This is a genomic window from Aminobacter sp. SR38, from assembly GCF_014843375.1.
Lineage (GTDB): Bacteria > Pseudomonadota > Alphaproteobacteria > Rhizobiales > Rhizobiaceae > Aminobacter > Aminobacter ciceronei.
Map to the genome: position 1 here is coordinate 3,317,722 of NZ_CP062112.1, position 115,343 is coordinate 3,433,064.

103 protein-coding genes and 6 pseudogenes (2 of these 109 only partly in view) are annotated in these 115,343 nt (G+C 60.1%); 72 read left to right on the plus strand and 37 right to left on the minus strand.

Going from position 1 to position 115,343, the window contains the following annotated elements; genetic code table 11:
- The 5 genes from IG197_RS16220 to IG197_RS16240 all read left to right on the plus strand — a co-directional run.
- On the plus strand, positions 1-992 hold the 3' portion of the coding sequence (locus IG197_RS16220) for an ABC transporter substrate-binding protein (protein WP_210283868.1). It extends 1 nt beyond the left edge of the window; the window shows 992 of its 993 coding nt (coding positions 2-993); its start codon straddles the left edge of the window (only 2 of its three bases are visible, at positions 1-2); its stop codon occupies positions 990-992.
- Between the two features lie 28 nt (positions 993-1,020).
- Positions 1,021-1,563 (plus strand): VOC family protein, encoded by a 543-nt coding sequence (locus IG197_RS16225; protein ID WP_208993677.1) that lies wholly within the window; start codon positions 1,021-1,023, stop codon positions 1,561-1,563.
- 153 nt (positions 1,564-1,716) lie between these two features.
- A complete protein-coding gene (locus tag IG197_RS16230; RefSeq protein ID WP_154387005.1) occupies positions 1,717-2,481 on the plus strand; it encodes an ABC transporter permease in 765 nt (254 codons plus the stop codon).
- 23 nt (positions 2,482-2,504) lie between these two features.
- Positions 2,505-3,317: an ABC transporter ATP-binding protein gene (locus IG197_RS16235; RefSeq protein ID WP_192313339.1), complete on the plus strand. Its 813-nt coding sequence runs from the start codon at positions 2,505-2,507 to the stop codon at positions 3,315-3,317.
- 97 nt (positions 3,318-3,414) lie between these two features.
- Positions 3,415-3,846 carry a heme-binding protein gene (locus IG197_RS16240; RefSeq protein ID WP_192313341.1) on the plus strand — a complete coding sequence of 144 codons (432 nt, stop codon included), beginning with the start codon at positions 3,415-3,417 and terminating at the stop codon, positions 3,844-3,846.
- A 150-nt stretch (positions 3,847-3,996) separates the two neighbouring features.
- On the opposite strand, the gene IG197_RS16245 is transcribed toward IG197_RS16240, so the two are convergent.
- A complete protein-coding gene (locus tag IG197_RS16245) occupies positions 3,997-5,805 on the minus strand; it encodes a HAMP domain-containing methyl-accepting chemotaxis protein (RefSeq protein ID WP_182575702.1) in 1,809 nt (602 codons plus the stop codon).
- Between the two features lie 796 nt (positions 5,806-6,601).
- Here IG197_RS16245 and IG197_RS16250 point away from each other — a divergent pair.
- From IG197_RS16250 to IG197_RS16280, 7 genes are read left to right on the plus strand one after another with little or no spacing between them, the layout of a single operon-like run.
- Entirely contained in the window at positions 6,602-6,745 is a 144-nt protein-coding gene (locus IG197_RS16250; protein ID WP_157096981.1) for a hypothetical protein, read from the plus strand.
- A gap of 59 nt (positions 6,746-6,804) precedes the next feature.
- On the plus strand, positions 6,805-7,773 hold the full coding sequence (locus tag IG197_RS16255; RefSeq protein WP_154387000.1) for an ABC transporter permease: 969 nt from the start codon (positions 6,805-6,807) through the stop codon (positions 7,771-7,773).
- 17 nt (positions 7,774-7,790) lie between these two features.
- On the plus strand, positions 7,791-8,741 hold the full coding sequence (locus IG197_RS16260) for an ABC transporter permease (RefSeq protein WP_067956282.1): 951 nt from the start codon (positions 7,791-7,793) through the stop codon (positions 8,739-8,741).
- 5 nt (positions 8,742-8,746) lie between these two features.
- The gene (locus IG197_RS16265) at positions 8,747-9,940 is read left to right on the plus strand and encodes an amidohydrolase family protein (protein WP_192313343.1); all 1,194 of its coding nucleotides are present in this window, start codon (positions 8,747-8,749) and stop codon (positions 9,938-9,940) included.
- The gene (locus tag IG197_RS16270) at positions 9,937-11,433 is read left to right on the plus strand and encodes an amidohydrolase family protein (protein WP_192313345.1); all 1,497 of its coding nucleotides are present in this window, start codon (positions 9,937-9,939) and stop codon (positions 11,431-11,433) included. The genes IG197_RS16265 and IG197_RS16270 overlap by 4 nt, the downstream gene beginning before the upstream one ends.
- The gene (locus tag IG197_RS16275) at positions 11,426-12,409 is read left to right on the plus strand and encodes an ABC transporter ATP-binding protein (RefSeq protein WP_192313348.1); all 984 of its coding nucleotides are present in this window, start codon (positions 11,426-11,428) and stop codon (positions 12,407-12,409) included. The genes IG197_RS16270 and IG197_RS16275 overlap by 8 nt, the downstream gene beginning before the upstream one ends.
- Positions 12,406-13,386 (plus strand): ABC transporter ATP-binding protein, encoded by a 981-nt coding sequence (locus tag IG197_RS16280; protein WP_192313350.1) that lies wholly within the window; start codon positions 12,406-12,408, stop codon positions 13,384-13,386. Before IG197_RS16275 ends, IG197_RS16280 begins: the two co-directional genes overlap by 4 nt.
- 16 nt (positions 13,387-13,402) lie before the next feature.
- Here the strand turns inward: IG197_RS16280 and IG197_RS16285 are convergent, their stop codons facing one another.
- Positions 13,403-14,080 (minus strand): GntR family transcriptional regulator, encoded by a 678-nt coding sequence (locus IG197_RS16285; RefSeq protein WP_192313353.1) that lies wholly within the window; start codon positions 14,078-14,080, stop codon positions 13,403-13,405.
- A 137-nt stretch (positions 14,081-14,217) separates the two neighbouring features.
- On the opposite strand from IG197_RS16285, the gene IG197_RS16290 reads away from it, so the two are divergent.
- Both IG197_RS16290 and IG197_RS16295 read left to right on the plus strand, forming a co-directional pair.
- Positions 14,218-14,853 carry a flavin reductase family protein gene (locus tag IG197_RS16290; RefSeq protein WP_192313355.1) on the plus strand — a complete coding sequence of 212 codons (636 nt, stop codon included), beginning with the start codon at positions 14,218-14,220 and terminating at the stop codon, positions 14,851-14,853.
- Between the two features lie 11 nt (positions 14,854-14,864).
- A complete protein-coding gene (locus tag IG197_RS16295) occupies positions 14,865-15,611 on the plus strand; it encodes an aspartate/glutamate racemase family protein (protein WP_192313357.1) in 747 nt (248 codons plus the stop codon).
- Between the two features lie 88 nt (positions 15,612-15,699).
- Here the strand turns inward: IG197_RS16295 and IG197_RS16300 are convergent, their stop codons facing one another.
- On the minus strand, positions 15,700-17,175 hold the full coding sequence (locus IG197_RS16300) for an amidohydrolase family protein (RefSeq protein WP_192313359.1): 1,476 nt from the start codon (positions 17,173-17,175) through the stop codon (positions 15,700-15,702).
- 193 nt (positions 17,176-17,368) lie between these two features.
- Between IG197_RS16300 and IG197_RS16305 the strand changes: the two genes are divergently transcribed.
- On the plus strand, positions 17,369-18,937 hold the full coding sequence (locus tag IG197_RS16305; RefSeq protein WP_067956292.1) for an ABC transporter substrate-binding protein: 1,569 nt from the start codon (positions 17,369-17,371) through the stop codon (positions 18,935-18,937).
- Positions 18,938-19,055: 118 nt separating this feature from the next.
- Positions 19,056-20,534, plus strand: a complete 1,479-nt coding sequence (locus IG197_RS16310) for an amidohydrolase family protein (protein WP_192313361.1) — start codon at positions 19,056-19,058, stop codon at positions 20,532-20,534.
- A gap of 55 nt (positions 20,535-20,589) precedes the next feature.
- Here IG197_RS16310 and IG197_RS16315 read toward each other — a convergent pair whose 3' ends face one another.
- Positions 20,590-21,504 (minus strand): LysR family transcriptional regulator, encoded by a 915-nt coding sequence (locus IG197_RS16315; RefSeq protein WP_246765163.1) that lies wholly within the window; start codon positions 21,502-21,504, stop codon positions 20,590-20,592.
- Between the two features lie 260 nt (positions 21,505-21,764).
- Between IG197_RS16315 and IG197_RS16320 the strand changes: the two genes are divergently transcribed.
- The 5 genes from IG197_RS16320 to nadE all read left to right on the plus strand — a co-directional run bounded on the left by IG197_RS16320 (position 21,765) and on the right by nadE (position 26,681).
- A complete protein-coding gene (locus tag IG197_RS16320; protein ID WP_192313363.1) occupies positions 21,765-22,670 on the plus strand; it encodes a transporter substrate-binding domain-containing protein in 906 nt (301 codons plus the stop codon).
- A 5-nt stretch (positions 22,671-22,675) separates the two neighbouring features.
- On the plus strand, positions 22,676-23,644 hold the full coding sequence (locus IG197_RS16325; protein ID WP_192313365.1) for an amino acid ABC transporter permease: 969 nt from the start codon (positions 22,676-22,678) through the stop codon (positions 23,642-23,644).
- Complete coding sequence (locus IG197_RS16330) at positions 23,644-24,414, plus strand: amino acid ABC transporter ATP-binding protein (protein WP_371746464.1); 771 nt, start codon at positions 23,644-23,646, stop codon at positions 24,412-24,414. Before IG197_RS16325 ends, IG197_RS16330 begins: the two co-directional genes overlap by 1 nt.
- Positions 24,415-24,462: 48 nt before the next feature.
- On the plus strand, positions 24,463-25,656 hold the full coding sequence (locus IG197_RS16335) for an amidohydrolase (RefSeq protein WP_192313367.1): 1,194 nt from the start codon (positions 24,463-24,465) through the stop codon (positions 25,654-25,656).
- Between the two features lie 206 nt (positions 25,657-25,862).
- Positions 25,863-26,681, plus strand: coding sequence for an ammonia-dependent NAD(+) synthetase (gene nadE / locus IG197_RS16340; protein WP_192313371.1), 819 nt, complete (start codon positions 25,863-25,865; stop codon positions 26,679-26,681).
- A 130-nt stretch (positions 26,682-26,811) separates the two neighbouring features.
- On the opposite strand, the gene IG197_RS16345 is transcribed toward nadE, so the two are convergent.
- Both IG197_RS16345 and IG197_RS16350 read right to left on the minus strand, forming a co-directional pair.
- Positions 26,812-28,038: a cyanate transporter gene (locus IG197_RS16345; RefSeq protein WP_067956305.1), complete on the minus strand. Its 1,227-nt coding sequence runs from the start codon at positions 28,036-28,038 to the stop codon at positions 26,812-26,814.
- 671 nt (positions 28,039-28,709) lie between these two features.
- On the minus strand, positions 28,710-30,167 hold the full coding sequence (locus IG197_RS16350) for an aldehyde dehydrogenase family protein (RefSeq protein ID WP_192313374.1): 1,458 nt from the start codon (positions 30,165-30,167) through the stop codon (positions 28,710-28,712).
- 167 nt (positions 30,168-30,334) lie between these two features.
- On the opposite strand from IG197_RS16350, the gene IG197_RS16355 reads away from it, so the two are divergent.
- The 6 genes from IG197_RS16355 to IG197_RS16380 all read left to right on the plus strand — a co-directional run bounded on the left by IG197_RS16355 (position 30,335) and on the right by IG197_RS16380 (position 36,715).
- Entirely contained in the window at positions 30,335-31,111 is a 777-nt protein-coding gene (locus IG197_RS16355) for an SDR family oxidoreductase (protein ID WP_158282797.1), read from the plus strand.
- Positions 31,101-32,756 (plus strand): thiamine pyrophosphate-binding protein, encoded by a 1,656-nt coding sequence (locus IG197_RS16360; protein WP_169808301.1) that lies wholly within the window; start codon positions 31,101-31,103, stop codon positions 32,754-32,756. Before IG197_RS16355 ends, IG197_RS16360 begins: the two co-directional genes overlap by 11 nt.
- Before the next feature lie 32 nt (positions 32,757-32,788).
- The gene (locus IG197_RS16365; RefSeq protein WP_067956317.1) at positions 32,789-33,121 is read left to right on the plus strand and encodes a cupin domain-containing protein; all 333 of its coding nucleotides are present in this window, start codon (positions 32,789-32,791) and stop codon (positions 33,119-33,121) included.
- Positions 33,122-33,208: 87 nt separating this feature from the next.
- Positions 33,209-33,892, plus strand: coding sequence for a GntR family transcriptional regulator (locus tag IG197_RS16370; RefSeq protein WP_208993679.1), 684 nt, complete (start codon positions 33,209-33,211; stop codon positions 33,890-33,892).
- Positions 33,893-34,018: 126 nt separating this feature from the next.
- Positions 34,019-35,227: a diaminopropionate ammonia-lyase gene (locus IG197_RS16375; protein ID WP_192313377.1), complete on the plus strand. Its 1,209-nt coding sequence runs from the start codon at positions 34,019-34,021 to the stop codon at positions 35,225-35,227.
- A 9-nt stretch (positions 35,228-35,236) separates the two neighbouring features.
- Positions 35,237-36,715, plus strand: a complete 1,479-nt coding sequence (locus tag IG197_RS16380; protein WP_192313380.1) for a pyridoxal-phosphate dependent enzyme — start codon at positions 35,237-35,239, stop codon at positions 36,713-36,715.
- A gap of 90 nt (positions 36,716-36,805) precedes the next feature.
- On the opposite strand, the gene IG197_RS16385 is transcribed toward IG197_RS16380, so the two are convergent.
- From IG197_RS16385 to IG197_RS16395, 3 genes are read right to left on the minus strand one after another with little or no spacing between them, the layout of a single operon-like run.
- The gene (locus IG197_RS16385; protein WP_192313383.1) at positions 36,806-39,148 is read right to left on the minus strand and encodes a xanthine dehydrogenase family protein molybdopterin-binding subunit; all 2,343 of its coding nucleotides are present in this window, start codon (positions 39,146-39,148) and stop codon (positions 36,806-36,808) included.
- Position 39,149: 1 nt separating this feature from the next.
- Positions 39,150-39,638: a (2Fe-2S)-binding protein gene (locus tag IG197_RS16390; protein ID WP_067956321.1), complete on the minus strand. Its 489-nt coding sequence runs from the start codon at positions 39,636-39,638 to the stop codon at positions 39,150-39,152.
- The gene (locus IG197_RS16395) at positions 39,635-40,504 is read right to left on the minus strand and encodes a xanthine dehydrogenase family protein subunit M (protein WP_192313386.1); all 870 of its coding nucleotides are present in this window, start codon (positions 40,502-40,504) and stop codon (positions 39,635-39,637) included. The genes IG197_RS16390 and IG197_RS16395 overlap by 4 nt, the downstream gene beginning before the upstream one ends.
- Positions 40,505-40,752: 248 nt before the next feature.
- Between IG197_RS16395 and dctP the strand changes: the two genes are divergently transcribed.
- The 4 genes from dctP (at position 40,753) to IG197_RS16415 (ending at position 45,033) form a co-directional block, all read left to right on the plus strand.
- Positions 40,753-41,757 carry a TRAP transporter substrate-binding protein DctP gene (gene dctP / locus IG197_RS16400; protein WP_192313389.1) on the plus strand — a complete coding sequence of 335 codons (1,005 nt, stop codon included), beginning with the start codon at positions 40,753-40,755 and terminating at the stop codon, positions 41,755-41,757.
- 86 nt (positions 41,758-41,843) lie between these two features.
- Positions 41,844-42,359 carry a TRAP transporter small permease gene (locus IG197_RS16405; protein WP_192313394.1) on the plus strand — a complete coding sequence of 172 codons (516 nt, stop codon included), beginning with the start codon at positions 41,844-41,846 and terminating at the stop codon, positions 42,357-42,359.
- 5 nt (positions 42,360-42,364) lie between these two features.
- Positions 42,365-43,675: a TRAP transporter large permease subunit gene (locus IG197_RS16410; RefSeq protein WP_192313399.1), complete on the plus strand. Its 1,311-nt coding sequence runs from the start codon at positions 42,365-42,367 to the stop codon at positions 43,673-43,675.
- Between the two features lie 89 nt (positions 43,676-43,764).
- Positions 43,765-45,033, plus strand: a complete 1,269-nt coding sequence (locus IG197_RS16415; RefSeq protein ID WP_192313402.1) for an ArgE/DapE family deacylase — start codon at positions 43,765-43,767, stop codon at positions 45,031-45,033.
- A 91-nt stretch (positions 45,034-45,124) separates the two neighbouring features.
- Here the strand turns inward: IG197_RS16415 and IG197_RS16420 are convergent, their stop codons facing one another.
- The gene (locus tag IG197_RS16420) at positions 45,125-46,069 is read right to left on the minus strand and encodes a LysR family transcriptional regulator (protein WP_067956329.1); all 945 of its coding nucleotides are present in this window, start codon (positions 46,067-46,069) and stop codon (positions 45,125-45,127) included.
- A 276-nt stretch (positions 46,070-46,345) separates the two neighbouring features.
- On the opposite strand from IG197_RS16420, the gene IG197_RS16425 reads away from it, so the two are divergent.
- The 6 genes from IG197_RS16425 (at position 46,346) to IG197_RS16450 (ending at position 51,855) form a co-directional block, all read left to right on the plus strand.
- On the plus strand, positions 46,346-47,326 hold the full coding sequence (locus tag IG197_RS16425; protein WP_185910263.1) for a TRAP transporter substrate-binding protein: 981 nt from the start codon (positions 46,346-46,348) through the stop codon (positions 47,324-47,326).
- 11 nt (positions 47,327-47,337) lie between these two features.
- Positions 47,338-48,129 (plus strand): Asp/Glu racemase, encoded by a 792-nt coding sequence (locus IG197_RS16430; protein ID WP_246765164.1) that lies wholly within the window; start codon positions 47,338-47,340, stop codon positions 48,127-48,129.
- A 35-nt stretch (positions 48,130-48,164) separates the two neighbouring features.
- Entirely contained in the window at positions 48,165-48,641 is a 477-nt protein-coding gene (locus IG197_RS16435; protein ID WP_067956331.1) for a TRAP transporter small permease, read from the plus strand.
- 7 nt (positions 48,642-48,648) lie between these two features.
- A complete protein-coding gene (locus IG197_RS16440; RefSeq protein ID WP_192313405.1) occupies positions 48,649-49,929 on the plus strand; it encodes a TRAP transporter large permease in 1,281 nt (426 codons plus the stop codon).
- 87 nt (positions 49,930-50,016) lie between these two features.
- Positions 50,017-51,021: a glyoxylate/hydroxypyruvate reductase A gene (locus IG197_RS16445; RefSeq protein ID WP_246765165.1), complete on the plus strand. Its 1,005-nt coding sequence runs from the start codon at positions 50,017-50,019 to the stop codon at positions 51,019-51,021.
- A 372-nt stretch (positions 51,022-51,393) separates the two neighbouring features.
- A complete protein-coding gene (locus IG197_RS16450) occupies positions 51,394-51,855 on the plus strand; it encodes a carbon monoxide dehydrogenase subunit G (protein WP_067956337.1) in 462 nt (153 codons plus the stop codon).
- A gap of 230 nt (positions 51,856-52,085) precedes the next feature.
- On the opposite strand, the pseudogene IG197_RS16455 reads toward IG197_RS16450, so the two are convergent.
- Positions 52,086-52,271, minus strand: a pseudogene (locus IG197_RS16455) (IS481 family transposase); the annotation flags it as partial.
- A 1,051-nt stretch (positions 52,272-53,322) separates the two neighbouring features.
- On the opposite strand from IG197_RS16455, the gene IG197_RS16460 reads away from it, so the two are divergent.
- The 14 genes from IG197_RS16460 (at position 53,323) to IG197_RS16525 (ending at position 65,687) form a co-directional block, all read left to right on the plus strand.
- On the plus strand, positions 53,323-53,925 hold the full coding sequence (locus IG197_RS16460; RefSeq protein WP_192313408.1) for a HupE/UreJ family protein: 603 nt from the start codon (positions 53,323-53,325) through the stop codon (positions 53,923-53,925).
- A gap of 59 nt (positions 53,926-53,984) precedes the next feature.
- Entirely contained in the window at positions 53,985-54,695 is a 711-nt protein-coding gene (locus IG197_RS16465) for an XRE family transcriptional regulator (protein WP_192313411.1), read from the plus strand.
- A 501-nt stretch (positions 54,696-55,196) separates the two neighbouring features.
- Entirely contained in the window at positions 55,197-55,508 is a 312-nt protein-coding gene (locus tag IG197_RS16470) for an urease subunit gamma (RefSeq protein ID WP_192313414.1), read from the plus strand.
- Between the two features lie 150 nt (positions 55,509-55,658).
- Positions 55,659-56,078, plus strand: a complete 420-nt coding sequence (locus IG197_RS16475) for an urease subunit beta (protein ID WP_210346870.1) — start codon at positions 55,659-55,661, stop codon at positions 56,076-56,078.
- Positions 56,079-56,106: 28 nt separating this feature from the next.
- Complete coding sequence (ureC, locus tag IG197_RS16480; protein WP_192313419.1) at positions 56,107-57,819, plus strand: urease subunit alpha; 1,713 nt, start codon at positions 56,107-56,109, stop codon at positions 57,817-57,819.
- 4 nt (positions 57,820-57,823) lie between these two features.
- Positions 57,824-58,324 (plus strand): urease accessory protein UreE, encoded by a 501-nt coding sequence (locus IG197_RS16485; RefSeq protein ID WP_192313422.1) that lies wholly within the window; start codon positions 57,824-57,826, stop codon positions 58,322-58,324.
- The gene (locus tag IG197_RS16490; protein ID WP_192313425.1) at positions 58,260-59,045 is read left to right on the plus strand and encodes an urease accessory protein UreF; all 786 of its coding nucleotides are present in this window, start codon (positions 58,260-58,262) and stop codon (positions 59,043-59,045) included. The genes IG197_RS16485 and IG197_RS16490 overlap by 65 nt, the downstream gene beginning before the upstream one ends.
- A 19-nt stretch (positions 59,046-59,064) precedes the next feature.
- Entirely contained in the window at positions 59,065-59,679 is a 615-nt protein-coding gene (ureG, locus tag IG197_RS16495) for an urease accessory protein UreG (RefSeq protein WP_192313428.1), read from the plus strand.
- Positions 59,680-59,689: 10 nt separating this feature from the next.
- Positions 59,690-60,547 carry an urease accessory protein UreD gene (locus IG197_RS16500; protein WP_192313431.1) on the plus strand — a complete coding sequence of 286 codons (858 nt, stop codon included), beginning with the start codon at positions 59,690-59,692 and terminating at the stop codon, positions 60,545-60,547.
- 250 nt (positions 60,548-60,797) lie between these two features.
- Positions 60,798-62,081: an ABC transporter substrate-binding protein gene (locus tag IG197_RS16505; protein ID WP_192313434.1), complete on the plus strand. Its 1,284-nt coding sequence runs from the start codon at positions 60,798-60,800 to the stop codon at positions 62,079-62,081.
- Between the two features lie 78 nt (positions 62,082-62,159).
- Complete coding sequence (locus IG197_RS16510) at positions 62,160-63,050, plus strand: branched-chain amino acid ABC transporter permease (protein WP_192313437.1); 891 nt, start codon at positions 62,160-62,162, stop codon at positions 63,048-63,050.
- Positions 63,051-63,052: 2 nt separating this feature from the next.
- Complete coding sequence (locus IG197_RS16515; protein ID WP_192313440.1) at positions 63,053-64,207, plus strand: branched-chain amino acid ABC transporter permease; 1,155 nt, start codon at positions 63,053-63,055, stop codon at positions 64,205-64,207.
- The gene (locus tag IG197_RS16520) at positions 64,204-64,974 is read left to right on the plus strand and encodes an ABC transporter ATP-binding protein (protein WP_246765166.1); all 771 of its coding nucleotides are present in this window, start codon (positions 64,204-64,206) and stop codon (positions 64,972-64,974) included. Before IG197_RS16515 ends, IG197_RS16520 begins: the two co-directional genes overlap by 4 nt.
- A gap of 14 nt (positions 64,975-64,988) precedes the next feature.
- Entirely contained in the window at positions 64,989-65,687 is a 699-nt protein-coding gene (locus IG197_RS16525; protein WP_192313443.1) for an ABC transporter ATP-binding protein, read from the plus strand.
- 36 nt (positions 65,688-65,723) lie between these two features.
- Here IG197_RS16525 and IG197_RS16530 read toward each other — a convergent pair whose 3' ends face one another.
- The 5 genes and pseudogenes from IG197_RS16530 to IG197_RS16550 form a co-directional block, all read right to left on the minus strand.
- Entirely contained in the window at positions 65,724-66,479 is a 756-nt protein-coding gene (locus IG197_RS16530; protein WP_256441216.1) for an autoinducer binding domain-containing protein, read from the minus strand.
- A 448-nt stretch (positions 66,480-66,927) separates the two neighbouring features.
- A complete protein-coding gene (locus IG197_RS16535) occupies positions 66,928-67,104 on the minus strand; it encodes a hypothetical protein (protein ID WP_192313448.1) in 177 nt (58 codons plus the stop codon).
- Between the two features lie 336 nt (positions 67,105-67,440).
- A complete protein-coding gene (locus IG197_RS16540; RefSeq protein ID WP_192313451.1) occupies positions 67,441-68,958 on the minus strand; it encodes a winged helix-turn-helix domain-containing tetratricopeptide repeat protein in 1,518 nt (505 codons plus the stop codon).
- A 227-nt stretch (positions 68,959-69,185) separates the two neighbouring features.
- On the minus strand, positions 69,186-69,881 hold the full coding sequence (locus IG197_RS16545; protein ID WP_192313454.1) for a gamma-glutamylcyclotransferase: 696 nt from the start codon (positions 69,879-69,881) through the stop codon (positions 69,186-69,188).
- A gap of 142 nt (positions 69,882-70,023) precedes the next feature.
- Positions 70,024-70,150 (minus strand): annotated as a pseudogene (locus IG197_RS16550) (IS6 family transposase); the annotation flags it as partial.
- 46 nt (positions 70,151-70,196) lie between these two features.
- Here IG197_RS16550 and IG197_RS36225 point away from each other — a divergent pair.
- On the plus strand, positions 70,197-70,505 hold the full coding sequence (locus IG197_RS36225) for a ParB/RepB/Spo0J family partition protein (protein ID WP_246765167.1): 309 nt from the start codon (positions 70,197-70,199) through the stop codon (positions 70,503-70,505).
- 40 nt (positions 70,506-70,545) lie between these two features.
- Positions 70,546-70,776: a plasmid partitioning protein RepB C-terminal domain-containing protein gene (locus IG197_RS36230; RefSeq protein WP_246765168.1), complete on the plus strand. Its 231-nt coding sequence runs from the start codon at positions 70,546-70,548 to the stop codon at positions 70,774-70,776.
- A 437-nt stretch (positions 70,777-71,213) separates the two neighbouring features.
- Here IG197_RS36230 and IG197_RS16565 read toward each other — a convergent pair whose 3' ends face one another.
- Positions 71,214-71,477 carry a DUF4242 domain-containing protein gene (locus IG197_RS16565; RefSeq protein ID WP_192313459.1) on the minus strand — a complete coding sequence of 88 codons (264 nt, stop codon included), beginning with the start codon at positions 71,475-71,477 and terminating at the stop codon, positions 71,214-71,216.
- Between the two features lie 171 nt (positions 71,478-71,648).
- Between IG197_RS16565 and IG197_RS16570 the strand changes: the two genes are divergently transcribed.
- Positions 71,649-72,521 carry a LysR family transcriptional regulator gene (locus IG197_RS16570; RefSeq protein ID WP_246765397.1) on the plus strand — a complete coding sequence of 291 codons (873 nt, stop codon included), beginning with the start codon at positions 71,649-71,651 and terminating at the stop codon, positions 72,519-72,521.
- 690 nt (positions 72,522-73,211) lie between these two features.
- Positions 73,212-73,794: pseudogene (locus tag IG197_RS36820) on the plus strand (IS630 family transposase); the annotation flags it as partial.
- 339 nt (positions 73,795-74,133) lie between these two features.
- Here the strand turns inward: IG197_RS36820 and IG197_RS16585 are convergent.
- Positions 74,134-75,282, minus strand: coding sequence for an acyl-CoA dehydrogenase family protein (locus IG197_RS16585; protein WP_192313465.1), 1,149 nt, complete (start codon positions 75,280-75,282; stop codon positions 74,134-74,136).
- A 104-nt stretch (positions 75,283-75,386) separates the two neighbouring features.
- Between IG197_RS16585 and IG197_RS16590 the strand changes: the two genes are divergently transcribed.
- Positions 75,387-76,298, plus strand: a complete 912-nt coding sequence (locus tag IG197_RS16590) for a LysR substrate-binding domain-containing protein (RefSeq protein ID WP_192313467.1) — start codon at positions 75,387-75,389, stop codon at positions 76,296-76,298.
- A 539-nt stretch (positions 76,299-76,837) separates the two neighbouring features.
- Here the strand turns inward: IG197_RS16590 and IG197_RS16595 are convergent.
- Both IG197_RS16595 and IG197_RS16600 read right to left on the minus strand, forming a co-directional pair.
- On the minus strand, positions 76,838-77,572 hold the full coding sequence (locus IG197_RS16595) for a hypothetical protein (RefSeq protein ID WP_192313468.1): 735 nt from the start codon (positions 77,570-77,572) through the stop codon (positions 76,838-76,840).
- Positions 77,573-77,816: 244 nt separating this feature from the next.
- Positions 77,817-78,053 carry a hypothetical protein gene (locus tag IG197_RS16600; protein ID WP_192313470.1) on the minus strand — a complete coding sequence of 79 codons (237 nt, stop codon included), beginning with the start codon at positions 78,051-78,053 and terminating at the stop codon, positions 77,817-77,819.
- A 57-nt stretch (positions 78,054-78,110) separates the two neighbouring features.
- Here IG197_RS16600 and IG197_RS16605 point away from each other — a divergent pair, with 57 nt between their 5' ends.
- Positions 78,111-78,260 carry a hypothetical protein gene (locus IG197_RS16605; RefSeq protein WP_192313472.1) on the plus strand — a complete coding sequence of 50 codons (150 nt, stop codon included), beginning with the start codon at positions 78,111-78,113 and terminating at the stop codon, positions 78,258-78,260.
- Positions 78,261-78,723: 463 nt separating this feature from the next.
- Here IG197_RS16605 and IG197_RS16610 read toward each other — a convergent pair whose 3' ends face one another.
- The 4 genes from IG197_RS16610 to IG197_RS16625 form a co-directional block, all read right to left on the minus strand.
- Positions 78,724-78,933, minus strand: a complete 210-nt coding sequence (locus tag IG197_RS16610) for a hypothetical protein (protein ID WP_192313474.1) — start codon at positions 78,931-78,933, stop codon at positions 78,724-78,726.
- Between the two features lie 155 nt (positions 78,934-79,088).
- Positions 79,089-79,424 (minus strand): hypothetical protein, encoded by a 336-nt coding sequence (locus IG197_RS16615; protein ID WP_192313477.1) that lies wholly within the window; start codon positions 79,422-79,424, stop codon positions 79,089-79,091.
- Between the two features lie 272 nt (positions 79,425-79,696).
- Complete coding sequence (locus tag IG197_RS16620) at positions 79,697-81,988, minus strand: bifunctional diguanylate cyclase/phosphodiesterase (protein WP_192313480.1); 2,292 nt, start codon at positions 81,986-81,988, stop codon at positions 79,697-79,699.
- 221 nt (positions 81,989-82,209) lie between these two features.
- Entirely contained in the window at positions 82,210-82,431 is a 222-nt protein-coding gene (locus IG197_RS16625; protein WP_192313483.1) for a hypothetical protein, read from the minus strand.
- A gap of 357 nt (positions 82,432-82,788) precedes the next feature.
- On the opposite strand from IG197_RS16625, the gene IG197_RS16630 reads away from it, so the two are divergent.
- Complete coding sequence (locus tag IG197_RS16630; RefSeq protein WP_246765169.1) at positions 82,789-83,223, plus strand: MucR family transcriptional regulator; 435 nt, start codon at positions 82,789-82,791, stop codon at positions 83,221-83,223.
- A gap of 52 nt (positions 83,224-83,275) precedes the next feature.
- Here IG197_RS16630 and IG197_RS16635 read toward each other — a convergent pair whose 3' ends face one another.
- From IG197_RS16635 to IG197_RS16645, 3 genes are all read right to left on the minus strand, one after another.
- Complete coding sequence (locus IG197_RS16635; RefSeq protein ID WP_192313485.1) at positions 83,276-84,037, minus strand: GGDEF domain-containing protein; 762 nt, start codon at positions 84,035-84,037, stop codon at positions 83,276-83,278.
- 1,079 nt (positions 84,038-85,116) lie between these two features.
- Positions 85,117-85,338, minus strand: coding sequence for a hypothetical protein (locus IG197_RS16640; RefSeq protein ID WP_192313488.1), 222 nt, complete (start codon positions 85,336-85,338; stop codon positions 85,117-85,119).
- A 520-nt stretch (positions 85,339-85,858) separates the two neighbouring features.
- Positions 85,859-86,080, minus strand: a complete 222-nt coding sequence (locus IG197_RS16645; RefSeq protein WP_192313490.1) for a hypothetical protein — start codon at positions 86,078-86,080, stop codon at positions 85,859-85,861.
- Between the two features lie 211 nt (positions 86,081-86,291).
- Here IG197_RS16645 and IG197_RS16650 point away from each other — a divergent pair.
- The 6 genes and pseudogenes from IG197_RS16650 to IG197_RS16675 all read left to right on the plus strand — a co-directional run.
- Positions 86,292-86,895: pseudogene (locus IG197_RS16650) on the plus strand (IS630 family transposase); the annotation flags it as partial.
- Positions 86,896-87,045: 150 nt separating this feature from the next.
- Positions 87,046-87,981, plus strand: a complete 936-nt coding sequence (locus IG197_RS16655; protein ID WP_192313492.1) for a LysR family transcriptional regulator — start codon at positions 87,046-87,048, stop codon at positions 87,979-87,981.
- Positions 87,982-88,198: 217 nt separating this feature from the next.
- On the plus strand, positions 88,199-89,848 hold the full coding sequence (locus IG197_RS16660) for an APC family permease (protein WP_192313493.1): 1,650 nt from the start codon (positions 88,199-88,201) through the stop codon (positions 89,846-89,848).
- A 365-nt stretch (positions 89,849-90,213) separates the two neighbouring features.
- Entirely contained in the window at positions 90,214-91,437 is a 1,224-nt protein-coding gene (locus IG197_RS16665) for an agmatinase family protein (RefSeq protein ID WP_192313494.1), read from the plus strand.
- 68 nt (positions 91,438-91,505) lie between these two features.
- Entirely contained in the window at positions 91,506-92,105 is a 600-nt protein-coding gene (locus IG197_RS16670; RefSeq protein WP_192313495.1) for a HupE/UreJ family protein, read from the plus strand.
- Between the two features lie 91 nt (positions 92,106-92,196).
- Positions 92,197-92,934 (plus strand): helix-turn-helix transcriptional regulator, encoded by a 738-nt coding sequence (locus IG197_RS16675; RefSeq protein ID WP_192313496.1) that lies wholly within the window; start codon positions 92,197-92,199, stop codon positions 92,932-92,934.
- Here the strand turns inward: IG197_RS16675 and IG197_RS16680 are convergent.
- The 9 genes and pseudogenes from IG197_RS16680 to IG197_RS16720 all read right to left on the minus strand — a co-directional run bounded on the left by IG197_RS16680 (position 92,931) and on the right by IG197_RS16720 (position 106,158).
- Positions 92,931-93,839, minus strand: a complete 909-nt coding sequence (locus IG197_RS16680; protein WP_192313497.1) for a LysR family transcriptional regulator — start codon at positions 93,837-93,839, stop codon at positions 92,931-92,933. The two genes, IG197_RS16675 and IG197_RS16680, sit on opposite strands and share 4 nt — an antisense overlap.
- Before the next feature lie 515 nt (positions 93,840-94,354).
- Positions 94,355-95,185: pseudogene (locus IG197_RS16685) on the minus strand (IS3 family transposase); the annotation flags it as partial.
- A gap of 201 nt (positions 95,186-95,386) precedes the next feature.
- A complete protein-coding gene (locus IG197_RS16690; RefSeq protein ID WP_192313498.1) occupies positions 95,387-96,421 on the minus strand; it encodes an ornithine cyclodeaminase family protein in 1,035 nt (344 codons plus the stop codon).
- Positions 96,422-96,779: 358 nt separating this feature from the next.
- On the minus strand, positions 96,780-98,957 hold the full coding sequence (locus IG197_RS16695; protein ID WP_192313499.1) for a malate synthase G: 2,178 nt from the start codon (positions 98,955-98,957) through the stop codon (positions 96,780-96,782).
- A 557-nt stretch (positions 98,958-99,514) separates the two neighbouring features.
- Positions 99,515-100,261 carry a GntR family transcriptional regulator gene (locus tag IG197_RS16700; RefSeq protein WP_192319815.1) on the minus strand — a complete coding sequence of 249 codons (747 nt, stop codon included), beginning with the start codon at positions 100,259-100,261 and terminating at the stop codon, positions 99,515-99,517.
- A 156-nt stretch (positions 100,262-100,417) separates the two neighbouring features.
- A complete protein-coding gene (locus IG197_RS16705) occupies positions 100,418-101,548 on the minus strand; it encodes a sugar phosphate isomerase/epimerase family protein (RefSeq protein WP_192313500.1) in 1,131 nt (376 codons plus the stop codon).
- 111 nt (positions 101,549-101,659) lie between these two features.
- Complete coding sequence (locus tag IG197_RS16710) at positions 101,660-102,511, minus strand: amino acid ABC transporter permease (RefSeq protein WP_192313501.1); 852 nt, start codon at positions 102,509-102,511, stop codon at positions 101,660-101,662.
- Positions 102,512-102,514: 3 nt separating this feature from the next.
- Complete coding sequence (locus IG197_RS16715) at positions 102,515-103,459, minus strand: ABC transporter substrate-binding protein (protein ID WP_192313503.1); 945 nt, start codon at positions 103,457-103,459, stop codon at positions 102,515-102,517.
- Between the two features lie 410 nt (positions 103,460-103,869).
- On the minus strand, positions 103,870-106,158 hold the full coding sequence (locus IG197_RS16720; RefSeq protein WP_192319817.1) for an NADP-dependent malic enzyme: 2,289 nt from the start codon (positions 106,156-106,158) through the stop codon (positions 103,870-103,872).
- A gap of 128 nt (positions 106,159-106,286) precedes the next feature.
- Between IG197_RS16720 and IG197_RS16725 the strand changes: the two are divergent.
- Positions 106,287-107,013 (plus strand): annotated as a pseudogene (locus tag IG197_RS16725) (aspartate/glutamate racemase family protein).
- Here IG197_RS16725 and IG197_RS16730 read toward each other — a convergent pair.
- Positions 106,998-107,717, minus strand: a complete 720-nt coding sequence (locus tag IG197_RS16730) for a GntR family transcriptional regulator (RefSeq protein WP_192313506.1) — start codon at positions 107,715-107,717, stop codon at positions 106,998-107,000. The pseudogene IG197_RS16725 and the gene IG197_RS16730 sit on opposite strands and share 16 nt — an antisense overlap.
- A gap of 222 nt (positions 107,718-107,939) precedes the next feature.
- Between IG197_RS16730 and IG197_RS16735 the strand changes: the two genes are divergently transcribed.
- From IG197_RS16735 to IG197_RS16765, 7 genes are all read left to right on the plus strand, one after another.
- Complete coding sequence (locus tag IG197_RS16735; RefSeq protein WP_192313508.1) at positions 107,940-109,166, plus strand: ABC transporter ATP-binding protein; 1,227 nt, start codon at positions 107,940-107,942, stop codon at positions 109,164-109,166.
- A 57-nt stretch (positions 109,167-109,223) separates the two neighbouring features.
- The gene (locus tag IG197_RS16740) at positions 109,224-110,282 is read left to right on the plus strand and encodes an extracellular solute-binding protein (RefSeq protein WP_192313510.1); all 1,059 of its coding nucleotides are present in this window, start codon (positions 109,224-109,226) and stop codon (positions 110,280-110,282) included.
- A 56-nt stretch (positions 110,283-110,338) separates the two neighbouring features.
- Complete coding sequence (locus IG197_RS16745) at positions 110,339-111,148, plus strand: ABC transporter permease (protein WP_192313512.1); 810 nt, start codon at positions 110,339-110,341, stop codon at positions 111,146-111,148.
- Positions 111,141-111,965, plus strand: a complete 825-nt coding sequence (locus IG197_RS16750; protein ID WP_192313514.1) for an ABC transporter permease — start codon at positions 111,141-111,143, stop codon at positions 111,963-111,965. Before IG197_RS16745 ends, IG197_RS16750 begins: the two co-directional genes overlap by 8 nt.
- Before the next feature lie 88 nt (positions 111,966-112,053).
- Entirely contained in the window at positions 112,054-113,499 is a 1,446-nt protein-coding gene (locus IG197_RS16755) for a Xaa-Pro peptidase family protein (protein ID WP_192313516.1), read from the plus strand.
- Between the two features lie 313 nt (positions 113,500-113,812).
- Positions 113,813-115,108 (plus strand): glycerate kinase, encoded by a 1,296-nt coding sequence (locus IG197_RS16760; protein WP_192313518.1) that lies wholly within the window; start codon positions 113,813-113,815, stop codon positions 115,106-115,108.
- Positions 115,109-115,116: 8 nt separating this feature from the next.
- On the plus strand, positions 115,117-115,343 hold the 5' portion of the coding sequence (locus IG197_RS16765) for an amidase family protein (RefSeq protein ID WP_192313520.1). It continues 286 nt past the right edge of the window; the window shows 227 of its 513 coding nt (coding positions 1-227); its start codon is at positions 115,117-115,119; its stop codon lies off the right edge, out of view.

A 115,343-nucleotide genomic window follows, 5' to 3' on the forward strand; every position in this document is an offset into this window, starting at 1 on the left:
TGAGTTTCGGGAAAGCACTGCGCGGGCTCGCGCTGGCAGGTGCCGTTGCAAGCATGACGGCCGCCGCCTCGGCGGCCGAGAAGGTCGCATTCAACATGTCGTGGCTGCCGCAAGGCAGCGTCGGCGGCATCCTGGTCGCCAAGGCCAAGGGTTTCTATGACGAGGCTGGCCTCGACGTCACCGTCTACCAGGGTTATGGCGGCCAGCGCACCGTCAACGAGATCGACCAGGGCCTGTTCGACATCGGTTATGGCGATCCTGTCTCGGTCATTCTCAACCGCGCCAATGGCGGCAAGGCCGTTTTCGTCGGCTCGATCAACACGGTGTGGCCGGGCGCGCTCTGCTACCTGACCAAGGACGGCGAGGGCGAAAAGAAGCTCGCCGACTTCGCCGGCAAGTCGGTCGGCGGCGGCGCCACATCGCCGGTGCAGAACATCGTGCCGAGTTGGCTCGTCGACAATGGCCTGCCCAAGGATCACCTCAAGCTGCTACGCATGAACCCGGCCGTCATCACCTCGTCCTTCCTGGAAGGCAAGGTCGATCTCGCCGAGTGCTGGGAAGGCGCCAGCCTGCCGATCCTGACAGAGAATGCCGGCGAGAGTGGCAAGAAGATCGGCATGATCAAGTATCGCGACTTCGGTCTCGACATGTATGGCAGCGGCTTCGTCACCACCGAGCAGATGCTGGCCGAGAAGCCCGAGGTCGTCGACAAGTTCCTCGACGCTTCCTACCGTGGCTATGAGTTCCTCGCGCAGAACCCGGATGAATCCGCCGATCTGATCGTCAAGCAGTATCCGACGCTCGAAAAGAGCATCGTGCTGGAGCAGATCAAGCAGATCAACGCGCTTGTCCGCGATCCGAACGCAGAGAACAAGGAGCTGGGTTTCGTCCGTGCCGACCGCATGGAAAAGACCATGGGCTTCGTGCGTGAAGCTTTCGTCGTCGACGACAGCATCAAGACCGACGACCTCTACCGCAATATCAGCCGCTGAGGGCTGACTTCACTCCTGGATGAGGAACATGAAGAAGAAGATCAACGTCAGGAAGCTGGGCCACATGGTCCTGATGGTTCGTGACATCCACAAGTCCGTCGACTTCTACACCAATGTCGTCGGCCTGGAGGTCTCGGACTGGATCGAGGACAAGATGGTGTTCCTGCGTGCAGGCGCCGACCATCACGACCTCGCCTTGTCGCAAATTCCGGCCGACTCGCCGGATCGCGACGACCTGCCGAAGTATTCGAGGCCCGGCCTCGAGCACTTCTCCTACCTGGTCGACAGCCTCGAGGACATGGAGGCAGCGGCCGAGATGCTGCAGGAGCGCGGCGTGGAAATCGTCCGCGGCATCGGCAAGCATGGCCCGGGCGCCAACTGCTTCCTCGTGTTCAAGGATCCCGACGGCAACAACTGCGAGATCTATTGCGACATGATCCAGGTGACCGAAGACAACCCGCATGTCGCACAGGTCTGGGCGCGCAACATCGACGCCTTCGACCAGTGGCATTTCAAGCGCTTCCTTGTCCCGCCGCCCCACCAGGTGGTGAAGGACAAGCTGGGCGAGTAGGCCGAGGACCTGCAAGCCACCGAGACGAGGGGCGCCGGCCATGCTGGCGCCCTTGCTCAAAGAGCGCACCGGACAGACCGGATGCGACACACAGATTTGCCGGGGCTGCTGCCTGTGAGGCCCACCCCCGGACGCCTATCAGGAGGAGCCAATATGTCAGGCGTAAGTCCAAGACTTGTCGCATACGCGCAAGTCGTCTCGTTTTTCGGAGCGTTCCTGCTCTTCTGGGAATACGGCGTTCGCTATTTCGAAGTGAAAAGCTACATCCTGCCGCCGATCTCGGCGATCGCGGTGGCGATCTGGGAGTCACGCGACCAGATCTTCGAGCACTCCATGTACACGCTGGCCGAAGTGCTGATCGGCTTCATCGCCGCCGTCGTCGTCGGCATCATCATCGGCATGATCGTCTATGTCTCGCCTTTCGCCCAGCGCACCATCTATCCGCTGGTGACGGCGCTGCAGACGACTCCGAAAAGCGCGCTTGCGCCGCTGATGATCGTCTGGTTCGGCTACGGCTTCGTCTCCAAGGTGGCGATGGCCTTCCTGTTCGCCTTCTTCCCGATCGTCGTCGCCACGCTGGGCGGCTTTGCCGGCACGGCCAAGAACCTGGAAGAGCATTTCCGCGCCCTCAATGCCGGCCCGTGGACGACCTTCACGACGCTGCGCCTGCCGAGCGCGCTGCCGGCTTTCATCGATGGCTGTCGCGTGGCGATGCCGCTGGCGATGATCGGCGCCATCATCGGCGAGCTCGTCGGCTCCGATCGCGGCCTGGGCAACCTCATCATGCTGGGCACCGCCTCGTCGCGCACCGACCTCGTCTTCGGCTGCATCATCGTCATCACGCTGATCTCGCTGGTGCTCTATGCGGCCATCGAATTCGCGGCCAAGTCCGTCTGGTGGCGGGGTATCCAGGTATGAATATCGCAGTTCGGGAGGACATCATGTCGGCTACGGCGACCATCGAGGCGAACAAGGGTGGCGCGCAGCCGGCCGCCCAGCCTCTGGCCAACCACATCGAAGCCAAAAGGCTGAACAAGCACTTCGGCAAGGTCGCGGCGCTCGAAGACATCAATTTCGGCATCCGCAACCAGGAATTCGTCTCGGTGCTCGGGCCGAGCGGCTGCGGCAAGAGCACGCTTCTGCGCATCATTGCCGGCCTGATCCCCTATGAGAGCGGCACGGCGACGATCAGGGGCGAGGCGATCCACTCGCCGCGACCTGACATCGGCGTGGTCTTTCAGACCAACAACATGCTGCCCTGGCTCACCGTGCGCAAGAATGTCGAGCTCGGCGCCCGCATCCGAAAGATGCCGGCGCAAGCCCGCGACCACGCGGTCGACAAGGTGCTGGAGGTTTTGTCGCTCTCAAAGTTCGCCGACGCCCACCCGCACCAGCTGTCGGGCGGCATGCGCCAGCGCGCCTCGATCGGCCAGGCGCTGGTGCTCGATCCGCCGATCCTGCTCATGGACGAACCCTTCGGCGCGCTCGACGCGCTGACCCGCGACAAGCTCAATGTCGAGCTGCTGCGCATCTGGCAGGAGCACCGCAAGACGGTGATGCTGATCACCCACAGCATTGCCGAGGCCGTGTTCTTGTCCGACCGCGTGCTGGTCATGGCCGACCGGCCGGGCAAGATCATCGAAGAGGTGGTGATCGATCTGCCGCGTCCGCGCGACGCCGCCGCCACCCGCGCGCTGCCGCAGTTCGGCGAATATGTCGCCTATCTCGGCAAGATCATGGGCGTGACGAAGTAGTCACCTCGCCGGACACTGACGGCATTTCGATCGCACTCTCGCGGCTGCCACTGGCTGGCGGCCGCTTTTTTTGACCCAGAATTTCCGAGGAAACCACATGACTGAACTGACGCTTTCCATAGCCAACACCATCATCGCTGCAGCCTTCGAAAAGGGCGCCGAGGCGAAGATGAAGCCCCTGACAATTGCGGTGCTCGACGCCGGTGGGCATCTGAAGGCCTTCCAGAAACAGGACGGTGCGTCGCTGCTGCGCTACGAGATCGCCGCGGGCAAGGCCTATGGCGCGCTGGCGGTCGGCATGGGGTCGCGCTGGCTCGACCAGACCGCGAGGGAGCGGCCGCACTTTGTCGAGGGGCTCAATGCCGTCTCCGGCTGCAGGATCGTGCCCGTTCCGGGCGGCGTGCTCGTGCGCGACCAGGCCGGCAAGCTCCTCGGCGCCGTCGGCGTCACTGGTGACACGTCGGACAATGACGAACTCGTGGCCGTTGCTGGGATCGAGGCGGCAGGTCTCAGGCATCAGGTCGAGTGATGGTCTGAACGAGCCATCGAGGCGACGGCGAGGCGGTTCGTCATAGCCGCCAGCAAGGTCGCCGATTCTGCCAAGTGTCTTCAACGTTAGTTCCGGCGCAGCCTCTCCGGCGATTTGCCGGAGAGGCTGTTGCGGTTCAGCTGTGGGCTGTCAGGCTGCGCGACGCTGGCTCTGAGGTGGCGAAGTCTCGGCAAGCGCGAACTGCGCGATCAACTGGCGCAGCCGGGCGGCCTCGCCGGCAAGCGTCACGCTGGCGGCGGTGGTCTCCTCGACCATGGCGGCGTTCTGCTGGGTGACCTGGTCAATCTGGTTGACCGCGGTATTGACTTCGCCGAGGCCGGTCGACTGCTCGTGCACCGAGGTGGCGATCGCGTCCATGTGCTGATTGATGGTCACGACATAGGTCTCGATGGTCTTCAGTGCCTCGCCGGTTTGCCGCACCAGCTTGACACCGGCTTCGATCTCGACGCTCGAATTGCGGATCAGTTCCTTGATTTCCCTGGCCGCCTTGGCCGAGCGCTGCGCCAGTTCGCGCACCTCGTGGGCGACGACGGCAAAGCCCTTGCCAGCATCGCCCGCCCGCGCCGCCTCGACGCCGGCGTTGAGCGCCAGAAGGTTGGTCTGGAAGGCGATCTCGTCGATGACGCCGATGATGTTGGAGATCTGGCCGGAGGCTTCCTCGATCCGGCCCATGGCCTCGACCGCGTTCCCCACCACAGCGCCCGACTGGGCGGCGCTGGCATTGGCCCGCATCGCCACGGCACGCGCCTCGTCGGCGCGCTTGGCGGAGTTGGAGACATTGACGGTGATCTCGTCGAGCGCGGCGGCCGTCTCTTCGAGCGACGCTGCCTGCTGTTCGGTGCGGCGCGACAAGTCGTCGGCGCTGACGCTGATCTCGCGGGTTCCGTTGTCGATCGATCCGGCCGACAGGGTGATGGCCGACAGCGTGTCGCCGAGCTGGCCGATCGCGGCGTTGAGATCATGGCGCAGCGGCTCGAAATCCGGCGCAAAGGCTTGATCGAGCTGGAACGACAGGTCGCCCGAGGCAAGCCGGCGCAAACCGGCCGCAAGCCCCGATGTCGCTTGCTCCAGTCGCGCCTGGGCTGCGGCTTCGGCTTCCTCCGTCAGGCGGATGCGGTCGCTCTCGGCCCGTGCCCGCGTGGCTTGCGCCTCCTCTTCCATGCGCCGGTTGGCAATGGCCGCCTGGCGGAACACCTCGACCGCTCCGGCCATATCGCCGATCTCGTCGCGGCGCCCGGAATAGGGAACTCCCGTCACCGTGTCGCCGGACGCCAGCCGGCGCATTGCCTCTTGCATGCGCTTGAGTGGGGTCGTGACGCCGCCGATCACCAGCCAGACCGAGAAGGCAACGATGGCCAACGAGACGACCGCGAGCGCGCCCATCCACAGGACGATGGTAGATTTCAGCTCGTTTGCGGCGGCAAATTCCTCCTGCGCCACGCGAAGCTGGAGCGAGACCAAGTCGCTGATGGGCGTGGCAAGCGGATCGATCGTCGGATAGAGCCGCTCGCCGACGAAGCGATCGAGGGCTGCCTGATCCTTTCGCGCGATGATACCGACCAGAGTGTCGATCTCACTTCTCGAACTCTCGCGAAGCCCTGCGAACCCGTCGGCCAGCGCCTTTTCATCCGATGTCATCGTCGTTGACGCATAGGCCGTCCAGGAGCGGTCGATGGCATCGATGGCGACACGCAACGCCTTTTCGCCTTCCGCCCAATCGAGCGCGCCGCTTCTGACCTTGTGGGCCGTGTCGACGATGTTGACGGCATACATGTCCGCGACGGTCTTCAGATGGGTCATCGGCTCGACGCGATCGACGACAATGGTGCGGGTGCGCTCCGACACTGATTGCAGCGCCAAAAAGGCGGTGCCGCCTGAAATCAGCAACAAAGCGGCGAGAAGGGCGATACTGGCAATGAGCTTTAATCTAATCGTCATGACGGGGTTCCGGCTCGATTTGATATCGCTCAGTACCGCGCCGCAGATTGCAACTTTATTAAACTGTCATGTATCGGCACCACAAAATTCTCTATCGCAATGCGGGAATAATTTCGAGATGCCGCAACCAGGGCGATTTCAAAAGAACTGGTCGATACATTTTTTTGTTTATACTTCAATTCAACGAAATAAATCAGTGTTGATGCGCGCTTGGTCATCGAAGCGCGACATGCAGCGTCCAAGGCAGGCAAAGAACAATCGCCCGACGACACTCCATGTGAGGGGGCGTTGTTGCAGAATTTACGTCGTCGGACTTGGTTTGCCGGGCTTTGGCGATTGACGGACCGAGCGATGTCTCGGCCGATCTTCCAGAGCAGGCGGGAGATCCCGGCGATGTTCGATGAGCGCCTCGGACGCTCTCCGCTTTATGCGGCTGCAAGCACCGGTGGCCGGCAAGAAGGTGGGGCTTGGGCGCAGATCTTTTCAAAGATGCGGCAGCATGCCAGTGGCTGGGCCGACCTGCAAGCAGGCTGACGACACCGCCATTGGTCCGGCTGTCGGCCGCTCATGGCTGGTTTGAGCCGTCTGTTGGCAAAAATAAAGAAGATTGTCGACAATATGGTTGACATGTGTGTTGCGACTTCGTAGCTTTTGGCACGCAGGCGGCAATCGGCAAGGCAGTGGAGGTGCAGCCGGTTGATGCGGCGAGCAGATTGGCGGCCCCGAGCCGCCATCGCTTCATGAAAAGATCCCCGCCAAAGGGGGCTGGGGCAAAACGAAGTGGTGGAGAACTCACATGTTCAGGAAGCTGATCCTCGCGGCAGGCCGCGGGCTTTTCGACGCCTTGCCATGCGGAGCCCCTCAAGAGGATCTCCGCGCTGATATCGCGCAGCTTACCGAGAACAAGCCGCACCACCGGCTGACTCATTTCGCCCAGTAAACACCACGTGGAGCCGGCGCAGCAGGCGCTCCGGCTCCGTCCACCCCGCGAGGCTCCACATGCTGGTCTTCACTATAAGCCGCATTGCCAATGCCATCATGGTCATGCTGGCGGTCGCCATGCTCGCCTTCCTGATTTTCCGTCTCGCCGGCGATCCGGTCGAGCTCATGGTCACCGAACAGACGACGCAGGCGGACCGTGATGCCATTCGCGAGCGGCTGGGTCTCGACGACGGCGTTGCCACCCAGTTTGCGCGCTTCGTCGCGAATGCGGCACAGGGCGATTTCGGCATCTCCTACCGCAATGGCCAGGACGTGCTGACCCTGATCGGAGAGCGCTTCCCGGCGACGTTGGAGCTTGTTCTGGTGGCGACACTGATCTCGCTGGTCGTCGGCCTGCCGCTCGGCGTGCTGACCGCGATCAAGCGGGGGAGATGGTACACGGAGTCGCTGCAATTCCTGTCGATCGTCGGCGTGTCGCTGCCGAGCTTCGTCGTGGGCATTCTCCTGATCCTGGTGTTTTCTGTCATCCTCGGCGTGTCGCCGTCCTTCGGTCGCGGCGAGGTCGTGCAGTTGGGATGGTGGTCGACCGGCCTTCTGACGCCGTCCGGACGCGCGGCGCTGATCCTGCCGGCGGTGTCGCTGTCGCTCTACCAGATCACGCTGATCATGCGCCTCGTCCGCGCCGAGATGCTTGAAGTGCTGCGCTCCGACTATGTCAAGTTCGCCCGCGCCCGCGGCATTCCGCGCTGGCGCATCTATTTCCGCCACGCGCTGCGCAACTGCCTGATGCCGGTGGTGACCATGACCGCGATGAACATCGGCTCGCTGATCGCCTTCGCGCTCATCACCGAGACTGTCTTCCAGTGGCCGGGCATGGGCATGCTGTTCATTCAGGCGGTGACTTTCCTCGATATCCCCGTCATGGCCGCCTATCTCTGCATCATCTCCTTCATCTTCGTCGCGCTGAACACGCTGGTCGACATCACCTATGCCGTGATCGATCCGCGCCTGCGTGCCTCGCACTGACAGCTGGAGTCCAGTCGATGACGACAGACGTTACCAAAACCGGCGCTGCCGCCCGTCCCGGCCTGCTCAAGCGCATCCGCAATAGCGATGTCTGGTGGTCCTTCACCCGCAGCAAGTCGGCGATGATCGCCGCCGTGATCCTGGCCGTGCTGGTGTCGGCTGCGGTGTTTGCGCCGCTGATCGCACCGCAGAACCCTTATGATGCTGCCCAGCTCGATATGTGGAAGGCCGAGCTTCCGCCGATCTGGGAGCCAACGGGTGAGTGGCCCTACCTGCTCGGCACCGACACGCAAGGGCGCGACATGCTGTCGGCCATTCTCTACGGCACGCGCATATCCATCGTCATCGGCCTCTTCTCGGTGGTGCTGTCCTTGCTGATCGGCATGACCGCGGGCCTGTGCGCCGGCTTCTTTGGCGGTGTCGTCGACAATCTCTTGATGCGCTTCGGCGACATCACGTTGTCGATCCCGACGATCCTGATCGCCATCCTTGTGTCGACCGTCGTGCGCCAGATGTTGCCGGATGACCTGCGCGAGATCGGAGCCGCGGCCGTGCTGGTGTTCGCGATCGCGCTGTCGTCCTGGGTGCAATATGCGCGCACCGTGCGTGCACAGACCATTGTCGAGCGCAACAAGGAATATGTTCAGGCGGCTCGCCTGCTGAAAGTGCCCGCTCGTCGTATCCTGGCGCATCACATCCTGCCCAACACGCTGACGCCGGTACTGGTCGCCGCCACGCTGAACTTCGGCATGGCGATCCTGACCGAGGCGACGCTGTCGTTCCTTGGCATCGGCATGCCACCCGGCCAGCCGTCGCTCGGAACGCTGATCCGCATTGGCAACCAGTTCCTGTTCTCCGGTTCGTGGTGGATCGTGCTGTTTCCGGTGATCCAGCTCTGCCTGCTCGTCGTCGTCGTCAACATTCTGGGTGACTGGCTGCGCGACCTGCTCAATCCGAAACTGAGGTAAGCGTGATGACCAACCTGTTGCTTCGCAACGTTCGTCCTTATGGCGGTGCGAATTCCGATCTGCTGATCCGCGACGGGCGGATCGCCGGCATTGGCCGTTTCGAGCCAGACCCCGGCATGCCGGTCGAGAATGGCAAGGGCGCCATCGCCATTCCGGGCCTGATCGACGCGCATACCCATCTCGACAAGACCACCTGGGGCATGCCCTGGCACGAGAACAATCGCCGCGCCGTGCTGCGCGAGCGGATCGATTTCGAGCGCGAGCACCGCATCGAGATCGGCATCGACCCACATCGCCAGTCGATGCGCCATGCCATCGGCCTCGCCGCCCATGGCGCGACGCATATCCGCAGCCATGTCGACATCGATCCGGTCCACAAGCTGGCGCTCGTCGACGGCATCATGGAAACCCGCGAGAAGCTGAAAGGCTTCATCGACATCGAGATCGTCGCCTTCCCGCAGTCGGGCCTGATGGTCATGCCGGGCACGCTGGAACTGCTCGACGAGGCACTCAGCCAGGGCTGCGAGGTTCTTGGCGGCATCGATCCCTGCGGCATCGACCGCGACCCCAAGGGCCAGCTCGACGCGCTCTTCGCCCTGGCGCTGAAGCACCAGTGCCCGATCGACATTCACCTCCATGAGGCGGGCGATCTTGGCGCCTTCACCATGGAACTGATGTTCGAGCGCATCCGCGCCAACGGCATGCAGGGCAAGGTTGCGATCAGCCACGCCTTTGCACTCGGCATGAACGACTATCTGCGCGTCGGCCAGCTGATCGAACAGATCGCCGAACTCGACGTGGCGATCCTGACCACGGGTGCGCCGTCGGCCACCGTGCCGTCGATCATGCGCCTCAAGCAGGCAGGCGTCCGCGTCGGCGCCGGCTGCGACGGCATCCGCGACACCTGGGGCCCCTGGGGCCAGCCCGACATGCTCGACCGCGCCAAGGTGGTCGGCATGAAGAACGGCCTGCGCTCGGACATCGAGCTGGCGCATGTGTTGCACGTCGTCTCGCAGGGCGGCGCGGATGTCATGCGCATCGAGGGCTACGGCCTCGCCGAAGGCTGCAACGCAGACCTGACCCTGCTGACCGGCGAGACGCTGGCCCACGCCGTGGTCGATGTCGCGCCGCGCCCGCTGGTCGTCAAGGGCGGTCGCGTCACCGCGCGCAACGGCCAGGCCACGGTGGAAATGCCATGACAAGACAGGTTCTCGACACGCTCGAACTCGGCAAGCGTCCCGAAGGGCGCACGCTCATCACCGCCGCCTGGGTGCTCGGTCACCGCGATGGTGGCCACCGGCTGATCCCCAATGGCCAGGTCGTCATCGACGGTGGCGAGGTGATCTATGTCGGTACCGATTTTGCCGGCGAGGTCGCCCGCCGCATCGATTTCGGCAATGCACTTGTCAGCCCCGGCCTCATCGATCTCGATGCGCTGTCGGATCTCGACACCACCATCCTGGGCATCGACCACCATCCGGGTTGGGCCAAGGGCCGTGTCTGGCCGCGCCACTACGTCGAAGCCGGCCCCTACGAGATGTATTCGCAGGAGGAGTTGGCCTTCCAGAAGCGTTTTGCCTTCGGCCAGCTGCTGCTGAACGGTATCACCACGGCCGCGCCCATCGCCTCGCTGTTCTATCGCGAGTGGGGCGAGACGGTTGCCGAGTTCGACGCGGCGGCCGATGCGGCCGGAGAGCTTGGCCTGCGCGTCTATCTCAGCCCGGCCTATCGCGCCGGCGGCATGGTGCTTGAAGAGCCGGGCCGCATGGAAGCAGTGTTCGACGAGAAGCGCGGCCTCGCCGGACTGCGCGACGCCGTCGACTACATCGGGCGGCAGAACGGTCGCCATGGCGACCTGGTGCGCGGCCTGCTGGTGCCGGACCGTGTCGAGACCTGCACCGAGGAGCTGCTGCGCCAGACGCAAGCCGCGGCTGCAGAACTCGGTTGCAGGATCCGCCTGCACATGGCGCAGGGCTCTATGGAAGTCGACACCGTGCGCAAGCTGCATGGTGCGACAGCACCTGTGTGGCTGGCACGCGCCGGTCTGCTCAACGACCGTCTGATCGCGCCGCATGCCACCAACGCCACCGAGGAAGACCTCGGTCTCTATGCCGAGAACGGCGTGTCGATCGTGCATTGCCCGCTGGTTTCGGCCCGTGGCGGCAGCACGCTCAACTCGTTCTCCAAGTGCAAGGAACGTGGCATCAACATCGCGATGGGCACCGACACGACGCCTGCCGACATGCTGATGAACCTGCTTGTCGGCCTGATCGCCTGCCGCATCAACGACCGGGCTCCGGACCGTGTCCGGAGTGCCGATCTGTTCGACGCAGCGACACTCGGCGGCGCCAAGGCGCTTGGCCGCGACGACCTGGGCAAGCTGATCTCAGGCGCGCGCGCCGACATCGCCGTGTTCGGCCTCGACGACGCGGTCATGGCGCCGTCTATCGATCCGATCACCACGCTGGTAACCGGCGGATCGGGCAAGGTCACCCAGGCCGTGTTCGTCGACGGGCGCCTGTCGATGCGCTTCGGCGAGGTTGCCGGCATCGACATGAAGGCCGCGCGCCAGCTTGCGCAGCGCCAGTTCGACGGTCTCATCGCCAAGTATCCGGAGCGCAGCTGGGGCAACCCGCCTGTTTCGGAAATCTTCCCGCCCAGCTATCCGATAGAGGTCAACGACAATGGCTGAAGCCGAGAAGGCAGTGCTTGAAGTACGCAACCTCAAGGTCGAGTTTCCCGGCCGCCGCGGGGTTGCCACCGCGCTCTCCGACGTGAGCCTGTCGATCCGACCCGGCGAGATCCTCGGCGTCGTCGGCGAGTCCGGTGCCGGCAAGTCGATGACGGGCCTGGCGATCCAGGGCCTGCTCGAGCGGCCGGGCCGCATCGCCGAAGGCGAGATATGGCTTGGCGATCGCCGCATCGACCAGCTCAACGACCGCGAGATGGAGACGATCCGCGGCCGCGAGATCGGTGCGATCTTCCAGGACCCGCTGACTTCGCTCAACCCGTTGTTCACCGTCGGTGCACAGCTGACCGAAACCATCCGTCAGCATCTCGGCATGGGCAAGGCCGAAGCCAGGGCACGGGCGATCTCGCTGCTCAAGGATGTCGGCATTCCTTCGCCGGAGGATCGCTTCGGCCAGTATCCGCACCAGTTTTCGGGCGGCATGCGACAGCGCGTGGTGATTGCGCTTGCGCTGGCCGCCTCGCCCAAGCTGATCATCGCCGATGAGCCGACCACCGCGCTCGACGTGTCCATCCAGGCGCAGATTACCTCGCTGCTGCGCAAGTTGTGCAAGGAGAAGCAGACGGCGGTGATGCTGGTGACGCATGACATGGGCGTCATTGCCGAGACCGCCGACCGCATTGCGGTGATGTATGCCGGTCGCCTCGTCGAGATCGGACCTGTCGCCGAGGTGCTGCATGCGCCCAAGCACCCCTACACGCGGGGGCTGATGGCTTCGATCCCCGCACTCGGCGCGCGCGTCAAGCAGCTGAATCAGATCGACGGCTCGATGCCGCGGCTCGACGCCATTCCCGATGGCTGCGCCTTCAACCCGCGCTGCAAGGACGCCGGGCCACGCTGCTCGCGTGAACGGCCGGGTCTCGTGACTTCGGGCAACGGGGCAAGCGCTTGCTGGATGAATGCAGGAGGAACCGCATGACCGCGATGACTTCACACAAGACCTCGGCGCTGAGCGTCAACGGGCTGATCAAGACATTCGACGTGTCGGCGCCGTGGCTGAACCGCGTGGTCGAGCGCAAGCCGCGCCAGTACCTGCAGGCGGTCAACGACATCAGCTTCGAGGTGCCGTTGGGCGGTTGCCTCAGCCTGGTCGGCGAAAGCGGTTGCGGCAAGTCGACGGTCGCCCGCCTGGTGACGGGCCTCTACCGGGCCAATGGCGGCGAGATGCGCTTCGCTCCCGGCGAGGACGGCAAGCCGCTGGCGGCCCAGATGATCTTCCAGGATCCCTACGCCTCGCTCAACCCGCGCTGGCGGGTGAAGAACATCATCGCCGAGCCGATCCGCGAGCTTAAGCTCAGGAACACGGCGGCGGAGATCGAAGAGCGCGTGGTGGAGCTGCTGAAGACCGTCGGCCTGTCGGCGTCGGACGGCGACAAGTTCCCGCACGAATTCTCCGGCGGCCAGCGCCAGCGCATCTCGATCGCGCGTGCGCTTGCCGGCGAGCCGCGCTTTCTGGTCTGCGACGAGCCGACGTCGGCACTCGACGTCTCGGTGCAGGCGCAGGTGCTGAACCTCATGCGCAAGTTGCAGGACGAATTCGGCCTGACCTATTTGTTCATCAGCCACGACATGAGCGTGGTCAGGCACATGTCCGACCGCATTGCGGTCATGTATCTCGGCCGCATCGTCGAAGAGGGGGAGACGGAGGCACTGTTTGCCAAGCCGCGCCATCCCTACACGCAGCTGCTGCTCGAGACGATCCCCAACGTCAAGGATCCGCACCGGGATCGCGTCGTTGCAGGTGGCGAGGTGCCAAGCCCGCTCAAGCCGCCGTCGGGCTGTCCGTTCCATCCGCGATGCCCGATGGCCACCGCACGCTGCTCATCCGAGCTCCCGGCGGTGCGCACGCTCGCGGGTGGAACGCGCGTGGCATGTCACCTCGTGACCGATGAGTGACGATGAGGGATGCGGGTTACGCCAAGGCGGCCTTGAGGTCATGCGACATGTCGCGGACCTCCCTGAGGTCCAGCTCGGACTCGACATGGTCGAGATGATGTTGCATCAGCCGCGAGGCCTTTTCGACGTCGCCGGCGGCAATGGCCTCGACGATTTCGTCATGTTCGTCCGGCCCGCAATTGAAGCGCGCGGTGTTGCGATACACGGCGGTGATCAGCGAGGTGCGCGAGATCAGGTCGCGCATCATGCCGAAGAGGAAGTCCGAACCGGAGAGCTCGGCGAGCAGGAGGTGGAAGCCACCGGACAGCTTGATGATGTCGGTGGTGGCGTCGTTGGCGTTTGCGACCCTTTCGCGCGCGACATGGCTGCGCAACCTGACGACGTCGGCCTTCGACCGCGAAGTGCAGATACGCTCGATGACGCAGCGCTCAACCGATCGGCGCACGAAGAACACCTCCCGGGCCTCGTCGACGGACGGCTGGCACACGAAAGCGCCGCGATTGGGGATGATGGTGACAAGCCCTTCGCGCTCGAGCGCGGTCAATGCCTGGCGAATGCGCGCGCGGCTGACGTCGAAGATTTCGGCCAGTTGGCCTTCCTTGAGCTGGACGCCCGGACGCAGCCGCCGCTCGGCAATAGAAAGCCATACTTTTTCGACGATCTGTTGTGTCGAAACGCTTGCTTGTTCGGTCATGAAGCGCTGCCTCCTGCGATGGCCGACATTCGTCATGGACACTTAAAAGTCAACATTCCAATAAATTACCCGAACCCCCCTTTGCGGACAATCCAGCATAAAATTGTGTACCAAGCGGTTCGGGTTTGAGAGGGCATATGGAGTTCGATTTCACCAGGCTGGAGATGGAAAGCCGCTATCGCCTGCTGACCAATTTCATTGGTCCGCGGCCGATTGCGCTCGTCACCACCCGCACGGCCACGGGGCGCAGCAATGCAGCCCCGATGAGTTTCTTCAACGTATTCTCCCATGAGCCGCCGATCGTCGTGCTGGGTATCCAGCCGCGTCTTTCCGGCGAGGACAAGGACACGGTGGTCAATATCAGGCGGAGCGGCGAGTTCGTGGTCAATATGGTCGACATGGCCCTGTCGCAGCAGATGCTCGTCTGCGGCCTGGGCTTCGAAAGCGATGTCGACGAACTTGAAATGGCAGGGCTGCCCACCGCTCGCGGCGCCCAGATCGACGTCGACTACGTGACCAACGCACCATGCGCATTCGAATGCCGCGTCGAGCGGCTGATCGAATATCCACGCCGCCTGCTCGTGCTGGGCGAAGTCGTGCACATGCATGTGCGCCGCGACTGCCTCGACGAGGCGGGACGGTATGTAAACCCCGAAGTCTACCAGCCGATCGCCCGGCTTCACGCAGACAACTACATCACTTCCGACCGCCAGTTCGTGCTGAAGGCACCGACGATCGCGGATGTGCTCAAGGCAAACGAACGCGGCGAGTAGGATCCAGCAAAGTGCATATCCGCCTGATCAATCCAAATTCGACCGCTTCCATGACCAACCAGGCACTGGAAAGCGCGCTGCGCGTTGCCAATGCGGCGACGCATGTGAGTGCCGTCAACCCGACCAGAACACCTGTCAGCATCGAAGGCAGCGCCGACGAGGCGCTGGCGGTGCCGGACATGCTGTCGGAAATCCGCAAGGGCGAGGGTGAGGGCGTCGACGCCTATGTCATCGCCTGCTTCGACGACCCCGGCCTGCATGCCGCCCGCGAAGTCGCCAAGGGGCCGGTCATCGGCATCTGCCAGGCTGCCGTGCAGGTGGCGATGACGATCAGCCGCCGCTTCTCCGTCGTCACCACGCTGCCGCGCTCGGTGCCGATCATCGAGGACATCGTCCAGGCCTATGGTGCCGGGCACCATTGCCGCGCCGTGCACGCCATCGACCTGCCGGTGCTCGGGCTCGAGGAAGACCCTGAGACGGCAGAGCGCCTGCTGATCGAGACGATCGAGCGGGCAAAGCTCTATGACCGCGCCGAGGCGATCATCCTCGGCTGTGCCGGCATGTCGAGCCTGTGCGATCGTCTGGCCAAGGCAACGGGCGTGCCGGTCATCGACGGCGTCACCGCCGCGCTGAAGATCGCAGAGGCGCTTGTCGGCGCCGGCTATGTCACGTCGAAGGTCAACGCCTATGATTTCCCGCGCCAGAAGGGACCGGCGCCTGCCGATGTCGATCTGCAGTTGAGAGCGGCGAACAGCTAGTACCGGAAACGACAAAGGGGCCCTTGGGCCCCTTTGCTTTGGTGGATGGTGGCTGCCTGCTTCGGCAGGCAGCCATCGATGCCCGATCTTACAGAACCGGTGGCGCCGGTGGCACCACCGCTTCCTCGAAGGTGCGATAGAGCTTGCCCCAGGCGGGATCGTGCATGTGTGCCTTAAGGCCTGCCCGTTCGACAAGGGCCTGCGCCTCGCGCTCGCCGAAATCGAGCGCCTGTTCCATGTCGGTGGTCAGCACCTTGCCGCCTTCCATCAGGATCTTGCCGTCGACGATGACGGTGTCGACGTCGCTGCCGAGAACCTGCTGGACCAGCCGGTGAACGACCATCCAGTTCGGCGTCAGATGCGGCTGGCGCATGTTGATGATGGCGATATCGGCTTTCTTGCCGACCTCCAGCGAGCCGATCTCGTGGTCCATGCCGAGTGCTCTCGCGGCGTCGATGGTGATCATCTCGAACATCTTGCCCGGCGGCAGCAAATAGCGGTCGTGATTGTGCAGCAGGTGCTGCGTGTACTGGGCAAGCCGCGCCATCTGGAACATGTCGAAGTGGCGGCTCGGCGAGACGCCATCGGAGGTGACGGCAACCGGCACACCCTTGGAGATCATGTCGAGGATCGGCGTCGAGCGGCCGGGTGGGGCGTGCGTGACGAAGGTGCCGGTCTCGGCAAGAATGTCGACCTCTTCATGTGATATGCCCCAGCAGTGCTGCAGGTGGACGTCGGGTCCGAGGATGGCGTTTTCCTTGTCCTGGAAGGCCATGCGGATCTGGCCGGCGAAGGCGTCGGAGTGGATACGAACGCCCCATTTGCGGGCGGTTTCGCGCACGCGGCGGGCCTGCATGCGGTCATTGTCGGTGAGCTTGACCGCCCGGTCCGGTGTGCTGGCGTTGGACGGATCGAGCGACGGCACGATGGTGAAGGGCGTCAGGAACACCTTGATGCGCCCGTCGGCGCTGCCGTTCAGCTCCTGGATCGTTGCCTCTGCGCCCTCGATCATCTGCTCGAAGGGGATGTGTCGGCGTTCCGGCTTGCCGCTTTCCCAGCGTGTGACCGGATGCGGCCAGGGCAGGCCGGCCGGGCCGACGCAGATGATCTCGCGCAGGCCGATCTCGCCATAGGCCTTGGCATGGTTGCTGGCAAAGACCGGATCGTCGCTGCGCGGCATCGACGCGATGATGCTGACACCTGTCGTGACGCCGGCGCGCAGGCGCTCGAGGCCCGATACCAGGCCGTCGGCATACCAATAGTCGCGCGTCATGTAGTGGTAGTAGGTCGGGGTGACGATCTGCATCCACATCGAGTTTGTGTCTGCTCCGATGCTGCGGATCAGCACGTGCCCGGCATGGCCGTGGGCGTCGATGAGACCGGGGATGATCAGCTTGCCACGGCAGTCGACAGCCTTCTTGTCCTGATGCCGTGGTTCGAGCTCGCTCGCCGAACCAATGTCGACAATCCTGTCATCCCTGATCGCGATTGCGCCGTCTTCGATGATGCGCCGATCGGGGTCGACGGTGACGATGGTTCCGTGCAGCAACAGCAGATCGCTCATGCGGTTTTTCCTCCATTTCCGCTGGCCACCGGCCTTCTGGCAGCCCCATCGGTTGGCTCGACGCCGCATGGCGCCAGCGTGACCCGACGTAATTTTGCTACCGATTCAGCGAAATTGCGTCAACAAGATTGTTGACAATCCTGTCGATCAGATCGATGGTGGGTTCCAGCAAGCGCGATCCTTGGGAGGTAAAATGTCTCGCTTTAAGAAACTCATTCTCGGTGCCGTTGCAGCAATCGCCATCTCGGCACCGGCCAGTGCCGAAACCCTGCGTTGGGGCGGCCGCGCCGATATCTATTCGCTCGATCCTGATTCGATCGCGTCGACGTTCAACCTGTCGTTCCTCAACCACATCTATGAGGGCCTGGTTCGCTACGACGCCAACTTCAAGATCGAGCCGGCGCTGGCGACCAAGTGGGAGCTGATCGACAACAAGGTCTGGCGCTTCACCCTGCGCCAGGGCGTCAAGTTCCACAACGGTGCCGACTTCACCGCGGACGACGTGATCGCCTCGCTCAACCGCGTCACCGATCCGGCCTCGCCGCTGCGCGGCAACATCCCGCTCTACGTCAGCAGCAAGAAGGTCGATGACCACACGGTCGACATCGAGGTCTCGGCGCCGACGTCGCTGTTCCTCAACGACATGACGAACATCTTCATGTTCAGCGGCAAGTGGCTGAAGGACAACAACACGGAGAAGCCGACCGCCGTCGACACCAAGACGGAAGGCTTCGCCACCCACAACACCAACGGCACGGGCCCCTTCAAGCTCGAAAGCCGCGTCGCCGACAGCAAGACCGTGCTGCTGGTCAACGATCTCTGGTGGGATGAGAAGAAGCACAATCTCGACCGCATCGAATACATGCCGATCGCCTCGCCGGCGACCCGTGTCGCAGCACTGCTGTCGGGCGAAGTCGACCTCGTCGACTCCGCGCCGATCCAGGATTTGCCGCGTCTCGAAAGCACGCCCGGCCTGACGGTGCTGAAGAAGCAGGAGTTCCGCACGGTCTTCCTCGGCTTCAACCGCAAGGAGAAGCTGGAAGACGGTCGTCCCAGCCCGTTTAACGACGTGCGTGTACGTCAGGCCGTCGAGGCTGCGATCGACCGCGACCTGATCAATGCCAAGGTGATGCGCGGCCTCGCCCGTCCGTCCGGCTCGCTGATCGCGCCTGAGATCGCAGGCTATGCCAAGTCGCTCGACACCTACAGCAAGGCCGATCCGGAACGCGCCAAGGCGCTGCTCAAGGAAGCCGGCCAGGAAGGCCTGAAGTTCACCTACATGTGCTCCAACGACGAGAGCATCAACGAGGAGGACTTCTGCGCCGGCATCGCCAACATGCTGAAGCGCGCCGGCTTCGACGTCTCGATCGACATTGCGCCGCGCGCCGTCCAATCGCCGAAGCGCACGCAGGGCAAGGCCGACATGTTCAACCTGAGCTGGGCCAACGAGCCGACGCTCGACGCCTACTCGATCCTGGCCCAGGTGCTGTCGACCAAGAACGACAAGGTCGGCGTCTCGAACTATGGCGGATGGTCGTATCCGGAGCTGGACAAGCTGGTTGCGCAGGCCGTGCAGGAACCTGATGTCGCCAAGCGCCTGGCGCTGGAAGAAGCAGCCCTCAAGATCGCCAAGGACGACACGATCCTCGTTCCGCTGCACCAGCAGCCGATCGCCTGGGCGACGCAGGCCAAGGTCAAGAGCGTCGACTTCCGCTCGGACAACAAGCCGCGCCACTGGCTGACGCAGATGGCCGGCGACTAAGCCCAGCCAAACCGTAACTCCCAAGAAGACCTGGGCGCTTCATCCTGAAAGGTGAAGCGCCCTTTCTTTGGCAGCGCCCGCTCGCCGGCAGGCGCGACGACTTCAGACTGGATTGGCGATGACACGTCCCGAAGAGCTGACCCTTGGCCAGCGGCCGGCCGGCCGTACCCTCATGACCGCCGACTGGCTGCTTGCCTACAACGGCGAAGGGCATTGCCTGGTGCCGCGCGGAGAGCTGGTGGTCGAAGGGGGCGAGGTCATCTTCGCCGGCCGCCGCTTCGATGGCGAGGTGGCGAGACGCATCGACTTCGGCGCAGCCCTGATCAGCCCCGGCCTGATCGACCTCGATGCGCTGTCCGACATCGACACCTATGTGCTCGTCCACGACAACCAGCCCGGATGGGCCAAGGGCCGCATCTGGCCGCGCTCCTATGTCGAGCGTGGACCCTACGAGATGTATTCGCCCGAGGAATTGGCCTTCCAGAAGAAGTTCGCCTTCGGCCTGTCCTTGCTCAACGGCGTCACGTCGGCAGCACCTATTGCCTCGCTCTACTATCGCGAATGGGGCGAGACGGCCGCCGAATTCGATGCGGCAGCGGACGCGGCCGGTGACCTCGGTCTTCGCGTGTTTCTCAGCCCCGCCTACCGCTCGGGCGGCATGGTGCTGGAGGCGCCGGGCAAGATCGTGCCTGACTTCGACGAGGCACGAGGGCTGGCCGGTCTCGACGATGCGATAGCTTTCATCGAGCGCCAGCACGGCCGGCATGGCGGGCTGGTCAACGGCATGCTCGCGCCCGACCGGGTCGAGACCTGCACGCTCGAAGTCCTGCAGCGGACGATGGCTGCGGCGCGCGATCTCGATTGCCGGGTGCGGCTGCATATGGCCCAGGGCAAGCTCGAGCTCGACACCATGCACAAGCTGCATGGTGTGTCTGGGCCGCGCTGGATGGGCGATCATGGCCTGTTGAGCGAGCGACTGATCACCCCGCACGGCACCCATGCCTCGCTCGACGACCTGAAGCTCTATGCCGAAAACGGCGTCTCTATCGCGCACTCGCCGCTGGTGTCGGCGCGCATGGGCAGCACGCTGAACTCCTTCGCCTCCTGCCGGAAGCTCGGCATCAACATCGGCATGGCAACCGACACGGCACCGCAGGACATGCTGATGAACCTGCTGATGGGACTCGTCGGATGCCGGATCAGCGAGAAGGCATCCGACGCCGTTCTCAGCAAGGATCTCTACGATGCCGCCACGCTGGGCGGCGCCAAGGCGCTGGGCCGGACCGATATCGGCCGGCTTGCCGCCGGCACGAAGGCCGACATCGCGATCTTCCGCCTCGACGACCCCTACATGACGCCGACTGTCGATCCGATCACCACACTGGTGCTTGGCGGCTCGGGCAAGGTCACGCAGGCGGTGTTTGTCGACGGACGCCTGTCGATGCTCGAGGGCAAGCTCGCAGGTTTCGATATACGTGCCGCCCGCGAACGCGCCCAACGGCAGTTCGAAGGGCTGATCGCCAAGTATCCCGACAGAAGCTTTGAGCATCCGCCGGTGTCGGAGATCTTCGCGCCGAGCTATCCAATCCTGAATTGAGCAGGACGGGGCAGTCGGCTGATGCCCGCGCCAGGCGGTTTGCGAATTGTGCTGATCAGCCTTGAATGATGGCGTTGGTCGCGCTGGCGCGCAGGCCCAGCATGGCAGACATCCAGTCGACAAGTTCCTTGATCGGGCCGGTCTGCTCCCAGGAGTAAATGGAGACGGCGATCGGTGGTTCGGTGCCGAACGGCGCGTAAGTCTTGACCCGTCTTCCGGGGGTGGTTGCGACGGGTAGCAGGGTGATGCCAAAGCCAGCCTCGACAGCCACAAGAATGTTCAGAAGGCTGCTGCTCGAGAAGGCGACATACCAGCGGCGGCGTTCCCGTTCGATGCGCTCGAACATCTGGTCGCGGTACAGGCCGCCCGGTGAGAAGACCACCAGCGGCATTGGGTCCGGCCAGTCGCGATCGGAATCGACCGCCTCTAGCCACGCCATGGGCTCGGGGAAGGACGCGCGCGCATCCGCGCTCTGGGCGGGCTCCTTGACCACGGCGATGTCGAACTCGCCATCCCGGTAGCGCCGGGTCAGGTCGCGGCTCAGCCCTGATGTCACGTCCATCCTGATCTCGCGGCGTCCTTGCGCGAACTCCCGGAACAAGGCCGCCATCGGGCCGTCGAAGATGTCTTCTGCCAATCCAATGCGAATGGCCGTCAAGCCTGCAGGATCGCCCAGCGCGGCCTGAGCCTCCTGCTGAAGCGTGAGGATGCGGCGGGCATAGCCTTGCAGGCGCTCGCCCGAGGCGGTGGCGCTGATCGGTCTTGCTTCCCGATCAATCAGCGCATGGCCAACAGTCTCCTCCAGCCTGGCGAGCTGCTGGCTGATCGTCGATTGCGTCAGGTGCAACTGCTCTGCGGCACGGGTGAAGCTGCCCGTGTCGAGGATGCCGATGAAGGCGCGGAGAAGGCGGGGATCGAGCACGTGCTGCCCATTCTCTTCGAATTGAATTTCCGAATGGATATCATCCATCTATTTAATTTTCAAATGCTCTAATTTGAAGCTACTGAGAATTGCTGACTGCCAACGCCTTAGCCATCTCGGACAGATTGGACTGCATGACCAGAGCACGCTCCGACACAGGTCATTTCCGGGTCCGCGCCACGCCTGCCCGCCGTGTCCCTAAGACCACTGCCGAGACCGTAAGCCGATCGTAGCGCAAACACCTGACCGACGTGCGGCCGGAGGAGGCCCACGGTTTATCGGTTGCAACAGACGGAGGAGAAATAGCAATGTCATACCCTTGGAAGCATCGCGTCCGGATGGCCATCGGTGCAGCGGCAGCGAGCCTGACCCTGCTCGGTGGTGCCGCCTACAGCCCGGCTGGCGCCTCGGAGGCCGGGTTCAAGCCGGACGCCCCGCTGGCCAAGCTTGTGCCTGAGAAGTATCGCGAAAAGGGCGTGTTGGTGATTGCCACCCAGCCCGACTTCGAGCCCGCGAACTTCACTCCGATCGGCGAGTCCGCCATCAAGGGCTACAATGTCGACCTCATGGAGGCGATGGCAGCAAAGCTCGGCCTGCCGGTCCAGTGGGACAAGGTGCCCTTCGACCAGATCCTTATCGGCATGCAGAGCAAGAAGTTCGATGCAGCGATCGCGGGCATGACCGACCGCAAGAACCGCCAGGAAAAGGTCGACTTCATCGACTACCAGCTGGCCGGCTCGGTGTTCATGATCGCCAAGGGCAATCCGAAGGGGATAACGGGTGCGGTAAACGGCGGCTGCGGCATCACGATCGGTGACGTCAAGGGCAGCGACGCGCAGCGTCTGGTCGACCTGATGGCCGCGGCATGCACTGCCGAAGGCAAGGAACCGACGAAGCTCGTCTCCTACCCCAACAGCAGCGACAAGAACCTTGCCCTCACCTCTGGCCGCATCGATGCGATGATCTGGCCTGACCTGGCCGTGTCCGTCTTGATGCGCGAGACCGGCGATGTGCTCGACTCCCTGCCGATCGAGTTCGAGCCGAAGGTCTATCTCGGGATGACCTTCAACAAGGAGGAGAGCGCGCTGCGTGACGGCTTCGTCGCGGCACTCAAGGCCATCCATGAAGACGGCACCTATGACGAGATCCTTGCCGACTGGAAGGTCGAAGTCATCAAACTCGAAGACTACGGGGTCAATCTGGCGAAGGACTGACTCTCATGTCGCACCTCAATTTCGAGGGCTCTGAGCAAAGCGAAGTCAGCCCGGTCGTCGCGCACTATGTGCGGCGGCCGGGCGAAGAGCCCGCAACGCAATCTGCGCCTGTGCGCGCCAAGCAACGCATGAAATACGGGCAGATCGTCTCCGCCCTGATTGTCGCGGCACTGCTGTCGATGTTCACGGTTTCCCAGGCCGGCAATCCGAACATGGAGTGGGGCGTGGCTGCTCAATTCATGTTCCATCCGGTCATTCTCGGCGGCGTCGGGGTGACGATCCAGCTGTCCGTGCTCGCGATGCTGATCTCCATCGTGCTCGCCTTTGTCATCGCCTTGATGATGCAGAGCCAGAACAAGGTCGCGAGCGTCATCGGGCGTGGGTATGTCTGGTTCTTCCGCGGCGTTCCGATGCTGGTGCAGGTGCTGCTCTGGTACAATCTCGCGGTGCTGTTCCCGACGATCTTCGGGTACAGCACGAACAGCCTCATCTCAGGATTTTCCGCCGGTCTGATCGCGCTGTCGCTGGCCGAGTCCGGCTACATGGCTGAGGTGATCCGCGGCGGCATGCTGTCGGTGCCGGCCGGACAGATCGATGCGGGAATGAGCCTCGGACTGACCCGCGGCGAGGCGCTTCGCAAGATCGTCCTGCCGCAGAGCATTCGCGTGATCATCCCGCCGACGGGCAACCAGTTCATCGGCATGCTCAAGGCGACGTCGCTGGTCTCCGTCATCGGCGGCAGCGACCTGCTCACCAGGGCACAACTGGTCTATGGCCAGAACTTCAAGATCCTGCCGCTGCTGATCGTCGCGGTGCTCTGGTACCTGCTCCTGGTCACCGTCGCCAGCATCGGCCAGCACTTCCTGGAAAAGCACTTCAATGTGAGCCAGCCGGGGTCGCGCCAGGCGCGCCGGAAGAAGCAACGTCCGACGACCACAAATGTGACCGTCGCCGTGAGCGGAGGGACGGCGTGATGGGTGCGACAAACACGATGCTCAAGGTCGAGGGCGTCAACAAGTGGCTTGGCGAAAACCATGTCCTGCGGGGCGTCGACATCCAGGTCCGCAAGGGCGAGATCGTCTGCGTCCTGGGGCCATCCGGCTCGGGCAAGAGCACGCTGCTGCGCTGCATCAACCACCTTGACCCTGTCGATGGTGGTCTGATCGAGGTGGCGGGCGAACGCATCGGCTACGAGCTTCGCGGCGGCGTGCTCTACGAACAGCATGAGCGCGCCGTCGCCAAGGCGCGCCAGCATATCGGCATGGTGTTCCAGCACTTCAATCTCTTCGGCAACATGACCGCCCTGGAGAATGTCGTCTACGGCCCGGTGCAGATCCTGAAGCGCCCGCGCAAGGAGAGCATCGACAAGGCCGAGAAGCTGCTTGCGCTTGTCGGGATGTCCGAGCGGGCCGATGCCTATCCGAGCCAGCTGTCGGGTGGCCAGCAGCAGCGCGTGGCCATCGCCCGGGCGCTGGCGATGGAACCGCGTCTGATGATGTTCGATGAACCGACCAGCGCACTCGACCCCGAGCTTGTAGGCGAGGTGCTCACCACCATGCGAAAGGTGGCCGAAGAAGGCATGACGATGCTGGTCGTCACGCACGAGATCGGCTTCGCCCGCGAGGTTGCCGACCGGGTGGTGTTCATGGACCAGGGCCGCGTTCTCGAGGACGGGCCGGCGCGCGATGTGCTCGACAACCCAAGGCATGAACGGACCGCGGCATTCCTGCGTCGCGTCCGCTGAGTTTCGGTCCGACCGCGACCGTATGACGACAATTCAAGGACCAACATGATGAAAGACAAGAGTTACGCGCTGTCCAACGTGCGCCCGTGGGGCGCCGAGCCGGTGGACATCCTGATCGAGGGTGACCGGATTGCCGGCATACGCCCGGCCTCGAAGGCGGAAGCCGGCGACGTCGACGGCAACGGCCTGCTTGCCATGCCTGGCTTCGTCAACACCCATGCTCATGTCGACAAGAGCTGGTGGGGCAAGCCCTGGGTCGGCTACACCTACTCCGACCGCCCGACCGTCGAAGGCTGGATCGCCAACGAGCGCGCCCAGCGCGACAAGTATGGCGTTCCGAATGCTGCGTCCTCGGCCGCCGTGCTGCGCCAGTTCGTGCGCAACGGCACGACGGCAACTCGCACGCATGTCGACGTCGACCTGGGCGTCGGGTTGCGTGGGCTGGAGTGCGTCGAGGCGGCAAAGGCCGAGCTCGGCGATGCCATCCAGGTCGAGACCGTCGCATTCCCGCAGGACGGCGTGCTGCGCCGCCCCGGCGTGATGCAGCTGCTCGACGAGGCGGCAAAGGCGGGCGCGGACAATATCGGCGGCCTCGACCCTGGTACCATCGACGGCAATGTCGAGGCTGTGCTGGACGGGCTCTTCGACATCGCCGTGAAGCGCAACGTCGGGCTCGACTTCCACCTGCACGAGTTCGGCTCGCTCGGCGTCTACGAGTTTCGTCAGGTCATGCGTCGCACGATCGATGCCGGCCTGCAGGGTCGCGTCACCATCTCGCACGGCTTCGTGCTCGGCACGCTGCCCCAGAACGTCCAGGAGGAGATCGTCGAGAAGCTCGCGGAAGCGGGTGTTTCATGGACGACGGTTGCCATGGGCGGTACGGCGCCGCTTCCCTGGCAGCAGATGCGGCAACGTTCCGTGCCTCTCGGGCTAGGCACCGACGGCACCCGCGATTTGTGGTCGCCCTTCGGCGATGGCGACATGCTGCGCGTCGCGCATCAGTTCGCACGGTTGAGCGGTCTGCGCCATGACGACAAACTCCTTGCTGCCGTGGAACTGGCAACCAAGGGCGGCGCGCATTTTGTCGGACGCGACGTGCATGACCTGGTCGCGGATTCGCGCGCCGATATCGTGCTGGTCGATGCCGAAAACGTCTCCGATGCGCTGATCCGTTGCCCCCCGCGCAAGCTGGTCATTTCGGGCGGACGCATCGTCGCCCGCGACGGCGACGTGCTGGTCTGAGCCCCTCGCACTCCGAAATGACCAGAACAGGCCGCGTCAGCTTCCCCAGAGGGCTGGCGCGGCCTTGGCTCGTGAAAGTCCGGCAAGTCGGCAATGCCTTCTCCATGTAGGGGCATTGACACTGCCGGTACTTCGCGAATTACCTGCACGAACTGAACTTCTTTCGCCAGAGCTGGCACTGCCACGCCAAACAGGGAGCGAGCATCGTGCTTGAGCTACAGGCTGACATCATCCGGACCCTTGGCGTGGCTTCGGTCTTCGACGCCGATGCGGAGACTGAACGGCGCATCACGTTTCTGGCTGACTATCTCAGGGCATCCGCGATGCGCGCCTATGTCCTCGGGATCAGCGGCGGTGTCGACTCCCTGACTGCTGCGATGCTGGCGCAAGCCGCCGTCCGGCGCCTGCGCGACCACGGTCATGAGGCGCAATTCATCGCCGTTCGCCTGCCCTATGGCATCCAGGCGGATGAGGCCGATGCCCAGACTGCGCTCGATGCGATCGGCCCGGACCGCACGGTGACGATCAACATCAAGCCGGCGGCGGACGCCATGTTGGCGGACGTCCGTCGTGATTTAGGTGACCTCTTCGAGCCGGCCCGGCTGGACTTTCACCTGGGCAACATCAAGGCTCGCCAGCGCATGATTGCGCAATATGCACTGGCGGGTGCCGTGCGCGGCCTGGTGATCGGGACCGACCATGCGGCAGAGGCGCTGATGGGGTTCTTCACCAAGTTCGGCGACGGTGCTGCCGATATCACGCCACTTCAAGGTCTCACGAAGCGGCGCGTTCGGGCGATCGCCGCGCATCTTGGCGCACCGCAGACACTGATCGAAAAGGTGCCTACTGCAGACCTCGAAAACGATGCGCCGCTGCGGCCCGACGAAGAGGTGTATGGCGTGACATACGACAACATCGACGACTTTCTGGAAGGCAAATCGATTGCCGAACCGGCCCGCCACCGGATCCTCGCGATGCATCTGGCGACAGCGCACAAACGTGCCTTGCCGGTCGCGCCGGAATAAGCGCTTGCCGACCCCATTCTTTGTTGAATGCGCTGTTGGTGGTGCTTGTGGCTAGCGGCCAAAAGCGTGCTGCAGATCCATCCTCCGAACCGTGCTTCCGGGCGTCACCGGAAGGCAATGCGCTGTCAAACTAGGCAGCCGCAGAGGGACTGGATCGATATGGTTCGATCGGCTCCATGACCTCGCCGTAACGGCTGGGATCGAAACGGAAATAGACGAGCGCGCTTGCGGTTACGAGCATGGCGTGCATGACCCAGCCGGTCGCGAAACTCCCAGTAAAACCATGCATCAGTGCCATGGCGTAAGGTCCCAGCGCCGCGATCAGGAACCCGCCCCCTTGCATGGCCGCGGCAAGTGCGCCCGCCTGATCTGGGCGGGGCAGATGGTCGAGGGCGGTTACCATGGCGAGCGCGAAGCTGCCGCCGAGGCCCACGCCACAGAGTGCGACCCATAGCCAGGCGCAGGGTGCTGGAAGACATGCCAGGCCCAGGAAGCCTATGATCTGGACGGCGGCCGTAAACAAGAGCCAGGGTCGCCGATCGTTTGCGCCGCGGGCCAGGAAAGGCAGGCCGAAGGCCGAGACCGCCTGGCACAGTGCCATGATGGCTACCAGGTTGCTGCTTTGCGAATTCGTCCAGCCCTGGGCCTGGTAGTAGGGTGCAAGCCAGGCCACCATCGACGAGTAGCCGCTGTTGACCAGCCCGAACGCCGCGATCAGTGCCCAGGTGCGCGGGCGCAGCAGAAGCAGCCTTGTCATCGGCCTGGCAGGTCCCGTCGCTTTCGCATTGGCGAGGACGCGGGAGGCGGCCAGCAACGCCACGAAAACGGGCGCCGCCAGCCAGGCGAGAGCCGCCCGCCAGCTGTATCCTGCATTTGCCAACGCAGGCATCAGCCGCGCGCCAACCGCGCCGCCGGCCATGATCATGGCCGAATACAGTCCGGTGACCGTCGGTACGCTTGCAGGGAAGCGAGCTTTGATGATCCCGGGAAACACGGCCTGGACGAAGGCGACGCCCGCACCGCACAGAATGGCCGTCAGGATCATCGTAGCGTCATTGAAGGCGACGAACCGCAGCAAGGACCCCGCCATCAGCAAGGCGAGTGCTGCCAGCAACCCTTGCCGTGTTCCGACCATGGCCTGAATGGCCGGCGCGACAAAGGCACCGATGCCCATGAGCGCCATCGGCAGCAAAGTGAGCAACGAGATGCCGGCATATCCCATGCCGGTGTCTTCGACGATGGACGGGAGCAGGGTGGCTGGTGCGGTGATGAAGGGTCGTAGATTGACGCCGATCATTACGACGAGGGCGAGCATCGTCCATCGTTGGTTTGTCCACGCAGTCTTGGTCTTGTCCATTTGCGTGGGCTATCCCTCGGCAGCCGAACGTGCCGTCCTGGAGCGGTAGAGGTCGTCGGCGTGTTGATCAGCATCTCGACGATCCTGGCATGCCGTTCGCTGCCACAGGATGATCGCCACATAGGCTGACGGTTAGCCGTTGTGCGCCGCATGCGCCAATTAGATGTTTTCATGGCCAACATGCGCACTCCCAATGGCAGGCATGACCACGCCGCACGACTGGAGCGGGACCATGGGGCGAGGAGATCGAACTTACGGGAAAATCCGCTGTGGTGTGCGGTTCGTTGCGAACGAGTCTCACTCGATGATCTCGCGGCCAGCGCCAAGTTCTCGTCGATTTTCCACGGCGAATTGTTGAGGCTATGCAGAAGTTTACGTTGTATTTCCTTACCAATATGAACAGGGATTTCGGGAACTTCGAAACCTGTGCAGGGGGCTGATGAGTCTGCGGCGGCGCTGCCTCCCGTAGCCGGTGACGGTTGACTTTGGCACCGAGGAGGAAGTCTCGTATGGCTTGTCCGACGCTGCTCGCCGGCGGCCGGGCACCGAGCACTTCTGCCGCCGCCACTGAGAAAGCAGCCTCTGCGGAGCCCGTACGGTATGGCCCAGCGCCGACACACTTTCTGAAGGTTTGTGACGGCCGATGGACCCACCGGCCGTCGGGGGGGCAGTTAGGCAAGCGGATGATGGATCGCGAAGTTCTTGACCTGCTGGTAGGCGCTAAGCGCCTCGAGACCCTTTTCACGGCCGAAGCCCGACAGCTTGAAGCCGCCAAAGGGAAATTCGACATCCAGGCCGACGCCGAAGGCGTTGATCCACACCTGGCCGACACGCAGCTTCTCGCCGACGCCGAGGGCCTTGTTGATGTTGGTGGTGTGGATGCCGGCGACAAGACCAAAGGGCGAGTCATTGGCACCGGCAACGGCTTCTTCAGCGGTGTCGAACGGAATGACGGTCAGGATCGGCCCGAAGATTTCCTCACGTGCGATCTGGGTGCTGTTGTTGGCTCCTATGACCAGGCCCGGCCTGACGAAGGCGCCCTCGGCGAGTGAAGCCGATTTCGGCAGGTCGGCGCCGAGCAGCAGTTCGCCGTCCTTGCGGGCGATGTCATAATAGCGCTCGACATCGTTCTTGTGTGCCCTGCTGATCAGCGGCCCCATGTCCGGATCGTCGACGCCGGCGCCGAGCGTCATCGCGCTGATGCGGGCATGCAGCTTGTCGACGACGCGGTCGTGGATCGAGCGCTCGACGAACAGCCGGGTTCCGGCGTTGCAGACCTGGCCGCAATGGGTAAGGAAGCCGCCGGCGACGATCGGCAGCGACTTGTCGAGATCGGCGTCGGCAAACAGGATCTGCGGTGACTTGCCGCCGAGCTCCATGTTGCAGGGGATGGCGTGCGAGGCGGCCGCGACCAGTACGCGCTCGCCGGTCGGCACGGAACCGGTGAAGGTAATCTGGTCGACCCCTTTGTGGCGGGCGAGCAGGTCGCCGGCAACCGAACCGCGGCCGTTGACCAGATTGACCAGGCCTTCGGGCAGGCCGGCCTCCTGGCATATCTTCATGAACTCATAGGCCGTGACGGGCGTGTCGGCCGACGGCTTGATGATGACGGCACAGCCGGCGGCAAGCGCCGGCGCAACGCCGCGGGCGATGAGCTGGAAGGGATAGTTCCACGGAATGATGTGGAGGCTGACGCCGATCGCCTCCTTGACCGTCCAGTCCGACCAGTCGGGCCCAAGCGGGATCGAGCTGCCATGCAGCTTGTCGGCGGCACCTCCATAGAATTCGAAGAAGCGGGCCGAGCAGTCGACCTCCCAATAGGAGTCGCGCAGGGGCTTGCCGCTGTCGATGCTTTCCTTGCGGGCGATCTCGTCGCGCCGCTGCAGCATCAACTCGCCGATGCGGTGCAGGATGCGACCACGCTCGAACGGACGCATGCGCCGCCAGGGTCCATTGTCGAATGCCTGGCGCGCCGCGGCGACTGCCATGTCGACTTCAACTGCTCCGGCACGTGCGAACTCGGCGACCAGCACGCCCGTTGCCGGGTCGAAAGACCGGCCGACGCCGTCGGAGCCTTCGTTGAGAACCTTATTGCCGACGACGATTGGAATGAAGGCGCGGTCAGTCACGTGAATCTCCATGGGTTGGGCATTCTGCTCGCTGCCGGATTGGCAACTTTTCCATCGTTGTTGTATGCAAAACAAAAAAGATTGTCTACAGTAATTGACAACGTGTTTACACGCTGGTAGCCAGAATTCATCGAAAGACGGGAGTGAGGGGCCAAATGGAGCTTGGTTTGAAAGGTAAGCGCGCGCTGGTTACAGCCGCTTCCCGTGGGCTTGGCAGGGCCTCGGCCCTGGCGCTGGCCGCCGAGGGTGCGTGGGTTGCCGTCGCGGGACGCAACACGGAAGCGATGCAGGATCTTGTGCGCGAATTGCTCGATGCGGGTGCAGCCGATGCAATTGCGGTCAAGATGGATCTGACGGACCGTACGACGCTCAAGCCGGCGGTCGACGAAGTGGTCGCCAATTTCGGCGGCCTCGACATTTTCGTCGGCAATACCGGCGGTCCTGCTGCCGGACCATTCCTCAGCGTTTCACGCGATGGATGGGAGCAGGCGCTGAACGAGAGCCTTCTGCCGCTTGTCGAGCTCTCTCACGCGGTGCTGCCGCACATGCAGGCCGGCGGCTGGGGCCGCATCATCTTCATTACGACGGTCGGCGTGAAGGTGGTTCAGCCCAACATGGTTCTGTCGGACTCGGTGCGCTTGGCTGTGGTCGGCCTGGCCAAGTCGCTCTCCATCGAGTTCGCCCATGAAGGCATCATGGTGAACTGCCTCTGTCCGGGGCCGTTCGCCACCGACCGCATGGAGTATCTGATCCAGTCGAGCATGGATCGAGACGGTCTGGACCGTAAGGCGGCGGAAGCGCTGTGGCTTGAAGAAGTGCCGGTCGGCAAGTTCGGCGACCCCAATGATTTCGGCGCGATTGTCGCCACGCTCGCCTCCGAGCGGGCCGGTTTCATTACCGGCACGGCCATCGCCCTCGACGGAGGAAAATCTCGTGCTTACTAAGAACCAGTCCGCCAAGAGCGCAACCATGGACGGCGGTGCAGCCGTCGTCGCCTGGCTCAAGGCCGTCGGCGTGCAGAACATCTTTTCCGTTTCGGGCGGGCCGATCAATTCGGTTTATCGCGCCTGTGCGCATCAGGGGCTTCCGCTCATCCATGCCCGCCACGAGGCCGCAGCCTGCTTTATGGCCGAGGCCCAGTCGCGGGTCACCGGCAAGGCCGGTGCTGCGGTCGTCACGCTCGGACCCGGCGTTACCAATGCGGTTACGCCAGGGCTCGTCGCCATGCTCGCCGGCACGCCGGTCATCATCGTCGGAGCCCAGGCCGGTACCAAGTCGGCCGAACGTGGCGCCGGAATGGCCTATGATGTCCTGCCGATCATGAAGGGGGTCACCAAATGGGCTGCGCGCTGCACCGATCCGAACCGGCTGCAGGAATATCTCGACATTGCCTGGCGCAAGATGTGGGCCGGTCGGCCCGGTCCTGTGTTCCTCGAGGTGCCGACAGACATTCTGTCGACTCCGCTGAGCACCGAGGTGGCGAGCGCCTGTCCGCCGATGCCCGGCATTGCCGGCGTGCCCGCACGTGATGCCGACGCAGCGCGCACCCTGCTGGCGCAGGCCAAGAGACCGCTGCTTGTCCTTGGCGATGAATTGTTCTGGGACCGCACCGATCGGATCACGGAAGTGGTCGAAAAGCACGGCCTCGCATTCGCCACGATGCGGCTTGCACGCGGCATCGTCGATGAGCGGCACCCCAGGTGGATGGGACCTGCCTACGCGCCTTGCAATGCAACGCTGCGAAGGGCGATGAAGGAAGCGGACTGCATTTTGCTGCTCGGCCATCATTTCGAATTCGATCTCGAATTCGGCGACACGGTTGGCCAGGACGCCCGCATCATTCAGGTCTGTTCCGACCAGGAACTGCTGCATCGCAACAAGCAGGCCGATATCGCCATTGCCGCATCGCCTGCAGCCTTTCTCGACGTCGTTGCCGAGATGTCACCTTTGCAGATCGATCGGCTCTGGAGCGACGGCCTGGTCACGGCCTGGCAGAGCGAGCGCGAAAGCCAGTTAGGCGAGGGCGATGCCACAGGCATTCACCCGGTCGCTGCGATAGATGCGGTAAGTGCTGCTGCGCCCGACAATGCGATCTTCGTCACCTCGCATGGCAATATCGACTTCTGGGCGGATGCGCGGCTGCGTGTTCCGGCAGTGGGCCGTTATCTCCGCGCCGGCCAGTCCGGAGCCCTTGGGGCCGAGGTTCCCTATGGCGCGGGCGCGTGCTTTGCCGATCCGGATGCGCCGGTAATCGTGTTCGTCGGCGATGGTGGCGTTGGATTCCACATTTCGGAACTCGATACTGCCGAACGCTACGGTCGGGCATTCATCATTGTCGTGCTCGACGATGAGATGTGGGGGGCGATCGCCCTGCCACAGGAACAGAGCTTCGGTGAAACCTACGAGATGAACCTGCCGCGTCGCGACTGGGCAAAGGTTGCCGAGGGACTGGGCGGGCGAGGCTATTTTGCCCGCGATGCCGATGCCATCCAGAAGGCCCTTGCCGACGCCATTGCCAGCGGCAAGCCGGCGCTGATCCAGGTGCCGGTGCGCAGCGTCATCAGCCCTTACATGGCCTACATCTCGTAGCCGTTGTTCACGAAGATATCTGGAGAGACAGCATGAACATATGGAAGAACTCTGCGGCCACGGGCATCACCCCGCCCAATCACTTTGGTGGCCTCAATGTGCTCGACATCGTGCCCTTCAAAGGCAACAATTTCTGCATCCAGCTTTCGAAAGCTCCGAAGGGTGGCGGCGGCGATCTTCATCATCACGACGACTGGGCGCAGGCGTTCTACATGGTGAAGGGCGAGATGACCTTCGACACGGGCAAGGAACGTTTCACGCTCAAGCCGGGCGAGTCCGTCCTGTTCGAGCCGGGCGACCCGCACTACACGGTCAATGAGGCGGATGAGCAGGCGGAATACCTGGTCATCACAATTCAGCAGTAAGCCTGAGCGGGATCGGTGGCGGAAAGCTTGCATCGCGTCCGCCAAGGATGCATCTAACGTCAGATGCGGCAGATCTGGGAGTAAACGGTGAGCGAAGTCATGGATGACGAGAGGGAAACCAGGCTGTCTGCGGACAACCTGATCCGCCTTCTTGAAGATGACATTCTCAACAGCGTGCTGAAGCCGGGCGACCGGCTGGACGAGCAGTCGCTTGCACGCCGCTTTGAGGTTTCGCGCACCCCGGTGCGGGAAGCGCTTCGACATCTCGCCTCAAGCGGCCTCGTCGACATCCGCAAGAACCAGGGTGCGACGGTCAAGCGGCTTACCACCGCCGAGCTGATCGAGATGTTCCAGATCATGGCGGAGTATGAGGGGCTTTCGGCCCGTCTTTCCGCCCGCCGGATGACGCGCGACGAGCTCACCGAAATGCGCAAATGGCACGACGAGTGCGCAGCGAGAGCCGAAAAGGAAGACCACGATGGCTTCTATGAAGCCAACAACCTCTTCCATGACACGATCTTCCGCGGTTCGCGCAACGTCTTCCTGCAGGTCGAGAGCCGCAAGCTGCGCAACCGGCTCAATGTCTATCGGCGTCACATCACGACGCCGCGCAAGATGGCGAAGTCCGTCATCGAGCATCGGGGTATCGTCGATGCGATCGTGGCGGGCGACGAAGAACTGGCACACAGCCTGATGCGCCAGCACGTCGATCTGCTGGCAGGCGCGGCTGCCGATGTGCTGCTCGCACTTGAGACCGAAAATCTAGAATAGACCCCGGCCAAACCGGTTGGACGACGACGTCGCTTGCGGCGCGCGGAGACGCGCGCGCTGGCTCCTGGAGAGCATTGCCCAAAGGTCCGGCGCCAGATGTGCCCGGCAGAGCAAATGAGGTTCGCAATGAAGTTAGTCGAGAATCGCTCCGCCAAGCGGAACATGCCCCTCAGCGCAACGGAAGCTGCGATTGCTGGCGTTGGCGCTCCCGCGATCGTCCGTGAATTTCTTCCCGCCTTTCCCATCTATGCGCCGACACCGCTGGAGAGCCTTCCTGGTCTCGCTGCGACCCTGGGCATCGCATCTGTCGATCTCAAGGACGAAGGCCACCGCTATGGCCTGTACAGCTTCAAGGCGCTCGGCGGCGCCTATGCCGTCGCCCGCCTGGTTCGTGACCATGCAGCGCGGGTTCTCGGTCGTGATGTCGAACCGGCCGAGTTGCTCTCCGAAGTGGTCAAGCAGGTCGCAGCCGACCTCACCGTGTGTTGCGCCACCGATGGCAACCATGGCCGCTCCGTTGCGGCCGGCGCCCAGATGTTCGGCTGCCGGTGCGTGATCTTCCTGCACAGCGGGGTTTCCGTCGGGCGCGAAAAGGCCATTGCAGGCTTTGGAGCCGAGATCCGGCGGACCGATGGCAATTATGACCAGTCCGTCGCAGAAGCGAGCGAAACGGCGAACCGCGAAGGCTGGACGACGGTCTCCGATTTTGCCTGGGAGGGCTACACCGAAATCCCCGGCATGGTCATGCAGGGTTACACCTTGATGCTGGGCGAGATCTCCGCCCAGGCAAGGCAGCCTTACACGCATGTCTTCATTCAGGGGGGCGTCGGTGGTCTTGCAGCGGTCGTTGCCGGATATTTTCTGGACCGGGACGGGGCGTCGCGCCCGAAACTCATCGTCGTCGAGCCCGACAAGGCGGCCTGCCTGCAGATGAGTGCCGCCGCCGGCAAGCGGATGTCGATCGAAGCCGGTGACGCCACCGTGATGGCGATGCTCGAATGTTATGAGCCGTCGCTGACAGCCTGGGAAATTCTCGAAAAGAGTGCCGACTATTACCTCGATGTCGGTGATGGCGCGGCCGTCGATGCGTTGAGAAAGCTTGCCCGTCCCGTCGCCAACGACCCAGCGCTACGCATTGGCGAATCCGGCGTTGCAGGCCTTGCAGGACTGATCGCCGCTGCTGGCGACCCATCGATGCGTGCCACGCTCGGTCTCGACGCCGGCTCGCATATCCTTTTGATCGGCACCGAAGGTGCAACAGATCCGGAGCTCTATGAAGCGCTTCTGCATGGGGCGGCGACACCGGCATTTCACGCCCATGCTGCGGCCTTGTGAGGGACGTCGATGAGCGATCTGTTTGCAACTGATGTTGTTGACGCCGATGTGCGCGGCCGGGCTGCTGCCCGTTTCAGGCAAGCTGGCGTCAAGCTGCCGAAACTATCCGAACTGGCGCGGCCGGAGACCATCGACCCGACGGCTCTCGCTGCACTGGCCGGTATCGAACCGGATGCCGCCGACCCGCTCAACCTCTTTCGCGTTCACTGGCACAATGGGCCTGACCGGAGCGGACAGACTGAAACACCGTGCCATATCATATTGCCTGAAGCACTGACGGGCGTGCGCGCCAGGATCGTCGTTGCGGTCGGCGATCGCTTTCCGATGATTGCGGCACACAAGGTGCTGGCGGCATATGGCTGTCTGGTGCCTCGGTTGGTCACCGGACAATTCGATCTCGACAACCAGCGCGCGGTGTGGCCATCGACAGGCAATTATTGCCGCGGCGGGGTTGCGATATCGACGATCCTTGGGGCGCGCAGTGTTGCCGTGCTGCCGGAAGGAATGAGCCCCGAGCGGTTCCGCTGGTTGGAAAAATGGACCGCCGACCCGCGCGACATCCTGCGTACGCCAGGCAGCGAAAGCAACCTCAAGGAAATCTACGACGCCTGCCACGAACTGGCAAAGGATGCGCGCAACGTCATCCTCAACCAGTTCAGCGAATATGGGAACTACATCGCGCACCGCGCGGTGACCGGACTGGCGCTGGAGCGGGTCTTCAACGCCGTCAATACAAACGGCAAGCTCAGGGCGCGGGCGTTCGTCGCCGCGTCCGGCTCCTCCGGTACGCTTGCAGCAGGTGACCATCTCAAGGAACGCCTGGGCTGTCAGATCGCTGCCGTGGAAGCCACCGAGTGCCCGACGCTGCTCAACAATGGCTATGGCGAGCACAACATCCAGGGCATCGGCGACAAACATGTGCCGCTGATCCACAATGTCCTCAATACGGACTATGTCATCGGGGTATCCGAGCGTTCTCCCGATAGCCTCAACCTGCTTTTCAACCATCCGGCAGGGCGTGCGTATCTGCGCAATCACAAAGGTCTGTCGGACGAGACGATCGGCAGCTTCACCCATCTTGGCCTGTCATCGATCGCCAACATCGTGGCGGCAATCAAGCTGGCCAGATATCTGGATCTTGGTCCCGAAGACGTCGTCCTGACGGTCGCCACCGATGGTGCTGCGATGTACGAATCCCAGCTCGGCAAGGTCCTGGATGCTTCGTTCGGAGGCGTGTTCGATGCGCTGTCGGCAGCGGAAGTGTTCGGCGAGCATTTGGCGGGCGTGCGGACCGATGCAATGATCGAGCTGACGCGGCTTGATCGCGAGCGCATCTTCAATCTCGGCTACTACACCTGGGTGGAACAGCAGGGCGTATCGCTTGAGGATTTCTCACGCCGGCGCCAACAGTCCTTCTGGGACGGCCTGATGGCCATGGTTCCGGTGTGGGACGGGCTCATCGCTGAGTTCAACACCGCAGCTGCCTGAGGCTGCGGTCGAAGCTGAGTGAAGCGGAAAAGGCCGGCGGATTGCTCCGCCGGCCTTTTTGTTGGCCTCCACTTTGGCAGGGCGGCGGCCTCAGGCCGCCCCGCGAAGATGTTGCGAGAGCTTCCATATCGCATTGGTGTTCAGCGGTGTCGAAGAGACGCCGACGTCCAGCGCATTGGCCACCGCATTGGCGATGGCCGCCGCAGGGCCAATCGCTCCGCCTTCTCCCAGGCCCTTGGCACCCAGCGGTGTCAACGGGGTAGGGGTCTCGATATGATGAACCTCGATGTTGGGGATTTCAGGCGCCAGCGGCATCAGGTAGTCGGCAAAGCTGGTGGTCAGGGGCTGGCATTCGGCATCGTAGATGAAATGCTCGAACATGGCCGAGCCGATGCCCTGGACAACGCCGCCGCGTACCTGGCCGTCCACCACCAGCGGGTTGAGGATGGTGCCGCAGTCTTCGACCACGACAAACCGCCGCAACTTCATCTTGCCGGTCGCGATGTCGATTTCGACAACGGCGGCATGCACCGCATTCGAATAGGTGCCGTCCCTGGGGCCATCCTGGCGTTGCTCGGCTTCAAGACCCGGCTGCATGCCCTCGGGAAGCTGATCGACGTTGCGCAGCGCTGCCCGCGCGAGCTTGCGGATGGCAATGAAACGTTGTTCGGCATCGCGGACATAGGCATTGCCGTTTGACAGTTCGATCTCATCCGGCTTGGCCTGAAGCAGGTGGGCGGCGATGGCTTTCAGCTTGGCGGCGAGCTTGAGCGAGGCAAGATGGACGGCACCGCCACCCAGAGCCCCACCGCGGCTACCCCAGGTGCCTACGGAATAGGGCGTGGTCAACGTGTCGCCGTGGCGGACATAGACGTTCTCCGGGTTCACCCCGAGCGCATCGGCGGCAACCTGGGCCATCGTCGTTTCGAGACCCTGACCATGGTTTTGCAGTCCGAGGTCGATCGTGACCTCGCCGTCTGGCGACATCTCGACCCGGGCAGCGATATAGCCGGTCTCGATCGGCACGCGGCGCCTGGTGAAATCGGGCGTGCCATGCGCCGTCTGCTCGATGAAGCAGGCGATGCCGACGCCCACGCGCTTGGTGCTGGAACCGCGCGAGGCCGCAGCTTCGGTCACGTCCTCGGCCAGCAGCACCTGCATCTGCTCGAGCGATTGCGCGTAGGAGCCTTCGTCGTAGCTGAAGCCAAGCACGTTCTTGTACGGAAACTGCCGGATCATGTTTTTTAGCCGGAAGGCAAATGGGTCCATGCCCAGTTCCTTGGCGATGTCGTCCATCAGGCGCTCCTGGGAGAACACCGCCGAGGGGCGTGCGACGCCGCGATAGGTGCCGATCGCGCATTTGTTGGTCGCGACCGCACGGAATGTCGCCTCGTAGGCCTGGAAGTCATAGGGGCCAGGCAGGACCTTGCCGACCATGCCGGGTTCGCCCGCAGAGGTGAACGGAAAGGTCGAATAGGCGCCGTTGTCTACCGTGATATCCGCCTTGAGCCCGAGCAGCCGGCCATCGGCCGAGACATATGCCTCAAGTGTGTGTTGATGGTCGCGGGCATGGATGCTTGCAATCAGGTGTTCGCGGCGGTCTTCGATCCATTTGACCGGACGTCCGGTCTTCATGGCGAGCCAGGCGACCAGGACCTCGTCGCCGAACACCTGGCCCTTGACCCCGAAGCCACCGCCAACATCGGGCGCGACCACACGGATGCGGGATTCCGGCAGGTCCAGTTCCTCGGAGATGTAGGTGCGTACCAGGTGCGGCATCTGGGTTGACGACCAGACTGTGAGCACGCGGTCGGCATGGTCGTAGCTGGCGACGACGCCCCGGCATTCCATCGGCACGCCAGCCTGGCGCTGGGTGCTGTAGGTGCGCTTGATGATGTGGGCCGCCGCGGCCCTTGCCGCTTCGAGATCGCCGCCCTTCATCTGGCGTTGAACGATGATGTTGCTGGCCCAGCCGTCGAACAGCGGTGGAAGCGAGGGGTCTCGCGCCTGTGCCATGGTGCCTATGACGGGCAGGGTCTCGTAATCGACGAAGACGAGTTCGGCAGCATCCTCGGCCTTGTAGGCATCCTCGGCCAGGACCACGGCGACCGGTTCGCCGACGAAACGCACCTTGCCCTCAGCCAGCAGCGGCTGCTCGGAATACTGCATTTCTGGATAGTCCTGGTGCGCCTTCATCGACAGCCCGGCGGTATCCTTGCCGGTAAACACCCAGGTCGCATAGTCGAGATCGGCCAGCGCCGAGGTATCTATCTCGACGATGTTGGCATGTGCCGTGTCTGCGCGAACGAATGAGAGGTGGAGCATGTCGGGCAAGCGGATGTCGTCGACGTAGCGCGCCGAGCCGGACAGCAGGCGTGTATCCTCGAAGCGCTGGACGCGGGCGCCGATATGTTTGGGACGATCAGCCATCATTTCACATTCCTCCGCCAAGGCCCAGATTGACCGCCTTGCGGACGGCCGCGACGATGCCGTGATATCCGGTGCAGCGGCAGATGTTGCCGCTCATGGCTTCGCGGATCTCTTCATCGCCGGGCAGGCGCTTCTGCTCGACCATCTCTTCGACGAAAGGCACCAGCGTCATGATGAACCCAGGGGTACAGTAGCCACATTGCAGGCCGTGCTCGCTGCGGAAAGCCTGCTGAAGCGCGTGTTCCGCTGTCGGCCCGCCAATGCTCTCGACGGTCCGGATCGCTGAGCCGTCGCACTGAGCGGCGAAGGTGAGGCACGAAAGCCGCGGTGTCCCGTCGAGATGCACTGTGCAGCAGCCGCAGGCACCGTGGGCACAGCCAATATGGACGCCTGACAGGCCGAATTCCTGGCGCAGGACATCCGCAAGCAGGCGTCTGGGTTCGACGCTCAGCGTCTTGGTTTTTCCGTTCACTTCCAGGGTAATGTCGATCATGATTTGTCCAGCGCTCTGGTGCAGGCCGCCTCGATGGCGCGGTGCGTGAGTTCGGCGATCAGGCCACGGCGATAGTCTGCTGAGGCAATGTGGTCGTCGACCGGGTCGATCGAGGCGGCGAAGATGCGACCAGCCTCGGCAGCGGGCGGATCTGCGAGGGACTTGCCGACGAGGAAGTCTTCCACGTCCGGCGCCCGCATGGGGAACAGGTCCGCGCCACAGCAGACCATGGCTGCCCGAACGACCTTGCCGCCGCCATGCTCCAGCGAGATTCCGATCGATGCCGTTGCGAAGTCGCCGCTGCGTTCGCCCAGTTCGATGAAACTGCCGGTCGATGACGCCGGCGGAATCGGAAACTCTACCGCTACCACCATTTCACCCGGTTCGAGCGCGGTCACATAGGCGCTCAGGAAGAACTCCTGTGCCTTGATGCGTCGCTCGCCCGTGACCGAGCGAGCGACGATATCGGCATCGTAGAGCACCGAGACGGCCGGCAGCTCGGCGGTTGGGTCGGCATGGGAAATGCTGCCACCGATCGAACCGTTTCGCCGGATCGTCGGATGGCCGATGTAGTGGACTGCGTCGAGAAAGGCGGGAAAGTGCCGCGCGATCCAGGGATCGTCGAAATAGGCAATGTGCCGGGTCAACGCGCCTATCCGCAGGACGGGCCCGACGATTTCGATCGCATCGAGCGGCAGGCGATTGATGTCGACAAGATGGCCAGGCCGCGCCAACCGGAAATTCATCATCGGCACAAGGCTTTGGCCACCGGCGATCGGCCGACCGTTCTCGCCGAATTCGCCCAGCAACTCGAGCGCGTGCTCGAGTGAGGTCGCGCGGTGATACTCGAATGACGCTGGCCTCATCAGTTTCCTCTTAACAAAGGGGGAGAATCCTGACGGAGTCTCCACCCGAACCCATCAATACGGTCTCGGCCGCTTGTCAGCAAACTAAGCGAGGCCGCAGTTGTATGCAATAAAAAAAAGATTGTAGACAACTGTGAGGATTCCGCATTATGTTGAGCCATCGCCGACTGGGAGGAAACCTGTGGGCGTCGAAGGTCGACGAGTTCAGCGCAGCCGGCGTCGAGCGCGAGCTGCCAAGGGAGGGAACTATGTTTGCAATGCGAAGCTTTGCGTGGAGCTTGAGTGCGGCAGCCTTTGGGCTCGCCTTACTCGGCACCGCAGCTCAAGCCGACGACACCGTGACGCTGAAGATGGTCGGCGCCTGGGCGCATGGCTTTTCTCCGACGGCGGACGTCGGCAAGAATTTCATGGACAACGTCAATCGTCTTGGCGAAGGCAAGGTCAAGATCCAGTATATGGGCGCGGACGAAGTGATCCCGCCATTCGATCAGCCGGAAGCCCTCGTCAATGGTGTGTTCGACGTGTGGTACGGGGCACCGAACTATTTCACCGGCGTCGTGCCGGGCGGTGACATCACCGAACTTTCGACACATCTGACCCCGGATGACGGTCCGGGCTCGGAGCTCCATGACTTCCTGGTCAAATTGTACGAGCCAAAGGGCGTTCGCTACCTCGGGCATGCAACCGGCGAGCCAGGTGTTGGCACTCATTATGTCAGCACGCAATTTCCCGTCACGAGCATCGATGACCTGAAAGGCAAGAAGCTTCGCGTTACGCCGGTCACCCGCCATTTCGTGCAGTCTGCAGGTGCTGAGTCCGTGACACTCCCGCCAGGCGATATCTTCCTGGCCATGGATCGCCGCACTGTTGACGGCTTCACCTGGCCGGTTGCCGATGCCTTCACCCGCTACGGTTGGCAGGAGGTCACCAAATACATGATCGATCAGCCGATGTACCGCAGCGGCGCCAGCATCGCCATGAACCTGGACAAGTGGGACAGCCTTACTCCCGAGACGCAGGGCATCCTGCTCGAGGCGATGAAAGAGACGCAGGAATGGACCCGTGCATGGTTCGCCAAGAACCTCGCCGAGCAGGTCGGTCTCATGCAAAAGGCCGGCATGCAGGTGCTCAAACTGTCCGAGCCAGAGGCTGAGCGCTGGAACGCGACGGCCAAGGATTCGCTGTGGGCCTACTACAAGACGGTCCTGAGCGCCGAACAGTTCGAAACGGCCCAGCGCTTGCTGGCCAAGTAGCTAGACGATTTCCCGGCAATCGCTGCGAAGCGTCGTTTCGATCCTTCACGGCGGTGCCGGGGTCCTCACCAAATTGGATAATGTTCATGAGAACATTCGGAAAGCTCTTCGACCGGCTCGAAGACGTCATGGCGGCAAGCGCTGCCTGCCTGCTCCTGGCGATCATGCTGGCGACCGTGGTCAAGGTCGTCGGCCGCGCGCTGTTCAATCACGGCATCATGGGCATCGACCAGATCAGTGGCACCATGATGGTCTATGTCGCGTTTCTTGGCGCGGCCTGGGTCCTTCGCAATGAAGGCCACATCACGATCGACATCCTGACGTCGAACCTGTCCGAAAGAGGCCAGCGCATTATGGGCGTCGCAAGCTCCATCGTGGGTGCCATCGCATGCCTGGTGATCGCCTACTTTGCCGTCATCGCGACGGGCCTTTCCATCAAACGAGGCGTCATGGTCGCCGCCGAACTCGAGATCCCCCGCGCTCTCAATCTCTGGGTGATCCCCTTCGGCTGCACGGTGCTCGGCATCGAGTTCATCCGTCGCGCGATCCGCATACAGAAGGGCATTGTCTTGAAATCCGAATTCGTCGCGGCGGAGGCCTGATCATCATGGAATGGTGGGAATTTCTACTCGCGTTCTTCTGCGCCCTCGCGGCCCTTATGGTGATCGGCGTTCCGGTCGCAATCTCCTTCATCGTCGTCAATCTGGTCGGCGTCTATTTCCTTTGGGGAAGCGGCGGCTTCAATCAGATCATCCTCAGCATCGACAGCTCGATCGCGTCCTTCATGCTGGTGCCAATTCCCATGTTCATTCTCATGGGCTGCATGATGTTTCATACCGGCATCGCAGAACGGCTGATCAACGTGCTCGATCAGTGGCTGGGCTTCATTGCCGGACGCCTCGCGGTCCTTGCGGTCGGCGCCGGAACGATCCTTGCCATGCTGACCGGCGTTGCCATGGGCAGCGTTGCCATGCTCGGCTCGACGCTCACTCCCGAGATGGAACGGCGTGGCTACTCCAAGACGATGTCGCTTGGGCCCATCCTGGGCAGCGGCGCCCTGGCAATCCTGATGCCATCCAGCACGCTTGCAATCGTGCTCGCCAGCGTCGGCGGCTTTTCCATCGCCAAGGTCCTGGTCGGCGTGGTCATTCCCGGGATCATGCTTGCGACGATGTACATTGCCTACATCGTCATCCGGGCGACGCTTCAGCCTCATGTGGCCCCCGCCTATGAAGTGCCGCGTGTGCCGCTTGGCCGCAAGCTTAAGGACACCGCACTATACCTCGTGCCGCCGGTGTCGATCATCGTCCTTGTCGTCGGTCTCATCTTCGGTGGTATCGCCACGCCGACGGAAGCGGCATCGATCGGCACGTTCATGACCTTCGTGCTGGCATTTCTTTATGGAAAGCTGAACTGGGCGGTGCTCAAGAAGGGCATTGGTTCGGCGACGCATATCTCGGTGATGATCCTGCTGATCCTCACCGGATCGGCAGGCTTCGGCCAGTTGCTCAGCTTCTCGGGCGCAACCACTGCCATCACCGGCTGGGCCACCGATCTGCCGGTTCACCAGTACGTCCTCATGGCGATGATGATGATCACCGTCATGGTCATCGGCATTTTCCTCGAGCAGATTTCGATCGTGCTGATCACCGTTCCGATCTTCATGCCTGTTGTACATGCCATGGGTTGGGATCCGATCTGGTTTGCCATCATCATGATGGTCAATCTCGAGCTGGACACCATCATGCCACCGGCCGGACTTTCCCTGTTCGTGATGAAAGGCATCGCGCCAAAGGGAACCACGATGGGCGACATCTATCGGGCCGCCATGCCGTTCGTGCTGATGAACATCACACTGATGATCCTGATGATCATGTTCCCGCAGATCTCGCTCTGGCTTCCGAGCCTGATGCCCTGAGCTCTGATGAACGGACGCAGCGATCGGCTGCGTCCACCCCCAAAATCCCCCAACCTTCATCTCTCCGCAAATTCTGGAGCCGCTACGCTATGACCAGTCAACGACAGGCCATCCTGGACACGATCGACAAGAACCGTGACAAGGCCGTCCAGTTTCTCCAGAAAATGGTGACGATCCCAAGCGTGACCGGCGACGAGGCCGCTATCCAGGCGTTCGTGGCCGACTACATGAACGGCATGGGTCTCGAAGTCGACATGTGGGAGACCAACTGGGAAGAGCTGAAGAAGCACCCCGGCTATCGCCCGGTCGACCGGGGCTATGAAGGCCGCCCCAACATCGTCGGCACCCGGAAGGGCATCGGCGGCGGCCGTTCGCTGTTGCTCAACGGGCATACGGACGTCATTCCCGTCGGCAACGGCGAAGGCTGGAGCGACAATCCATGGTCGGCGTCGATCAAGGATGGCCGCATCTATGGTCGCGGTTCCTGCGACATGAAGAGCGGCGTGGCGAGCCACATCCTCGCCGTCGAGTTCCTCAAGGAGGCAGGCGTCGAGCTCAAGGGTGACGTCTACATCAATGTCGTCATCGATGAGGAGGTCAGTGGCCACGGCACGCTCGATACCGTGATCCGCGGCTACAAGGCTGACGCAGGCATTTCAGGCGAGACGAGCGATCTGGCGGTTCAGCCGGCATGTATCGGCCGCATCTGGTTTCAGATCGACGTGCAGGGTAAGCCGGCGGGCATCCAGCAGCGCTATCTCGGCATCAGCGCCATCGACCTCGGCAACAAGATCGTCAAGGCCGTCCAGGAGCTCGAGGATCATCGTGTCGCGACCGTCAGGCATCCGCTCTATCCAAGCGCAATCGACTCGTTGCCCTGCATCATCGGCAGCTTCCAGGCGGGCAATTATCCGAGCGCCTTCCCGGCGAGTGCGGTGCTCAAAGGCAGCATCGGAACCGTACCGGGCGAGGATCATGAAGGTGTCAAGCAGAGCCTCGTCGACAAGATCGCCAAGGTAGCGGCGGAAGATGAGTGGATGCGCGAGCACCCGCCGGTCGTGCGTTTCGTCGGCTATGACGCCGAAGCCTCGGAAATCCCGAGAGATCACGCCATCGTCGATCTGGTGTCGAGGAACTTCACCGAGCTGACCGGTCGCAAGCCTGAAATCAGCGGACGCCAGGGGGCTGCCGATACCCGCTTCCTCAACAGCTATGGCGAGACGCCGACGGTGATCTTCGGGCCCGGCTCGACAGCGGTCATGCATGCCAATGACGAGTATGTCTCGATCGAAGACTACCTGACCGCCATCAAGGTGATGGCGCTCTGTATCTACGACTGGTGTGGCGCGCGCGACTGACGCCCCCGTGCCCGCGCCGATTTGCGGGCTTCAATGGATAGCTGATCCCGCAATGGGATCAGCCAGTCCCTCGGTTGGCGGTGTCGCGTCATCAGCGACCTTTTGCCCGCGTTGCGGGGGTGGGCTGGCGAAAGATTCCGCCCGGCGAAAATGCCTCGCGCAGATATTCGGCGAAGGCCTTCACGGCCGGACGCATCGTCTGCCGGCGAAGGCGCAGGCTCATCACATGGACGGGCGGCAGCGTCTCGCGGATCGGCACGACCGCGATCTTCGAACCGTCATAGCCGATCGTCGTGCCGGGCACGGCATTGTGGATGGTGAAGCCGTGGCCGTGACCGACCAGGCCCCTGATCAATTCGTAGGATCGCGAGCGGTAGACAACGCGCGGCTCGACCTTGCATGTCAGGAACAGGTTGAAGAAATACTCGCGCGAATGCGGCAGATCGAGCAGGATGAACGGCTCGGCGGCCAGTTCCTTGAGGCTTACGCTTTCACGCCCGGCCAGCGGATGGTCGCCCGCCACCAGCAGATAGGGTGGCAGCTCCGCCAAACGCTCGCCCAACACCTCGTCGGGCAGGGCGTAGGCGTAGGAAAGCGCGAGCTCCAGCCGACCCGAAAGCAGGCCGTCGACAATGTCCTGCTGGTTGCCTTCCTCGAGGTTGACGGCGATCCCCGGGAGGCGCTGGGAGAAGCCACTGAGCAGTGCCGGCATGAAGCGGGTAGCCAGGGTCATGAACGAGCCGATGGTGATTTCACCGGCTTCGCCATCGGCCAGCGATTGCATGCTGCGCTGAAAGTCGCGCGCATGGCTAAGCAACAGCCGAGCCTCGCTGACCAGCTTCCGTCCGGCGACTGTGAGCGTCATGCCGCGGGCGTGATGGCGCACGAATATCTGGGCACCGAGCTCAGCCTCCGCGTGGGCGATTGCGGCGGAAATCGTCGGCTGCGACACGTTCAGCCCCTTGGCAGCATCCGTCACACTACCGAGTTCGGCAGTGGCGACGATGTAGCCCAGATTGCGCAACGAGAAGTGCATAGGGAAAACCTATCTTGTTGGCCGATTAAAAGTATTATCTCTAATCGACCGAGCATGTTCAAGTCGTCGTCAGAAAGGTCGCGCCAAGGCGGACTGCTCGCAGAGGCAGCCGCAGGGGCCAAACGACGGGATGCATTCGCATCGCCCCTCAAGGGAACGGGGGCGACGAATTAGAAGCTGACAAACGCTGAGCGTTTTTCGCGGGAATCGCCGCGAATCCGTCCGCTGTCTTGCGGGGGCTTCGCGGTGTCCAAACAACAAATGGGAGAAAGACACATGATCAGGAAATTGAGCGTCGTCGCTGCAGCAGCGATTGCCGTCGTATTGGGATCCGGCTTGGCCGCCAGCGCGCAGACGAAGCTGCGCCTGGCGGTGGAAACGACGGGCCGCGACCCCACCAACGTCATGCTCGGGACGTTCCGCGATGAGCTCAAGGTGCTGGCCGGCGACGACGTTGCCATGGACTACTTCGAGGGCGGCGCGCTTGGCGACGAAGGAGCACTCGCCGAGTTGATCCGGGCCGGCCAGGTTGAGATCGTTTCCATGGGATCCGACATCGTGTCGCTCGACAGCAAGTTCGCCGTCTTCGACATGCCCTTCATGTTTCCCGACAAATCCAAGGCGCGAGCCGCGATGGATGGCGAGCTTGGGGAAATGCTCGCGACGTCGCTGCGCGAAACCACGGGCCTTCAAGTCATCGGCTACGGTGAACTCGGCTTCCGGGTGATCAGCAACAACGTTCGTCCGATCAACAAGCCGGAAGACCTGCGGGGGCTGAAGCTGCGAACCCCCAGCAATCAGGGACGCATCCTCGCTTTCCAGACGCTCGGCGCCGCGCCGACGCCCATGCCGCTCGGTGAAGCCTACGTCGCCTTGCGCCAGGGCGCGCTCGACGGACAGGAAAATCCGATGTCGGTCATCAAGGAGTTTTCGCTGTTCGAAGTGCAGAAGTACGTTTCGATCACCAACCATGTCTACACGCCGATCACCCTGACGATGAACGGGCGGGCCTGGGATGCGCTGACGCCGGAATTGCAGGCCAAGCTGAAGCAGGCTGCCAAGAAGGCAGGCGAGGCGACCCGCGTGCAATCGGACGAGAGTGACGCCAAACTCATCGACGAGTTTAAGGCGGCCGGAGTCGAGGTCAACATGGTCGACGCTGCAGCCTTCGCCGCAGCCGCGGCACCGATCGCTGAGAAGCTGGCTTCGGTCGTAACTCCTGAATTCATGGCCAAGGCGCTGGAGATGACGAAGTGAGCGTTGGAAGCGTGAAACCGAACGATCCCCGCCCGGCGTTCCGTTACGATGGTGACGGCTACAAGGCGCGGATCGGCCTGATCTTCATGGCCTCGAGCGTGGTCATGGAAGCTGAAATGTGGGCAATGGCAGCCGAAGGTGTCGCTGTCCACACCGCGCGCATCAAGCTCCCCAAAGTGACCGTCGAGGGCATCCAGGAGATGATGAACGCACCACAGCTCGAGGAGGCCGCGCGCCTCCTCGGTTCGGCGCCGATCGATGTTTTGTGTTTTGGCGGAACCAGCGCATCCTTCCTCCATGGAACGGCCTATGACGTCGCGCTCAGCAGGAAGCTGGCCGCCTGGGCTCCTGGGCCGAAGATCACAACTGCCTCTACCGCGACGCTCGCCGCGCTGGCAGCGGTGAGGGCCGGAAAGGTGGCCCTGGTCACGCCATACGTGGATGGCGTCCACGCGCGTGCCATCCGCTTCCTCGAAGAAAACGGCCACAAGGTCGTGAGCAGCCGCAACCTAGGCATCGATAAGGACCAGGCGTTGGCCGAGGTTCCGTTGGAACAGATCTACGATCTCGTGCGCGAGACCGATCATCCCGACGCGACCGCCGTGTTCATCAGTTGCACCAACTTCCGCTCGGCGGGAGCTATCGAGGCACTGGAGACAGCCCTGGGCAAACCGGTCGTGTCGGCCGTGCAGGCGTCGTTCTGGCATTGCCTCGAGGTGCTCGACGTCAACGGTGCAAAGCCGGGATACGGATCGTTGTTCGCCCGCCGTATGGCCTCCCCGAAAGCATCAGGTGCTGCATGACCCCAGTTGCTCCTGCACAATTGGACCATGGAGAGATGGACGAGTTGCCGGCGTTTCGGAACAAGCTTGTCGCGGCCTTGAACTGGATGCTCGAAACGCTCGCCATGCTGGTGATGGCTGGACTGGCGTCTCTGGTGTTTCTCAATGCTTTCAGTCGATACGCGCTCTCGACACCGCTGCCCTGGGCAGAGGAAATCGCCATCAACCTGATGGTCTGGCTGACCGCCCTGGGCATCATGATGGCCGGCATGCGGCAGTCCCTGATCTGCTGCGACATCGTCACCGGTCGGCTGTCGACAGGTCGCTTGCGCTTGGTTGCCGGCTTCTGCGCGGTTCTGGGTTCGGCAGCCATGTTCTACTGTGCGTGGCTGGCCTGGCAGTACCTCATGATCTTCGGAAGCGATGCTTCGCCGGTGCTGCGCCTGCCGAAGGGTATCGTGATCGCGGGGCTGTTCTTCGCGCTGCTCGGACTGGCCACGACCCTTCTGGTCCCCCTATTCAAACGGAAGTGACCTTGTCATGCTTTTCCTTGCACTCGCAGTGATATTAACGCTTTGCGTCTTGGCGCTGATGGGCATGCCCATCATCGTCGCGCTCGCATCCTCCGTTATCGTCTTCCTGATGGTGAGTGGTGGCTGGGAGCTTTCCTTGCCCCAGCAAGTTCTGTCGGGCATCAGCGACTACGTGTTGATTACATTGCCGCTGTTCATCCTGGCCGGTGGCATAATGAATGCCAGCGGCATCGCCGACAGGCTATTCGACCTCGCCGCGGCGATTTTTGGTTGGATGCGTGGCGGCCTAGCCCATGTCGACATTGCAGTGAGCGTGATGTTCGGAGGCATGATCGGAACCTCGGTCGCCGATCTGGCAGGCAGCGCGTCCGTGATCATCCCGAAGATGAAGAAGAACGGCTATCCGGGTCCATTCGCGGCCGCGCTTTCGGCGACCTCATCGGGCATTGGAATCCTGGTCCCGCCCAGCTCGCCGATGATCCTCTATTCCGCCGTGACGGGGACTTCCTTGGGGGCACTGTTCCTTGCCGGTCTGGTGCCGGGCCTCGTGCTAGCAGGAACGCTGATGCTGACCGTGGCCATCCTTGCCCGCAAGAATGACTGGAAGCCGATGCAGTGCTTTGCCTGGCACGAAGTGATGCGAACGGGCAAGCGCGCCCTTTTGCCAATGGGACTTCCCGGACTGATCCTCGGCGGGTTGGTGTTCGGTATCCTGACGCCATCGGAAGCCGGTGCGTTCGCTGTCGCCTATGCCCTGCTCTTGTCCATGGCCGTCTACAAGACTTTGACGTTCAGGGACCTGCGCACTGTCCTGGTGGAGGCGACGGTACTCACGGGTGAAGTCATGCTGGTCGTGGGCTTTTCGGTGGCGCTCGGCTGGGCTCTGTCAGAGGCGAGGGTACCCGTCGCTCTGGCCGACCTGATGCAGGCGCTGTTCCCGTTTGAATCGACCGTTCCGCAGATCATGCTCATGCTGTTGCTGGCACTCATCGCGGGTATGGTCCTCGATCCGCTGATACCCATGATCATGCCTATCCTGTTGCCTTCGCTGATGGCTCTCGACATCGACCTCGTGCATTTCGGTGTTCTGATGGTGGTTACGGTGGTACTTGGACAAGTGACACCACCAGTTGCCTTGGCGCTGATCGTGGCGGCCCGCATTGGCAAGGAAGACGTCATCGCGACGTTTAGGGCAAACACGCCCTTCTTGATCGCGATGTTCCTGTTCCTCCTGCTGCTGATCTTTGTCCCCTCGATCGCTACCTGGCTTCCCAACCTGGTGATGTAGCGCAAGTCTCCACCCGCCGGCGGGTCCGGCGGGTGCTCCTCTCCTCGAAACGCCAGGCTGCCGTGCCCGCTTGCGGGAACGTGAGCCTTGGCATCAGCAAAGACTGGTGAACTCATGTCCGCATCTACAATCGTCCAATCGACCGATTCCAAAGCGGGGCAGGACTTGGGCGCGCTTCTGTTCTATTCGGAGTTCGACGACCCGGTGGAATGGGCGCGAGTCCTCAAAGCCGAGCTACCGTCGCTGGATTTCCGCATCTATCCGGATGTCGGCAACCCAGACGAAATCCGCACTGTTCTGGCTTGGCAACCGTTTCCCGGGTTCTTCGAGCCATTCAACAACCTGTCGCTCGTCATCAATCTCGGCGCTGGCATCGACTCCCTTGCCGAGCGCTCAGACCTGCCCGATGTGCCGATCTCGCGGCTTTCGGATTCGGGGATGATGGCGCTCATGCGAAGCTATGTGCTGTTTTCTGTTATCCGTTACGCCCGCGATTTTCATGAGTTCGAAACCGCAAAGCGCCTCGGCGAATGGCGCTACATTCACCCACGGGCCTTACACCGCATCAAGGTTGGCGTGCTCGGGCTTGGGCATCTCGGTGCCGCCGTCGCTTCCGCGCTGGCTGACGCGGGCTTCGACGTGAGAGGCTGGGATCAGGCAGAGAAACAGATATCAGGGGTTACCTGCTACTCCGGTGCAGAGATGGCTTCATTCCTGGCCGAGGTCGAAATTCTGGTCAACATGTTGCCCCTTACCGGCTCGACCCGCCATCTGATCGGCAAGGCCGCTTTCGACGCCTTGCCAAGAGGCGCTAAGTTCATCAATGCCTCGCGTGGTTTGGTTGTCGATGAGCCGGCTCTGGTCGCTGCTCTCCAGTCCGGGCAGATTGGTGGTGCTACGCTCGATGTATTCTGGACCGAGCCGCTTCCGAAGCATCACCCGTTCTGGGCGATGGAGAATGTTCTGGTTACGCCGCACCTGGCGAGTATCACTGTGCCGGAGGCGGCCGCGCGCGATGTGGCCGAAAGCATCCGCCGCGTGGCGGCAGGGAGCAAACCGCTGCATCTCACGAAGCCAGCCAGAGGCTACTAGTTAGCGATATGCGGTCAAGCGGACCACACGAGAGCGAGGGCAAATGGGGGAGGATCGCTGGCTTCCTGCGGTTCTTCCCCATTTTTTTCATACAGCTTGGTATCGGCATCAACTGATTTGCTTTGGCAGCATCACCTTCGAATACAGGAATGTACGTCTCGCGCCGTCTTGGCGAAATGGGATGACGCCAGTGCCCTTGATACGGTCTCGGAAGCAGGTTGGCCGCACTAGAGGCGACGCTGCTGCTTTCACTGCATGTAGGCATTCTCATTTATGTTGTAGACAATGTGATTTGTATTGCATACATTCCTTCGGCGAGGTGCGGTGACCGTCTGTTGCCGTCTCTATCCAAATCATCGAAAAGGAGCCGACATGTCCCTCATTATTGAAGGCGAAGAGCGCATTCCCGCACCGATAGCCACGGTGTGGCGAGGCCTCAACGATCCCGAGATGCTGAAGGCATCGATTCCTGGCTGCGAAGCGCTGGAGAAGACATCAGACGATCGCATGAAGGCGACAGTCGTACTGAAGATCGGGCCTATCAAGGCGAGCTTCGCCGGCGAGGTGACGCTGTCCAACATCGATGCACCGAAGTTCTACACGATCTCCGGTGAAGGTAAGGGCGGTATCGCGGGTTTTGCCAAAGGCGGTGCGGACGTCACGTTGACCGAAGATGGTCCAGGCGTGACGCTGCTGACCTACAAGGCAAGCGCTGACGTCGGCGGCAAGGTAGCACAATTGGGCAGCCGGCTGATCGTCTCCACATCGAAGAAGCTAGCGGCGGAGTTCTTCTCGACATTCAACAAGTTGGTGTCGGGCGCAGCAGCAACTTAGTTCAGGTAGCTCCCTACTAAGATTGCATGGCGATCCGCCCGCGCAGCGCTTGCTCGGAGGGCTATGGGCAGCACCGAAGGGCGTCTTCCGGCTTATCCCTTCGTTCTTCCTTCTGAGCAGCGGTGCCGCGAACGAGCATGGATGCCGTGTTGGCCCTGAAGAGGCTGGTGGATGGAACCTTTTTTTGTCGGCCAGTGCGCCAGCGGACGTCGAACTCACTCCGGCTGAGGGGCGTGCTGATCGCAGGTCCGATTGGTGAACTGGATGCCGTTGTCGGTTAGAACGATGTGGATGGCATAGGGCACGGCCGCAATCAGATCCTGAAGGAACTGGACCATTAACATCTTGCCCGCCGTCTCGTGCAATTGCGCATAGGCGAACTTGGACGTTCGATCTATGGCAACGAAGAGACGCAGCGGGGGGCAGGCGAGCACCTCGCCTCCTGAGGAGGGATTTTGGTGAATTCCGCTGGTGGTGTGGGTAGTCTCAATCGAAGAGGTCTCAGCCTTCCAGTTCCCTGATAATATCCATTTTTCAGGGAAATTTGACATCTTTCCCCGTTTTCTGTGTGATCCGACAGCAAAATACCCTGACAGTTCAGCGCTTTACGCCGTAATTCCCTGCCTTTGGGAACAGGGAAGGCAACAAGCCGGAACAGGGAACGAAGGAAAGCCAGGAGGGAATGAGCGAATGAGCGAATGAGCGTTCGAAAACGCACACTTGCGGCAACGCTCGCAGGTTCCGTCGGGATTTGGGTGAAGTATGTTAACGGCCGAGATCGAACGTGCCAACGGCCCGACGTCACCAGCATCGATCCATGCCCGTAGCGGCGGCTGACGATCTGGAAGAACATCGGGCTCGAATGGCAGGTGGTCGAATTCGTCGACGATCAGCAGCTTGGTCCTGGTACAGATCGTCAACTGCTCGTCGAGCCTGCCATCGCTATGGGTTTTGGCCAGTCGCTCTCAGTTCTCGGCGGTGTCCGACCTGGACGCTATGGTTATGCCGGCTTGCCTCGCGGCCGATGCTGACCGCCCAGTTGCGTCGTGCTTGATGGGCCAAGGAATAGCAGTGCGTTGCCGCGGGCGATCTCCCAGCAGGTCGCAAGCTAGGTGAGCTTTCCTGCCTGATCCAGTGATGGCTGCGCGTCGAGCATGGTTTTATCCTTGATGTTTCTTCAGTTGAGGCCGTCGAGTTCGTGGACCTCGGGGTAGCAGACTGGCTTGCCCGTGCCGGCAACTTCTCCCTCCCCTTTCAGGGTATGACGATCCCAGCGTCTTTATCTTACTTTAGTATTGGCCGACATCGGCTGGAGGCGTGGAGCTGGATGAGCGCATAGGCGCCCGAACCAAGTTGGCGCTAAGCAGCCGGCTGGAACGGTATTGGACAATCGAATTCAGGGATCGCCACTAAGCGACGTTATCTGCCCTTTAACGAATTCCATTGAGCTGGAAAAGGAGACGCAAGATGAACAACAGAGCACTAACCACCCTGGGCACAACGGCCTTGATGGCCCTGGCGCCTAGCCTCGCCAACGCCCATACCGGTCTCGGTCATGTCGATGGTTTCGCCCACGGCTTTGCTCATCCGCTGGGCGGGCTCGACCACGTCCTTGCCATGGTCATGGTCGGCCTGCTCGCGTCCCAACTTGGCGGCCGGGCCCGCTGGCTGGTGCCGGCGAGCTTCGTTGCGGTGATAGTGCTGGGCGGCGCGCTTGGCCTTGCCGGCATCGCCGTGCCCTCCGTCGAGCTCGGCATAGGCCTGTCCATCGTTGTTCTCGGCGGCGTTGTCGCCTTCAACCTACGGGCTGGAGTAGCTGCCGCCATGGCACTCGTCGGTTTCTTTGCGGTCTTCCACGGTTATGCCCACGGCGCCGAAATGCCGGAGAGCGCCAGCGGCTTGTCCTATGGCCTGGGCTTTGTGCTGGCGACCGCAACGCTGCATGCCGCGGGCCTCGGCTTGGGCTTGCTGCTCGATGGCAAGGGCGGGGCGAGGGGCGCGCTGCTTGTCCGTTCGCTCGGCGCAGTGGCGGCTGTCGCCGGTGTCGGCGTGGTGGCCGGTCTCGTCTGAGAGCCGTCTCCTGCTGCGCGAGCGCAGCAGGACGCTTATGCCCGACAGGAGGTGCTAGGATGAGTATTTCAGTCCCCCTACATCAGGCCCGCCCTGTCGGGTTCCCTCGGGTCGAAGCCGGTGCCGGCAGGAAAGCCGCAGCGCCGCCGCTGCAGCAGAACCCGCACGCCGTTCGTGCGCCTGGGGAGAACGAGCTGCAGGCGGCGATCGGCCGAGAGGTGCGGGCCTGCCGCAAACGCCACGGCATGACCGCCACCGAGCTCGCCAGCGCCGCAAACGTCTCGGTCGGCATGATGTCCAAGATCGAAAACGGCGTCATCTCGGCGTCGCTGACCACGCTGCAGGCCTTGTCCCAGGCGCTCGGCGTGCCAATGACCGCGCTGCTCAGAAGCTTCGAAGAAGAGCGCAGCGCGGTCTTCGTCAGGGCAGGCACCGGCGTCGAGGTGGAGCGGCGCGGCACCCGCGCCGGCCATCACTACAATCTGCTCGGCTACATCGGCTCCGCCTCGAGCCCGGTGTCCGTCGAGCCTTACCTCATCACCCTGGCCAGCGATACCGACACGTTCCCGTTGTTCCAGCATGCGGGCATGGAGTTCCTCTACCTGCTCGAAGGTGAGATCACCTACCGGCACGGCACGAACCTTTATCATATGATCCCCGGAGACAGCCTGTTCTTCGAAGCCGACACCCCGCACGGCCCCGAACAGATGACCCGGTTGCCGATCCGCTTCCTGTCCGTCATTGCCTACCCGCAGGGCGGCGAGGATTGACGAGGCACCTGGCCAAAGGCCAATGCCAAAGGCCAATGCACCGGAGCACCCAATCTCCCCTGCCTGTCAGCCCTCGGATGTCGCCGCTACGCTCACCGTTTCCGCCCCCTTGTGTGCAATGCAATGTGACAGAAGGGGCCGCGGAGGCAAATTTGCCGATGTGGATCCTCGGTGACGAGCAAGGCAGACGATTGATTTCACCGATAAAGGTTGCCTACGACCGTAGCAGCAGACGGTCGTGCAGCGGCAGCGCTAAGCTTGGATGCGCCAATCGGCGATGGGAGGGCATCCTGCGCTATGCATGCGGCTGGCCCCTTTTTTCATCAAAAACATCCCCCGTAGATCTAAGATGGGATGCCTCGCAAGGTCCTCGCGCTCCACCAGCCATCGACCATTATCCTACCCGGACAGGTAGATATACAGGCCCGGCGTGCATGGCATTATTGGGATGTATAGAAATGCCCAGCGCCTAACTGAGAACATGCGGAAGGACAGCCGACTATGCATCTGACTATACGCGAGGAGGAGAGGATCCAACTGTGGGCGGCCGCCGAAATGGCGCGCCGTCGCTTGGATAAGGGAATCCGGCTGAACTACCCGGAAGCAATAGCGCTCATTTCGGACGAGATCTTGGAGCGCGCTCGTGAGGGTGTCATCCCGATGCTGACTGACATGATGGAATATGGCGCGACGATCCTTAAGCGCGAGCATGTGATGGAAGGCGTGCCGGATATGCTGACGATCCTGCAGGTCGAAGCGTTGTTCCCCGACGGCACCAAGCTCGTGACGGTAATGAACCCGGTTCGCGATTGAAGGGATCGAAGTCACTGAGCTGCCGCTCGTTTCCCCCCAAACTGCATTGCCTGGAGTAAAACCATGACCGCTAAGTGGTCCCGCCCTCCGTTGCCCAAATCCGTAGTAGCCGCCGAAGCATTCGATGTCGGCGAACCTACTAAGGCTGGAATGATCGAATTTGCCGATGGCGACATCGAGATCAATGTCGGCCGCCGGACAATCGAGCTGGTGATGGTCAATACTGGCGACCGCCCAGTTCAGATCGGCGCCCATTATCACATCGCCGAATGCAATCGGGCGATGGCCTTCGATCGCGAAGCCGCCTTCGGCATGCATCTCGACATCGCAAGCGGGACGGCCGTGCGCTTTGAACCCGGCCAAAGCCGCAAGGTCCAACTGACGACCTATGTGGGCCGCGAGGTGGCCTACGGCATGAACAACATGACCAACGGCTCGGTTCGCTCGGACATCATCAAGCAGCAAGCCGTTCGGCGCCTTAGGGAGCATGGCTTCTGCTTTGAGGGTGAGCGCTACGCTGTCAATACGCCGCCGGATGCGCGCTTCGCTACGCGCTCCACGAAAGAATAGGCCAAGTAGGACGGCACGGAGATTAATCATGAGCATAAAGCTGTCGAGACCCGAATATGCGGTCCAATATGGTCCGACGACGGGCGACAAGATTCATCTTGCCGATACGGGACTGGTTGCCGAGATCGAGCATGACTACACCACCTACGGAGACGAACTCGTCTTCGGCGGCGGCAAGACCATCCGAGATGGCATGGGGCAGGCCTCCAAATGGAAAGCCAGTGATGGCGCCCTTGATCTGGTGATCACCAATGCCGTGATAATCGATCCTATTCTTGGTGTCGTTAAGGGCGACATTGGTATCAAGGACGGGCTGATCGTCGGCGTCGGCAAGTCCGGCAATCCCGACACGATGAACATAACGCCTGGACTTATCGTCGCGCCCAACACCGACATCCTGTCGGTGGAAGGTATGATCGTCACGCCGGGCTTCATCGACATCCATCCGCACTTCGATTCCGTGCAGCAGCTCTATGAATACCAGGGCGCCGGATTCACCACCGTGATCGGCGGCGGTTCAGGCCCGAAGACGGTCGGGATCGAATGTCCTGGCGTCTTCAATCTTCACCGCATGCTCGAGGCGATGGCCGAGATTCCGCTCAACTTTGGCAATTTCGGCAAGGGCAATTCCGCCACCAAGGGCTCGCTCGCTGAGCAGGTAATTATCGGTGGCGCTACCGGCCTGAAGATCCACGAGGACTGGTCCTCGTCGCCGGCGGCAATTGAAGCTTGCATGGATCTCGCCGACGAGCTCGATTTCCAGGTCCAGGTTCATGCCGATACGCTGAACGAGACCGGCTACTATGAAGACACGCTTGCTGCCATCAACGGCCGCGTGATGCACATCTACCACGCTGAGGGTGCTGGCGGCGGTAACGCCCCCGATATCATGCGCTGCGTAATGGAGCCGAACTGTCTGCCGAGTTCGACGAACCCGACCAATCCGTTCTCAATCAACACGTACGATGAAGAAATCGACATGTTGATCACTTGCCACAATCTAAACAAGCAAGTGCCGACCGACATGGCCTTCATCCAGGGCCGTGCGCGGGCGGAGACGATGCGGGCAGAGGACGTACTGCACGATCTTGGCGCCATCAGCATGATTGGCTCGGATAGCCAGGGTGTCGGCCGAGCAGCCGAAAGCGCGCAACGCGCGTTCCAGCTTGCCGCCGTCAACAAAATGCGCTTCGGACGCTTACCGGAGGATGGTGTTGGTAACGACAATTTCCGCATCAAGCGTTATCTCGCGAAGGTCACCATCAATCCTGCCGTCACTTTCGGTGTCGACAGTTATGTCGGTTCGATCACACCCGGAAAGCTGGCCGATTTGGTGCTGTGGCGACCGAAATTCTTCATCGCTAAGCCGGAAACCTCTGTGAAGGGCGGTTTCATCTCCCATGCCGTGATGGGCGACCCGGCCGGTTCTCTGATGACATGCCAGCCCCTGAAATACCGGCCGCAATACGGCTCGCTAGGCGCCAACCCGGCCCGCACTAGCTATTCCTTTGTCACCCAAGCGGCGATTGATGCGGGACTCGAGGGCCGCCTGCGCAGCCATCAGACGCTTATGCCGGTGAAGCGCACGCGCACAATCTCCAAGCGCGATATGGTCCATAACAACCTCATGCCAAATATCGAGATCGATCCGGAAACCTACAATGTCTATGTCGACGGCAATCGCATTACCGTCAAGCCGGCGAAGACATTGCCGCTGACACAACTCTATTACTTCCGGTGATAGAATGAGCATCATCTCCAGTATCATCGGCCATGTTGCCGACCTCAAGAATCCTAAGAAAATTGACATGCTTGAGCTCACGTCGGAAGAGCGGGTCTCTCCGCATTTCGCTGCGACCACTCAGTTGGGCCGGCAGCTGCGGGTATCCTTCCCGCGCGGTGCCGAACTCCAGGACGGTGACGTTCTTTGCTTCGATGATGAGACGGCGGTCGTGGTCAAGGCCAAGGACGAGGATCTCCTCTTCCTGAAACCCGGGGACGATCGCATTGCATGGTGGGCGGCTTGCTATCAACTTGGCAATTTTCACCGGCCGGCTCGCTTTCGCGAGGACGGTATTTTAACCCCGGACGATCCACTCGCGGCGCAAATGCTGCATCGTCTGGGCATTGCCATCGAGCATGTCTGCGCGCCTTTCGTCGGTCGCCGTTTTGGCGCCGCCGGTGCTCATCATCAACATGATCATGAAACGGATGCCCACCATGCGGCCCGGCACCACGATCACTAGGGACAAGGTGGCAACTGGTCGACTTACTGGCAATGGCGGCGATCGCCTGCTTGCGCTCCTGCAGGTGACGAACGCCGCCTTCCCGACTGGAACGTTCACCCATTCGTACGGCTTCGAGACGTGGCTGCACGACAGCACGATCTGCAATGCCGCTGAAGCAGAAACCAAATGTGTGGACTGGCTACGCTTCAATCTGGCCACGGGCGATGCCGCCGCGGTGGCTCTGGCATATCGCAGCTGCTACCTGGACGACATGGGCGGTATTGCAGAAATCGACCGGCAAGTCGGCGCCATCAAGCTCAGCCGGGAAGCGCGCAATGCCTCCATCATGACCGGCACAGCTTTCATTGCTGCGGGCAAAGACATTTTCGACCTCGAGCAAATCGTCAGGCTCGCCGAGATGGTCGCCAGGCAGGAGTGCGACGGCCACCACGCGATCGCCTATGGTGCCCTTTCGACAGGTCTTGGCTTCACCGAGCAGGAGACCGTCACCAGCTTTCTCTGGGCGAGTTTTTCCAGCCTAGTCGGTGTGGTCCAGAGGCTGATTCCACTTGGCCAGACCGAGGCGCAGCGGATCGTCGCCAATGTCGCGCCGCTCGTAGAACACTGTTCCGAAGTCGCTCGGACCCGAGAGTTGCGCAAACTGTCCTCGTCATTTGCGACGCTCGACATTGCTTCCATGCGCCATGAGCGAATTCAAACTCGGCTCTGTATCTCATAATGTGTGAAAGGATCAGTTCATGCGCAAACCAGTCCGCCTCGGCATTGCAGGTCCCGTCGGTTCGGGGAAGACCACGCTTCTCATCCAGCTCTGCCGAGAAATGGGGCGGCGCTATTCCATCGCGGTGATCACCAACGACATATTCACCCAGGAGGATGCAGAGATCGTTGCGCGTAGCGGCGCTATCGATTTGGACCGCATTGTCGGCGTGGAGACGGGAGGATGCCCACATACGGCCATCCGTGAAGACGTTTCCATGAACTTGGTCGCCGTCAACAACTTGGTCAAGCGGTTCCCCGACCTCGACCTGATCCTGATCGAAAGCGGCGGCGACAATCTCGCGGCCACATTCAGTCCGGAGCTCGCCGACAGCCATATCTACGTGATCGATGTCGGCGAGGGCGAAAAAATCCCGCGCAAGGGAGGGCCTGGCATCACCCGCTCGCCGCTCCTACTGATTAACAAGATGGACATCGCGCCCTATGTGGGCGCGGACCTTTCGGTCATGGATCGGGATGCCTGCAAGATGCGCGGCACTAAGCCCTATTTTTTTACCAACATGAAGACCGGTGCCGGACTTGAGGCCGTAACCACCTGGATTGAGCACAGCGTGCTCATGTCCGTAGCAGCTTGAGGCCGATATCATGCAGATCGTTTATCCCGACAGCAATTGGATCATCGGCAAGCACGCGCTGATGAATCTGCATGTCATCCGGCGCAACGGCCGAACCGAGATCGACCCGAAGAGCTGGCGCATTCCCTACCAGTGGCAAGGATGCCACTATCAGGATAATGACGATCAGCCGTTTCTACTCACCATCAATAGCGGCGGCGGCTTTGTCGAAGGCGATTCGGCCGAACTCCACGCCACCATGGAGAAGGGCACGCGCGCGTTGATCACGACGACCGCGGCCAGCAAGTTCTACAAATGCCCACAGGGCGCTACCTCGCGTGAACAGATACGCATCACCGTTGGTGCGGACGCACTGCTCGAATACCATCCGGACGAGGCTATCCTGTTTGCGGGTTCGCGCGTGGAGCGTCGCACGCGCATCGACCTTGATGAGACTTCGCGCTTATTCGCTACCGACATGATAGCGGCTGGCCGCATCCACTACGGATCGGGCGAGGCCTTCAAATTTCACGCGCTGGAGTCCGAATTCGAAGTACGAATCGACGGTGAGGTTATGCTGCTTGACCGCCTGATCGCCGAAGGAGCTGAGGAGGCCGAGGCGCTCGGTCGATTGTGGGGAGGCTCGTCCCAGATGGCGACGGTAATCGCTGTGGGCAGCGACCTGCCGCCCGGCATTGAAAGCAAGATCGAGGCAGCACTCTCCGGCTGTGCGGTCGGCTCGGCCGGCGCAACCCGCATCGGCAACGCAGTCATCTGTCGAATTCTCGCTGCCGAAGCATGGGCCTGCCAAGAAGCGGTGTACAAATGCTGGAGCCTCGTGCGCCCCTATCTGGCTGGCAAGCCGGCTCGACCCATCCGCAAATGCTGACTGGCATTTGCTGAATGCAGTTATGCGAGGGGTGGCGTTTGTCAGGCGGCTACCGGGAGCTGCCGGAGCAATGCATACGCTGCAGACCTACTCCTCTGAGTTCCTGCCAGCGGGATTCACCTGGCAGCGAACGCGAAACCCTCCCTCTTCGGGTAATAGCGGACATCGCACCAGCGTCTTAACTTCCCTTAGGTCAATACCCAAAGCTTTCATGTTTGGCTCATGGCCCACCACCAGAGGGGAAAAAACAATGAAACTGGTTCCTACCCACGTCAAGAAAACTCTAGCTACGCTTGCCTGTCTTGTTGGGGTCCAGGCCTTTTGGGCCAGCGCGCCGGCTTTGGCACAGGATGAGATCGTCCTTTGCACGGTAGACGATCTTTCGGGCGACTTCTCCATTATGTCTACGCCCAAAACTTACGGCTATCGCCTAGCCGTGAAGGAGATCAACGAGCTCGGCGGCATCGAGGTCGATGGCGCAAAAAAGACGATTAAGTTAGTGTCCTATGACGGTCAGTCAGACGTGAAACGTTATCAGGAAATGGCCCAGCGTTGCATTTTCGACGACGAGGCCAATGTCGTCATGGCAGGCTACACCGGCGCCGAGCGCGAAGCTGCGCGCAAGGAGGTGGTCCGCAACAAGGTCATCTTTTGGCATAACAATCAGGGCGAGGGCGGCATCGCCGACAGGTACTCGTTCTTCTCTGGCCCAACGCCGGAACAGCAGGTCCTTCCCGCGCTCAAGCATATGATCAAGGAGATGGGCCCGCGGATAACCTTCATCGGGGCGGACTACAATTTCTGCCGGGCTATCGGCCAATGGGTCCGCGTGGCCGCCGGGCTCTATGACGGCAAGATCGAGATGGAAGAATACTTTCCTTTTGGCGTCTCGCAATGGCAGTCGACGATCGACAAGATTAAAGGGATCAAGCCCGACTTCCAGGTGCACTGCCTAGTGGGTGCGGAGCAGGTGCAGTTCTATCCTCAGGCGCGCTCTGCTGGCCTTGTGACGCCGATGTGGTCCAATGTCACCATCTCCGATGGATACGAGCACAAGCGTTTCGCTCCGCCGTCGTTGGCTAACATGTATGTTCCGCCGGCCTATATCGAGGATGTGCCGGGCGACGCAAGCAAAGCGTTCGCCTCCAAGATCCGCGCCATGTTCCCAGACGCCGTGTATGTGAACGAGCACGCGGCCTTCGGCTATGTTGCGGTCAAGGCGATGGCCGATGCGTGGAAGCGGGCCGGTACCACTGAGACCGACGCCGTTATCAAGGCGTTGGAAGAAGACGTGTCCATTCCTGATGCGCCGGGCGGTCCCTGGACGTTGCGCGGCTCACAGCATCATGCTGCCATGCCGACCTACCTCTTTATGGTCGATGATACCCATAACCTCCAACTCATAACGCCGCTGGGCGTCACCGAGCCGACCTTCCTCACCGACGTCGGCGTCGACATGCGCAACGATGCCCCTGGCCGGCAGTTTCTGCCACCGGACAATCCGAAATGGAAAGACTTCTTTCAGAAGGACTGAAGTCTTCGTGTGTCGTGGCCTAGCGCCACGACACCCTTTCCTGGGCTGCCGCACCTTCATAGTGGCGTGGAGATCTCTATGGATATTCTCGGTCAGATCATAAGTTACGTATATCAATACTTTGACAATCTCGGATTTCTACTGCTGGCCGGAGTTGGCCTGATCATAATCTACGGCATGATGGGCGTCATCAATATGGCGCATGGGGAACTGATGATGATCGGCGCCTATGTCGCTGTCACCGCATTCCACGCAGGCGCACCCGCCCCGGTAGCGGTCGCGCTCGCCGGGCTCGGAGCGGGGCTTGCCGGCGTCGTCATTGAGCGTCTTGTCATCCGCCATTTCTACAATCAGTTGCTATCCTCCCTGGTCGTGACCTGGGGGGTAAGTCTGATCATTAGTCAGGGCACGCTGCTCGTGCTCGGTCCATCAATCATGAATATGCCAACGCCGCTTGGCAGCTTCAGCGTCGGCCCCTTCTCATTCGGTGTCTATCGCGTCGTCATGTTTCTGGTGGCGGTTGGGCTCATCGCTGGCGTCTGGGCGATCTTCCGCTGGACCAGATTGGGAACACAGGCGCAGGCTACTATGGAAAACCCCGCTATGGCCAACGCGCTCGGCATCGACACGCGGCGGGTCTATACGCTGACCTTCGGCCTTGGCTCGGCACTCGGCGGCGTCGCAGGCGCGATGTTCGCCATGACCGCGACGATCTCGCCGTTCTTCGGCCAGAACTACACACCGATGGCCTTTATCACAGTGGTGATCGGTGGGGGCGCCGCCCCGATCCTCGGCCTGGCTTATGCCGGCCTCTACCTGGCCGGCGTGCAGACGTTCGCCTCCAACGTCTTCAACGAATACATCGGCTATGTCTCGGTCATGGCCGCGGCCCTACTGGCACTCCTTGTCATGCCCTCCGGCATTTCCGACTTCATCGAGCGGCGTCGCACGCGCGCGACGCAGAGGTGACCATGCAAACCCACTCCAATCGCTTTCTGCGTTTTCTGAGTTCGTTCAATGGCCATCAGACGCTTGGCAACAGCCGGTTCTTCTGGGCCTGTTGGCTCGTGGTGGTGGCACTTCTCGTATTGCTGCCGTTCTTCGGATCGCGTTATCAAGTCATCACGGCTAGCAACTTCCTTGTTTCATCAATCTTGGCTTTGAGCCTTTCCTTGATTTGGGGGTATTGCGGCATATTGAGCCTGGGCCAGGCAGCCTTCTACTGCATCGGAGGCTATGCGTACGGTATTGTCGCAATGAACCTCATCGGTACCCATGGCAACACCAATCTTGCCATTGTAGCGGGTATGTTGGCGCCGGCGATCTTTTCTCTGCTGATCGGCGCGCTGATGTTTTACAGCCGCCTGAAGGGGGTCTATGTCGCTATCCTGACGCTGGTGACCTCATTGCTTCTCGGCCTCTTCATGCGCCAGACGGCGGACCCGAGTTACGTTGTGGGTGCTGCTTACCTTGGAGGCATGAATGGCCTGAGCCCAGCCACCGCGTCCGATCCCTCCCTCCCAAGCCTTATCCTTGGTTTCGGCAGCGCGGTGTTCGAGTTCGATGGCCGTGGTCGGGCTTTCTACTGGCTTGTGCTCGGCATTGGCATCGCTGTTTATTTTGGTCTGCGCTGGATCGTGAATTCCAGCTTCGGCTATGTCCTTGTGGCCGTGCGCGAGGACCCGGAGAGGGCCGAGACCTTCGGCTATGATGTGCGGCTGGTGCAACTCGGTGTTTTCTGCCTTTCGGCGGCGATCGCTGGGCTCGCTGGCACGCTGTATACGGCCTGGGGTACCTACATCCACCCGGACGGATTTAGTGTTGCGGCGAATATTCTGGTCGTCATTTGGGTGGCTGTGGGTGGGCGCAAGGACTTGACTTCGGTAATCGTCAGTACTGTTGTGCTCAACTGGATTTCAATCGAACTATCGACATGGGGAGAGGTTTCCATGTTGGTGCTTGGCTGTATCCTGGTTGCCGCGATGCTGGCAGCTCCCGAGGGAGTGTTCACGGGCGTCGGCCGGGCAATCGGCAGTTTGCTTAGCAAACGGCGGCCCGCGCCCGCGGCATCCGATAGTGCTCCTTCCCAAGCTTATTATCGTCCAAAGATGGAGCGCATGCGATGAACGACTATGCAATGATCGGCGCGCGCCTTGAAGTAGGGCAGCATACGTCGACTCAATCACCAATCCTTGAGGTGCGCGACGTACACAAAGTGTTCGGTGGCGTCCGTGCCCTCAACGGACTGTCGCTGGCAATTTCCGAGGGCGAGATCCATTGCGTTCTTGGGCCCAATGGTGCCGGCAAGAGCACGTTCTTCAAGATGCTCATGGGAACCGACAGGCCGACATCGGGCCAGATATTCTACAAGGGGCACGACGTCACCCGCCTGCCAGCTTTCCACCGTGCCCGCCTTGGCCTATCGGTGAAATTTCAGAATATCCGAGTCTTTACAGACCTCACTGTCTTTCAGAACCTGTTCATCCCGTTGCGTCGCCACTATAGCGCCCGCCAGATTCCAGAACGAGTCGCAGCGCTTCTGGCACAGATTAGCCTTTCCGGTAACGAGCAGCGCCTCGCTCGCGAACTCTCTCACGGCCAGCAGCAGTGGCTGGCCATCGCCATGTCCATGGCGTTCGACCCCGAGATCCTGCTTCTCGACGAGCCGACAGCTGGAATGTCGGTGGAGGAGACCGATAAAACGGCCGACATCATTCGCCAGCTTAACCAACAGAAAGTCACAACCATCGTTATCGAGCACGATATGGGGTTCATTCGCGACCTCTGCGCCCGCACCAGCGTGCTGCATTATGGCAAGCTATTTGCACAGGGCAGCTTCGATGAGATTGCCTCTGATGCGGATGTGCGGCGCATTTACCTCGGCACTTTGTGAGGGAGATATCGAACATGCAGCTTCAGATTTCAGACCTAAGGTCAGGATATGGCACTGTCCGGATCATCAATGACGTGTCCGTTGGAATCAAACCTGGTGAGATCGTCGCCGTCATTGGGCGCAACGGCGTCGGCAAGACTACCTTGATCAAGGCGATCATGGGCGCTTTGCCGTGCATGTCCGGTTCGATTACTTATCGCGACAATGATATCACCAACCTTAGTGCTGCCGGCCGGGCCCGATTGGGAATTGGCTATGTACCGCAGGGGCGGGGAATATTCACGCGCATGACCGTTGCCGCGAACCTGACACTCGGTTCCGGTGTGGGTAGCGCCGTAGCCCCCGACTGGAAGCGGGCCTTTTCATTCTTCCCGATACTTGAGAAACGGCTGCCCCAATTGGCCGGCTCGATGAGCGGAGGCGAGCAACAGCAACTTGCCATCGGTCGTATCCTGGCAGGGCGGCCAGAGATTATCTTGTTCGACGAACCGTCCGAAGGCATCCAGCCCAACATTGTCCAGGAGATCGGCACGATTATTCGTCGCCTCAGGGACGAGGAAGGACTGACAATCATGATTGTGGAGCAGAATCTTCAATTGATTCGCTCCGTCGCTGACTACTGCCTAGTGATGGACAAGGGTCAGATCATCGCGCGGATCTCTCCTGGCGAATTGGAGGATCCGGAAGTAGCGCAACGCTATCTCGCAATCTGAAGCGACAGTCATCAGGATTGCAGTTTAGGTCCAGGGTCAGATAAGACCAAGCCGAATGGCCATGGCGACAGCCTGAGACCGGTTCGTTGCTTCAAGCTTCGCAATCGCATTCTTGATATGTAGTCTCACAGTTTCGAGTGATCTTCCAAGAATAATCGAGGTTTCGCTCGAAGTCTTGCCCGCTGATGCCCAACGAAGGCATTCCAGTTCACGTGGAGTGAGCTTGTTCCAGCGAACGACGTCGATCTGGCTTTCGAACTTCAGATCGAAGATGACCTTTGTAAAAAGATGCATCAAATTGAAGAGAGGTTCACGGGTCTGATCAAATAGCGAGGCCCATTCGACCTTTGTCCGGTCGGTGATAGCGCTCATGACGGCAAAACGCCCGAACGGCAGGTGGGCCGGAACCGTAATGCCGCGCGACAGGCCGAAATCTCCTAGGTAAGCGCAGGCCTCCCGCTGGATGGATGCTAGTCGTTCGCTGGCTTGCACCTGTATCCAATCAATGGGCAACGTTCCATCGAAGCAGGCCCGGTAATAGGGGTCCACTTTCATGAATCGTTCCCATCCATCTTCAAACCCCTTTGGGAAGTTCCGTACATTGAGTTTAAGGGGTAACCAGTCGCCATTCGGTAATTGTGGTCGCACTGGCTGATATGCATATAAGACCTGAGTAAATCCAAGTTCGGCAGTAAGCTCCATCAATATATCTAATGCTTCTTTGAAGCTTGTAGAAGCTTCTATTCTACTTCTAGAATTCTTAGGAAGTCTCGCTGCGTCACCTTGGAACATTTAAATATCTTCCGGTTTAATGAGCGCCTGTCCACAAAAGAATTGAGAATAAGAGTGTAGTGGAAAATTCGCCTGGTACAACGCAAAAATCCCAGGGATATTCTGCAGTCGCGGCATTCCAGTTGGCGATGCGTCGGTGTGTCTCTGGTTGTTCGGCTACCGCTACATGACGCGGATCAAGCGCCAATCAAATGTGTCAACACCATTCGCCAGCAATAGTGGTGCGACCGTAGGGGGGGCTGCTTGCGGGGGCAACGCTCAACAGCGATTGTCAATAATTCTTTCTGTTCTCATATGGGCATCATCAGGCTGAGGACCGCTCTGATCGAATAAGACAATGCGAGTGCAAGAAATCCAAGTGAAACGACGTATACAGCCGTCCATTTGATGTGGTCAGTCCGGCGCGGAAGGGTTGCAGCGCGAACCAGACGATCGCGACCAGACCAAGCTAGGATAGAGCAGCCTTGAGCGAGGGTTCGACGTTGGGGATCGACGCGCCGAGCAGGTAGGAGGTCGCTATCAGCGCGACATAGCTGCCCAAGACCAGGTTCGCCACGAATTTTGCCCGGTCGCGCAGCAGGCCCTTCTGGAACATCATCAGATTATACGGCCCGATCGAGGCCATGCCGAGCGCCAGCCGGCTTGGAACCTGCTCACACCGGCAAAGCTCGTGGTGTTTCCTCCAGAGGTGGAGTGGTGGGCATTGTCTAGCGCAGGGTACGGCTGCTGGGCAAGTTTCCTGCTTGGCGATTCGCAAATCTCGAAGACTCGCTGAAGTTGTCTTGAAATCGCGCCCGGAACCTGCTGTGTGGGCTTGATCTTCGTGGAGAGCGGCCAACCCAGTATTTGCATCACCGGGTGCACTCTTTGCGGAACGCCACCTGGGCCGGATCGTGGCGCACATACTGCAAAGATGAACAGTCATTTGCCGGAGCGTCTTAAGATCGCCCATAAAAAGCAGTCAGCAGTAGATCTGCAGGAACGCGCGAACCCCGGCCAGAATAGCTTCGCGGTCTTCCGGGCGTTCGAACGCAATACCTCGTGTTGCGTAGTCAATCGGATCGAAACTCTGTTGAAGTGACTTGCGCCGCACCGCCGTCTCTTTAGCGCCTACTATATCCCTCGCCATTGCCTGAGCCGCCCCAAGCCGTGCTAGTCCCCAACTCCCGAGTCGCGGGATTTTCCGAAGCCGTGTGACCGCGCCAGCATAGTCGCCAGCCAAATATAATGCCATCGAGCGATCAAAGTGATACCAGTCCGGATGCAATGGATTCAGCCGAACCGCGCGGTCCATCCAGCCGATGCCCTCCTGCACACGGCCACGAAGCACAAGCAGATAGCCCATCTGCGCGATCGTGTCGGCGTCGTAAGGGTTCAGTTCAAGGGACCGCGCGACATGATGCTCGGCCGCATCGTATTCCCGGAGATAAAGGCGCACGAGGCCAAGGATGCGATGCGTACGCGCCTCCTCCGGAGCAAGGCTGACCCCGGTAGAGGCTAAGTTGAGGGCAACGAGAAGTTCAGTATTCGTACTCAGGCCATAGTTACCGAGAATGGTTGTCGCGAGCGCGAGATAGGAATGTATGAGACCATTGGTCGGATCGCGTGCAAGGGCGTCAGACAAAACGTCATGCGCTTTCTGATTGTCGCCTTCGCCGTAACCTCTGAGCAACGCGATGCCCTGCAGGAGTAGGTCATGTGCCTTCCGGTCAGCGGGCGGCTTGCGCGCGGCAAGCCGGAGCGACGCGTCCTCGACATGGGAGACCAGCCGACTGATCACTTGCCTCGCTATCAAGTCTTCCAGGGCCAGCGGGTCTGGATCGAACACTTCGATGCGGTCCGCCCACAAGAGGCTGCCATCAGTTGCATCGATGAGGCTGACCCCAACCCGCACCATTCCTGCGGTCCGTTCGATGTGCCCATCGACAAGATAACGAGCACCAAGACGACGGCCCAGTTCCTTCGGGTCGCTTTTGTCGGCGTTCGCGGAGGCCAGCGACGTGGCTCTTGCGATGACCGGAACGGTCCTGAACCGGGCCAGACCGGTGATGATCTCCTCGCAGAGCATGGCGGCGTAGGTACCATCACTGCCGGGTGTACGGTCGTCGAAAAGGAGCGTCGCAATGGGGGTCTCGCCACTGTCCGGCGCAGCCGCGAATACGTCCCGTGTTCCCGGGTCGAGGAAATAACCGCGTCCGGCAACCGTCCTAATCGCCGCGGGACCAACCTCGCCGAGGGCCTTTCTGATTTCCCGGATCGCTTGCGTGAGCGAGTCTTCCGTGACAATCACATCCGGCCAGACAGTGTCGATCAAATCAGCCTTTGGGACGACGCGCCCCGCCTGTTTTGCAAGGCAAGCGAGCAATTCAAACGCCTTGCGACGCAATGGGATGTCGCTACCGTCCTTGAGAAGGAGGCCACGGTTGAGGTCGAGCGTGAAGCCGCGGAATTGGATGGGCGTTAGATTGCCCACAGTCATATAGCGGTTAACCTCTCACAAGCGCCTTAGACGCTGCCACAATCGCCGGTTATCCGGCTTGTTGTCAACGACGGAGGGTCCTTCGTCCTCATCCGGGGACGGGCCGCCGCGTGCGACCGTGAGATACTGGAAATACTCAAAATAGCTATCGCAGCATGGGCCTGAACCAAAGCCGCAGTTTGATGCCGTAGTAAGGAGTTCACGAGCTTCCTGGTGTCGCATGCGGTTCATGGTCTGCCCCCCGCAGTCTGCTCGGCGTTGCGGATGCGCTCGGCCACCATCGCTTGAAGCTGCCAGAGGCGGCGATCACGAATACCGCGTTGCTCCAGACTCTCGACGGTGCGCAGGAGATACTCGGCACATGATCCGGTATGGCCGACGGCCGTAGCAAGCACGTTCGCAACCGATCCAAGCGATTGCCGCCCCGCATACGCCGGTCCAGCCCTGTCGGCGCAGAAGGCGATCGCCTTGGTCCGCTCCCCTTCGATATCGACTGATATCCAGCGGGGCTGGTTCGTGGAGATTTTGCTGGATACCTCGCGTCGAAGAAGCGCGATTAATGCATCCTGAGTATTCGAATCGGGAAGCCTCTGCACCATCCCCCGGCAACGCCCGCCAAGATCGAGGACCAGCATGAGGCCCGGACGATCTGGCGTGCCGCGCCACCGGTTAAGTTTCAAACGGAACGCCCGGTGCCAACCCGGGGCGACCGCAAAGCGTTCCGCGATAACCTCGAAAGCTGGCTTCCAAAGAAGTGAGCCGTAGGCAAACACCCATAGTGGGCCGCTTGTCGGCCGGTGCGCCAGGAGATCATCGGCGAGGGCTGCGTAGTCGCTGTCCGTCATCGGCACGAAACCCGGCGTCGGGCCGCTGTCGGCGACTACACGATTGACCCTCGATACCAACTCCGAAGTGAGTTGCATGACCGGCCTCCAGCGAGCACCGTGTATGCTTCCACGTGCCAAGGCTTCGGTCCCGAAACAGTTCTGAAACTTTGCTGAATTCTATTGAAGCACAGGACATAGCTGTTGGTTCTGTCGCAAAGATCACGGCGGGACAAAGTGAGGAAGCCGCGAGGATGGCGAACTGCTCGGCGATCGGCGGGCGGGGATTGTAGGCATACCTCGCCTGTCGTTTGCATGTGGATCATCTCGATGCCGGACAGGATGATCGCGGCGGTTGCCTTCGACTTGCCACAATGCCTCGAGCGCTCGCCTTGAGGGTCTCTGGAGGTAAACATGTCTGAGGCGCCTGATAAAAGCAGTGACGTGGACGGAAGAGTGCACTTGGCCTTCCAAAGCCACATGTTGACGATGCCTGTTTCGGCGATCGTTCCGTTGAAGGGTTTACCCGAAGGGGTAGCAGAAAACCGAAAGTTCGCGCAAATCTTGAGCTCTATCAAGGCAATCGGCATGGTCGAGGCGCCGGTTGTTATTGCCGATTCTCAAAATCCCGACAATTACCTTCTGCTAGATGGTCATCTGCGTTTGGAAGCTCTGAAGAAACTCGGGGTCTCGGATGTCGAATGCTTGCTTGCGACTGACTAACAAGCGGGTTAACCGGCTGCCGCCAATTCAGGAGCATCGGATGATCGCGCGGGCCATTGAACGAGGAGTTTCTTCCGTCGAAATCGCGGATGCCCTCGATCTGCAGGTGCAGTCCGTCTTGAGGCGGTTTCGCCTTCTTGCGGGAATTAGTCCTGAAGCAGCCGAGATGCTGAAGGATACGCCTTGTTCGATGAAAGTATTCGGTATTTTGCGACATGCGCGGCGGCCCGTTGTTGAAAATGGAGCGCCGACCGCGAAGAGAAGCGAGTGACCCGCGGGGCGATATGATCCGATAAACAAACCAGGAGCAGCTTGACTTCAATGATCTCAAGCAGAGAAGCCTGCTAGCAGCAGCACGACGTCGCCGGCGGTTTTGCCAATCAGCGCGATGACCACAGGTAGAGTGCTGCGCCACAGGCGAAATGGTCGTGCTGGTTCTGCAGTTTGGCGAACCTCTATATAGAGGAAAACACAGGTCGCGATCGTCATCCAAGCCGATTGGCCGCGGCTTGAACGACTTCGACACATCGGAATCGGACCCTAGCTTTTCGATTTTTATCTACCAGCGGCCTTGCCCGCGAACGCGTAATCTCACCCTGGATTGCGGCGGAAGGCTTTTCTTATGCGAAGCAAAATGCCGCCGGGCAACAAAACGGCAACGTTGGGTAGGCGGAGTTGCGCTAGCCCTTTTTAAGGCGGCCTCATCGGTCACGGTGTAAGATCAAGTGCCGGAACGATGTTGTGGTACGGCAGGCCTGCATCTTCGTTCAGGCGTTTAACATCGGTATCGGAATTGGCTTCGAAGAGGCACATACAGCGGCCGTCTTCGGGCGCAAAGGTGGAGCGAAGATACTTGATCTCCGTGCCTGCGGCTGACATCTCAGTTGCCTTGCTGATCGCAGCTTTCTGCGCGCTACCAAGGGCTTCCATGCTGATCCCTTTGAGGTCCCGTTCCACCATATAAACGCTCATTTCGTCCTCCTCTGTTCGTGTGGAGAGAGCTGTCTACGTCTCACGCAGAGAGCAGACCACGTTCAGGGCCCGCTGGGAACGACTTGTTTTCTATTGATCCATAACCGACAGCTATGGATCGGCATGGTATTATCCTGCTCCGAGGAGCTCTGGGAGGCGTCAACCGTGGAGATGTCTCAGGTCCGGTATGTGCTGGCTGCCATAGAAGCTTTGAACTTCACCAAGGCGGCCGCCCAATGCAATGTGTCGCAGCCCGCCCTGACCAGGGCGATAAAGACCTTAGAAGATGAACTTGGCGCTGCCTTATTCTATCGGGAAGGGAAGCGTGTTCTCCTGAGTGAATTCGGTCGGTCGATTCTCCCGCATTTGCAACACATCAAGCAGGAGGCGGAAGCGGCCCGGACTCTCGCCGACAATTTCAGGCTTCTCGACCAGGTGCCCATTCGCCTTGGCATCATGTCAACCATTGGCCATGTGAAGCTGTCGCGATTTCTCGCCAGGTTCCAGAAGGAATTCCATGGAGTAGACCTTGAGGTCAGTGAAGGAAAAATCGGCGATCTGAAAAGCCGTCTCGAAAGCAGCGAACTCGATCTGGCCGTCCTCAATCCTCTCGACGGACTTGGCGATTTCTTCCGCGTCCAAGAGCTCTACAAAGAACGCTATGTCGTCATATTCCCGCCCGACCATCGGCTTTCGGCAGTTGACGCTGTCCGGTTGGGCGACCTCTCTGACGAACCCTATGTTGATCGCCTGTCATGCGAGATGCGGGACATGGTGATGGATGTCTGTCGACAGACCAACGTGAACCTGTACGCTCGTTTTCGCTCTGAGCGCGAAGACTGGGTGCAATCGATGGTGCTCGCCAGAATTGGCTTCGCCTTCATGCCGGAATACTCCGTCACGTTGCCCGAGCTTCTGCAGCGTCCGCTTGTCGAGCCGTCGGTGACGCGGACCATTTCCCTTGTAACCGTGCCGGGAAGGCAATTCAGTCCTGCCACCGCGGCAATAGTTCGCGCTGCCCAGAAATACGATTGGCCGGGTTGAAACGACGGTTCTCGGGCCTCTGGGCTAAGCCGCGTGGCGGACATAGCTGCTAGGCTTTTTCATCGAGATCGGATGCGCCCTACACGACGGGGAAATTATCTGCTTGCTATTTCCACTCACGGTGGATGCTACTGGCATAGTGCCACCGATGGCTGTTGCGACGCTAGCGCCGATGTCGTGGACGATTGCGGAACCCGGCCAAGTCAGCAGCGTCGGCCCGTGAAATCGTCGCGGGACGATGGGAGTTACTCAATCGCAGCTAAGCGAGCAGGCGTTCCCTTCAGATGCCTCTCGTGGACTGCCGCAAATGTTAGGACTTCGTCCTCATGGACGGTTATCGGTGTTACGCTAGGCCCAGCCAAGATCAAATAGCCGCCGTTAAGTCGGTGGGTCACTTCAAGCCGCACAAGGACATGGTCGCCTGCGCTAACGGGTCTTTCACTCATTTATGCCGCTCCGGCTTAGCGCCCCTCGCGAAAACCGACCTAACCATTGTTTCCAAAAACTAAGAGAAACACAATGGCCAACGATCTGGTTCGCTTGCACGTTGCGGCTTAGGCGCCGCACCGAATTGGGGGCAGCCACATAAAGCCGGTCTTGGTAGTGTCATAGGCTAGACTAATGGTATGATCGAAACGGATGAGTCCCGAAGGGGATACCGTCAGATGGCGGCGTGTGCGAGTCTTCGGTATGCACACTGGGATTTCCATCACACTCAGCGATGCTGATCGTCGTCTGCTTGAGGGCAACCGCTGACCGCAATTCGACCCAGAAGCATGTCTGGCGCGCCCGGATCGTGCAGCTCAGTGCGGAAGGCCTGGGAACGAATGCCATCATGGCGGCAACCGGGACAGCGAAGGCGAACGTCTGGAAGGGCACCGGTTGCGGATGACCGCACCAAGGCCATTGTCGAGATGACGCTCAGGCCACCGCCGCATGAAGCCAGGACGGCGCGTGCGATGGCAAGGGTCTCCGGGCTCGCGGTCTCGAGAGTGGAGAGGACCTGGAAAACACATGGCCTGCACCGCATCGTTGGCGGCGCTTCAAGCTTTCGACGGATCCTGCCTTCGCCGAGAAGCTGCATGACATCGTCGGGCTCTACGTGGCACCTCCGGCTCATGCCGCGGTGTTAAGCGTCGACGAGAAGTCCGAGATCCAGGCGCTCGACCGGACACAGCCGGGCCTGCCGCTCAAGAAGGGCCGAGGCGCGACGATGACCCGTGACTACAAGCGCCACGGCACAACCACCCTGTTCGTCGCTCTGAACGTGCTTTGGCGTCAGGAGGTTAGGTCGGCCGAAGGCTGACAGAAACTGTCAGATGACGGCATAGAGCCCTCTTTGCGCGTTTTGCGCCGACCCCCGATAGCCTCGCAGCGCCCATAGGCTCGCCGCTCGCGGCCGCTGGGCGCTTCCGGGTAATGGGGCAAGCAGGCGGAGCGGCCGCCTGACGCGATGCGCTTCCCCACGACGATCCTCGCCATCAGACGGACGGTGGGCTGGATCAGCCAGTGGAAACAGATGATCACGGACCCGACGCCGAAGATCGGCCGGCCTCGGCAGCTCTACAGCGGACCGACGCGGCGGATTACGTCGGGATCAGCGCGCTGATCGTTAGAAGCTTGCGCCGCTGATATCGCCGCCAAGAGCGTAGCGGCCACCGATCACAAACTGCTCGGCACTCATGGCGATGTGCTTGGCCGCCGCGCGAACGTCGCGTTCGCGCCTCTCGAAGGGTTGGGACTCCGCAAGGGCCCGGGCTCCGATCAGATCGTTCACCCGCAGTACGACGCTCACTGCGACTTCAGCGGCGTGAGAACAGGCAAGCCGGTAGTTGATACGGGCCGCAACCAGATCAGAGCCCTCGCTTTCTATGGACGTGCACAAGGCCGACATGGCTGACCGCATGTAGGCGCCAGCCGCCCTGCACTGCGAAAGGCAGCGCCCGATCTCTGCGTGAGCCAGTTCGCGTTCTGCGACGGGGACGGTCATGCCCTGACGACGGTGGTCGGAGCTTAACGAGATGAGCGCGTCGATTGCGCCCTTCGCGATCCCAAGCGGCACTGTGGCAACAGTCCAGACAAAGGCGGAAATGCCCGGAAGGCGATAGACAACACCGGCGTGGGTAGGATTTGGCTGAAAGTCGCAAACGAATTCGGCTGGCAGGAACGCGTTGTCTGCCGCGAAGTCCCAGCTTCCGGTGCCTCTCATCCCTGACACATGCCAGTTGTCGATCAGATTGACGGCCTCACGGGGCAAGAACGCTAGAACGATCCGCCCACTGCCTTCGTTCACTTCACAAAGCGGGGCAAAGGTCGTGGCGTGTGGCGCGCCGCTGGCAAAGGGCCATCGGCCTGTGATGCGGTATCCACCCTTAGCACGGACCGCCTTGCCAATCGCGCCTGTGCTTGAGGCGACGAAGGCCGACGGTTTCCCGAACACCTTCTGTGCTGCGTCCAACGGCAGATAGCCGCCAGCGCGCGAAATGCCGCCTCCGTTTCCGACGAGCCAGCCGATTGTTCCATCAACTGCTGCAGCATGCTCGACCACGGCCATGAAGTCGAGGGGCGAAAGCCCGCATCCGCCCAGTTGAGCTGGCAGCAGAAGGCGGAAGAACCCCGCCTCGCTCAAGGCACCAAACACCTCGTCCGACAGCCTTCGATCCGCGTCAAAGCGCCCGGATTCCTCTGCCAGCAAAGGTTGGATCTGTTCGAACCTTTCGATCATGGTTGCAGCGTTCGATGCCGATTGTCCGTCCAGCATGATGATCTCCTTCCAGAATGCCGGAATGGTCGGACTCGATGAGATGCGCGGCAACAGCAAAGAATTCGGGGCAAGGTGACTACAATTCATCTAGAATTCGACGCATGCACCGCCTTCCGCCTCTTCGAGAGCTTCAGGCCTTTGAATCCGCGGCCCGCCTTCTGAGCTTCAGGAAGGCGGCCGAGGAACTATCCGTCACACCCACAGCCGTCAGTCACCAGATACGGCTACTGGAACGCTATTGCGGCCAGCCCCTTTTTCAGCGCCAGCCGAGGCCGTTGCAGCTCACCACTGCCGGCGCACAGCTTCTGCCGGTTGTCCGGGACGCTTTTCTGTCGATCTCGGACGAGCTTGCGCGCCTTACCCCTGGCAGCCCGATCGGCCATCTTCGGGTGACGACAACCAGCGCCTTCGCCGCGCGCTGGCTGCTGCCACGCCTGGAAAGCTGGCGAGCGGAAGCGCCGGGATCGACGCTCGACCTTGTGGGAACGGATACGGTACTGAACCTTCGCACGGGCGAAGTTGACGTTGCGATCCGCTATGCGCGGGGATCCCCGACAGACGGAGTCGCGGTGGAGCTACTTCGCGATACCTTCCACGTCGTTGCGGCGCCGTCGATTCTTCAGGGAGGCGTCCGCATGATCGAGCCTCAGGCGATCCTCGATCTGCCACGTGTCGAGGTCGGCTGGCCCCTGACCGACGTAGGTGCGCCCACTTGGCGTCACTGGGAGACTGCGGCCCGAGCGGCAGGCTACCGAATCAGCGGCACCGTCCGGCCACCGCAACTGAAATTCCACGAAGAGCACCACGGGATCGAAGCGATCGTAGCCGGACAGGGTCTTGGGCTGTGTAGTGACGTGCTCGTTGCCCGGGAGCTTCGCGATGGCCGTCTTCTGCGAGTCAGCGATATCGTTCTGCCCGGCTACGGCTTCTACTTTGTCTATCGGGCCGAGCACCCGAGGCGCGGGGCCTTGGAAGCCCTGCTTCGCTGGATGCAGCGACAAGCCTCCGCGTGAAACCGATTGTCAAACTTGCTCGTGCACTGGCTCCCACGCAGAAGATGACCTACTGCGCCTTGGTAGTCCAACCGAAGATTGCCATGAGTTCCTCGTCGGTCGCACCGTTCTCGGCGGCCACCGTGGCGCCCGCTTTGATGCCAACAAACGCGGCAGCCTGCTCTCGGCTTACTCCCACCGGGGGAAGATTGTCGGGTAAGGGGCGTCGGCTCATTTTCATGCCCTGTCGAATATCGACGGGTTTTGCGCCTTGGCAATCGCCACAAGGCGATTGAATTCCTCGGCGCCCAGTTCGGCGCGGATGGTGTTCAGAATCACCTTGTGTCGGTCCTCGCGACTCATCGGATACGAGCGCAGGATACGCGAGGCTCCGTCGCTGCTTCTGGCCGACTTTGCCGAAGGCGTCGGGCTGCGCTATGTCGGCCGGGCCATGGATCACCCGTTGGCGATTGAGCTTGGGCTGTCGGATGGAACAGTTGATGATCTGTTTGTAACGGCAAGTAAGTTGTGACGACGTAATAACTGCCGAAAACGCTGTTTTAGGATGCGCTAGACATCATGACGTAACCGGAAGAAACGAGTGAGTTTACGTAGACCGCAATTTCTTCCGCGCTTGGCCGCTTGTGGTCGACTCGTACAGGTGCCTGAGTAACCGGAGTAATCAGTGCTGCCGGTGTAGGATCGACGAACTTGTGGTGCACAATTTCCGGCCTCACTACAGCCTTGAAAGCTATGTCGAAGGCGTCGCGCTCCAAGTGCGGAAAGGCGTGGACCAACTTGTTGAATAGATATTCGGCGTCTTCGGTAAGACGAGGGAATGCGATGAAGGTCGCCGGGATATCGTTGCGGACCACTGATTCCATTAGGGTAGTGAACTTCTGGCGAATGACCGCCTCCTGATCCGCGCCACGTTCGGTACTCCATAAACCGCCGGGAGTGCCCCATCCGTTTACGCTGCCGATTGTCTCATGCTGGACGTGGCGTCGGCTTGCCGCAGCATCCGCGAAATTACGCACCGGGATGATGACGTGACTGATGGTGATCCCGAGCGTCAGCATTTCGTCGATCTGGTCGCAAAAGTGCGGGCCTTTGATAACTTCAGGAAGATTGGGGTAGTCCGACAAATGCCACTCAAGCCCAGCACGAGCCTTCTCAAAATAGCCGCGTGACAAGTCTGAGGCGAAACCGGTGTCTTCGCCAAGATGCGTCAAGAGTTGAACGAGCAGAGTTGTCCCCGCCCGCCCAGTTCCGGTGATGACAATACGACCGTTCATTTTGCCCCCTCAAATGCGGGCGCGACAATATCGCACCAACGGCTAACCTTCAATCGGCAGAAATCCCAACGACTGACAATGATCTTGCCCGCCGCGTGCCCTAGCAGGCCGAGCTGCAGGTGCCCGAGGGGGGCTCGGGGGACGGGCAACCGGGTGAGAGCACTCCGTCCAGGCGTTCGCGTCTGACCGCCCCACCTGCGCGAATGACATTGCATCAAAAAGCTTGTGACCTCAATCGCAGTAATCAGGCCGACTTCCGCCTGCCGCGAAATACCGACCACGCAATCAGGCCGGCCCCGATCAGGGTTGCACCCCAAGCGATCAGCGTCGGCACCATCGGACTGCCAAAGCAGCCATTAAGCCCGACGTAATCCATATAGTAGCAATGCCTGGCAGGGGTTTCGTTCTCGAAGCTAAATGTCCGCGTGAACATTCCGTTGAAGAACAAAAACACGCCAGCAATCAAAATCACCCACTTCATCTAGCCCTCCCGTTGATGCGGGCAGATTGAACGACTTCATCATCAAAGGAAACCACCATGGACCGCAATTTCCAGCGGGCGCTTGCGCTGACTGTCGGTCGAGCCGTGAAGTGGCTGATGGTCGGCATCTTTGGCCTGTTCGCTGGCGTGGTAATGTTCGGGGAATCCGTCATCCAAGTGCTGGCTTGGTTCAAGCCGCCGCATTAAATTTACGGGCGATTAACCAAGTCAGGCGATTGTGGCTAAGCGGACATGTATCTTGTACCGCGTCCTTTTAGTCCTAACCATTCAAAGAGCCCCGCTGCCCTAAAGTCGCGGGGCTTTTTGTTGCACGTTGGAACCGGGGTCAGGAAATTGGAGTTAAAACCACACGTGGCCTTTCCTGTCAGCCACGTTGAGGTGAAAGCCTGCCGGATCCTTTTGCCCACGGCGGGCTTTCACATAGCTTGCCGCAACCCCTCAGTAACCACGCGCAACGGCTTCAAGCTACCAATCCCCTAGCCCAACTGCCGAAAGGTCGCTTTTTTCGTGGACTCATTTTCCTGAGGTTGCCAGGAGTCAGTATTCTGATAATTTAGTAACGCTAACTGAACAATTGGGCAGACACATCCCCGCTTTGGCTTTGGCTGGCGGGGATTTTTTCAGCACGTGCCGACGGGTTGGCGGAAGTTCAGCGCTGTAGGCAATCGTCGCAGAGCCCGAATTTCCATGCCGCGGCTGTTAGGCCATTGAACCGGCCGCGGCAATGGATGCACTCAAGATCGCCTTCTTGTTCCCGCTTGATCGGTGATAGCATTTTTTCAATCACGAGATACATGTCGCGCCGGTGCTGCAAGGCATTCGGGGCTTCTCGCTCAGTAAGAAATACTTGCTTTCCCATTGCCATATTCCCCGAGCTCGTGCGCTTCCCGGTTTCCAGTTACTCATTATGTGAGACTGGTGGTCAAGTAGATCATTGGATAGAACCCCAACGAGGGCTTGGCCTCTGTGGTCAGTTCATGGCGGATGATCTAGCAACGCACAGCAGCCCGCAGCTCAATCCATAACCAGCAGCAGGCCGGGATGAAGTTTTTTGAGAACGGGCAGCGACCTCGTTTGCCAGGCAATATTGCTGTTGCCACGAAATACCAATCGAACTTCAGGGTGGTTTCGGGCCTCAATCACCCATTTGGCCAGAATGTTCTTGCCTTGTGAATTGAGGAATTCAAGGTCGGACAAATGTACCGTAATAGCTGGTGTTCCGGAGTTAAGGACCGCTCGCACCAAAGACGTGATCTGAGCCGTGCTTTCTTTCTCCAGATGCATGACTCCACTGAAATATATATCGCTTCCCTCGGTCCAAACGCTGTATTCGTCAGTCTTGATATCCATAGATATCTACCTTCATGCATCATGTCACGGCCAAGATGCTTCGCACAATATTCGTTCCCGCATTTACAATAGGTTGGCGCGATTCCACGAATTTGAGCTAAATTCTCCCGTTTCATAGCCGATCATCCTGGCGAACCCTTTTCCAATCGGCTCGGGCCCGAGTCGTGGCGTGCCAAAGACGCCGTGACCAACGCGAGGCAGCATGGCTTCCTCAACTGGGCCCGGCCCGCCTTATCGGCTATTGCCGTCTGTTCGGCCAATCGAGGGTAGTATTATCCTAACGGCTCATCGGCGATAGCGTCGTAGCCATCCACCCGAAACTCTCTCAAGCGGTCGCGCCTGAATAAGCGTTCGGTCAGTTCCTCCTTCGACATAGGTTTAGAGAACCAGTAACCTTGTAATTGTTGGCTGCCGGCCTCTCGTGCAAACTCCGCTTGGTGTCGATTCTCAATTCCTTCGACTGTGACAGGGAGCCCGAGAGCATTCACCAGTTTGATAGTCGCATCCAACACTTCTGCATCCCGAGGATTGTGCTCGATATTGGCGACAAGCGACTTGTCTAACTTGACGCGATCGAAGCAGAATTGCCGCAACGAGCCGATGCTCGCGAAGCCGGACCCGAAATCGTCGAGAGCGACCTTAATTCCCAGCGCCTTGATCTCCGAGATTGATCGCTTTGCCTGATCGGCATTCGAAATCAGGACTCCCTCCGTAAGCTCGATGGTCAGACGGTGAGGTTCAAACGCAAACTTGTCGAGAAGGGCCTTTAGGCTTCCTGCAAAGTACCGGTTGCGGAGCTGCAGAGGGGAGACATTCACCGCAATCTGCAAGCCTGGCCATTGTGAGCCTTGGACTATAGCTTCTTCCAGGACTTGAGATCCCAGTAATCCGATGAGCCCGGCCCTCTCGGCAACCGGTATGAACACATCGGGGGCAATCGGACCGCTCTCGCTGTTCCATCTCGCCAGGCCTTCCACACCGCAAATATCCCCGCTGCGCGCATCTACGACCGGCTGGAATGCGACCTTGATTTGGCGCCGATCCAAGGCCGCGATAAGCTGTTGTTCTAGTTTCGCTTGTTCGGACAGCTCGGCTTCAAAATGCGGGCCAAACACGACCGTCGCGCCATCTGAACCATGCTTGGCGTGATGCAGAGCCATTTCGGCTTGTCGTAACAAGTCGTGAAATTTTGTCTCCGAAAACGCGGCCTCGGCCACGCCGACGCTGACTCCGACCTCGATCTCGCGTCGTCCAATCTTGAAGGGTTCCGCGAAGACCTCACTTATGGCCGATTGCAAATGTGCGACCTTGCCGGCTGCGTCGGCCAACGACACGATCGCGAACTCGTCGCCGTCCAAACGGGAGATCGTTGTTCCCGGGGGCAGATCCTTGGTTAACCGCGCTGCGACGGCTCCAAGCAATTTATCGCCAACCTGTTGCCCCCAGAGGTCGTTAATGGCTTTGAAGCCATCAATGTCTACCAGATAAAGACCGATCATCGCCGAACTGCACATGTCAGGCGGAGCGAGATGTTCGACATATTCTGTAAGACCCGGTCTGTTAAGCACACCGGTTAAATGATCGTGGAGCGCGTTGCGCCTCGCGCGTGCCTCCTCCTTGGCGAGCGAACGCACCGAAAGCAGGCCAATCAAGCCAATGCCGATGATCAGCAGAAGCAGGATTGCAGCCGCTCCAAAAATGAGCAGACGTACACGTTCATAGCTGCGCGTACCCGGCTTCTCAGATGGAAGGCTGAGGAAGCCTACCGTATTCCCGTCGACATCTTTTAAAGGCGCCGCAACGGTGCCGTCCATGAGGGCATCAGTTAGTTGAAGGCGAGGGAGGTTGAATTTTTGCGCAGTCTCGTTGATCGCGTTGGCGTCAAGATCCTTCGCAAATATCAGAATGTGGGAATCCGGCGGTGGAATGGCCTGAATGAAGGGACGGATGCGCGCAGCCGCAACTAGCGCGATCCCGTGCACCGTTCGTATGAAACTGGCATGTACGTCGCCTTGGAGGCCATCAGCAGCGCGCGCACGCTCCACGAGGCGAGCCAAGGAGCTGTCGAAAAACTCGCTGGGCCGCATATCCACTGATTTGCCGTAGCGGTAGTGCAGCAGTGGTTTGTCGTCGGGTCCGATCACCAGCGCCATGTCGTATAGGGGATAGTCTAGCGTCGGGACGCCCCAGTTCTCGATCAGCCAGGCATCTCGAATTGGCGAAGTCAGTTGTCGGTAAGCCTCGTCCCAGAATGCATTGTCCCTGACCGTGCCGGCCATCTGTGAACGCAATGACTCTAGGGCGGACGCCGCTGCACCAGCTGCCCTTGCCTCCTCGAGTTCATCAGCGGTACGCACGATCGAATAAATCGCGCCGCTGACGAAAACCCCCAGCGCCGCGGCAACTCCAAGCGAGAGAAGAACGGCGGTTATGATGACCGTTCTTTTCTGACGACCTGTCGAACCGAGAGGAGGGAGTTGAACGCCGCCGGCCATTGAAAAGCTCATGAATGGAAAAAACGTTGCATAGGGGTGATTAACCCGAACTCTTAAGTTAAGGCTCAATAAGCATTTCCTAATTTGATTCCTAAACTTGTAATCGCATCAAGTATGCTGAGCCGATGTTCAATGATGCCACAATTACAGGTGGGATCTTTTCCGTGTAAGTGTTGTGGAAGAAGGGTTTCAGCTGGCCAACTATGTGCGGTCAACAGAGATGGCGATGCCCACTCGCCGCCATAGCGGCGATCGGGTGCGCCACGCAGCGGCTTCCTAAGTTGCTATGGTCAGTGGAGCAAACGGCCGAGTGCGATCTCAATAGCGATCTGCATGGCCATACCAATCTCGCGGCTGAGCTGCTGATCTCCCATGGTGTCGGCGTCCAGCTTGGCGTTGGTCAGCAGCTTCAACACTTCGAGGGCCTCATCGGCATCCAGAGTGTGAGTGAACTCGGGATCGCCCATCGCCTGCGCCAGTTCCTGGGCTTCGGACAGTTCGAGGTCGGGCATACTACCATCCAGTTTGGATCTGCTGTCGCGATGTAGAGCTGTTTCAGCACTCGGCATTTTCACGAACGCGATCAACGAGGATGCAAGGCGTCACTTTCTAGCACAGGCCAACGGTGCGCGCTCCAGGCGGCGCCGGGTAATGCTGGGTTAAGTCGGTGATTTAGCCAGTCCTAATGCAGCGTCAAGCAACTCACGCGCGTGCTCATAACCAAAATTCAATCATGCATACTTTAGTCGCGATGAAATACACGCCAGGGTCTTTGTTTTGAGAGATTATGCAACCCTGATTGCATCTTGCCCCTACGGAAAGCATCGTATAGGCCTTTTCATCATGTAAGAATAAATGGGAACAGAGTGATGGAAATGTATTCTGCTAGGCGTGGAGCAGCTATTTCTCCTGTAGAATTTACTGCGAGGGTTGTCTCCGCATATTTATCAAATAATCCTGTTCCTTTAAGCGATGTTGGCGATCTTATAGCAATCGTTCACAGGTCGACTGTCGATATGAATTTGCCAGGAGGACGATTTTCCAATCGTCAACGTCTGCGGCCTGCGGTGCCTGTTGAGAGCTCTGTAACGGGAGACTATATTATTTGCTTGGAAGATGGGCGTAGGTTTAAATTCATCAAAAATCACATCGAAACGATATACCATCTAAGCCCGGCCCAATACCGTGAAAAATGGAATCTTCCTTCCGATTATCCTATGGTCGCACCCAATTATTCAGCGTTGCGCTCTCGGATGGCCAAAGAATTAGGTCTCGGCCGCAAGACCCGAACGCGATTGTCTTGACGACGGTTTTGCGGCTCCAGAACGCGGCCCGAGGGAGCTTGGCCCCCGAATATCACTCCGGCCTGTATGTGAAAGAGGTGCGATTTTTCCCGCGAAGTTTGGCTTCGTAAAGGCACCGAGAGGCTTGACGCAGGCACTCTGCTGGATCGGCCGAGCCGCGGATTTCCGCGCCGCCAATGCTGACAGTCGCGCGGAAGCTGCCCCGGCTGCTTTTCACCGAGGGAATCGACTCCACTTGCCGTCTAATCGTATCTGCGCGCAATATTGCGGCCTGCTGGTCGACGCCGCCTAAGATGACGCCGAATTCGGTGCCACCGGTTCTGCCCACTACGTCGCTGGGTCGCGTTGCATACAAAAGAGCCTTGGCTATCCGGGTCAAGGCCTCATCGCCTTTGGCATGGCCGTGCTGGTCATTGATCTTGGTGAAATTGTCCGCATCGATCAGGAGGAGGGTGTCGCGATCTTCGTCGTACCGCGCACGAGCCAGATGGCCAATAAATGCCTCGCGATTAAAAAGTCCTGTCGCCGGATCGTGGCTTGTTAAATAGCTGAGTTTCTCGTGTGTCTTTCTCAGCGCTGCGTGCGATTTGGCGAGCGCTTCACTGGCTTCCCTGTACAGCTCAGACTGATGGAAAATATACGAGGCGATTGGCATCGCGATGACAATCGGAATCACTGTGCATTCCACCCAGCTAAGCCAGTCGATCGGCATGCCAAGCGCCAACCTGGCGGAGAATGAAAGTGCAAAGGTCGAAGCGACCGCAATCACGGTCACGACAGCTGCTTTTGCGAGGATGAGGTTGCGCCGGGTCATCTTCTTAGATTAGGAAAAGCTCATTTAAGTATCCCTTATGAAATGTCGAAAACGACAAGTCAATAACTGGCATCGGAAGCCTTTCCTATTTCGGGAGCGTGACCTTGCGGAGCAGGGAAAGCGCGTTATTCAGATCGGCTTTTGTGTTCATCCGGAATATTCGGCGAGTCAGAGAAAGGTGAACAGCCAGACAGTGCGAGTCCCAGTTTTGTGGAAAGATTGATTAAACTCAGCGAATATCCACTGGGGGGAATTTAAGGGTTGTGGAATACAATAGGAAACAGGTTTTTACCGATGCGCTGAAGCATTCATGCATAGGAGGAAGCCATGGTATGCGCCTCGACAGCGTTTACAAAAATGTTGGTCGGCAGCATTGTCCTAGTGATGCCTTGTGGAGCCGCGACGGCGGCGGATACTGGCGTTGGCGGCGGCAGACCTTACGGGCCAAGCATCAACGATCCAGCTATAGACTTGCCGCCTGCCAGCGACGTCACGCGCTGCAACACGGTTCTTGCAAATCCTCAGGCCTTTGAAGTTGACCTTTACGAACTTTGCAAGCTCTTACGTTCTCTGACTAAGCCGCAAAGATTGCAGCCAAAAGTCGAGCTTACGTAGATCTGTCCCCGGCTGCGAGATGGTGATGATCGCGAATCGATCCAGCAAGACCAGCAGGCAATGCTCGTCGAGGCCTGCAGGGACGCAAAAAATCGATCATTCGACGCTTTAACTTCGGGCGTTTGGATGCCTGCCTAACAATTCCGACTAGGTATTCTTCCGCTAGCCAGGCCTTTGGCAGCGAGCCGCCCAAATTTTGGCGCCAATCAACGGAACTATCCGAGTTTCCAGGAATTGTGCTGCACCTATAGGCTTTGGCGGCCGTCAATGGCGAATGAGCAGCTATCCGATATCGAGTTGATCCGCGCTGAACTGCGCGCCCTTCGAATACATATTGGCCGATCACGCTCCCGCAGTCTGCTTGAAGAAGCGGATGTTCTGCTTTCGGTAGCGGAAAGCCATGTGAATCGCGCGGTCCAGGCAGTCCGGTGGGGCGTATCGCACCAGAGGGACGAGGAAGCACCCTAGACAATCTTACGAATGCGTCCCTTCTCAAGCACGAAGACTCCATGTGTCCCGCCTTGGCTCTCCAGATCCGTTTGTATCTCGTCCCAGGTGCCAAGATATTCGCCGCAATCATCGCAGGCGATGGGTGTGCCGGGCTGCGCCTCCTCGGGTATCCTCAGCCGGATCGTCAAACAATACGGGCATTCGAGCTGGTGATTCAAATATCGCGGCGCGTTCATGGCGATGTCTCGAAGGTATTCTGCAAACGGCGTCGTTGCCAATCTGCCATGGCGCGCCCGCCACCGGTTGGGTGTGTATTGGGCAGTGGCGGGCGCTAAGCTCGACGGCAATTCGAGCTTTGTGTATCTTAGCATAGTTATAGCGGGTCTAGACCCACGATGTTGGGCGACCCCCGGGATCGTAATCTGGCTGTCGTAGCCGTAGAGGCGAAACGTGATGCGCCCGTCTATTGATGACCTCGACTTCGAGGGTGATCCTGTCACCGTGACGAATGTTTCTCGGTTGCTCGGCCATGAGCGCTCCCCCCCCCGGCCCGGTGGGCAGAGCCCAAGCTAGGTTACCATAGAGCGAGACACAGCGAAGACGACCCACTATGAGCGATCTTCCCGACATCCGATGGCGTCGGCCATGGAGATGATGATCTGGAGCTTGAAGACTATCGCAGCTTCAGACACCTCAGACCATATCGTGGGATATGGCCCGTTCTCGACTTCTCGACATGATGGTCCCTTTCCTGTTTCAGTGAAGGCGAGATGCTTTCTCCTGTACGATGAAGTCTGCCAAGCAACTCAGCACATCTGCGATGATATTCGCATCCGGCCATTGGAGCACTGGATACTCGCTGTCTGCAACACCAAGTATCGGCATGAGCTTGAAGGCTTTATCGTCCCGCTCTGACGCATCCGCATTCATCGTGAATTTCAGATCGGGAAAGCGGCGCTCAAGCTCGCTGAGCATCATAGGCCGGTTCTGGTCAAACCCTCACCCGCTGGGGGAATGACAAAAAACTCACGGCTCTCACCGTCTTCCGATTGGATTGGATGCATGGCACGCCCTCATTCGCTGGACGCAATTTGTCGCATGTGCCTTCCTTTCTGCCAATCAGAGAGGAAGCCCGGTGCCGAACTCAACTGCCGCGATGGTTTCTTGGTTCCTAAGTGCAGTGCCTGCTGATGCCGTTGAGCTCTACGTCAGCCCTCCGGCGCGTGCCGTAGTGCTCAGCGTCGACGAAAAGAGCCAGATCCAGGCGATCGACAGGGCGCAGCCGGGCCTGCCGATGAAGAAGGGGCGCGGAGCGACCATGACCCATGACTACAAGAGCCACGGCACGACCACGCTTTTTGCGGCGCTCGACGTGCTCGAAGGAACGGTGTTCGGGAGGAACATGCAGCGCCATCGACATCAGGAGTTTATTCGCTTGCTCAACGCCCTGGAGGGCGAGATCCCGGCCGGCTCGTCCACGCGATTCTTGACAACTACGCCGCACATAAAACTCCAGAAGTGCGGCGCTGGCTGGCGCGTCATCCGCGTTGGACCTTCCACTTCACTCCAACATCAAGCTCTTGGCTGAACGCCGTCGAGGGCTTCTTCGCCAAGCTTTCCCGCAGGCGGCTCAAGCACGGCGTGTTTTGCTCCGTCACGGAACTCCAGGCCGCAATCAACCGCTTCGTTGCCGAGCACAACCGATCCCCAAGCCATTGGTATGGCGGGCCGACCCCGACGAAATCATCGCGGCACGCGCAAGAGGGTTCCAAACGTTAGAGTCAGTCCACTAGGGTGATCGGAGTTGACGAAATTGCGTTCCCGATCATGCCGCTGGTGAGGTGAGTTATGGTACGCTTCTTCGGGATCAATAGATTGGCTGGCAAAAAGCAGCGCGCAGCACGGCGCCTTGGAAGAATATCGAAGTCAGGAAGTGGTCGCAGATGCCGAATGACGAACTTACACGCCGCATGCAGCAATTCAGCCAGCGGCTAGACTGGAACCTACTAAAGACATTCCATGACATAGTCGAGGCTAATGGCATCACCGCTGCTGCCAATGTTGGATGGCACAAACAATCCACCATCAGCCTGGCTCTGAAACGTCTCGAAGCTGTCGTCGGCAGCAGGCTTTGCCAGCGGGGGCGCGTAGGATTTGAACTCACTGATGAGGGGAGAATCTTGTATGATTGTGTAAAGCATATTCACGAAGGTATAGAGCAGGCCAAGTATACTATTAACAACTCAGGATGCAATATCTCTGGCAAACTTGATGTTGCTATCATCAGTAATTTTGCAAGTGATGTAATGGACAGAATTTTTATAAAATATAACTCGGAGTATCCAGAAGTTTTAATAACTCTTGAAGTACGTACTTGGAGTGCGATAGCAACATGCTTGGTAAATAATGATTATGATATCGGAATATCACCAATATTGTATAGGCATAGCGATCTCAGATATGATTTTCTGACGAGGGAGTATCACAATATATATTGTGGAAAACAACATCATCTTTTTAACAAGTTGCCAGAGCCGATTACTCTCAGTGATGAAGCGTTCATCCTAACTGGCTCCGATGAGCCGGATTCACTTACAAGTTTCCGCCTTAGGCATCGCCTGGGACAAAAGGTAACAGCAAGAACTCCAAATCTTGAGGAAGCAAGGCGTCTGACCGTTGCAGGCGTTGGAGTGTGCATCCTTCCCGTGCAGTTTGTCGCTGCCGATGTTGACGATGGTTTGCTTTGGCCATTATTAGGTCAGACCGAGGCGCTATCGTGCGATATATACGTCATCAGCAACATTCATTCACAGAAGCGGACCGCAATAGATGCGTTCATTGAGAAGTCTGTAGAAATCACGAATGATATTATTCCATAATAGTTTTGTTCAGCGGCAAGTCGTCTATAATATACGTTAGCAATATGTGAATTACATTATCGTAAAACTCTAATACGACGGCGCGAGTCGCCGGTCGGCGAACATTGGTGTCGTCAATGTACAAAATAGCTACGAGGTAGGTTTCTCGTCGCCCTCCATGTGTTCTCAATGGGCAAAAAGCAGGGTCATCAATGACTCATAGTGGAGGAGAACCCGCATGGAAGCCGGAACGCAGGAATTCTCAATACCCCGAACGCCGGCGCTCATAGCCACACATGAAGCGCCATCATTTTCCCTTCAGCGTACACTCGATTGGACGCATGCCTTCTGGTTTGCCGCCGGAACCCCCGTCCTCGTGCTCTTTTCCATCGGGGCCGTTGCCTCGGCTATGGGCAACATTTCTCCGCTGGTGTGGATTGTTTCTATGTTCATTGGCTTCATCCAATGCTTCACCTACGCGGAGATATCGGGCTTGTTTCCGAACAAGTCGGGCGGCGCGTCGGTCTATGGCGCCATGGCATGGGTGCGGTACGGTAAGATGCTTGGACCGATTTCGGTCTGGACCAATTGGTTCTCCTGGTCTCCTGTCTTGGCAGTAGGATCGGGCCTCGCGGCCGGCTATGTTTTGCAGATGCTGTTTCCGGCTGACGCCGCGATACGCACATGGTCAATCACATTGCTAGATCTGAGCTACATCAAATCGGGCCTTCACCTGCGCATCAACTCGACTTTCCTGCTTGGCATGCTTCTGATGCTGACGGTGTTTGCGATCCAGCATCGTGGTGTCCTGAAGGCCGCAAAGGTGCAGATGGCCGTGGCCGTGGCAGTTCTGGTGCCGCTCTTCCTTATCGGCATTGTTCCAGTCTTCACAGGCGATGTGCATTCGAGCAATTTTATGCCTTTTGTTCCACTCACGCAGGATGCGTTGGGACAGCCTACTGCTGGCACTTGGAACATGGTTGGCTATACGACGTTCGCAGCGGGCTTGCTGCTGGCTGCTTGGTCCACCTATCCGTTTGAAACGGCGGTCTGTTATGTCCGCGAGTTCAAGAATCCCGGATATGATACAGTGCGTGCGCTGGTCTATTCCGGATTGCTGTGCATCCTGTTCTACACTGTCGTGCCGATCGCGTTCCAAGGCTATCTCGGCCTGGACGGAATGCTCGACCCTGGCATCTATGACGGCACCGGTGTTGGCCGGGTGATGGCGCAAATGGTGGGGGCCGGCCCCGTGCTGGCCAATATCATCATGACGATGCTGATCCTGTCGGTTTGCTTAGTCATCATGACTGCAATGGCAGGGTCATCGCGCACACTCTATCAAGGTTCGCATGACGGCTGGCTGCCGAAATATCTGTCCAGGCTCAATAGCCACGGCGCACCCGTCGCCGCCATGTGGACCGATCTGGTCTTCAATGCTTTCCTGCTCATGTTGTCGGACTATGTGTTCCTCATTGTGCTCGCCAACACCACCTACATGATCTTCGTGTTCCTCAACCTGCAGGCCGGATGGCTGCATCGGATAGATAGGCCAGAAGCCCCAAGGCCGTATCGCTGTCCCAACTGGCTGCTTTGGGTTGGCGGGATCTGTGGTTATCTCAACCTGCTGATCATGGGATGGGGGGCCGACTTCTGGGGCGAACGAGCCCTGTTCGCTAGCCTTGCGATCACCGCCGGCATTATCCCGATCTTCCTGTTCCGTCATTACGTGACCGATCGCGGAAAATTTCCTGAGTGGATGCAAGCAGATCTGATGGAGGGCGACGTGCCGATGAAAAAACGCGCGGGGAATTTGCCCTATGTCGTCCTCGTCACTGGTGGTTTGACGATCTACATCGGGCATCTGCTCGCCACCTATCAAATGTAAGTGCTTCAATAGCAGCGCCATCGACGCCGCTTGCTAGAGAAGCTGTCGACCCCGCCGGGACCTGCTCCCGGTGGGGATGGTGGTTTACGTCAGCTGTCCGGTGCCTAGACATGTGGTTGCGGATTGACCTGGTCAATGTTGCTCATTGAAAAGTAGGTCGTTGATCTAAGAGTAGCATGAAATATCCTTTTTGATGAGGTCTAATTATTGGATAATTCCTTGAATAGACCTTCTGAATTGCAACCTAATATGTAGATGGTTTGGCAATTTGGTCTTGTGCAGCGAGTATCCGACATATCGAATAACTCGGTGTGAGTTCAACAAAAGACACCTTTGGAACGATCTATCAAACTTAGGAATAAGCAATGGGAAATGGACCTCACGATCATCACCACAGCGGCGACCAAAGCCACTCTCATGCCGAGGAAATAAGAAACTCGACGGATGGCAGGCAGGCACTTGATCGACTTTCGCGCATCTCTCAAAAGAAGCAGGAAGAGGAGACTGCCCGGTCGCTTGAGTTGGGTCTGGAGGCGGCATCGTCAGTGGTCGACCGCAGCATCTCGCTGTTCAGCCGCGGCCACCAGCCTGCCTTCGCCGGCATCAATACTTTCATGAAAGTCCCCTATTGCGAGGACATCCGCAAGATTGGCCAATACGAAGCCGCATTCGTCGGCGCGCCGTTCGATTCTGCGACCACTTATCGACCAGGCACCCGGTTTGGGCCCCAGGCCGTTCGGAGGATCTCCGCTCTCTATGACGGTTACTGGTTCGATGGCGGCGTTGACATCTATGAGGAGTTGGACCTCTGCGATGCCGGCGACATCTTTGTCATTCCTGGCAACATCGAAAAGACTTTCGATCAAGTCACTAAGGCCGTATCGCACATCTATACGTCTGGCGTCTTCCCAATCATCTGCGGAGGCGATCACAGCCTCGGCTTCCCCAATGTCCGCGGGATCGCTCCGCACATCGACGGCAATGTCGGCATCATTCACATCGACCGGCACATCGATATCCAGGAGAAGGATATGGATGAGCGGATGCACACCACGCCCTGGTTCTGGACTACACATGAGGGGCGCGAGATATCACACCGCGATCATAGCCACATGCATGATGTTGGCTTGCCAAACTGTCATCCCAAGAACCTAGTCCAGCTCGGCATCGGTGGATGGTACGGGAACCGTCCAGGCAGTGCGGTTGCCCAGAGGCGTGGCACCAGTGTCATGACGATGTTCGACCTGGAGAAGCACGGAGCAAAAAAGGTGGCCGAAATGGCCCTTGAGATGGCTTGGGAAGGGTGTAAGGCGGTATATCTTTCCTTCGATATCGACTCGATCGACCCAGGCTTTGCACCCGGAACAGGCTCGCCGGAGCCGGGTGGTTTGATGCCTCGCGAAGCCTTCGAGATAATTCGGACGATCGCGGCCGAGGGACTGTGCGGGATGGAGGTGGTTGAAGTTTCGCCGCCCTATGACGTTAATGATAATACAGCCCAACTTGCCTGCAGAGTTGTTCTCGACACTTTGGGCACGCTGATCGCGAACGGCAAACTTGGCCATCGCGACAAGGCGCGGGTCGGCTGAGTATGGCGTCGCTTGCAGCCTTTTTCTCAAGACCACATCGATAATTCGAACGGAAGAGCAGGTGGTTCATGTCTAAATACAGCATTCGCACGCTGCTGACTGCAGCAGTCGTTACTCTCCCCACTTTGGCGATGGCTCATCCAGGACACGGTGAGATTCATGGCTTTTCCGGCGGTTTTGCCCATCCACTGGGTGGTCTCGACCACGTATTGGCGATGACGTTGGTTGGAGTCCTTGCGGCACAGCTCGGCGGTCGGGCGCTCTGGCTCGTTCCCGCCAGCTTTGTTGGCGTCATGGCCCTCGGCGGCTGGACCGGTTTTGCCGGCGCAGGCCTGCCCTTCGTCGAACTGGGAACCGCAGCCTCAATTGTCGTGCTTGGAGCGATAGTCGCCTTTGGTCTCAGTGTACCGGTAGCCGCAGTAATGGGGTTGGTTGGCTTCTTCGCAATTTTCCATGGCTATGCGCATGGTGCGGAGATGCCGGAAAGCGCCGGAGGTCTGACCTATGCGGCTGGTTTCATGGCCGCCACAGCATTGCTGCACACACTGGGCCTTGTTGGTGGCCTTCTGCTCGACCGCGCCACCAAAATGAGGGGCACATCCATTGTCAGATGTTTGGGCGGCGTCGGTGCGCTCGCTGGGGTGGCCATTCTCTCCGGCATCCTCTGACCCCAACCAAGAGGCGTCCCATTGGGACGCCTCTTGACCGCAAACACCGTCTTTTCGTTTGCCAAACTGGCGCTTTGCGAAGGAGTCTTGGATGACTGACCTATCCGGTTCAGTGGAGCAGTCGGCCGACATACTACCCCAGCGGCTGTCAATAGAGCATACGAACGCCTTCGTCGACCGCCATGACGCTGGCAAAAATCATATTGATGAAGGCGAGCGCCTGCAGGCTGCAATTGGTCGTGAGATCCGCGCGATCCGTAGCCGTTACGGCCTGAGTGCCACCGAATTGGCGTCAGCAGCAGGCATATCGATCGGCATGCTTTCAAAAGTGGAGCATGGCAGTATTTCGCCTTCGCTCGATACGCTGCAGGCACTGTCGTCCGCGCTTGGAGTGTCGCCGACGGCCTTGTTTCGACGCTACGAAGAAAACTACAATGCTGTCTTCGTCAAGGCCGGCCAAGGGCTGAATGTCGAACGGCGTGGCACCCGAACTGGCCACCACTATGATCTGCTTGGTTATATAGGCTCCAACACAGCCGGTGTGGTGGTCGAACCCTATCTGGTAAGCCTCTCGCAACCTTTGGATGAACTGCCTGTGTTGCATCATGACGGTCTGGAACTGCTCTACATGCTCGAAGGCGAGATACTCTATCGGCACGACAGCAACCTCTACCGGATGAAACCGGGGGATAGTCTGTTCTTCGACGCCAGTGCACCGCACGGCCCGTGCGAGCTGATAACAATGCCAATTCGACTTCTCTCGGTGATTTCCTACCGCGCCGCCTGGCAGGCGACTGACGGACGGCGATCAAAATGTCGACGCCGTTAACTGAGGCAGGCGATAAAATCCTCACGGAGCCTGTCGCGCCGTGCAAGCTCCGGGAAACTCGGCTTGTCAATGACATAAACGCCGACGGATGGAGCCATTTGACGTGGAAGCAAAGGCCACAATCTTCGATTTGCTTCATCCGCCGACGCATAGCTCTCCGGCAAAAAGCAAAGCCCTATTCCGAGAAGTGCAAACCGCCTTGCCTCCTCGAGATGTTCGCTGACGGCGGATATTTTTTGGCCGAGCCCGTATTGCAGCCGGAACGCGCGCAATTCATCGGGCTCATCGCTACCAGTAAGTATGAAACGCTCATCCGCGAGAGCCAACGGGTCGTCGAACTTTTCACCGAACAGCCGATGATGAATTCCGCAATACGGCCGGTGAAGCTCATTCGAAAGAAAACGGTATCTGAGTTCCGGGCGCATGATTCTGGAAGGAGCCACCCCGATGTCGATCTCACTGCGCATGACGGAGCCCGCTACGTGAGCCGAGGCCATCGTCGAGACAACAAGCTCCACGTTCGGAAACCTGGTGTGAAAGAGGGCTATCGCTATGTCCAAGGCTCCACTGACGAAGTTGCTAATCAGCCCAATCGACAGATTCCCATGGATTTCGGTCGACGATTCACTGGCAAGGCTTGGAATTTCGCGAACCGCACGCATCATAGGAGCGCAGAGTTCGGCCAATAATATCCCTTCAGCCGTCAGCTCGAAACCTGCCGAGCCACGCCTGCAAAGGACAGTCCCGATCCGCCCTTCGAGACGCTGGAGTGCGAGGCTTATGGCGGATTGCTTCAGAAGAATACGGTCCGTTGCCTTTGTTACTCCACCGGCCTGCACGATCTCGTGGAATATCTTCAGCAAATTCCAATCGAGGTCACGGGCGAAATCATCAATTGACGTCATGAAGACTTTGGCTCCGGCGACATGCAATCCGGCATTGCATAGCTGCGATGGTCGTGCGGCTAAATATAACACTCTTATTCGTAACGCCAAGCCTGCCTCGGGCAAGACCAAGAATCTGGCCGGGACAAGACAAAAAAGGAGAAAAGACGGATGAACTCGAGAGATGTCTACCGGCATATGCGGCGGATAAGAAGCATCTTGTACTGGCTCTTTGCGGTGAGGGCGCGTCGACTTTAGATCCAAGGTCAGGATTGCCCAGTCGATCGCGCTTGCCGTTCGGCTACAACTGCTGCTGACCGGCAGGAAGCTACGTGACAGCGCGCCCGGACGATCCCGAAGCGCGCGTCCTGGTGAAAATCGAGCAGTCGTCAGATATTACGAAATGACCAAAGCCTCCTTGCTAGCCGCGGCAGCATTGGCGAAACAGGCGCTGCAGGGGCCGATCGTTGACACTCGGCATAGTTTTTACCCTCAGAGGGCGTGGCCGGCCCCCATCAGATGGTCCGAGTTCAATGTTAGTGCAGGACGGGTCTTGACGCCACGGCCGGTGTGGGCCGGCGAAGCTGGTCCGGGCTGCGTAGCCGGCCCAGGATTGCTTCTGGCGCGGGCGGTTTGTAGCCCAGCGATGAATGCGGTCGCACCGTATTGTAGTGCTGCCGCCAGCCGTCGATGACTTGGCGATGAATTCCGGGCCGTTGTCGGAACGAATGTGGCCGGGATGCCACGCAGGATGAACAGGTCGAACAGAACGTCGATCACGTCGACAGCCTCAGCTTCCGGCTCACCCTGATGGCGATGCACTCCCTTGTGAACTCGTCGATCACGTTGAGCATGCGGAACTTTCTGCCGTTGTGGGTTCGATCCTCGACGAAGTCGTAGGACCAGACATGGTTGGGATACTCCGGCCGCAGCTGGATGCAGGAACCGTCATTCAGCCAGAGACGTCCGCGTTTGGGTTGCTTCTGCGGAACCTTCGGCCCCTCACACAGCCAGATCCGTTCGACCTGTTTGACGTTCACCACCCAACCCGCGCGATGCAGCATCATAGTGATGCGGCGATACCCGTAGCGGCCATATTGGATAGCGAGCGCAAGGATGTCGGCGGTCAAGGCCGCTTCATCATCCGGTGTCGTCGGAACCTTGCGCTGCGTGGATCGATGCTGACCCAGAACCCGGCACGCCCGTCGTTCGCGGACGCCAAACTCGGCCACAACATGATCCACACAGGCACGGCGACGTGCGGGGCGTAGAAGTTTCCCCGCGCAGCTTCCGCCAGGATCATCTTGTCCAGCGTCATGGTCGGAGACGGCGCGCCGAAGCCGCGAGTTCTCCGTCTCAAGCACTTTCTCGCCCGCCGCCGTAACCCAGCCCCGCAACTTGGTGGGGACTACATGCCGACGTCGGCGATAGTCATGAACGCGCGAAGGAGGCGAGGATCTAGCATGCACCATCAAGAGCGGTATGAACTTTACGTATTTCAGTCGTGGCGTATTTATGTCGAAGGATTTTATGCAGCGTAGACTTCGTGAAAACTACAAAATTTAGTATTATGCTGCGAAGTCTATTTCTCTGCCGACGCCTTTCTCTCGGGCCCTTCTGACAAGAAGGTTGCCAATCGCCAGATCCTGGATGGCGAGACCCGTGGAGTTGAACAGGGTGATGTCGTCGGCGGAAGTCCGCCCCGAGGACTTGCCGGTGATGACGTCGCCGATCTCAGGCAAGGCCTGATCCAGGCTAATCGCGCCGTCGGCAATTGCAAGTAGCAGGTCTCCCGAGTCGTGCATGGCCATGGGAACGCTATCGAGGAAAACCCGCGCTTTTGCCATGCCAGCAGAGTCGATCTCCCGATGGTCGGGGCGCGGCGGCGCGCCGACCGCGTTGATGTGCTGGCCCGGCCTGAACCAGGCTCCCTCGACATAAGCGTCGCGCGATGGGGTCAGCGTACAAACGATGTCGGACTGGGCAAAAACATCCTGCGGCGAAGCAGCGCCTTCCAGCACAAGGTCTGGGAAACTCTGCTCGACCCGTTCGATGAAGCGGGCGATGGTGGCGGCGGTACGCGACCACACCACCACGCGTTCAATCGGCCGGATTTCACGGATAGCCCGCACATGCTCAATGGCAAGTTCGCCAGCGCCGACCAGCCCCAATACACGACTGTCAACGCGCGACAAATGCTTCGTGGCTACGGCGCTGGCTGAAGCTGTTCTAATACGGGTTGGAATCTGGCCATGGAAGATCGCGATCGGAGCGCCCGTCTCTTGTGAAACCAGCAGCGCCATCGAACGCTGCATGGGAAGGTTGCGCGTCGAGTTTTCGGGGATGTCGGCGAGCAACTTGACCACTGCGAGGCCCTGGCGATCGGCGAGCGCGGGCATCGCCAGGAAGGCCGCTGTGCCGGAAGGCAGCTTCATCGCTACCGCCGCCGGTTGTTCGGCTGCGCCGTTGGACATATCGGCATGTGCTGCTTCCACTGCCTCGATGACCTCGGCTTGGGTCACCAAGCCTTCAACTTCGGACCGAGTTAGCACGAGGGTCGTGCGCGGGCTCAGGTGGTGACCGGTAGTCTTGTTGATTTCCATCGGCGTCCTCACTCACTCTGCGGATGTTGCGAACTCTCATCGTTCGCCTTGTTCGAATGTCCTATATTTTGTTTACAATGTCAACTATAGTTGTTCACAATTCGCGGGGCTGATGTGAAGCCTTCTTGTCGTCTGCTCGACGGTTTGCCGCAACGTAGGATTGGAGATCGCAATTGCGACAGGCAGAAACTTATGAGCTTCGTTGCATAGCGCGGCGAAGAAGCTTTTCCGATGCAAACGCGCTGTTCGCAGGTGAAAGCACTGCCTAGCACCAAGCTGGGCAGCGTTTCGATCGGCCCTCCGAGTGCCGTGTCATTGATGATTTGTTGGTCGTCGTCGAAAGTTGCAGTGAGACGCGTTAGGCTTGAGCAGCCTTGAATTTGCGCCGGCGTGCATGAAGGATCGGTTCGGTGTAACCCGATGGTTGCAAACGACCCTCGAACGCCAAGTCGCAAGCCGCACCGAATGCCGTTCCGTCGAACCCAGGAGCCATGGGGCGGTAGGATGGATCGCCGGCATTCTGGTGGTCGACGACCTCGGCCATGCGGCGCATGATTTGCATGAGCTCGCCTTCATTCACGATGCCGTGGTGAAGCCAATTGGCGATGTGTTGCGCCGAGATGCGGCATGTCGCGCGATCCTCCATGAGGCCGACGTCGTTGATATCGGGTACTTTCGAGCAGCCGACGCCCTGATAGATCCAGCGCACGACATAGCCGAGGATTCCCTGCGCGTTGTTTTCGACTTCGCGGCGGATCTGTTCGGGCGTCCACTTGCGGTAGCTGGCTATTGGGATTTCGAGGATCGACTCGACATAGGCACGCCTGCCGCCTTTAGCGAGCGCGGCCTGGACCGCAAAGACGTCGACCTTGTGGTAGTGCAGGGCATGCAGCGTCGCCGCCGTCGGGCTTGGTACCCAAGCGCAATTGGCTCCGGCCTTGGGATGTTCGATCTTGGCGTCCATCATCGCAGCCATGCGGTCCGGTACCGCCCACATGCCCTTGCCGATCTGCGCTCGGCCGGAGAGACCGCATTCCAGGCCAATGTCGACGTTCTGGTCCTCGTAGGCGGTGATCCAGCTTTTGCGCTTGATGAAGTCCTTTCGACTAAACGGTCCAGCCTGCATCGAGGTATGAATCTCGTCGCCAGTACGGTCAAGGAAGCCGGTGTTGATGAAGACGATGCGGTGCTTCGCCGCTCGGATGCATTCCTTGAGATTGACGCTCGTGCGCCGCTCTTCGTCCATCACGCCCAGCTTGACGGTGTACCTTGGCAGGCCGAGCACCGCCTCAACATATGTGAAAACCTCGTCGGCGAAAGCGACCTCGTCGGGACCGTGCATCTTCGGCTTGACGACATAGACCGAACCCGCGACCGAGTTGCGCAGACCGTCGGACTTCTTGAGGTCATGCATCGCAATAAGCGTGGTCACCATCGCATCCATCAGGCCTTCGAAAACCTCGCTGCCATTGCGCTCGAGGATGGCCGGGTTGGTCATGAGATGCCCAACATTGCGCACCAGCATCAATGCGCGACCCTTGAGCGAAATCTCGCCGCCGTTGGCCGCGGTGAAGGCCAGGTCGGGGGTCAACTGCCGCGTCAACTCGGCGCCATCCTTGCGGAAGGTTTCTGCCAGGTTGCCCTGCATCAGCCCCAGCCAGTTACGATAGGCCACAACCTTGTCGTCGGCATCGACGCAGGCAACGGAATCCTCACAGTCCATGATCGCCGAGAGGGCGCTTTCCAATCGTATGTCGGCGAGCCCAGCCTGGTCGCGGCTGCCGATTGCATGGGTCCGGTCGAAGACCAATTGGACATGGAGCCCGTTGTTCCGCAGCAACACGGCGGCGGGTGCGCGTGGATGACCACGATAACCGACAAACTTTTCCGGATGGACCAAAGGCATGTCGTCGACCAGGAGCGCGCGCCCTTGAACGTGATAGCGCCGTGCATCGGCATGGCTCGCGCCCTGCAGCGGGAAGGCCTCGTCCAGGAATACCCGCGCCCGTGCCACCACACGGGCGCCGCGGCCTCGATCGTAGCCGTTGGCAGGAGGCGGTCCGCCTGCTGCGTCCGTTCCATACAGACCGTCGTAGAGGCTGCCCCAGCGGGCATTGGCGGCATTCAGAGCGAAGCGGGCATTGGTGATTGGCACTACGAGTTGCGGACCCGCGACCAAGGCGATCTCGGGGTCGACGTTCTCGGTCGCGATGGTGAAATTGCCGCCCTCGGGCAGTAGATATCCAATCTCGACGAGGAAGGCCTTATAGGCGTTCCGGTCATGCGGCTGGTTGCGCCGGGCGAGGTGCCAGGCATCGATCTGGGCCTGCAAGTCGTCGCGCCGGCGCAAGAGCGCGGCATTGCGTGGTCCAAACTCGTTCACCAGCGCAGAAAACCCATTCCAGAAAGTCGGGGTATCAATGCCTGTGCCGGGAAGCGCCTCCCGTTCCAGGAAGGATACAAGCTCGGATGCGACAACCAGGTCGCCACGTGCCAGGTACGAAGCCGAGGCTGAGGTTTCGACTGTTTCGTTCATGATGCTTCCCTATCAGTCGGCAATTGCCGTGCTTCGCAGCGGATGGGTCGGGATGTGTGGAACATTCCCTGTCTCATCGAGAGTCGTGGCGCCGCCCTTTTTTGGAAGGATGCGGTTTGGCGAATGAATAGGGCTTCAAACCTGCCAGACACTGCGGACGGGCGGACCGACAGCACTCACCAAAGAGTCACAAACCAATGTTAACAAATAAGAATGCCATTGTAAACAATAATGAGGCTCTGGGCGACCTCGTTGGCGCAGTTGGTTGGCGGCGAGCTAAATCCGCAGATTTGGGCCAGACCGCGGCGTGCTTTGCCTTTCGCGCGTTTGAGACCGCCAATCGTGCTGCGGCTGTCTGACGCCGTCACTGCCAGCCTACGGCTGTGGTAATCATGGAATGCGATATTGTACGCCTACGCTGCGCTGCCGACTTTTGGCAGTCTGGTTCGAAACAGATACCGGTAGTGTCCTGAAGCAGATGCCGGAGGTTGCTTATGCTCGGTGCCTTTGCGCAGGTACATGCCGGCGGCGGATGCCGGCTGACCAGGACAAGACCGCTACGAGAAAGTCTCCAGAACTGCCAGGAAGGTGTGTCGCTCGGCTTGGCCCTCGGTCAGTCGGACGCGCCCTTGAATATCAGCGAGATGATGATCCATGAGGCGTTGCGCCTTGGTCAGATCCCTTTCTTTCAATGCGGCAACGATCATCCGGTGATGGTCGGCACCGCAGTCATCCTTGCGCTCGTCCTCATACAAGGACATCACCAGGGAAAGGCGCGCCACGATCTTGGCGAGAACCTCGGTCAAAACCGGATTTCCGGCGGCGTGGGCCAACTCGATGTGGAATTTCCCGGATAAGACGGTCTTCGACTTTTCGTCGCTGTGGCTGTGAATGTGCTCTTCTTCGTCAGTCAACTTCTTGAGCGCGTCCAGCTGTTGCTCCGTTGCGCGCTCGACGACCAGCTCAAGGATGCCTTGCTCGATTTTTCTTCTCGCTTCAAACAGGCTTTTCGCCTGCTCGATACTGGGTTCGGCCACGAAGGTTCCGCGATTCCTGCGCCTGTCTAGAAGATGGTCGCTTTCCAGTACGCCGAGCGCGCCACGAACGACGGTTCGGCTGACGTGAAAATGGTCCGCTATGGCATCTTCGAGAACCTTGGTTCCAGGTTTGAGTGCGCCCTCGCCAATGGCCGCAGCCAGCGTGGCGCGGATGCGTTCGGAAACGTCTTCGTTGTTCTCAGCCGCCTCGACCGAACCATTAGCCTTCGGCGTTACCTTGGCGCCTTGACGGCGGGTCCTCTTCACCAGCTTTTCCAATCAGATCCGCTCCTTCCAGCCTCGGGGCAAGGCAACTTGGCCTCGAGACAACTCCTATACGAATGTTTTTGCGCAAATGTTGTAGAACCATCGCGCGGTGCCCGGAATGCGCCGGAAGCGGCTGCCGCCGGCGCAACTTCCAGGTCAGGCCGCCTTCTGCTTGGTCGCCGTGGAGGAGAGGACGATACCCTTTTCCGCACACAAATTCTCTATGTGCTGGGCGGATTGCCTGATGAACGCGATCGCCTCATTGTAGCCGTAGGACTGGATCTCGTAAGTCGGATAGCCATAGTGGCTGCTCTCAAACTCTTCCCAGCTCGGACATTCACCCGACGCCACCCGTTTCTCGTAAGCATCCACCATCTCAATGTAGGCATCCAGTTCCTCTGCGGTGAGATCGGGATGACCGGCCCGCCAGATCGGGTCTTCGAGCTGGATGCACTGGCGCGGATTGGCTTGGCGACGGTTGTCTTCGACCGATTGAGCGATTTCGAGCGACAGGTTCAGCTCGGAATTTACATCCGCGAGAATGGGAAGAATCGAAGCGAAATCGACAACCCCGCCACCGCAAGGCCTGGGCTGGAAATCGAATCCACCGGGAGCCCGTCCGACATAGGCATCCTTGATGTGCGTTTGCCTGATATAGGGAGCCACGCGCTTGGCGGCAAAGACCGGGTGTTCGCCGCGCTGCACCATATTTGCGGTGTCCAGCACCACCCCGACGCAGTCCGCACCGACCTTCTCAATCAACCTCACGATCTCGAAGGATGTGATCTCGTCGTGGGTTTCAATGTTCATATGGACGCCGTTTGCACGCGCGGCAGGTGCAAGCTTCTGCAGGACTCTTTCGATGGCCAGCAGTTGCTCTTCCCATGTCACGTCGGTTCGAAAGCGATCGACAGCCAGTCTGCCCGGGTAGGCTGGCTTGAAGTTGCCTGGAGAGACCCACATCTCACGACAGCCAATTGCAGCGCTGGCTTCCATCATCCGCGTGAGCCCCGCGATGATGTCGCCGTCTCCAGCGGCCCGCAGTTCCGGCGCCTCGGCGCTGCAATACGGGTTGATCTTGCCAAGGCCACTCTCGATGTAGAGCCCCAGGTCGTCGGCCTTTGCTCTGATGTCGCGCAACTCGCCGACATCGAGATTCGGACTCATGTCCAGGACCGTGGTGAAGAAGACGCCCTTCAAGCCAAGCTCCTTGACGTGGTCGAGACTCGCCAGCGGGCCTCGCTTCTTGGCTTCCGGCAACTTCTGTCCATCGATTCCCAGTTTCATTTTGGCCTCCTTGCTGTTTCCTGATCTTCAAACGCGATCTCTGATGGTGGTGAGCGCAGTGTAGTTTTTCGATGTGCCGCGGCACGCAAGGCGTGCGCTGCTGGCTTGTCGTCATCTTGTCGAGGAGCGGCCCTTCGGCGTCATTCGTTGTTCGAGATAGTGCTGGCCAATTGACGCCACGGTTGTGATGGCGAGGTACCAGATCGATGCGACAAACAGCAGCTCGATGACCAGAAAGTTGCGGGCGTAAATGTGCTGCGCCTGGGTGAGCAGATCCTGCATGCCGATCACCGAAACGATGGCGCTCGCCTTGAGCATGCCGATGGCCTGATTTCCGGTTGGCGGAATGATCAATCGGACCGCCTGCGGCAGAACGACGGTCCACAAGGTCTGGAGCGGGCGAAGTCCGAGTGAACGGGCCGCTTCCCGTTGACCACGATCCACGGCAAGGAGGCCGCTCCGGATGATCTCGGACATGTTTGCGGCTTCGTGAAGCCCCAACGCCAAGAAGCCAGCCAGCGAGGGGGTGATCAGATCGTTGATCGATATGGTGTAGCTTCCCAGTCCGACCTGCGGAATGAAAAGCGCAATGTTGAACCAGAAGAATATCTGGACAATAAGCGGGACACCGCGAAACCACCACACGAAACCAGCGGCGATCGCCTTGAGAACGAAGTTCTGACTGGTTGCCATGATCGCCAGGACAGCGCCGAGCACAATGCCGAACAGCATGGCGGCTGCGGTCAGCTCCAGCGTGAGAATGACTCCGGCGAGAATGGAAGGATGGACTAGGTAACGGGGGATCTCGCCCCATTGAATGCTTTGGCTTTGCGCCACGACCCAGGCGAACAGGACCAGCGCGAGGATCGCGCTGGCACCGATTGCAACCTGGCCCCATTGGGTATGTCTGGGCACTCGCGGCGCAAATGCCATACCGGTTGATTGAGCCGAGACCTGAGGCATTGATCACTCCACGGGCATACTTGCCGCGTCGTTGACCTTGATGGTCTTCACGGCCAGCGGGCTCAGGCTCCACCTCTTCATGATGGCTTCGTAGCCGCCGCTTTCCACCAACTGCTGCAACCCAGCAACTACAGCGTCGCGCAGTTGGGGATTGTCCTTGGCGGTAAGCATGCCGAGATAACCAACGGCTAGCCTTACATCCGGAAGTGCCTGGAGGCCCTTGCCGTTGCCGGTCTGATTTTCCGTGGTGTAGACGCTCGTCGCATAGCCATTGACGGTTGCGTCGGCCCTTCCAGTCCGAACGGCCTGAAGGACGTCGGGCATCTTCGGGATCGCCATGATGTCCATTGGGGTCGTGCACTTCGCCGAAGCAGCCTCGACCATCCTCGCCTGGAACGTCCCGACCGGAACAGCGACCTTCTTGCCGCACAGGTCACTCATCGATTTGATACCGAGCGGGTTGTCCTTGATCGTCATGATCGTGGTCGCGTCGTACATGTAGTCGATGACGTCGACCTGCTTTTCCAGTTCTGGATCGTCGTTGATGCCGGAAATCGAAATGTCGAAACGCTTGGACAGGATCGAGGGCACGATCGCGGCGCCCGCGCCGACGTCCGTCATCTGAACCTCTAGCCCGAAAATGACACCGAGCGCAGCGGCGAGATCGGCGTCGATCCCGACGAGCTTGCCATCGTCGGCATGGAAGCTAATCGGCGGGGTCAAGTCGGTCGCGACTTTCAGGACGCCTGCCTCCTTCAGCGCAGGGGGCAGCATATCGGCCAGTTTTTGCGTGAATGCTACGCCGGGCAATTTTGCAATGTCCGCGTCCGGCGTCATCTTCACCGCCTCGTTCGCGGCGGCATAGACGGGAGCAGCGCTAGACGCCGCAAGCAATACGGCCACCAGACTGGCCAATCCCGCCCTTCCAATTCTCCCAATGCTATTCATGTGAACCCCTTTTTCGTTTTTTCATATTGTCTATTCACGTGAATTTCCAAGAAGTGACTTTTCGACCCTGTGTCTATAGCTCTCCTGCGGTTCAACTAACGGAATTTACTGATTTTTCACAAATTCCTCTGGACGCTCCAGAAGTTACGAATAAACTTTCGCACAAAGTTGCGAATTTTCCTAGTGCAAAGTTCGGCAGGCAATGATGCCCAGGGCGGGGGGCGACGCGTGCTGCTCATCCGCGTTCCTCATCCGATTTTCTGCGTGTCTGATAGTCGCCGGCGGCTGGCGGCCTGCAAGCATGGGGCAGGCCGCCGAAACCAGACGCCGGGCGGAGCAGGAATGCTAGCATGGGCCCGTCGGCGACCAAGTCGCCCGGCCTCGGGTTTTGCCGGTGTGTAGCGAGAAACTTATCCGCCCGGCACTTCAGCGTTGTACGCCGCGATCGTTGCCATATTGACGATGTCGGAGTCCTTGGCATTCAGCGGGACGATCTGCACCGGCTTGTTGAGGCCGACGAGCAGCGGGCCGATGACGGTGGAGCCGCCGAGTTCCTGCAGCATCTTGGTCGAGATCGCCGCCGAGTGGAAGGCCGGCATGACCAGCACGTTGGCGGCACCGGAGAGGCGGCAGAAGGGGTATTGCTGCTGCATCAGGCGGTGGTTGAGCGCGACGTCGGCGGCCATTTCGCCGTCATATTCGAAATCGACGCGGCGCTTGTCGAGGATCTTGACCGCTTCCTGGACACGCTCGGAGCGCTCGCCGGCCGGATGGCCGAAGGTCGAGTAGGCGAGCATCGCCACGCGCGGCTCATAGCCCATGCGGCGAGCGAAATGCGCGGCCTCCTCGGCGATGTCGGCGATCTGCTCGGCATTGGGCATGTCGTGGACGGCGGTGTCGGCGACGATGACGGTGCGGCCGCGGGCGAGCACGATCGACACGCCGATGACGCGGTGGCCGGGCTTGGCGTCGATAACGCGGCGGACGTCTTCCAGCACCGTCGAGTAATTGCGGGTGACGCCCGTGACCACGCCGTCGGCGTCGCCAAGCGCCACCATGCACGCGGCGAAGTGGTTGCGGTCGTTGTTGATCAGGCGCTGGCAGTCGCGCAGCAGATAGCCCTTGCGCTGCATGCGCTCGTAGAGGAAATCGGCATAGATGGCGTTGCGGCGCGACAGCCGCGCATTGATGATCTCGAGGCCCGGCTTGTTGAGATCGATGCCGGCCTGCCGGGCGTTTTCCTTGATGATGTCGTCGCGGCCCAAAAGGATGGCTGTGCCGAGCTTCTGGTTCACATAGGACACAGCCGCACGCATCACCTGCTCCTCCTCGCCCTCGGCGAAGACGATGCGCTTGGGCTGGCGCCGCACGCGGTCGTAGATGCGCTGCAAGGTGGACGCGATCGGGTCGCGGCGGGCGGAGAGCTCGTTGGCATATTTGTCGAGATCGAGGATCGGCCGGCCGGCGACACCCGATTCCATGGCCGCCTTGGCGACCGCGATCGGGATCGCCGAGATCAGGCGCGGGTCGAACGGCACCGGGATGATATAGTTGGGGCCGAATTTCGGCCGGTTGCCCTGGTAGGCGGCGGCGACGTCGTCGGGCACGTCCTGGCGGGCGAGCTCCGCCAATGCGGTTGCGGCCGCCACCTTCATGGCGTCGTTGATGGTGGTGGCGCGGACATCGAGCGCGCCGCGGAAGATGTAGGGGAAGCCGAGCACGTTGTTGACCTGGTTCGGATAGTCCGAACGGCCGGTCGCCATGATGGCGTCGGTGCGGATCTCGGCGACTTCCTCGGGCGTGATCTCCGGATCGGGATTGGCCATGGCGAAGATGATCGGGTTCTTGGCCATGGACTGGATCATGGCCGGTGTCAGCGCGCCCTTGGCCGAGAGGCCGAAGACGATGTCGGCGCCGTCCATGGCGTCGGCCAGCGAACGCGCCTCGGTCTTGACCGCATGCGCCGACTTCCACTGGTTCATGCCTTCGGTGCGGCCCTGGTAGACCACGCCCTTGGTGTCGCACAAAATGACATTGTCAGGCGTGAAGCCCATCGACTTGATCAGCTCGATGCAGGCAATGCCGGCGGAACCGGCGCCATTGCAGACCAGCTTGGCCGTCTTCATGTCGCGGCCGGTGATTTCGAGCGCATTGATCAGGCCGGCGGCGGCGATGATGGCCGTGCCGTGCTGGTCGTCATGGAAGACGGGGATGTCCATCAGCTCGCGCAGGCGCTGCTCGATGATGAAGCATTCGGGCGCCTTGATGTCCTCGAGATTGATGCCGCCGAAGGACGGCCCGAGGAAACGCACGCAGTTGATGAATTCGTCGGCGTCCTCGGTGTCGACCTCGAGGTCGATGGAATCGACGTCGGCGAAGCGCTTGAACAGCACCGCCTTGCCCTCCATGACCGGCTTGGAGGCCAGCGCGCCGAGATTGCCGAGGCCGAGGATGGCGGTGCCGTTGGAGATGACGGCGACCATGTTGCCGCGGGTGGTGTAGTCATAGGCGCGGGACGGATCCTCGGCGATGGCCTTCACCGGCACGGCGACGCCGGGCGAATAGGCGAGGCTGAGGTCGCGCTGCGTCGCCATCGGCTTGGTCGGGTTGATCTCGAGCTTGCCCGGGCGGCCCATGGCATGGAAATCGAGCGCTTCTTCGGGGCTAACCGAGCGGGCAGCCGGGCTGCCTTTCAAGATATTGTCCACGATGACACCTCATCCTTGGCCGTGGTTGCGTTCACAACGATGTATGTTATTGTTTACAAATTAAGCATCATTTGTCTACAAGAAATGTGGATTGCCAATTTCGAACGCGGTCCGTCATGGTGAAAATTCTGGTAGTCAATCCGAACACGACAGCGACAATGACCCAAAAGATCGGGGCGGCAGCAAAGGCATCCGCTTCTCGAGGCACAAGCATGGGGCCGGCGAGCATCGAAGGCTATTACGACGAAGCCATCTCGGTGGTCGGGCTGCTCGATGTCATGTCAAGATCGACAGGATATAATGCAGCCATCCTGGCCTGCTTCGACGACACCGGTCTTGATGCGGCCAGATGTGTTTCGGAACGGCCGGTGCTCGGCATCGGAGAGGCTGCCTTCCACATCGCAAGCCTGATTGCCGGAAAGTTCAGCGTCGTTGCCACACTGCCGCGCTCGATCCCGGCGATAGAGCACAACCTGGTGCGCTACGGCCTCGCCTCACCTTGTGCGCGTGTTCGGGCGGCCGACGTGCCGGTCCTTGAGCTTGAATCCGAGGATTCCGAAACGCGCAGGCGCATATCTTATGAGATCGAACTGGCAAAGGTCCAGGATCGGGCGGAGGCCATCGTATTAGGCTGCGCAGGGATGGCCGATCTGGCTGCTGGTCTGTCGGTCGAGCACGATCCCCGTGGTCGACGGCGTCGCTGCCGCTGTGAAGTTGGCCGAGGCCATAGCCTCGCTTGGGTTGAAGACGTCCAAGCTCGGAGACTATGCGGTCCCCAGTCACAAAATTTACACCGGCATAATGTCAAATTTCGCCCCGAGGCGGCAACACTATCCAAATATGTAGTCTAGGTCAGGTTCGTCGATATCGTAGTCGTCGAGCCGCAGCGTGCTTTCGAGGTGCGTCAAGTGGTGGCCCATTAACTCCTTGGCGCCCGCGGCATCGCCTCGCTCGATAGCATCCACTATCCCCTGATGCTCTTCGACCGAACAGCTGGACGTCAGGCCGCCGCCATAAAGGCTGACAATGAGCGAGCTCTGGGACAGCACCGACTCCAGGATACCGTAAAGGACCTTGCTGCCGGAGAGGCGCGTCAAGGTAAGGTGAAATTCGCCAGCCATCCGGACGGCTTCGCGGCGCTGCCCCTTGTCCCTTGCTGTCGCTTCCTGGAGGAGGTGTGCACGCAGCGCCTTTACCGTTGCCGGATCTGCCTTGGCAATGACCCGCTCAACGACCAGCTCTTCCAGCTGCCTGCGCGCGCTGAAGATATCTCGTGCGTCAGCTTCCGTTGGCTTGGTGACAAATGCGCCACGGTTCGGGATGAGCTCGATTACTTTTTGATGTGAAAGTGCCAGCAAGGCGCGGCGTATGTGGCCCCTGCCCACGGAGAAAAAGCTCGCCAGGGCTTCTTCGCCGAGCTTGGTTCCCGGCCTGATGCGTTGTTCATAGATAGCTTTGAGAATCGCGTCGAAGACCCGCTGGCCGGCCGGCTGAAGGCTTTCGCCGCCTGATGCTGGCAACGTCTCTTTTTCCTGCTGCTGATTGCTCACGATTGTCGACTGCTTATCCAACGTAGTCTGCACCTTTGCACAACGGCACCGCTGTCTCCCTGAGCGAACCCCAACCCTTGTTTACGATACGTCGCAATCAGAATCCACCGCCAGCGGCGAGCAGGATCTTTGCGGCGGGCCGAAAAATTGTTAACACCATTTGCATTGACTTGCTAACAAAAGTCTGCGATAAAGTTCACAACACTGAGCGAGGCGCGCCACATGCGGCATGCGGATTTCCTCGGACATTGTTTTTCCAGCGGCCGTCAACCTCGGGAAGTGCGCGATATGCATGCGATACTCGGTTTAGAAGAACGATCCGCCGCCAAACTTCAGATGGGGGCGAATATGGCGAACCAGGGAATTCACCTTGAGGTCGAAAACCTAAGTCACTCGTATGGGGCGCTGCGTGTCCTGCATGACATCGACTTCGATGTACGTCCCGGCGAAATCGTAGCGCTTCTTGGGCCAAGTGGTTGCGGCAAGACGACAATTCTGCGGCTGATCGCCGGATTTGTACGTCAGACGGAAGGCCGCATCCTTATGGGCGGCAAGGCGATTGATAATGTTCCGTCCAATCGCCGTCAGATCGGGCTTGTGTTTCAGAACTATGCGCTTTTTCCCCACCTGACGGTTCGGGAGAATATTGGCTACGGCCTGGTCGCGCAGGGAAAGAAGCGCACGGATGTTCGGCGCAGGGTCGATGAGATGCTGGAACTGACCCAGCTTTCGACGCTGGCGGATCGCCTCCCGCGTGAGCTGTCCGGTGGGCAGCAGCAGCGTGTGGCCACCGGCCGTGCGCTGGCAACTCAACCCAGGCTGATGCTCCTCGATGAGCCGTTCGGTGCTCTCGACAAGAACCTCCGCCTGGACATGCAGATTGAATTCCAGCGTACGCAGCGTGAATTCGGCATTACGTCCATCATCGTCACCCATGACCAGGAAGAAGCGTTCAGCCTGGCGCATCGCGTGATCGTGCTGAATGGCGGGCGTATCGAGCAGATTGCGGCACCGGCAACGCTCTACGACCGGCCGGGGAGCTTGTTTGTAAATGGCTTTGTCGGCAGCACGAACCGGCTCGACGGCGAAGTCGTCAAAGTCGACGCAAACAGTTTGGCTGTCCGCCTGCTTGGTTCCGAGACGATAGAGGTAGCCGGGCGCACGCAAGCCAAGGAAGGGGCCAAGGTAACGCTCACCGCCCGTCCCGAACATGTCACCCTCAGTACCGTGAAGGTTCCGGGCTCGCTTCCCGGCATCGTGGACGCCGTTCTGCCGGTCGGCCCGGTGTTCATTTACGAAATTGCCTTGAAGGACGGAACGCCCATCAAGGTTAGCGAGGCTCGCGCCACGGGCAGCAGCCCTCTGGAGCGAGGAACTGAAGTGTCCGTCGTCATCCCTGCCGATCAATGTCAGGTGTTTGTCGACGGTAAAAGAGCGGTCGAAGCCTGAGTACCAACAACAACAATTCGCAACACTAGCGCCGATCGAGCCACAAGGGAGAGACCAATGGCTGGCATGGAAGTGAATCGTCGAGAACTCATTCGACTTGGCCTTCTGGCCGGAGCGGGGTCCATTGCCGGGTCGGCGCTCCTGCGGACCACAGACGCCTTTGCGGCAAGTGAAGTCATCGCTGCCATCTTCCCAGGCTCCTGGGAAGATGCCTTCCAGAAGGTCGTTTCGCCGGCGTTCAAGGAAGCCGCAGGCAGCGATCTCGTGCTCTCGCCTGCACTGGCCTCGGACCAGCTTGGGAAGATGATGGCGTCGCCAACTTCGCCGCCATACGATGCGCTATTGATGTCGCCAGGCCAATCGGCCATCGCCATCGAAAACAACCTGATCGAGAAAGTCGATCCCAGCCAGATACCCAATTGGGGCGAACTTTCCGACCCCTCTTTTCAGAACGAATGGGGTCCTGCAGTAACGATTCAGTTGGACGGCTTGGCCTACAACCCGCAGAAGGTCCGCGCGCCCAAGGGCTATGGCGACCTGTTCAGCCCCGACTTCTTCGGCAGGGTTGCCTTCACCGGATTCAAGAGCAACAGCGCGGTTATGGCCTGGATTCAGACCGCCAAGGCCTTTGGCGGATCCGAGCAGAACCTGGACCCGCTTTGGCCCAAGCTCAAGGACTATCTCCAGCACGTCGGCGCCATCGCAAACGACATGAACCATCAGCAATCACTGTTCCAGCAAGGCGAGATCGACGTGATGATTGCCAGCACTGGCAACGTCGCGCGCTTGAAGAGCCTTGGCGTGCCGATCGAGTTCGTCGTCCCGGAGGAGGGGGCGCCGGCGACCCCAGTCAACATCCACCTGACCAAAGGCGCCAAGGACCCCAAGGCCGTCTATGCCTACATGGACGCTGTGATTTCAGCCAAGGTCCAGGATGCGCTACAAGCCGCGCCGCTCAACAACTTCCCCACCAACAAGTCGGTCGCGCTGGCTCCTGATGTCGCCAAATACATGACGCGCGAGCAACTGGCTTCGTTCGTCTATCTCGACTGGAAAAACATCAACGCAAGGCGCGCCGAGTGGACCGCGAAGTTTGATGAGGTCGTTCGCCAATAGGCGACATCCAAGAACGATCTGACAGTGCAGTCGAAGCGGAGCATGAGGAAAAGGTCATGAAGATATTACCGATAGTGGTTCTCAATGGGCTTTTCTTCATAGCTCCGCTTTTCCTTCTCGTGGGCATGAGTTTCAGCGGAGATGGCGGCGCGACGCTCCAGCACTATATCCGGTTCTTTGCCGACCCAATCAATATCGAGGTTTTGCGCGACACCATCTATCTGGGCCTGAAGGTGATCGTGTTCACCACGGTCGTCGGCTACCCCGTGGCGTTGCTGTTCATGCTTCTTGGGCCGAAGGGACGACGGATCCTGTTATTCTGCACCGTCCTGCCAATGCTCACCAGCAACGTCGTCCGCACCCTTGCATGGATCGCGATCCTTGGTCGCGAGGGTGTGGTCAACAATGCGTTGCTCAACCTGGGCTTCACCTCCACACCCATCCAGTTCATGTACAACGAATTGGGGTTGATCATCGCTCTCAGCCAGATCGAGCTTCCGCTTCTTGTTCTGCCGCTGGTGTCGGTGCTCGCCAAGATCGACAGAAGTCTGTGGGAGGCGTCGACATCACTGGGGATGAATGCCTGGCGGACGTTTTTCCGGATCATCCTGCCGTTGAGCATCCCTGGTCTGATCGCTGGCTGGGTCCTGGTGTTTGCCAGCGCTTGCATGAACTTCGTCACCCAGGCCGTCATCGGCGGGGCACGGCTGATCTACCTGCCGCAATTCATCTATCAGGAAGTTAACACTCTCTACGACTGGCCTTTCGCTGCAGCCATCGCGATCGTCATGCTCACCTCGATTGGCATCGTGCTTGGCGCGCTTACGGCAGTCGGCCGCAACCGGAGGATCAACGTCTATGCTTAGTCTAGGCAAAAGTGATTGGGCAGGCCTTTCCTTCAATCTCGTGGTGATTGTCCTGGGCTGCTTTGGCGTCACCATCATGGTCGCCCCGGTTGTGGTCGGGTTCATGATGTCGCTCACCGCCGGCAACACAATTCAGTTTCCGCCTGAAGGTATCTCTCTGCGCTGGTACGAGAACCTGCTCGATCCGGCAGAATCTGGTCGCATCCATGCTGCGGCGCTGACCAGTCTGCAGATTGCGACCCTCGCCACGCTTCTGTCGATCCTAGTCGCCGTTCCGGCGGCACTCGGCATGGCAAGTAAGGAAGGCCGCAAATATGCGGTTCTCGAGCCGTTCTTCATGCTGCCGATGGTTTTGCCGACCCTGGTTTTCGGCATCGCAGCTCTGATGTTCTTCGTGAAGCTCGGAGTAAGTCCTTCGTTCTGGCTCGTGGTTGTAGGTCACACAGTCATCTTCACGCCCCTGGTTTTTCGCACGACAGTCGCCGTTGTCTCTCAGCTCAGCCCCACTTTGGGTGAGAGCTCGATGATCCTTGGGGCAAGCCGAACACATACACTCCGTCGCGTAACGCTACCTTTGATCATGCCGGGCATTCTGGGCGGCGCCTTGCTGGTGTTCATGAGTTCGCTGGACAACGTGTCGGTTTCTCTTTTCCTGGCTGATGCCCGCACCAGCGTACTGCCGATCCGGATGTGGCGCATGATTGAGGAATCTCTGGACGTGCGCGTGGCCGCCATCTCTGGTGTCGTCATTGCAGTCACCTTCCTGCTGGTCGTCATCGCATCCTCGTTCGGAAATCTTATTCCCAAGGAGAAGTAGCCGAGACCGCATCCGAGCCGTCGCGACCCGAACAATGGCTTGTGCCAAGGCCGACCGGGGAGACCCAATATGATAAAGGAAGACCATCATGAGTGAACGAAACCACATCGACGGCCAATCGCGCCTGCTCGGCAACCGTTACTCGGGTCGCATTGAAAAGCTGCTAGATGGCTTCGAGCCGAGCTTCGAGTTCAAGGCGCCATTGCCACTGCCGGAAGCCGAATTTGCGGAGCGCGTCCGCCGCATCCGGCGCGAGGCAGTATTGGCTGGCCACGATGCCCTGATTGTGCACACCGGAAGTCTCGGTTGGTTCCATGCCTCGAACCTCTATCTGCGTTACATCTGCGATTGGATGCGCGAAGGCGTCCTGATAATTCCCACCGACAGCGACAAGGAGATGATCCTGGTCTCATTCTTCACGCAGTCGGTGATCCTGCCACCGGGCGGTGAACCGGTAGGCCTCAACCAGATTTGGCAGGTCGGCGCAATCGGCCGCGAATATGCGGATCGCCCCGGCTCCTCTGCCGTCAAGACCGCCGAAGCGGTGACGAAGCTGCTTGAAGACAATGGGCTGAAGAATGCCCAGATCGGACGCCTTGGAGACAGAACGAGCTTGGAGGTGTTTGGCTATCTCGAACATATGATGCCCAAGACGAAGTTCGTCCCGGCTAATGCGATCGTCGACCGCATGCAGAAGATACGTTCGCCGCGTGAGATCGAGATGTCCCGGGCAGCGGCCCAGTTGATCTCGATCGGCACCGAGGCAGCCTACCACGTGACCCGACCCGGGGTAACCGACACAGAGATCTTTGCCGCCTTCACCTTCGCCCAAATGGCACGCGGTGGCGAAACCGGCGATGGCTATCAGATCGGGATCAACGAGTTTGGCACACATTGCGGCAAGCCCTATGGCCATGTCGTCAGGCCTGGCGATCTGATCAACCTCTACATCTCGAACGTGACGTATCGCGGCTATACTGCCCAGACGGCGCGGATGATTGCTGTGGGCAACATCACCGAAAGACAAGAAAAGGTCCTGGCTGCCTGCACCGAAGGTGTCAAACGAGCGGAGAAGCTGATCCGTCCGGGTGTCCTCATGAGCGAGGTCAACAATGCGGCGTTCGAACCCTATATCGAACACGGACTGCTCACTTCTTCGGATGCCCGGACAATGCCCTACAATTGGTCACCGGCCTCAGACGGAGGCGCCCGGCTCGTACCGTACCAATATGTGCCGGATGCGGACTGGGAAGCCCAGGGACGCAAGCTGATGCATGTCTACCCTGCAGTTAACGGCCCGCACAATCCGAACCTCGGGCACTCAGTCGGCATGGCGGGCGGCAGCAACAGCTTCAACGTGTCCTCGCACAATTATGATCGGTTTGAGGAAGGCATGGTGTTTGTCCTTCATACGCAGTGGTTGGAGGCGCAATCGGCCGGCTGCAATGTCGGCGACCTCTACGTCGTGACAGCGGACGGTTTCGAGAATCTCAGCCGGCACACGCCACTGGAAACGCACCGCATCGCGGTCTGATAGTATTCCCGCCGACCCCATGTTCCTCCCCATTGGCGTTGCCCGCGCCGGGTCGGCGGGAGCCGTTCAACCCGGACAGCCGGATCGTGGGTAACCGGACCGTGAAAGGTACCAGCCTCTGGTAGGCGTTGCGACAGTCCGCAAAGCACCGGTGGAAAGGGCTGTTCCGGTCTTCAGGCCGGCGCGTCCAGGAATCGAAAAAGCGTTTGCGAACCCTGCGCCAGCTACCTGTAATGATTGCTTCCGGTGTAACGCTCGGTCCGGAAAAACCACCTTGCCTTGGGATCAGCCTTCAAGACCTTGGATGCGCAGAATGAATGTGGTGAACACGATCTGGCATGCCGATGCCCACGACAACCCAAGGCAACTGCTATCGAAAATCTTCAGAGCCGCGGTTGTCGCGGCACATCCCGAATTGGCTATCCGTAGCCATTTGCCAGTTCGACCCAAGGGCCGAACAATTGTCGTCGGCGCCGGCAAGGGCGCGGCACAGATGGCTGCTGCCTTCGAAAAGCTTTGGGTCGGCCCCTTGGAAGGCTTGGTGGTTACCCGCTACGGCTTTTCGAGCCCGTGCGAACGCATTCGTGTAGTCGAGGCCTGTCATCCAGTCCCCGATGCCTCCGGGATGGAGGCGTCCCGGCAGCTTTTCGAGGCAGTTTCCGATCTCGGCGAGGACGATCTTGTGGTGGCGCTGATCACCGGCGGCGGCTCCGCGCTACTTGCGTCTCCTGCTGCCGGCCTGACGCTTGACGACGAGATTTCGGTCAACAAGGCTTTGCTTGCTTCTGGCGCGCCGATCTCGGCTATGAACACTATCCGCAAACATGTCTCCGCCATCAAGGGCGGTCGACTGGCGGCTGCTGCCCATCCTGCGCGTGTCGTTTCGTTGATAGTCTCGGACGTCCCCGGCGATAACCCGGCATTGGTCGCTTCTGGGCCAACGGTACCCGACGCTACTTCGCGTCATGATGCGCTTCGGCTTATCGAAGCCTATGGAATAGGCCTCCCGGCAACTGTCATGGCGCACTTGAAGTCCGCGGCCGCGGATGCACCTTTGCCGGCAGACCCGCGCTTTATGCTTGATGAAGTGCATGTGATTTCATCCGCAGCCGTAGCGCTAGACGCTGCCGCAGCGGAGGCAAGAAGATACGGCATCGAAGCGGTTATCCTGTCCGATGCCATTGAAGGCGAGGCGCGCGAAGTGGGCAGGATACACGCAGCCATCGCCCGGGAAGTTGCGCAACGCAATCGTCCTTTTTCCAAGCCCGTACTTATTCTCTCCGGTGGCGAGACGACCGTCACGCTATGGAACAAAGGCAAGGGTGGCCGGAACAGCGAATTTCTGCTGGCCTTTGCAATCGGCATTGATGGAATTGAAGGTATCCACGCTCTGGCCGCAGACACCGACGGTATTGACGGTTCGGAGGGCAATGCCGGCGCCTTTGCCAACGCCTCGACAGTGTCCCGCATGCGAGCGCAGGGCGTCGACGCGAACGACATGCTCGCAGACAACGACTCGTGGACCGCCTTTAACGTTGTCGATGACCTTTTCGTCACCGGTCCGACCGGGACCAATGTCAGCGACTTGAGAGCAATTTTGGTTACTTGAATTACGCAATGAGGGTTCTTTACGTTCCGCGGTTCGGCGAACGCGTGGTCGATGCGCCGATTGCTCAGTCTATGGACGATGCGGCGAAGAACCTTATTGGCTTGGGTCATGAGGTCGAAGTTGGCAAGGTGCCATTCGATACTGATCGCTTTGAACGCAGCATGAACATACTGGGGGCTTCAGGTCTTGCCTGGTTGCTTCGTGACGCAGATTGGCGCGGCCAGATCGGCGACGA

What these genes read in the sequence shown, in the direction of transcription:
- IG197_RS16225 (WP_208993677.1), top strand. Translation starts at nt 1,021, where the DNA reads ATGAAGAAGAAGATCAACGTCAGGAAGCTGGGCCACATGGTCCTGATG.
- IG197_RS16230 (WP_154387005.1), top strand. Translation starts at nt 1,717, where the DNA reads ATGTCAGGCGTAAGTCCAAGACTTGTCGCATACGCGCAAGTCGTCTCG.
- IG197_RS16235 (WP_192313339.1), top strand. Translation starts at nt 2,505, where the DNA reads ATGTCGGCTACGGCGACCATCGAGGCGAACAAGGGTGGCGCGCAGCCG.
- IG197_RS16240 (WP_192313341.1), top strand. Translation starts at nt 3,415, where the DNA reads ATGACTGAACTGACGCTTTCCATAGCCAACACCATCATCGCTGCAGCC.
- IG197_RS16245 (WP_182575702.1), bottom strand. Translation starts at nt 5,805, where the DNA reads ATGACGATTAGATTAAAGCTCATTGCCAGTATCGCCCTTCTCGCCGCT.
- IG197_RS16250 (WP_157096981.1), top strand. Translation starts at nt 6,602, where the DNA reads ATGTTCAGGAAGCTGATCCTCGCGGCAGGCCGCGGGCTTTTCGACGCC.
- IG197_RS16255 (WP_154387000.1), top strand. Translation starts at nt 6,805, where the DNA reads ATGCTGGTCTTCACTATAAGCCGCATTGCCAATGCCATCATGGTCATG.
- IG197_RS16260 (WP_067956282.1), top strand. Translation starts at nt 7,791, where the DNA reads ATGACGACAGACGTTACCAAAACCGGCGCTGCCGCCCGTCCCGGCCTG.
- IG197_RS16265 (WP_192313343.1), top strand. Translation starts at nt 8,747, where the DNA reads ATGACCAACCTGTTGCTTCGCAACGTTCGTCCTTATGGCGGTGCGAAT.
- IG197_RS16270 (WP_192313345.1), top strand. Translation starts at nt 9,937, where the DNA reads ATGACAAGACAGGTTCTCGACACGCTCGAACTCGGCAAGCGTCCCGAA.
- IG197_RS16275 (WP_192313348.1), top strand. Translation starts at nt 11,426, where the DNA reads ATGGCTGAAGCCGAGAAGGCAGTGCTTGAAGTACGCAACCTCAAGGTC.
- IG197_RS16280 (WP_192313350.1), top strand. Translation starts at nt 12,406, where the DNA reads ATGACCGCGATGACTTCACACAAGACCTCGGCGCTGAGCGTCAACGGG.
- IG197_RS16285 (WP_192313353.1), bottom strand. Translation starts at nt 14,080, where the DNA reads ATGACCGAACAAGCAAGCGTTTCGACACAACAGATCGTCGAAAAAGTA.
- IG197_RS16290 (WP_192313355.1), top strand. Translation starts at nt 14,218, where the DNA reads ATGGAGTTCGATTTCACCAGGCTGGAGATGGAAAGCCGCTATCGCCTG.
- IG197_RS16300 (WP_192313359.1), bottom strand. Translation starts at nt 17,175, where the DNA reads ATGAGCGATCTGCTGTTGCTGCACGGAACCATCGTCACCGTCGACCCC.
- IG197_RS16305 (WP_067956292.1), top strand. Translation starts at nt 17,369, where the DNA reads ATGTCTCGCTTTAAGAAACTCATTCTCGGTGCCGTTGCAGCAATCGCC.
- IG197_RS16310 (WP_192313361.1), top strand. Translation starts at nt 19,056, where the DNA reads ATGACACGTCCCGAAGAGCTGACCCTTGGCCAGCGGCCGGCCGGCCGT.
- IG197_RS16315 (WP_246765163.1), bottom strand. Translation starts at nt 21,504, where the DNA reads ATGGATGATATCCATTCGGAAATTCAATTCGAAGAGAATGGGCAGCAC.
- IG197_RS16320 (WP_192313363.1), top strand. Translation starts at nt 21,765, where the DNA reads ATGTCATACCCTTGGAAGCATCGCGTCCGGATGGCCATCGGTGCAGCG.
- IG197_RS16325 (WP_192313365.1), top strand. Translation starts at nt 22,676, where the DNA reads ATGTCGCACCTCAATTTCGAGGGCTCTGAGCAAAGCGAAGTCAGCCCG.
- IG197_RS16330 (WP_371746464.1), top strand. Translation starts at nt 23,644, where the DNA reads ATGGGTGCGACAAACACGATGCTCAAGGTCGAGGGCGTCAACAAGTGG.
- IG197_RS16335 (WP_192313367.1), top strand. Translation starts at nt 24,463, where the DNA reads ATGAAAGACAAGAGTTACGCGCTGTCCAACGTGCGCCCGTGGGGCGCC.
- IG197_RS16345 (WP_067956305.1), bottom strand. Translation starts at nt 28,038, where the DNA reads ATGGACAAGACCAAGACTGCGTGGACAAACCAACGATGGACGATGCTC.
- IG197_RS16365 (WP_067956317.1), top strand. Translation starts at nt 32,789, where the DNA reads ATGAACATATGGAAGAACTCTGCGGCCACGGGCATCACCCCGCCCAAT.
- IG197_RS16375 (WP_192313377.1), top strand. Translation starts at nt 34,019, where the DNA reads ATGAAGTTAGTCGAGAATCGCTCCGCCAAGCGGAACATGCCCCTCAGC.
- IG197_RS16380 (WP_192313380.1), top strand. Translation starts at nt 35,237, where the DNA reads ATGAGCGATCTGTTTGCAACTGATGTTGTTGACGCCGATGTGCGCGGC.
- IG197_RS16385 (WP_192313383.1), bottom strand. Translation starts at nt 39,148, where the DNA reads ATGATGGCTGATCGTCCCAAACATATCGGCGCCCGCGTCCAGCGCTTC.
- IG197_RS16390 (WP_067956321.1), bottom strand. Translation starts at nt 39,638, where the DNA reads ATGATCGACATTACCCTGGAAGTGAACGGAAAAACCAAGACGCTGAGC.
- IG197_RS16395 (WP_192313386.1), bottom strand. Translation starts at nt 40,504, where the DNA reads ATGAGGCCAGCGTCATTCGAGTATCACCGCGCGACCTCACTCGAGCAC.
- dctP (WP_192313389.1), top strand. Translation starts at nt 40,753, where the DNA reads ATGTTTGCAATGCGAAGCTTTGCGTGGAGCTTGAGTGCGGCAGCCTTT.
- IG197_RS16405 (WP_192313394.1), top strand. Translation starts at nt 41,844, where the DNA reads ATGAGAACATTCGGAAAGCTCTTCGACCGGCTCGAAGACGTCATGGCG.
- IG197_RS16410 (WP_192313399.1), top strand. Translation starts at nt 42,365, where the DNA reads ATGGAATGGTGGGAATTTCTACTCGCGTTCTTCTGCGCCCTCGCGGCC.
- IG197_RS16415 (WP_192313402.1), top strand. Translation starts at nt 43,765, where the DNA reads ATGACCAGTCAACGACAGGCCATCCTGGACACGATCGACAAGAACCGT.
- IG197_RS16420 (WP_067956329.1), bottom strand. Translation starts at nt 46,069, where the DNA reads ATGCACTTCTCGTTGCGCAATCTGGGCTACATCGTCGCCACTGCCGAA.
- IG197_RS16425 (WP_185910263.1), top strand. Translation starts at nt 46,346, where the DNA reads ATGATCAGGAAATTGAGCGTCGTCGCTGCAGCAGCGATTGCCGTCGTA.
- IG197_RS16435 (WP_067956331.1), top strand. Translation starts at nt 48,165, where the DNA reads ATGGACGAGTTGCCGGCGTTTCGGAACAAGCTTGTCGCGGCCTTGAAC.
- IG197_RS16440 (WP_192313405.1), top strand. Translation starts at nt 48,649, where the DNA reads ATGCTTTTCCTTGCACTCGCAGTGATATTAACGCTTTGCGTCTTGGCG.
- IG197_RS16450 (WP_067956337.1), top strand. Translation starts at nt 51,394, where the DNA reads ATGTCCCTCATTATTGAAGGCGAAGAGCGCATTCCCGCACCGATAGCC.
- IG197_RS16460 (WP_192313408.1), top strand. Translation starts at nt 53,323, where the DNA reads ATGAACAACAGAGCACTAACCACCCTGGGCACAACGGCCTTGATGGCC.
- IG197_RS16465 (WP_192313411.1), top strand. Translation starts at nt 53,985, where the DNA reads ATGAGTATTTCAGTCCCCCTACATCAGGCCCGCCCTGTCGGGTTCCCT.
- IG197_RS16470 (WP_192313414.1), top strand. Translation starts at nt 55,197, where the DNA reads ATGCATCTGACTATACGCGAGGAGGAGAGGATCCAACTGTGGGCGGCC.
- IG197_RS16475 (WP_210346870.1), top strand. Translation starts at nt 55,659, where the DNA reads ATGATCGAATTTGCCGATGGCGACATCGAGATCAATGTCGGCCGCCGG.
- ureC (WP_192313419.1), top strand. Translation starts at nt 56,107, where the DNA reads ATGAGCATAAAGCTGTCGAGACCCGAATATGCGGTCCAATATGGTCCG.
- IG197_RS16485 (WP_192313422.1), top strand. Translation starts at nt 57,824, where the DNA reads ATGAGCATCATCTCCAGTATCATCGGCCATGTTGCCGACCTCAAGAAT.
- ureG (WP_192313428.1), top strand. Translation starts at nt 59,065, where the DNA reads ATGCGCAAACCAGTCCGCCTCGGCATTGCAGGTCCCGTCGGTTCGGGG.
- IG197_RS16500 (WP_192313431.1), top strand. Translation starts at nt 59,690, where the DNA reads ATGCAGATCGTTTATCCCGACAGCAATTGGATCATCGGCAAGCACGCG.
- IG197_RS16505 (WP_192313434.1), top strand. Translation starts at nt 60,798, where the DNA reads ATGAAACTGGTTCCTACCCACGTCAAGAAAACTCTAGCTACGCTTGCC.
- IG197_RS16510 (WP_192313437.1), top strand. Translation starts at nt 62,160, where the DNA reads ATGGATATTCTCGGTCAGATCATAAGTTACGTATATCAATACTTTGAC.
- IG197_RS16515 (WP_192313440.1), top strand. Translation starts at nt 63,053, where the DNA reads ATGCAAACCCACTCCAATCGCTTTCTGCGTTTTCTGAGTTCGTTCAAT.
- IG197_RS16520 (WP_246765166.1), top strand. Translation starts at nt 64,204, where the DNA reads ATGAACGACTATGCAATGATCGGCGCGCGCCTTGAAGTAGGGCAGCAT.
- IG197_RS16525 (WP_192313443.1), top strand. Translation starts at nt 64,989, where the DNA reads ATGCAGCTTCAGATTTCAGACCTAAGGTCAGGATATGGCACTGTCCGG.
- IG197_RS16530 (WP_256441216.1), bottom strand. Translation starts at nt 66,479, where the DNA reads ATGTTCCAAGGTGACGCAGCGAGACTTCCTAAGAATTCTAGAAGTAGA.
- IG197_RS16535 (WP_192313448.1), bottom strand. Translation starts at nt 67,104, where the DNA reads ATGGCCTCGATCGGGCCGTATAATCTGATGATGTTCCAGAAGGGCCTG.
- IG197_RS16540 (WP_192313451.1), bottom strand. Translation starts at nt 68,958, where the DNA reads ATGACTGTGGGCAATCTAACGCCCATCCAATTCCGCGGCTTCACGCTC.
- IG197_RS16545 (WP_192313454.1), bottom strand. Translation starts at nt 69,881, where the DNA reads ATGCAACTCACTTCGGAGTTGGTATCGAGGGTCAATCGTGTAGTCGCC.
- IG197_RS36225 (WP_246765167.1), top strand. Translation starts at nt 70,197, where the DNA reads ATGTCTGAGGCGCCTGATAAAAGCAGTGACGTGGACGGAAGAGTGCAC.
- IG197_RS36230 (WP_246765168.1), top strand. Translation starts at nt 70,546, where the DNA reads ATGATCGCGCGGGCCATTGAACGAGGAGTTTCTTCCGTCGAAATCGCG.
- IG197_RS16565 (WP_192313459.1), bottom strand. Translation starts at nt 71,477, where the DNA reads ATGAGCGTTTATATGGTGGAACGGGACCTCAAAGGGATCAGCATGGAA.
- IG197_RS16570 (WP_246765397.1), top strand. Translation starts at nt 71,649, where the DNA reads ATGTCTCAGGTCCGGTATGTGCTGGCTGCCATAGAAGCTTTGAACTTC.
- IG197_RS16585 (WP_192313465.1), bottom strand. Translation starts at nt 75,282, where the DNA reads ATGCTGGACGGACAATCGGCATCGAACGCTGCAACCATGATCGAAAGG.
- IG197_RS16590 (WP_192313467.1), top strand. Translation starts at nt 75,387, where the DNA reads ATGCACCGCCTTCCGCCTCTTCGAGAGCTTCAGGCCTTTGAATCCGCG.
- IG197_RS16595 (WP_192313468.1), bottom strand. Translation starts at nt 77,572, where the DNA reads ATGAACGGTCGTATTGTCATCACCGGAACTGGGCGGGCGGGGACAACT.
- IG197_RS16600 (WP_192313470.1), bottom strand. Translation starts at nt 78,053, where the DNA reads ATGAAGTGGGTGATTTTGATTGCTGGCGTGTTTTTGTTCTTCAACGGA.
- IG197_RS16605 (WP_192313472.1), top strand. Translation starts at nt 78,111, where the DNA reads ATGGACCGCAATTTCCAGCGGGCGCTTGCGCTGACTGTCGGTCGAGCC.
- IG197_RS16610 (WP_192313474.1), bottom strand. Translation starts at nt 78,933, where the DNA reads ATGGGAAAGCAAGTATTTCTTACTGAGCGAGAAGCCCCGAATGCCTTG.
- IG197_RS16615 (WP_192313477.1), bottom strand. Translation starts at nt 79,424, where the DNA reads ATGGATATCAAGACTGACGAATACAGCGTTTGGACCGAGGGAAGCGAT.
- IG197_RS16625 (WP_192313483.1), bottom strand. Translation starts at nt 82,431, where the DNA reads ATGCCCGACCTCGAACTGTCCGAAGCCCAGGAACTGGCGCAGGCGATG.
- IG197_RS16630 (WP_246765169.1), top strand. Translation starts at nt 82,789, where the DNA reads ATGGAAATGTATTCTGCTAGGCGTGGAGCAGCTATTTCTCCTGTAGAA.
- IG197_RS16635 (WP_192313485.1), bottom strand. Translation starts at nt 84,037, where the DNA reads ATGACCCGGCGCAACCTCATCCTCGCAAAAGCAGCTGTCGTGACCGTG.
- IG197_RS16640 (WP_192313488.1), bottom strand. Translation starts at nt 85,338, where the DNA reads ATGAACGCGCCGCGATATTTGAATCACCAGCTCGAATGCCCGTATTGT.
- IG197_RS16645 (WP_192313490.1), bottom strand. Translation starts at nt 86,080, where the DNA reads ATGATGCTCAGCGAGCTTGAGCGCCGCTTTCCCGATCTGAAATTCACG.
- IG197_RS16655 (WP_192313492.1), top strand. Translation starts at nt 87,046, where the DNA reads ATGCCGAATGACGAACTTACACGCCGCATGCAGCAATTCAGCCAGCGG.
- IG197_RS16660 (WP_192313493.1), top strand. Translation starts at nt 88,199, where the DNA reads ATGGAAGCCGGAACGCAGGAATTCTCAATACCCCGAACGCCGGCGCTC.
- IG197_RS16665 (WP_192313494.1), top strand. Translation starts at nt 90,214, where the DNA reads ATGGGAAATGGACCTCACGATCATCACCACAGCGGCGACCAAAGCCAC.
- IG197_RS16670 (WP_192313495.1), top strand. Translation starts at nt 91,506, where the DNA reads ATGTCTAAATACAGCATTCGCACGCTGCTGACTGCAGCAGTCGTTACT.
- IG197_RS16675 (WP_192313496.1), top strand. Translation starts at nt 92,197, where the DNA reads ATGACTGACCTATCCGGTTCAGTGGAGCAGTCGGCCGACATACTACCC.
- IG197_RS16680 (WP_192313497.1), bottom strand. Translation starts at nt 93,839, where the DNA reads ATGACGTCAATTGATGATTTCGCCCGTGACCTCGATTGGAATTTGCTG.
- IG197_RS16690 (WP_192313498.1), bottom strand. Translation starts at nt 96,421, where the DNA reads ATGGAAATCAACAAGACTACCGGTCACCACCTGAGCCCGCGCACGACC.
- IG197_RS16695 (WP_192313499.1), bottom strand. Translation starts at nt 98,957, where the DNA reads ATGAACGAAACAGTCGAAACCTCAGCCTCGGCTTCGTACCTGGCACGT.
- IG197_RS16705 (WP_192313500.1), bottom strand. Translation starts at nt 101,548, where the DNA reads ATGAAACTGGGAATCGATGGACAGAAGTTGCCGGAAGCCAAGAAGCGA.
- IG197_RS16710 (WP_192313501.1), bottom strand. Translation starts at nt 102,511, where the DNA reads ATGCCTCAGGTCTCGGCTCAATCAACCGGTATGGCATTTGCGCCGCGA.
- IG197_RS16715 (WP_192313503.1), bottom strand. Translation starts at nt 103,459, where the DNA reads ATGAATAGCATTGGGAGAATTGGAAGGGCGGGATTGGCCAGTCTGGTG.
- IG197_RS16735 (WP_192313508.1), top strand. Translation starts at nt 107,940, where the DNA reads ATGCGGCATGCGGATTTCCTCGGACATTGTTTTTCCAGCGGCCGTCAA.
- IG197_RS16740 (WP_192313510.1), top strand. Translation starts at nt 109,224, where the DNA reads ATGGCTGGCATGGAAGTGAATCGTCGAGAACTCATTCGACTTGGCCTT.
- IG197_RS16745 (WP_192313512.1), top strand. Translation starts at nt 110,339, where the DNA reads ATGAAGATATTACCGATAGTGGTTCTCAATGGGCTTTTCTTCATAGCT.
- IG197_RS16750 (WP_192313514.1), top strand. Translation starts at nt 111,141, where the DNA reads ATGCTTAGTCTAGGCAAAAGTGATTGGGCAGGCCTTTCCTTCAATCTC.
- IG197_RS16755 (WP_192313516.1), top strand. Translation starts at nt 112,054, where the DNA reads ATGAGTGAACGAAACCACATCGACGGCCAATCGCGCCTGCTCGGCAAC.
- IG197_RS16760 (WP_192313518.1), top strand. Translation starts at nt 113,813, where the DNA reads ATGAATGTGGTGAACACGATCTGGCATGCCGATGCCCACGACAACCCA.